This is a genomic window from Shimia sp. Alg240-R146 (assembly GCF_947331465.1).
In the GTDB taxonomy this organism is placed as follows: domain Bacteria; phylum Pseudomonadota; class Alphaproteobacteria; order Rhodobacterales; family Rhodobacteraceae; genus Shimia.
Genome location: NZ_CAMZOK010000002.1, coordinates 863,393 through 977,142, shown reverse-complemented (window position 1 = coordinate 977,142; position 113,750 = coordinate 863,393). Strand labels below are relative to the sequence as shown.

The 113,750-nt window shown below is 56.7% G+C and carries 111 protein-coding genes, 4 tRNA genes and 1 other RNA gene (2 of these 116 running past the window's edge); 59 read left to right on the top strand and 57 right to left on the bottom strand.

The window, feature by feature from the left end; genetic code table 11:
• The 3 genes in view from sufB to PG871_RS13990 are tightly spaced (at most 23 nt apart) and all read right to left on the bottom strand, a layout consistent with a single transcriptional unit that may run on beyond the window.
• On the bottom strand, positions 1-943 hold the 5' portion of the coding sequence (sufB, locus tag PG871_RS14000) for a Fe-S cluster assembly protein SufB (protein ID WP_270730281.1). 581 nt of this gene lie to the left of the window's left edge; 943 of the gene's 1,524 nt are visible here — the first part of the coding sequence; it begins with the start codon at positions 941-943; its stop codon lies beyond the left edge, outside the window.
• A 23-nt stretch (positions 944-966) separates the two neighbouring features.
• Complete coding sequence (locus PG871_RS13995; protein WP_270730907.1) at positions 967-2,022, bottom strand: cysteine desulfurase family protein; 1,056 nt, start codon at positions 2,020-2,022, stop codon at positions 967-969.
• Positions 2,019-2,483, bottom strand: a complete 465-nt coding sequence (locus PG871_RS13990) for an Rrf2 family transcriptional regulator (RefSeq protein ID WP_270730279.1) — start codon at positions 2,481-2,483, stop codon at positions 2,019-2,021. The genes PG871_RS13995 and PG871_RS13990 overlap by 4 nt, the downstream gene beginning before the upstream one ends.
• Before the next feature lie 163 nt (positions 2,484-2,646).
• Between PG871_RS13990 and PG871_RS13985 the strand changes: the two genes are divergently transcribed.
• The 3 genes from PG871_RS13985 to PG871_RS13975 are packed head-to-tail and all read left to right on the top strand — an operon-like array spanning position 2,647 to position 4,129.
• Entirely contained in the window at positions 2,647-3,303 is a 657-nt protein-coding gene (locus tag PG871_RS13985) for an alpha/beta hydrolase (protein ID WP_270730277.1), read from the top strand.
• On the top strand, positions 3,303-3,551 hold the full coding sequence (locus tag PG871_RS13980) for a hypothetical protein (protein WP_270730274.1): 249 nt from the start codon (positions 3,303-3,305) through the stop codon (positions 3,549-3,551). The genes PG871_RS13985 and PG871_RS13980 overlap by 1 nt, the downstream gene beginning before the upstream one ends.
• Positions 3,548-4,129 carry an HD domain-containing protein gene (locus PG871_RS13975; RefSeq protein WP_270730273.1) on the top strand — a complete coding sequence of 194 codons (582 nt, stop codon included), beginning with the start codon at positions 3,548-3,550 and terminating at the stop codon, positions 4,127-4,129. The genes PG871_RS13980 and PG871_RS13975 overlap by 4 nt, the downstream gene beginning before the upstream one ends.
• Positions 4,130-4,132: 3 nt before the next feature.
• Here the strand turns inward: PG871_RS13975 and PG871_RS13970 are convergent, their stop codons facing one another.
• Both PG871_RS13970 and PG871_RS13965 read right to left on the bottom strand, forming a co-directional pair.
• Positions 4,133-4,687 (bottom strand): hypothetical protein, encoded by a 555-nt coding sequence (locus tag PG871_RS13970; protein WP_270730270.1) that lies wholly within the window; start codon positions 4,685-4,687, stop codon positions 4,133-4,135.
• On the bottom strand, positions 4,680-6,500 hold the full coding sequence (locus PG871_RS13965; RefSeq protein ID WP_270730268.1) for a glycerophosphodiester phosphodiesterase: 1,821 nt from the start codon (positions 6,498-6,500) through the stop codon (positions 4,680-4,682). Before PG871_RS13965 ends, PG871_RS13970 begins: the two co-directional genes overlap by 8 nt.
• 193 nt (positions 6,501-6,693) lie before the next feature.
• Between PG871_RS13965 and PG871_RS13960 the strand changes: the two genes are divergently transcribed.
• The 4 genes from PG871_RS13960 to typA all read left to right on the top strand — a co-directional run bounded on the left by PG871_RS13960 (position 6,694) and on the right by typA (position 10,895).
• Positions 6,694-7,908: an NADP-dependent isocitrate dehydrogenase gene (locus PG871_RS13960; RefSeq protein WP_270730266.1), complete on the top strand. Its 1,215-nt coding sequence runs from the start codon at positions 6,694-6,696 to the stop codon at positions 7,906-7,908.
• Between the two features lie 114 nt (positions 7,909-8,022).
• Positions 8,023-8,643, top strand: coding sequence for a YitT family protein (locus PG871_RS13955; protein WP_270730265.1), 621 nt, complete (start codon positions 8,023-8,025; stop codon positions 8,641-8,643).
• Between the two features lie 25 nt (positions 8,644-8,668).
• On the top strand, positions 8,669-9,004 hold the full coding sequence (locus tag PG871_RS13950) for a DMT family transporter (RefSeq protein WP_270730263.1): 336 nt from the start codon (positions 8,669-8,671) through the stop codon (positions 9,002-9,004).
• A gap of 70 nt (positions 9,005-9,074) precedes the next feature.
• Complete coding sequence (typA, locus tag PG871_RS13945; protein ID WP_270730261.1) at positions 9,075-10,895, top strand: translational GTPase TypA; 1,821 nt, start codon at positions 9,075-9,077, stop codon at positions 10,893-10,895.
• A gap of 54 nt (positions 10,896-10,949) precedes the next feature.
• On the opposite strand, the gene PG871_RS13940 is transcribed toward typA, so the two are convergent.
• The 5 genes from PG871_RS13940 to recA form a co-directional block, all read right to left on the bottom strand.
• A complete protein-coding gene (locus tag PG871_RS13940; protein ID WP_270730260.1) occupies positions 10,950-11,729 on the bottom strand; it encodes a class II glutamine amidotransferase in 780 nt (259 codons plus the stop codon).
• A gap of 22 nt (positions 11,730-11,751) precedes the next feature.
• On the bottom strand, positions 11,752-12,039 hold the full coding sequence (locus PG871_RS13935; protein ID WP_270730258.1) for a DUF1330 domain-containing protein: 288 nt from the start codon (positions 12,037-12,039) through the stop codon (positions 11,752-11,754).
• 3 nt (positions 12,040-12,042) lie between these two features.
• Positions 12,043-14,715 carry an alanine--tRNA ligase gene (gene alaS / locus PG871_RS13930; RefSeq protein WP_270730256.1) on the bottom strand — a complete coding sequence of 891 codons (2,673 nt, stop codon included), beginning with the start codon at positions 14,713-14,715 and terminating at the stop codon, positions 12,043-12,045.
• Between the two features lie 95 nt (positions 14,716-14,810).
• Complete coding sequence (locus PG871_RS13925) at positions 14,811-15,362, bottom strand: MOSC domain-containing protein (protein ID WP_270730255.1); 552 nt, start codon at positions 15,360-15,362, stop codon at positions 14,811-14,813.
• Positions 15,359-16,426, bottom strand: a complete 1,068-nt coding sequence (gene recA / locus PG871_RS13920) for a recombinase RecA (RefSeq protein ID WP_270730254.1) — start codon at positions 16,424-16,426, stop codon at positions 15,359-15,361. Before recA ends, PG871_RS13925 begins: the two co-directional genes overlap by 4 nt.
• Before the next feature lie 207 nt (positions 16,427-16,633).
• Here recA and PG871_RS13915 point away from each other — a divergent pair, with 207 nt between their 5' ends.
• Entirely contained in the window at positions 16,634-17,233 is a 600-nt protein-coding gene (locus PG871_RS13915) for a sulfotransferase family 2 domain-containing protein (protein ID WP_270730252.1), read from the top strand.
• Here the strand turns inward: PG871_RS13915 and PG871_RS13910 are convergent.
• The 3 genes from PG871_RS13910 to guaB form a co-directional block, all read right to left on the bottom strand.
• A complete protein-coding gene (locus PG871_RS13910) occupies positions 17,226-19,496 on the bottom strand; it encodes an ATP-binding protein (protein ID WP_270730250.1) in 2,271 nt (756 codons plus the stop codon). The genes PG871_RS13915 and PG871_RS13910 overlap by 8 nt on opposite strands.
• A gap of 134 nt (positions 19,497-19,630) precedes the next feature.
• Positions 19,631-20,788 (bottom strand): RsmB/NOP family class I SAM-dependent RNA methyltransferase, encoded by a 1,158-nt coding sequence (locus PG871_RS13905; RefSeq protein WP_270730248.1) that lies wholly within the window; start codon positions 20,786-20,788, stop codon positions 19,631-19,633.
• Complete coding sequence (gene guaB / locus PG871_RS13900; RefSeq protein ID WP_270730246.1) at positions 20,788-22,236, bottom strand: IMP dehydrogenase; 1,449 nt, start codon at positions 22,234-22,236, stop codon at positions 20,788-20,790. The genes PG871_RS13905 and guaB overlap by 1 nt, the downstream gene beginning before the upstream one ends.
• 247 nt (positions 22,237-22,483) lie before the next feature.
• Here guaB and PG871_RS13895 point away from each other — a divergent pair, with 247 nt between their 5' ends.
• The 4 genes from PG871_RS13895 to PG871_RS13880 all read left to right on the top strand — a co-directional run bounded on the left by PG871_RS13895 (position 22,484) and on the right by PG871_RS13880 (position 26,736).
• Positions 22,484-24,523, top strand: coding sequence for an ASKHA domain-containing protein (locus tag PG871_RS13895; protein WP_270730243.1), 2,040 nt, complete (start codon positions 22,484-22,486; stop codon positions 24,521-24,523).
• Positions 24,524-24,597: 74 nt separating this feature from the next.
• Entirely contained in the window at positions 24,598-25,797 is a 1,200-nt protein-coding gene (locus PG871_RS13890) for a DUF2235 domain-containing protein (RefSeq protein ID WP_270730242.1), read from the top strand.
• Between the two features lie 81 nt (positions 25,798-25,878).
• A complete protein-coding gene (locus tag PG871_RS13885; protein ID WP_270730239.1) occupies positions 25,879-26,595 on the top strand; it encodes an enoyl-CoA hydratase/isomerase family protein in 717 nt (238 codons plus the stop codon).
• A 67-nt stretch (positions 26,596-26,662) separates the two neighbouring features.
• A tRNA-Gly gene (locus tag PG871_RS13880) sits at positions 26,663-26,736 on the top strand.
• A gap of 56 nt (positions 26,737-26,792) precedes the next feature.
• Here PG871_RS13880 and pgi read toward each other — a convergent pair.
• Genes pgi through zwf form a run of 3 tightly spaced genes read right to left on the bottom strand, consistent with a single transcriptional unit; the run spans position 26,793 to position 30,524 of the window.
• Positions 26,793-28,385 (bottom strand): glucose-6-phosphate isomerase, encoded by a 1,593-nt coding sequence (pgi, locus tag PG871_RS13875; protein ID WP_270730238.1) that lies wholly within the window; start codon positions 28,383-28,385, stop codon positions 26,793-26,795.
• Positions 28,386-28,389: 4 nt separating this feature from the next.
• Complete coding sequence (pgl, locus tag PG871_RS13870) at positions 28,390-29,064, bottom strand: 6-phosphogluconolactonase (RefSeq protein WP_270730236.1); 675 nt, start codon at positions 29,062-29,064, stop codon at positions 28,390-28,392.
• Complete coding sequence (gene zwf, locus PG871_RS13865; protein ID WP_270730905.1) at positions 29,061-30,524, bottom strand: glucose-6-phosphate dehydrogenase; 1,464 nt, start codon at positions 30,522-30,524, stop codon at positions 29,061-29,063. Before zwf ends, pgl begins: the two co-directional genes overlap by 4 nt.
• A gap of 214 nt (positions 30,525-30,738) precedes the next feature.
• On the opposite strand from zwf, the gene PG871_RS13860 reads away from it, so the two are divergent.
• Positions 30,739-31,692, top strand: a complete 954-nt coding sequence (locus PG871_RS13860) for a radical SAM protein (protein ID WP_270730235.1) — start codon at positions 30,739-30,741, stop codon at positions 31,690-31,692.
• On the opposite strand, the gene PG871_RS13855 is transcribed toward PG871_RS13860, so the two are convergent.
• Both PG871_RS13855 and PG871_RS13850 read right to left on the bottom strand, forming a co-directional pair.
• Positions 31,689-32,753, bottom strand: a complete 1,065-nt coding sequence (locus tag PG871_RS13855; RefSeq protein WP_270730233.1) for a DUF2855 family protein — start codon at positions 32,751-32,753, stop codon at positions 31,689-31,691. The two genes, PG871_RS13860 and PG871_RS13855, sit on opposite strands and share 4 nt — an antisense overlap.
• Before the next feature lie 93 nt (positions 32,754-32,846).
• Positions 32,847-33,557, bottom strand: coding sequence for a hypothetical protein (locus PG871_RS13850; RefSeq protein ID WP_270730232.1), 711 nt, complete (start codon positions 33,555-33,557; stop codon positions 32,847-32,849).
• A gap of 252 nt (positions 33,558-33,809) precedes the next feature.
• Between PG871_RS13850 and gyrA the strand changes: the two genes are divergently transcribed.
• Positions 33,810-36,554 carry a DNA gyrase subunit A gene (gene gyrA, locus PG871_RS13845; protein WP_270730229.1) on the top strand — a complete coding sequence of 915 codons (2,745 nt, stop codon included), beginning with the start codon at positions 33,810-33,812 and terminating at the stop codon, positions 36,552-36,554.
• 119 nt (positions 36,555-36,673) lie between these two features.
• Positions 36,674-37,033, top strand: coding sequence for a hypothetical protein (locus PG871_RS13840; protein ID WP_270730227.1), 360 nt, complete (start codon positions 36,674-36,676; stop codon positions 37,031-37,033).
• A gap of 57 nt (positions 37,034-37,090) precedes the next feature.
• On the opposite strand, the gene PG871_RS13835 is transcribed toward PG871_RS13840, so the two are convergent.
• From PG871_RS13835 to PG871_RS13825, 3 genes are all read right to left on the bottom strand, one after another.
• Positions 37,091-38,563 (bottom strand): carboxypeptidase M32, encoded by a 1,473-nt coding sequence (locus PG871_RS13835; RefSeq protein WP_270730225.1) that lies wholly within the window; start codon positions 38,561-38,563, stop codon positions 37,091-37,093.
• A gap of 16 nt (positions 38,564-38,579) precedes the next feature.
• A complete protein-coding gene (gene ctaA / locus PG871_RS13830) occupies positions 38,580-39,731 on the bottom strand; it encodes a heme A synthase (RefSeq protein ID WP_270730223.1) in 1,152 nt (383 codons plus the stop codon).
• A gap of 67 nt (positions 39,732-39,798) precedes the next feature.
• Positions 39,799-40,545, bottom strand: coding sequence for an RNA methyltransferase (locus PG871_RS13825; protein WP_270730221.1), 747 nt, complete (start codon positions 40,543-40,545; stop codon positions 39,799-39,801).
• A gap of 133 nt (positions 40,546-40,678) precedes the next feature.
• On the opposite strand from PG871_RS13825, the gene PG871_RS13820 reads away from it, so the two are divergent.
• The 5 genes from PG871_RS13820 to PG871_RS13800 all read left to right on the top strand — a co-directional run bounded on the left by PG871_RS13820 (position 40,679) and on the right by PG871_RS13800 (position 44,303).
• Positions 40,679-41,008 carry a TfoX/Sxy family protein gene (locus PG871_RS13820; RefSeq protein ID WP_270730219.1) on the top strand — a complete coding sequence of 110 codons (330 nt, stop codon included), beginning with the start codon at positions 40,679-40,681 and terminating at the stop codon, positions 41,006-41,008.
• 79 nt (positions 41,009-41,087) lie between these two features.
• Positions 41,088-41,711 carry a thiamine phosphate synthase gene (locus PG871_RS13815; RefSeq protein ID WP_270730217.1) on the top strand — a complete coding sequence of 208 codons (624 nt, stop codon included), beginning with the start codon at positions 41,088-41,090 and terminating at the stop codon, positions 41,709-41,711.
• Positions 41,712-41,719: 8 nt separating this feature from the next.
• A complete protein-coding gene (locus PG871_RS13810) occupies positions 41,720-42,613 on the top strand; it encodes a PfkB family carbohydrate kinase (protein ID WP_270730215.1) in 894 nt (297 codons plus the stop codon).
• Positions 42,610-43,530 carry a pseudouridine-5'-phosphate glycosidase gene (locus PG871_RS13805; RefSeq protein WP_270730213.1) on the top strand — a complete coding sequence of 307 codons (921 nt, stop codon included), beginning with the start codon at positions 42,610-42,612 and terminating at the stop codon, positions 43,528-43,530. The genes PG871_RS13810 and PG871_RS13805 overlap by 4 nt, the downstream gene beginning before the upstream one ends.
• Positions 43,531-43,625: 95 nt before the next feature.
• Positions 43,626-44,303, top strand: coding sequence for a DUF502 domain-containing protein (locus PG871_RS13800; protein WP_270730211.1), 678 nt, complete (start codon positions 43,626-43,628; stop codon positions 44,301-44,303).
• Between the two features lie 34 nt (positions 44,304-44,337).
• Here PG871_RS13800 and PG871_RS13795 read toward each other — a convergent pair whose 3' ends face one another.
• Positions 44,338-45,111: a 3-hydroxybutyrate dehydrogenase gene (locus PG871_RS13795; protein WP_270730209.1), complete on the bottom strand. Its 774-nt coding sequence runs from the start codon at positions 45,109-45,111 to the stop codon at positions 44,338-44,340.
• A gap of 309 nt (positions 45,112-45,420) precedes the next feature.
• Between PG871_RS13795 and PG871_RS13790 the strand changes: the two genes are divergently transcribed.
• The gene (locus PG871_RS13790; RefSeq protein WP_443020494.1) at positions 45,421-47,235 is read left to right on the top strand and encodes an extracellular solute-binding protein; all 1,815 of its coding nucleotides are present in this window, start codon (positions 45,421-45,423) and stop codon (positions 47,233-47,235) included.
• A gap of 138 nt (positions 47,236-47,373) precedes the next feature.
• Here the strand turns inward: PG871_RS13790 and PG871_RS13785 are convergent, their stop codons facing one another.
• Positions 47,374-48,588 carry an acyl-CoA dehydrogenase gene (locus PG871_RS13785; protein WP_270730207.1) on the bottom strand — a complete coding sequence of 405 codons (1,215 nt, stop codon included), beginning with the start codon at positions 48,586-48,588 and terminating at the stop codon, positions 47,374-47,376.
• 275 nt (positions 48,589-48,863) lie between these two features.
• Between PG871_RS13785 and PG871_RS13780 the strand changes: the two genes are divergently transcribed.
• Positions 48,864-49,976, top strand: coding sequence for a CaiB/BaiF CoA transferase family protein (locus tag PG871_RS13780; protein WP_270730206.1), 1,113 nt, complete (start codon positions 48,864-48,866; stop codon positions 49,974-49,976).
• A gap of 42 nt (positions 49,977-50,018) precedes the next feature.
• Here the strand turns inward: PG871_RS13780 and PG871_RS13775 are convergent, their stop codons facing one another.
• From PG871_RS13775 to PG871_RS13765, 3 genes are all read right to left on the bottom strand, one after another.
• The gene (locus tag PG871_RS13775; protein WP_270730204.1) at positions 50,019-50,540 is read right to left on the bottom strand and encodes a CBS domain-containing protein; all 522 of its coding nucleotides are present in this window, start codon (positions 50,538-50,540) and stop codon (positions 50,019-50,021) included.
• Positions 50,541-50,820: 280 nt separating this feature from the next.
• Complete coding sequence (gene nqrM / locus PG871_RS13770) at positions 50,821-51,060, bottom strand: (Na+)-NQR maturation NqrM (RefSeq protein WP_270730203.1); 240 nt, start codon at positions 51,058-51,060, stop codon at positions 50,821-50,823.
• Between the two features lie 13 nt (positions 51,061-51,073).
• Positions 51,074-52,093 (bottom strand): FAD:protein FMN transferase, encoded by a 1,020-nt coding sequence (locus PG871_RS13765; protein WP_270730202.1) that lies wholly within the window; start codon positions 52,091-52,093, stop codon positions 51,074-51,076.
• A gap of 221 nt (positions 52,094-52,314) precedes the next feature.
• Between PG871_RS13765 and PG871_RS13760 the strand changes: the two genes are divergently transcribed.
• The 6 genes from PG871_RS13760 to nqrF are packed head-to-tail and all read left to right on the top strand — an operon-like array spanning position 52,315 to position 58,152.
• Positions 52,315-53,652, top strand: coding sequence for a Na(+)-translocating NADH-quinone reductase subunit A (locus tag PG871_RS13760; RefSeq protein ID WP_270730200.1), 1,338 nt, complete (start codon positions 52,315-52,317; stop codon positions 53,650-53,652).
• 1 nt (position 53,653) lies between these two features.
• The gene (locus PG871_RS13755) at positions 53,654-54,853 is read left to right on the top strand and encodes an NADH:ubiquinone reductase (Na(+)-transporting) subunit B (protein ID WP_054001271.1); all 1,200 of its coding nucleotides are present in this window, start codon (positions 53,654-53,656) and stop codon (positions 54,851-54,853) included.
• Positions 54,846-55,655, top strand: a complete 810-nt coding sequence (locus PG871_RS13750; protein WP_270730197.1) for a Na(+)-translocating NADH-quinone reductase subunit C — start codon at positions 54,846-54,848, stop codon at positions 55,653-55,655. The genes PG871_RS13755 and PG871_RS13750 overlap by 8 nt, the downstream gene beginning before the upstream one ends.
• Positions 55,655-56,308, top strand: coding sequence for an NADH:ubiquinone reductase (Na(+)-transporting) subunit D (locus PG871_RS13745; protein ID WP_270730196.1), 654 nt, complete (start codon positions 55,655-55,657; stop codon positions 56,306-56,308). The genes PG871_RS13750 and PG871_RS13745 overlap by 1 nt, the downstream gene beginning before the upstream one ends.
• Entirely contained in the window at positions 56,308-56,916 is a 609-nt protein-coding gene (nqrE, locus tag PG871_RS13740) for an NADH:ubiquinone reductase (Na(+)-transporting) subunit E (protein ID WP_054001268.1), read from the top strand. The genes PG871_RS13745 and nqrE overlap by 1 nt, the downstream gene beginning before the upstream one ends.
• 12 nt (positions 56,917-56,928) lie before the next feature.
• Positions 56,929-58,152, top strand: coding sequence for an NADH:ubiquinone reductase (Na(+)-transporting) subunit F (gene nqrF, locus PG871_RS13735; protein WP_270730193.1), 1,224 nt, complete (start codon positions 56,929-56,931; stop codon positions 58,150-58,152).
• Positions 58,153-58,787: 635 nt separating this feature from the next.
• On the opposite strand, the gene PG871_RS13730 is transcribed toward nqrF, so the two are convergent.
• From PG871_RS13730 to PG871_RS13655, 16 genes are all read right to left on the bottom strand, one after another.
• Positions 58,788-58,877 (bottom strand) — tRNA-Ser (locus tag PG871_RS13730).
• A gap of 70 nt (positions 58,878-58,947) precedes the next feature.
• Complete coding sequence (locus tag PG871_RS13725; protein WP_270730190.1) at positions 58,948-59,721, bottom strand: alanyl-tRNA editing protein; 774 nt, start codon at positions 59,719-59,721, stop codon at positions 58,948-58,950.
• Complete coding sequence (locus tag PG871_RS13720; protein ID WP_270730189.1) at positions 59,672-62,113, bottom strand: DUF3772 domain-containing protein; 2,442 nt, start codon at positions 62,111-62,113, stop codon at positions 59,672-59,674. Before PG871_RS13720 ends, PG871_RS13725 begins: the two co-directional genes overlap by 50 nt.
• Before the next feature lie 15 nt (positions 62,114-62,128).
• The gene (locus tag PG871_RS13715) at positions 62,129-63,166 is read right to left on the bottom strand and encodes a cysteine synthase A (RefSeq protein ID WP_270730186.1); all 1,038 of its coding nucleotides are present in this window, start codon (positions 63,164-63,166) and stop codon (positions 62,129-62,131) included.
• Positions 63,167-63,223: 57 nt separating this feature from the next.
• On the bottom strand, positions 63,224-64,348 hold the full coding sequence (locus PG871_RS13710) for an NUDIX domain-containing protein (protein ID WP_270730185.1): 1,125 nt from the start codon (positions 64,346-64,348) through the stop codon (positions 63,224-63,226).
• Positions 64,349-64,351: 3 nt separating this feature from the next.
• The gene (locus tag PG871_RS13705; protein ID WP_270730183.1) at positions 64,352-64,786 is read right to left on the bottom strand and encodes a TrgA family protein; all 435 of its coding nucleotides are present in this window, start codon (positions 64,784-64,786) and stop codon (positions 64,352-64,354) included.
• The gene (locus tag PG871_RS13700; protein WP_270730182.1) at positions 64,786-65,994 is read right to left on the bottom strand and encodes an SAM-dependent methyltransferase; all 1,209 of its coding nucleotides are present in this window, start codon (positions 65,992-65,994) and stop codon (positions 64,786-64,788) included. Before PG871_RS13700 ends, PG871_RS13705 begins: the two co-directional genes overlap by 1 nt.
• 67 nt (positions 65,995-66,061) lie before the next feature.
• Positions 66,062-67,483 (bottom strand): cryptochrome/photolyase family protein, encoded by a 1,422-nt coding sequence (locus PG871_RS13695; RefSeq protein ID WP_270730181.1) that lies wholly within the window; start codon positions 67,481-67,483, stop codon positions 66,062-66,064.
• A 46-nt stretch (positions 67,484-67,529) separates the two neighbouring features.
• Positions 67,530-68,750 carry an aminotransferase class V-fold PLP-dependent enzyme gene (locus tag PG871_RS13690; protein ID WP_270730179.1) on the bottom strand — a complete coding sequence of 407 codons (1,221 nt, stop codon included), beginning with the start codon at positions 68,748-68,750 and terminating at the stop codon, positions 67,530-67,532.
• A gap of 81 nt (positions 68,751-68,831) precedes the next feature.
• Positions 68,832-69,248, bottom strand: coding sequence for an HIT family protein (locus PG871_RS13685; RefSeq protein ID WP_270730177.1), 417 nt, complete (start codon positions 69,246-69,248; stop codon positions 68,832-68,834).
• 96 nt (positions 69,249-69,344) lie between these two features.
• Positions 69,345-69,725 carry a contact-dependent growth inhibition system immunity protein gene (locus PG871_RS13680; protein WP_270730175.1) on the bottom strand — a complete coding sequence of 127 codons (381 nt, stop codon included), beginning with the start codon at positions 69,723-69,725 and terminating at the stop codon, positions 69,345-69,347.
• Between the two features lie 18 nt (positions 69,726-69,743).
• Positions 69,744-70,736 carry an acrylyl-CoA reductase (NADPH) gene (gene acuI, locus PG871_RS13675; protein ID WP_270730173.1) on the bottom strand — a complete coding sequence of 331 codons (993 nt, stop codon included), beginning with the start codon at positions 70,734-70,736 and terminating at the stop codon, positions 69,744-69,746.
• A gap of 87 nt (positions 70,737-70,823) precedes the next feature.
• Entirely contained in the window at positions 70,824-71,927 is a 1,104-nt protein-coding gene (locus tag PG871_RS13670) for a dimethylsulfoniopropionate demethylase (RefSeq protein WP_270730171.1), read from the bottom strand.
• A complete protein-coding gene (locus PG871_RS13665; RefSeq protein ID WP_270730170.1) occupies positions 71,924-72,436 on the bottom strand; it encodes a DinB family protein in 513 nt (170 codons plus the stop codon). Before PG871_RS13665 ends, PG871_RS13670 begins: the two co-directional genes overlap by 4 nt.
• Complete coding sequence (locus PG871_RS13660; protein WP_270730168.1) at positions 72,436-73,140, bottom strand: DUF1326 domain-containing protein; 705 nt, start codon at positions 73,138-73,140, stop codon at positions 72,436-72,438. The genes PG871_RS13665 and PG871_RS13660 overlap by 1 nt, the downstream gene beginning before the upstream one ends.
• Positions 73,141-73,142: 2 nt before the next feature.
• Positions 73,143-73,946: a DUF2182 domain-containing protein gene (locus PG871_RS13655; protein WP_270730166.1), complete on the bottom strand. Its 804-nt coding sequence runs from the start codon at positions 73,944-73,946 to the stop codon at positions 73,143-73,145.
• Between the two features lie 109 nt (positions 73,947-74,055).
• Here PG871_RS13655 and PG871_RS13650 point away from each other — a divergent pair, with 109 nt between their 5' ends.
• From PG871_RS13650 to PG871_RS13615, 8 genes are all read left to right on the top strand, one after another.
• Positions 74,056-74,793 carry a FadR/GntR family transcriptional regulator gene (locus PG871_RS13650; RefSeq protein WP_270730164.1) on the top strand — a complete coding sequence of 246 codons (738 nt, stop codon included), beginning with the start codon at positions 74,056-74,058 and terminating at the stop codon, positions 74,791-74,793.
• 121 nt (positions 74,794-74,914) lie between these two features.
• Positions 74,915-75,400 carry a twin-arginine translocation pathway signal gene (locus PG871_RS13645; protein WP_270730162.1) on the top strand — a complete coding sequence of 162 codons (486 nt, stop codon included), beginning with the start codon at positions 74,915-74,917 and terminating at the stop codon, positions 75,398-75,400.
• 10 nt (positions 75,401-75,410) lie between these two features.
• On the top strand, positions 75,411-76,052 hold the full coding sequence (locus PG871_RS13640) for a ferric reductase-like transmembrane domain-containing protein (RefSeq protein WP_270730159.1): 642 nt from the start codon (positions 75,411-75,413) through the stop codon (positions 76,050-76,052).
• A 92-nt stretch (positions 76,053-76,144) separates the two neighbouring features.
• Positions 76,145-76,498, top strand: a transfer-messenger RNA (tmRNA) gene (gene ssrA / locus PG871_RS13635).
• 75 nt (positions 76,499-76,573) lie between these two features.
• Positions 76,574-76,999 (top strand): ester cyclase, encoded by a 426-nt coding sequence (locus PG871_RS13630; protein ID WP_270730158.1) that lies wholly within the window; start codon positions 76,574-76,576, stop codon positions 76,997-76,999.
• Positions 77,000-77,104: 105 nt separating this feature from the next.
• Complete coding sequence (locus PG871_RS13625) at positions 77,105-77,377, top strand: chromate transporter (RefSeq protein ID WP_443020493.1); 273 nt, start codon at positions 77,105-77,107, stop codon at positions 77,375-77,377.
• A gap of 79 nt (positions 77,378-77,456) precedes the next feature.
• Positions 77,457-77,834: a chromate transporter gene (locus PG871_RS13620; RefSeq protein ID WP_270730156.1), complete on the top strand. Its 378-nt coding sequence runs from the start codon at positions 77,457-77,459 to the stop codon at positions 77,832-77,834.
• 93 nt (positions 77,835-77,927) lie between these two features.
• Complete coding sequence (locus PG871_RS13615) at positions 77,928-78,401, top strand: SspB family protein (RefSeq protein ID WP_270730154.1); 474 nt, start codon at positions 77,928-77,930, stop codon at positions 78,399-78,401.
• 9 nt (positions 78,402-78,410) lie between these two features.
• On the opposite strand, the gene PG871_RS13610 is transcribed toward PG871_RS13615, so the two are convergent.
• Positions 78,411-79,313: a LysR family transcriptional regulator gene (locus PG871_RS13610; protein ID WP_270730152.1), complete on the bottom strand. Its 903-nt coding sequence runs from the start codon at positions 79,311-79,313 to the stop codon at positions 78,411-78,413.
• 106 nt (positions 79,314-79,419) lie between these two features.
• Here PG871_RS13610 and PG871_RS13605 point away from each other — a divergent pair, with 106 nt between their 5' ends.
• The 5 genes from PG871_RS13605 to PG871_RS13585 all read left to right on the top strand — a co-directional run bounded on the left by PG871_RS13605 (position 79,420) and on the right by PG871_RS13585 (position 82,600).
• A complete protein-coding gene (locus tag PG871_RS13605) occupies positions 79,420-79,890 on the top strand; it encodes an SRPBCC family protein (RefSeq protein ID WP_270730150.1) in 471 nt (156 codons plus the stop codon).
• Positions 79,891-80,022: 132 nt separating this feature from the next.
• Positions 80,023-81,417: a class II fumarate hydratase gene (gene fumC, locus PG871_RS13600; protein WP_270730149.1), complete on the top strand. Its 1,395-nt coding sequence runs from the start codon at positions 80,023-80,025 to the stop codon at positions 81,415-81,417.
• A gap of 122 nt (positions 81,418-81,539) precedes the next feature.
• Positions 81,540-82,148: a sulfite oxidase heme-binding subunit YedZ gene (locus tag PG871_RS13595; protein ID WP_270730148.1), complete on the top strand. Its 609-nt coding sequence runs from the start codon at positions 81,540-81,542 to the stop codon at positions 82,146-82,148.
• A 54-nt stretch (positions 82,149-82,202) separates the two neighbouring features.
• The gene (locus tag PG871_RS13590) at positions 82,203-82,376 is read left to right on the top strand and encodes a DUF4169 family protein (RefSeq protein ID WP_270730145.1); all 174 of its coding nucleotides are present in this window, start codon (positions 82,203-82,205) and stop codon (positions 82,374-82,376) included.
• Positions 82,373-82,600 carry a ribbon-helix-helix domain-containing protein gene (locus tag PG871_RS13585; RefSeq protein ID WP_270730143.1) on the top strand — a complete coding sequence of 76 codons (228 nt, stop codon included), beginning with the start codon at positions 82,373-82,375 and terminating at the stop codon, positions 82,598-82,600. Before PG871_RS13590 ends, PG871_RS13585 begins: the two co-directional genes overlap by 4 nt.
• 25 nt (positions 82,601-82,625) lie before the next feature.
• Here PG871_RS13585 and PG871_RS13580 read toward each other — a convergent pair whose 3' ends face one another.
• Positions 82,626-83,036, bottom strand: coding sequence for a SufE family protein (locus PG871_RS13580; RefSeq protein WP_270730141.1), 411 nt, complete (start codon positions 83,034-83,036; stop codon positions 82,626-82,628).
• A gap of 127 nt (positions 83,037-83,163) precedes the next feature.
• Here PG871_RS13580 and PG871_RS13575 point away from each other — a divergent pair, with 127 nt between their 5' ends.
• Complete coding sequence (locus tag PG871_RS13575; protein WP_270730139.1) at positions 83,164-83,673, top strand: hypothetical protein; 510 nt, start codon at positions 83,164-83,166, stop codon at positions 83,671-83,673.
• A gap of 192 nt (positions 83,674-83,865) precedes the next feature.
• On the opposite strand, the gene PG871_RS13570 is transcribed toward PG871_RS13575, so the two are convergent.
• Positions 83,866-85,338, bottom strand: a complete 1,473-nt coding sequence (locus PG871_RS13570; RefSeq protein ID WP_270730138.1) for a calcium-binding protein — start codon at positions 85,336-85,338, stop codon at positions 83,866-83,868.
• Between the two features lie 971 nt (positions 85,339-86,309).
• Here PG871_RS13570 and PG871_RS13565 point away from each other — a divergent pair.
• A complete protein-coding gene (locus tag PG871_RS13565) occupies positions 86,310-87,320 on the top strand; it encodes a peptidoglycan-binding domain-containing protein (RefSeq protein ID WP_270730136.1) in 1,011 nt (336 codons plus the stop codon).
• Between the two features lie 444 nt (positions 87,321-87,764).
• On the opposite strand, the gene PG871_RS13560 is transcribed toward PG871_RS13565, so the two are convergent.
• Both PG871_RS13560 and PG871_RS13555 read right to left on the bottom strand, forming a co-directional pair.
• Positions 87,765-87,839 (bottom strand) — tRNA-Asn (locus PG871_RS13560).
• A gap of 81 nt (positions 87,840-87,920) precedes the next feature.
• Positions 87,921-88,835: an MBL fold metallo-hydrolase gene (locus PG871_RS13555; protein ID WP_270730134.1), complete on the bottom strand. Its 915-nt coding sequence runs from the start codon at positions 88,833-88,835 to the stop codon at positions 87,921-87,923.
• A 39-nt stretch (positions 88,836-88,874) separates the two neighbouring features.
• Between PG871_RS13555 and PG871_RS13550 the strand changes: the two genes are divergently transcribed.
• Both PG871_RS13550 and PG871_RS13545 read left to right on the top strand, forming a co-directional pair.
• Positions 88,875-90,179: an ATP-binding protein gene (locus tag PG871_RS13550; RefSeq protein WP_270730131.1), complete on the top strand. Its 1,305-nt coding sequence runs from the start codon at positions 88,875-88,877 to the stop codon at positions 90,177-90,179.
• Between the two features lie 82 nt (positions 90,180-90,261).
• Positions 90,262-90,960, top strand: coding sequence for a GGDEF domain-containing protein (locus tag PG871_RS13545; protein WP_270730129.1), 699 nt, complete (start codon positions 90,262-90,264; stop codon positions 90,958-90,960).
• Positions 90,961-90,999: 39 nt separating this feature from the next.
• On the opposite strand, the gene PG871_RS13540 is transcribed toward PG871_RS13545, so the two are convergent.
• Positions 91,000-92,037: a zinc-dependent alcohol dehydrogenase family protein gene (locus tag PG871_RS13540; protein WP_270730127.1), complete on the bottom strand. Its 1,038-nt coding sequence runs from the start codon at positions 92,035-92,037 to the stop codon at positions 91,000-91,002.
• 241 nt (positions 92,038-92,278) lie between these two features.
• Positions 92,279-92,354, bottom strand: a tRNA-Ile gene (locus PG871_RS13535).
• A 165-nt stretch (positions 92,355-92,519) separates the two neighbouring features.
• On the opposite strand from PG871_RS13535, the gene purM reads away from it, so the two are divergent.
• The 4 genes from purM to PG871_RS13515 all read left to right on the top strand — a co-directional run bounded on the left by purM (position 92,520) and on the right by PG871_RS13515 (position 96,064).
• Positions 92,520-93,569, top strand: a complete 1,050-nt coding sequence (gene purM, locus PG871_RS13530; RefSeq protein WP_270730126.1) for a phosphoribosylformylglycinamidine cyclo-ligase — start codon at positions 92,520-92,522, stop codon at positions 93,567-93,569.
• Complete coding sequence (gene purN, locus PG871_RS13525; protein ID WP_270730125.1) at positions 93,566-94,159, top strand: phosphoribosylglycinamide formyltransferase; 594 nt, start codon at positions 93,566-93,568, stop codon at positions 94,157-94,159. Before purM ends, purN begins: the two co-directional genes overlap by 4 nt.
• Before the next feature lie 83 nt (positions 94,160-94,242).
• Complete coding sequence (gene rnd, locus PG871_RS13520; RefSeq protein ID WP_270730121.1) at positions 94,243-95,400, top strand: ribonuclease D; 1,158 nt, start codon at positions 94,243-94,245, stop codon at positions 95,398-95,400.
• 334 nt (positions 95,401-95,734) lie between these two features.
• Positions 95,735-96,064, top strand: coding sequence for a TfoX/Sxy family DNA transformation protein (locus PG871_RS13515; protein WP_270730120.1), 330 nt, complete (start codon positions 95,735-95,737; stop codon positions 96,062-96,064).
• A gap of 74 nt (positions 96,065-96,138) precedes the next feature.
• On the opposite strand, the gene ndk is transcribed toward PG871_RS13515, so the two are convergent.
• Entirely contained in the window at positions 96,139-96,561 is a 423-nt protein-coding gene (gene ndk, locus PG871_RS13510) for a nucleoside-diphosphate kinase (protein WP_270730118.1), read from the bottom strand.
• A gap of 131 nt (positions 96,562-96,692) precedes the next feature.
• Between ndk and PG871_RS13505 the strand changes: the two genes are divergently transcribed.
• The 3 genes from PG871_RS13505 to PG871_RS13495 are packed head-to-tail and all read left to right on the top strand — an operon-like array spanning position 96,693 to position 99,845.
• Positions 96,693-98,546, top strand: a complete 1,854-nt coding sequence (locus PG871_RS13505) for an ABC-F family ATP-binding cassette domain-containing protein (protein WP_270730117.1) — start codon at positions 96,693-96,695, stop codon at positions 98,544-98,546.
• A 37-nt stretch (positions 98,547-98,583) separates the two neighbouring features.
• Positions 98,584-99,210 carry a MarC family protein gene (locus tag PG871_RS13500; protein ID WP_270730115.1) on the top strand — a complete coding sequence of 209 codons (627 nt, stop codon included), beginning with the start codon at positions 98,584-98,586 and terminating at the stop codon, positions 99,208-99,210.
• A 53-nt stretch (positions 99,211-99,263) separates the two neighbouring features.
• Entirely contained in the window at positions 99,264-99,845 is a 582-nt protein-coding gene (locus PG871_RS13495; RefSeq protein WP_270730113.1) for a retropepsin-like aspartic protease family protein, read from the top strand.
• Between the two features lie 133 nt (positions 99,846-99,978).
• On the opposite strand, the gene PG871_RS13490 is transcribed toward PG871_RS13495, so the two are convergent.
• From PG871_RS13490 to PG871_RS13475, 4 genes are all read right to left on the bottom strand, one after another.
• Positions 99,979-100,341 carry a hypothetical protein gene (locus PG871_RS13490; RefSeq protein ID WP_270730111.1) on the bottom strand — a complete coding sequence of 121 codons (363 nt, stop codon included), beginning with the start codon at positions 100,339-100,341 and terminating at the stop codon, positions 99,979-99,981.
• 78 nt (positions 100,342-100,419) lie between these two features.
• Positions 100,420-101,001: a hemerythrin domain-containing protein gene (locus PG871_RS13485; RefSeq protein ID WP_270730109.1), complete on the bottom strand. Its 582-nt coding sequence runs from the start codon at positions 100,999-101,001 to the stop codon at positions 100,420-100,422.
• Positions 101,002-101,045: 44 nt separating this feature from the next.
• On the bottom strand, positions 101,046-101,513 hold the full coding sequence (locus PG871_RS13480; RefSeq protein WP_270730106.1) for a DNA polymerase III subunit chi: 468 nt from the start codon (positions 101,511-101,513) through the stop codon (positions 101,046-101,048).
• Positions 101,514-101,518: 5 nt separating this feature from the next.
• Complete coding sequence (locus tag PG871_RS13475; RefSeq protein ID WP_270730103.1) at positions 101,519-102,988, bottom strand: leucyl aminopeptidase; 1,470 nt, start codon at positions 102,986-102,988, stop codon at positions 101,519-101,521.
• Positions 102,989-103,129: 141 nt separating this feature from the next.
• Between PG871_RS13475 and lptF the strand changes: the two genes are divergently transcribed.
• From lptF to PG871_RS13440, 7 genes are all read left to right on the top strand, one after another.
• The gene (gene lptF, locus PG871_RS13470) at positions 103,130-104,245 is read left to right on the top strand and encodes an LPS export ABC transporter permease LptF (RefSeq protein ID WP_270730101.1); all 1,116 of its coding nucleotides are present in this window, start codon (positions 103,130-103,132) and stop codon (positions 104,243-104,245) included.
• Positions 104,242-105,339 carry an LPS export ABC transporter permease LptG gene (gene lptG / locus PG871_RS13465; RefSeq protein WP_270730098.1) on the top strand — a complete coding sequence of 366 codons (1,098 nt, stop codon included), beginning with the start codon at positions 104,242-104,244 and terminating at the stop codon, positions 105,337-105,339. The genes lptF and lptG overlap by 4 nt, the downstream gene beginning before the upstream one ends.
• Positions 105,336-107,513 (top strand): LPS-assembly protein LptD, encoded by a 2,178-nt coding sequence (locus PG871_RS13460; protein ID WP_270730096.1) that lies wholly within the window; start codon positions 105,336-105,338, stop codon positions 107,511-107,513. The genes lptG and PG871_RS13460 overlap by 4 nt, the downstream gene beginning before the upstream one ends.
• A 23-nt stretch (positions 107,514-107,536) precedes the next feature.
• Positions 107,537-108,769: a peptidylprolyl isomerase gene (locus tag PG871_RS13455; RefSeq protein WP_270730094.1), complete on the top strand. Its 1,233-nt coding sequence runs from the start codon at positions 107,537-107,539 to the stop codon at positions 108,767-108,769.
• Positions 108,766-109,737 (top strand): 4-hydroxythreonine-4-phosphate dehydrogenase PdxA, encoded by a 972-nt coding sequence (gene pdxA / locus PG871_RS13450; RefSeq protein ID WP_270730092.1) that lies wholly within the window; start codon positions 108,766-108,768, stop codon positions 109,735-109,737. Before PG871_RS13455 ends, pdxA begins: the two co-directional genes overlap by 4 nt.
• A 76-nt stretch (positions 109,738-109,813) precedes the next feature.
• Positions 109,814-110,656: a 16S rRNA (adenine(1518)-N(6)/adenine(1519)-N(6))-dimethyltransferase RsmA gene (gene rsmA / locus PG871_RS13445; protein ID WP_270730090.1), complete on the top strand. Its 843-nt coding sequence runs from the start codon at positions 109,814-109,816 to the stop codon at positions 110,654-110,656.
• Positions 110,657-110,704: 48 nt separating this feature from the next.
• The gene (locus tag PG871_RS13440; protein WP_270730089.1) at positions 110,705-111,079 is read left to right on the top strand and encodes a hypothetical protein; all 375 of its coding nucleotides are present in this window, start codon (positions 110,705-110,707) and stop codon (positions 111,077-111,079) included.
• A gap of 102 nt (positions 111,080-111,181) precedes the next feature.
• Here PG871_RS13440 and PG871_RS13435 read toward each other — a convergent pair whose 3' ends face one another.
• From PG871_RS13435 to prfA, 3 genes are all read right to left on the bottom strand, one after another.
• Positions 111,182-111,781, bottom strand: a complete 600-nt coding sequence (locus PG871_RS13435) for a DUF4167 domain-containing protein (RefSeq protein ID WP_270730087.1) — start codon at positions 111,779-111,781, stop codon at positions 111,182-111,184.
• Positions 111,782-112,007: 226 nt separating this feature from the next.
• Entirely contained in the window at positions 112,008-112,844 is an 837-nt protein-coding gene (gene prmC, locus PG871_RS13430; protein WP_333559676.1) for a peptide chain release factor N(5)-glutamine methyltransferase, read from the bottom strand.
• Positions 112,841-113,750 carry the 3' portion of a peptide chain release factor 1 gene (gene prfA / locus PG871_RS13425; RefSeq protein WP_270730086.1) on the bottom strand. 140 nt of this gene lie beyond the right edge of the window, so the window shows 910 of its 1,050 coding nt (coding positions 141-1,050); its start codon lies off the right edge, out of view; it ends in the stop codon at positions 112,841-112,843. Before prfA ends, prmC begins: the two co-directional genes overlap by 4 nt.

Below are 113,750 nucleotides of genomic sequence, written 5' to 3'. Positions count from 1 at the left end.
TGGTCACAAAGTTATAGATGCCGCCTTTGCCGTTTTCATCACCGGGGTACCAGTTCTGAACGGTGGAGTATTTCACTTCGGCGTCTTCTTCGATCACGATCTCAACCACAGCGGCGTGCAATTGCGATGTGTCGCGTTGCGGCGCGGTACAGCCTTCGAGGTAGCTGACATAGCTGCCCTTGTCGGCGATGATCAATGTGCGCTCAAACTGGCCGGTGTTTTCCGCGTTGATGCGGAAATAGGTCGACAGTTCCATTGGGCAGCGCACCCCGGGTGGCACGTAAACAAACGAGCCATCCGAGAACACAGCGCTGTTGAGCGTGGCGTAAAAGTTGTCAGACACAGGCACCACAGAGCCAAGGTATTTCTTGACCAACTCGGGGTGCTCGCGGATCGCTTCTGAGATCGAGCAGAAAATCACGCCAGCATCTGCAAGCTCTTTTTGGAAGGTCGTGCCAACCGAGACAGAGTCAAACACCGCGTCCACAGCAACCTTGCGGCCTTCTGCGGGTGCATCTTCTGCCCCTTCGACGCCAGCCAAAATCATCTGTTCTTTCAGTGGGATACCGAGCTTTTCGTATGTCGCCAACAGCTTGGGATCAACCTCGTCCAAGGACTTGGGCTTTTCTTCCATGCTCTTGGGCCGAGCATAATAATACTGGTCCTGAAAATCCACTTCGGGATAGTCCAGCATCGCCCAATCAGGTTCTTCCTTGGTCAGCCAGCGCTTATACGCTTCCAGCCGCCATTCGGTCATCCATTCGGGTTCGTCGTTCTTATCCGAGATCAGGCGGACAATGTCCTCGGTCAGCCCTTTGGGGGCATATTCCATTTCGATCTCGGTTTCCCAACCGTATTTGTATTTGCCGCCGACTTCGCGGACAGCATCTACGGTCTCCTGATCGACGCCTTCTTTGACCTGTGTTTGGTCTATTGCGGCCATGTCGTTCTCCTGTTCGTTCGCTCTCACGCCGTTGCTCGCGCAGCCCGTACGTGGTGTTTCCTCATCTGAGCCAGCCACTTATCGGCAAATCCCAGAACGTCCTGTTCTTGTGTGTCCGGACCCAAACTGATCCGGATCGCTCCTGCAGCGGTGTCTTCGTCATACCCCATGGCCTTGAGCACGCGACTTGCGCGTACCTTGCCAGAAGAGCAAGCCGACCCTGCCGAAATCGCATAGCCTGCAAGATCCATCTGCATAACCTGCGTCTCGCCTTTCCATCCCGGTGTGGCGATACATGTCGTGTTGGGCAGCCGTTTTGTATTCCGCCCAATAATGACTGAGTCTTTTGCGTCGGTTTCCAACGTGTCTTCCAGCAAATCGCGCAGCTGTGCAACCCGTTCCCACACGCCATCGGACAAATCTCGCGCTGCTGCCGTCGCGGCTGCGGCAAAACCCGCGGCGCCAATCACGTTTTCCGTACCGGCACGCCGGCCCATTTCCTGACCGCCGCCCAAAAGTTGCGCCGCGACGTCCGTGCCGCGTTTTACAACCAATGCGCCAATGCCCTTGGGACCGCCCAGCTTATGGGCCGAAATCAACGCCATCGTTGCGCCCGACCAATTGAAAGCCACCGGAAGTTTGCCGAACGCTTGCGTCATATCGCTAACGGCCAGGCCTTCTGGCAAAGTTTGCACGACGCCGGTTTCCGAATTTGCCGCCTGCAACGTGCTTTGCGCCGGATCAACTACGGTCACCCGACCATCAGCATCGACGCCAAGATCGGCCGTGATCCACGCACCAACCGCGTCATGCTCAATGTCACCGGCATGAAAATCACGGCCGCGCAACGCCAGCGCTGCGGCTTCGGTTGCTGAGGACGTGAAAATCACATCTGCGCCGTCAGCGCCGAAGGCCGACGCAATATCGGCCCGCGCGGCTTCAACAACAGCTTTGGCTTTGCGGCCTTCGCCATGCACGCTGGACGGATTGCCGACCACGTCCATCGCCGCGATCATTGCGTCGCGCGCCTCACGCCTGAGAGGCGTGGTTGCATTATGATCAAGATACGTGCGCATCAGGCGTCTTCATCCACCACAGAAAACAGCGTCGGCACCGCTGGGCACGGGGCCAATTCATTGCTGATTACGTCCGAAAGACGGGTTTGATGCAAAAACACATACACATGGGCCGACAGCCCTTCCCACAACCGGTTGGCCATGCTCTGCGCACGCGACCCGCTGGACCCACCGCTGGCGCCTGCACCGGTGTGCAAGGCAGACACGGTTTCATCCACGGCCGTCAGAATATCAACCACACGAATATCGGATGGCGACTGGGCCAAACGATACCCGCCGCCTGGTCCACGCACTGATTCCACCAGCCCGGCACGGCGCAATTTCACAAAAAGCTGCTCCAGATACGGCAGCGAGATGTCCTGTCGCTTGGAAATTTCAGACAAGTTCACGAGGCTTTCATGGGACTGCAACGCAATATCTGCCAGTGCAACCACCGCATATCGCCCTTTTGTCGACAGTTTCATCGTCTTACCCCGCGAATTGATTGACCTTGGGCGCAGCTGTGCTTATCTCGCTTAAGCCCTGTGCGAATTTCTAACCAAGATCAGAAGTTAGAACCGTTCTAAAGTGACCGAGCAATTTCGTCAAGAAATGCTTTACCGAATTTGTAGGAGATAAGCGACACACATGCCCGAGGTGATTTTTCCTGGACCCGAAGGCCGCCTCGAAGGCCGCTACCACCCGCAAAAAGAAAAAGACGCGCCGATTGCGATCGTCTTGCATCCGCACCCGCAGTTTGGCGGCACGATGAACAACAAGGTTGTCTACAACCTGCACTATACGTTCTTCAACATGGGCTTCACCGTCCTGCGCTTCAACTTCCGTGGCGTGGGCCGCTCGCAAGGTGAATACGACCAAGGGGTCGGCGAATTGTCGGACGCAGCAAGCGCGCTTGATTATCTGCAATCGATGAACACCAATTCCAAGCACTGCTGGGTTGCTGGTTTCTCGTTTGGCGCGTGGATCGGCATGCAGCTTTTGATGCGGCGCCCGGAAATTACCGGCTTCATCTCGATTGCGCCACCCGCAAACATGTATGACTTCTCGTTCCTTGCACCCTGCCCCAGCTCTGGCCTGATCTTGAACGGCACCAACGACCGCGTTGCGCCGCCTGCAGACACCCATTCGTTGGTCAACAAGCTGCACGAGCAAAAAGGCATCACAATCACGCACACCGAAATTGACGGCTCCGGCCACTTCTTCGAAACCGAAGACTACATGGACCAGATGACCGGTAACGTGAGCAACTACGTGAAACGGCGCCTGACGGAGACCACTCGGTAATGAGCACGCTAGATCGGCTGGCTGAAAAGCTGGCCGAAGACACCATGAAGGCGCAAAAAGAGCTCGAAGACGAGAGACTTTTTGTTGAGGTCGGCGGCATTCTGGCGGCCTCTTCGCAATCCCTAGAAGAAGCTTACCTGACCGAAATGCGGGTGCGTATGGCCGAAGAAAAGGCGCGCAAGTTCCTGATTAAGAAGGTCAAAGACGCAAGAGCTGCCAAATCCGACACGCCGGGCACACCTGAATGAGCGACCGGCTTGCTCAACAGCTCGCCTTTCTGACGGAGGCCGACAAGCTTAAATCTGTTTATCGGGCCACCAAGGTGCTCGATGGCCACCGCCACGAGGACAGCGGCAGCCACAGTTGGCACATTGCTCTTTATGCGATGATTTTGGCCGAACACGCCAACCGGCCCGTCAACATCGACCGTGTTATCCGAATGCTTCTGATACATGATCTTGTCGAAATCGATGTCGGTGACAGCCCTATTCACGGCGATCATGACATTTCGGCAATGGAAGCCGCCGAAGCAGAGGCCGCAGATCGCATCTTTGGCCTTTTGCCCGTTGAACAACGCGATGCATATCGCACGCTTTGGGACGAATTTGAGGCCGCCGAAACCGACGACGCAGTCTTTGCCAAATCCATCGATCGGGTTCAGCCGGTTATTGGCAATCTCGAAACCGGCGGCGGCACGTGGCCGGAATACAATGTCACCGCCGCGCAACTCGAAGATCGTGTCGGTTGGAAAGTTGCCAAAGGCGCTCCGGCAATTTGGGACCACCTGCGCGTCCGGATTGCCAATTGGTTCGCCAAAAACGGCTGACCCTCACCAGCACTGCGGCCACCCATAGCCCCATCGCCATGGAAGCCCCGAACAGGGAGCGCCACCAACACGCACAGCATCAAACATCCGGTTCGCAATAAACTCAAACGCGGTCTCGATGGTGTCGTGCGAGTGACCATACCTAAGCTGCAGTGCGGCGCTATCACGCTCCGCAACGTCCAGCACGCATTGGCGCAGGCTCTCATCTGCGGACAACCGCGCGAAATAACTCGCCTGAGGCGAAACATCTTCACCGCCAAGGTGATATGCTACGTCATGCACCACGCAACACGTCTCCCACGGTGGTGCCTCACCCTGCGCATCGCGAAAATCCGGAAAGGTTTGCGCGATCGTGCGCCAAACGGCGGACATGCCACCTGAACACCCATCAGTGGTAAAGGCCGCAAGCTGCGCGCTGTCCTCGGACCGCGCTTGAGCCAGCTTTTGATGCCGCCACACCTCAAGCTGGGCAATCGTTCCAATCTCTTCCTCAGCTCCGGCCGAGCCAGCAAACGCAATCAGCACCAAAGCCCAACCGCCAAAGCGTGCTTTATTCAAACCACATCTCCAGATCCAAACCGATATAGCCGGCCAACCCCAAAACCAACCGCTCAGGCCCGCTGAGATCACGCCGCTCAGACAGCACCAAACGGGCCAGCTCCGGCTCATCCGTAATCAAGCCGTCCACGCCCATCGAAATCATCGCAGACATCGCCAATGGATCGTTCACCGTCCAGACATAGACCTTTTTGCCAACCGCATGGCTTTCGCGCACCAATCTATGGCTTGTGGTTGCGCTGTTCACCGCGAGGAAATCCGCATTCAGGTTCCACATTTGACCAAGGGACGCAGACGCCAGGAGGCCAATCGACCAATCCGGCCGAAGCGCGCGCATTTTTTCGACTGCATCATACTTTAGCGACATGATCTCCACCTGATCGACCATGCCTTCGGCCTCGACAATTTCGGCGACCCGTTGCTCCAGCTTTTCGTCATGGCCGTAGTACTTTAGCTCGATTAAAACCCCGGACTTGTCCTTCGCGGCCCGCAGCACATCCACCAGCAGCGGGGCCCGTTCCTGCGCAAAGGCGCTGTCAAACCAACTGCCGATGTCGATGTCTTTTATGTCGTCGACAGTGGCGTCCCAAATCGTCAAAGGATTGCCCGCTTGTTTCATAAAATCACTGTCGTGCATCACGATCACGGCTCCGTCCGCCGTTTCTTGCACATCTATTTCCACCCAATCCGACCCGACCCGCACCGCCTCGACGATTGCGGCCATGGTATTTTCAGGCTTGATTGCCGACGCACCCCGATGTGCGATCACCGCAACTGGCTGGCCGGCGTCAACCGGCGAAATATCCGCCAAACCCGCGGCCCCGACCCCACCCAAAACCGCGGCCATTGCGGTGACACCCACCAGCGCCACTTTCGGTACGGGTTTCTGCTCAACAGCGCTATGCGGCCAGCCCGCCTCATCCAGAATCAAAACCGCCATCGCGCCAGTTGTGATCGCGGACACCAGAACATTCACCACAACCAAAACCAAGGCGATCAGCACCAAAACGACCACCAGAACCTTGGTGTTTTGTGGAACAACTGCCAAAAGCAGATCCGCAAGCAAAGAAACCGCCCCAAGACCCAACGCCGCCAGTCCAGCGCCAAATGCGCCCCAGACAGCCATACGTGTCAGAAACGCCCACATACGTCCCTGCATCCGTTCGCGGCTTTCGCGCAACGCGTGTGCAGGCGGCGTGCCGGCAAACACCACCAACGGCAAGCTTAAGGTCCATCCAAGCAATCGCCAGCCCAGCAGACCAATCCAGATCGCAAGGATAATGCCAATCACGGCGCCCGCCTGCCAAAAAATTGGCGGTCGATGGGTCAAGTAATAATTGATGTCAAATTCGGTTAACCACCGCAGGAATACAAAACCAGCGATCGCCAAAAACGGCAGGCTAAGGCCCAGCACTCGCACCGTTAGACGAAGGGCCAGAGACAAAACAGAAGGCGTATGAGGCAAAACCATCGCAATGCCGTCCCACAATCCAACTTTGCCATGTTGATGCTCGTGATGCGCAGTGCCCATCATGAAAGCGACGTTCATCACCGCCAAAACCAGCGCCATCGACACCAACAGGACGCCCCCGACAGCCCCCGCCGGCGATAACAAAAACACTGCAATGTCAAAATCCGCCAAAGCCGGTTTTCCCGACAACATCAACGCAGCCTGAACAGTGAGAGCCATGACCGGTGCAAACACCACGGCGAACAAAATGTTGAACGCGAGATTGGTTTCCACCAGCGGCCACCGTAGCCGCCAACTGGTGGCAAAGCCGTCCTTAACGTCCTGAATGGTGGTAGAAATCATGTCGTGCTCCCTGCCGGTTTCGCCCCACAGTAGCGAGCCGTCATTCGGGCGTCGACAAACAAGAGCTTTCGCCTGCATAGTTATGTCGGCGATCCGATGCTTAAATCAGTATACAATTGCATACATACCTTTTTATTCGTCGCCAGTTCCGTTAAGGAAGGCCACAACGCGACTCGGTTCACAGGAGATCCCCATGACCAAGATCAAAGTCGACAATCCCATTGTTGAAATGGACGGCGATGAAATGACCCGCATTATGTGGCAGTTCATCAAAGAAAAGCTCATCCTGCCATATCTTGACCTCGACTTGCTGTATTACGACCTCGGCATTGAAGAACGGGATCGGACAGAAGATCAGATCACCATCGACGCTGCTGAAAAGACCAAAGAGGTCGGCGTTGCAGTGAAATGCGCCACCATCACTCCAGATGAAGCCCGCGTCGAAGAGTTTGGCCTCAAGAAAATGTGGCGCAGCCCGAACGGCACCATTCGAAACATTCTGGGCGGTGTTGTATTTCGTGCGCCGATCATCTGCAAAAACGTACCGCGCCTTGTGCCCGGTTGGACCAATCCGATTGTCATTGGTCGCCATGCATTTGGCGATCAATACAAAGCCAGCGACATGAAATTCCCGGGGCCCGGCAAGCTGACCATGAAGTTTGTTGGCGAAGACGGCGAAGTCATCGAGAAAGAGGTCTTTGATGCACCGTCCTCCGGTGTCTACATGGGCATGTACAACCTTGATGCCTCCATTCGTGACTTTGCCCGCGCATCGATGAACTACGCACTTAACCTCAAGTGGCCGCTGTATCTGTCGACCAAAAACACCATCCTCAAACAGTATGACGGTCGTTTCCTTGAGCTGTTTCAGGAAGTGTTTGACGCCGAGTTTGCCGATAAATTTAAAGACGCCGGCATCTGGTACGAACACCGTCTAATCGACGACATGGTCGCCTGCGCTATGAAGTGGAACGGCAAGTTTGTCTGGGCCTGCAAAAACTACGACGGGGATGTGCAATCTGACACCGTTGCGCAGGGCTTCGGCTCTTTGGGCCTGATGACCAGCCAGTTGATGACGCCAGACGGCAAGATCGTCGAGGCCGAGGCCGCGCACGGCACAGTGACACGCCACTATCGCCAGCACCAGAAAGGCGAAGCAACCTCGACCAACTCGATTGCGTCGATTTACGCATGGACCGGCGGGCTGAAGCACCGCGCAAAACTCGACAACAACGCAGCATTGACCACATTTGCCGAAACGCTGGAAAAGGTGATCGTGGACACTGTCGAGAGCGGCTACATGACCAAAGATCTGGCCCTTCTGGTTGGCCCGGATCAGGGTTGGCTGACCACGATGGGTTTCCTGGAAAAGATCGACGAAAACCTCAACAAGGCGCTCGCTGGTTAATCCGTCTGACCGCGAAACACACCTGGGGGCAAGACATCCGTCTTGCCCCTTTTGCATATCGGCCATGCGCGCCGGGCTGTGGACAGACCCGCATTCTCGGGTCAAATGCCGGCCATGGTAAGCTTTCTTGAATCCCCAACCGCCGAACAGCACAGCATTTTTGATGATGTGCAGGGGTTGCTTGTGGGCACACTGCTTGTCGCAATATCCATTCAGTTCCTGCAAGCGGCCGATCTCTTTACCGGCCAAATCGCAGGTCTGTCTCTGGTGGGCGCCAAAGCTCTGGGCATGTCGTTCGGCGCTTTGTTCTTTCTGTTGAACCTGCCTTTTTATGTGATTGCTCTTGTCCGCATGGGCCTCATATTCACGCTAAAAACCTTTGCTGCCGTCGGTATGCTGACAGGCTGGAGCTTTCTGCTGCCCAAAGTCATGACCTTTGCCGACTTGCACGTGGTATTCGCCGCGCTTGCTGCAGGGGTAACGGCGGGGGCCGGTCTGATCGTTCTTTTTCGACACAATGCCACTCTTGGCGGAGTTGGCATTGTCGCCGTGTGGCTTCAGGATTCTTACGGGATCAAGGCCGGTTGGGTGCAACTTGGATTTGATGTTCTGGTATTTGCTTTATCGGTGTCGTTTTTCCCCATCAACGCGGTCATTTACTCCCTTCTGGGCGCGGCAATCGTCAATATTATGATTGCAACCAACCACCGACGCGACCGCTACATCGCTCGCTAAACGCCCTTTCTGTGACAGGTGAAATATGCCCAAGGCCTATATGTTCTTGATGATCGCCGTGGTTTTTGAAACCATCGGAACCACTGCTCTTCAGGCAAGCAACCAGTTTTCCAAACTTGTGCCGTCTGTGATCGTGGTCATCAGCTACGCCGCAGCGTTTTATCTCATGGCGCTGACACTTCGGTATTTGCCGGTCGGCATCACCTATGCAATCTGGTCGGGTCTGGGCATTGTCTTGATCGCTGTTATTGGATTCTTGGTTTTTGGCCAGAAACTGGATTGGCCGGCACTTCTGGGAATGGGCATGATTGTGCTTGGAATCCTGGTAATCCACCTGTTTTCCAACACTGCAGTCCACTAATCACACAATGGGTCTGGCCTTTTGCCGCGCCCCGCGTTAGGGCGGGCGCGAACAGGAAAAGGCCGGATTCATGGATCTTCGCAACATCGCCATCATCGCGCACGTTGACCACGGGAAAACCACCCTCGTGGACGAACTGCTGAAACAATCCGGCGCTTTCCGGGAAAATCAAGAAGTGGCGGAACGCGCCATGGACAGCGACGCGCTGGAGCGCGAGCGCGGCATCACGATTTTCGCAAAGCCCACATCGGTTGAGTGGAAAGACACCCGTATCAACATCGTGGACACGCCCGGCCACGCCGACTTTGGCGGCGAAGTTGAGCGTATCCTGAGCATGGTTGACGGTGTTGTCCTGCTGGTGGACGCGGCCGAAGGCCCGATGCCACAAACCAAATTCGTGACCTCCAAAGCGCTGGCTTTGGGCCTGCGTCCGATTGTTGTTCTCAACAAGGTCGACAAGCCCGACGCCGAACCTGATCGCGCACTGGACGAATGTTTCGACCTGTTTGCCTCGCTGGACGCCAACGATGATCAACTCGACTTCCCACATATGTACGCCTCTGGCCGCAATGGCTGGGCCGACAACGAGTTGGACGGTCCGCGCAAAGACTTGCACGCCCTGTTCAACCTGATCGTCAACCACGTGCCAGAGCCCAAGCAAATTCACAAACAAAACGACGACTTCCGCATGCTGGCCACCACATTGGGCTCTGACCCGTTTGTTGGCCGCATTCTGACCGGTCGCGTTGAATCGGGTAAACTCAAAGTTGGCGCAACCGTGCAGGCTTTGACCCGCATCGGCCAAAAGATCGAACAGTTCCGCGTGACCAAAGTTCAGGCGTTCCGCGGTCTGGCCCAACAAGACATCGACGAGGCGCAAGCCGGTGACATCGTGTCCATCGCTGGCATGTCCAAGGCGACCGTCGCCGACACCATCTGTGCGCTGGCTGTGGACGAGCCGCTTGAGGCGCAACCGATTGACCCGCCCACCATCACCGTGACCTTTGGCATCAACGACAGCCCGCTGGCTGGTCGTGACGGCAAAAAAGTTCAGTCGCGCGTGATCCGTGATCGTCTGTTGAAAGAAGCCGAATCCAACGTCGCGATCAAAATCGCTGACACTCCAGGTGGTGAAGCCTTTGAGGTGTCCGGTCGTGGCGAACTTCAGATGGGCGTTCTGATCGAAAACATGCGTCGCGAAGGCTTTGAGCTGTCGATCTCGCGTCCGCAGGTGATCATGCGCGAAGAAAACGGCAAACGCATGGAGCCCGTTGAAGAAGCCACTATCGACGTGGATGACGAATATTCGGGTTCCGTGATTGAAAAACTGACCGGCGCGCGCAAAGGCGAATTGGTCGAAATGCGCCCTGCCGGTGCCGGAAAAACCCGCATCATCGCGCATGTGCCATCGCGTGGCCTGATCGGCTACCACGGCGAATTCCTGACCGACACACGCGGCACAGGTGTTCTGAACCGCGTGTTCCACGGCTGGACCGAATACAAAGGCCCAATCGCAGGCCGTCGTTCCGGTGTTCTGATCTCGATGGAGAACGGCTCATCGGTGGCGTTTGCTTTGTGGAACCTTGAGGATCGCGGCAAGATGATGATTGGCGCACAGGCTGACGTCTATACCGGCATGATCATCGGCGAGCACTCCCGCGAAAACGATCTCGAAGTGAACCCGCTCAAAGGTAAGAAACTGACCAACGTACGTGCCTCGGGCACAGACGAAGCAGTGCGTTTGACCACCCCAATGACCCTGTCGCTGGAAGAGGCGATTGCCTATATCAACGACGACGAGTTGGTTGAGGTGACACCGAACAACGTGCGTCTGCGCAAGCGGTACCTCGACCCGCATGAGCGCAAGCGGATGGCCAAATCGGCGCAATAAGCAGTTTGGATAATGCCAAAAAACAAAGGCCGGAGCATCTGCTCCGGCCTTTTCTTATACAAGCGGTCTGAACGGCTCGATGGTGACATCCTTGCCGCGAAAGGTGCAAAACGATCCCGGCGGCACTTCTTCCCAGCCGTGTTCTGCCTGCACCAGCGGCTCGCTCACAACAGCACGGCCGTCGCGGCTGTCGCTCTTGCGGTGATACACCGTTGGTGCGAGCCGGTCAGAGGTATAGCGGATCGCATAAAGTGCCTCGCCATCGGAAAAGGCCGCCGCCAGGCGCATATGCGGCGTCGTGCCCCGATCACGGCTCATGCGCTGCAGGATTCCCACCGCAATTTCCATCGCTTCTTTGGGGTTGTCATCCAGACCCTCGGTCAGCCCCAAAAGGAACAGAACCTCGCTGTCTGTGGCGCCCTTGCGTTCACCATAAAGCGCATCGGGGATCAGCATGTCGGCGTGACGGCGGAACCCGTCAAACCCGCCGATTTGCCCATTATGCATGAACGACCAGTTTCGAACCGCAAACGGGTGGCAATTGTTGCGGCTGGTGGCGGTGCCGGTTGAGGCCCGCACATGCGCCAGAAACAGGCCTGATTTCACCTGCGCCGTCAAAGAGCGCAGGTTCGGATCAGACCAGGCAGGCAAAATATCGCGATACAAGCCCGGCTCGGGCCGCTCACCATACCAAGCCAGACCAACACCATCACCGTTGGTCTGGGTTTTACATTCGGTCGCTTGAATGGATTGCTGGATCAGAGAGTGATCTGGCCGGGTGACGACATCTTCAATGTAACATGGTTGCCCGATGTAGGCGGCCCAACGACACATCCGGCCGATCTCCTTCTTTGATTTATTCGGTGGTTTCCACCACCATCAATTCACGCTCACTCGCACCGCGTGCATGGCTCAGCGCCTCTTGGTATTCCGGGCTGTGGTAACAATCCACAGCGGCATCGACGCTTGGGAATTTGGCCACAACATTGCGTGGACGCTCTTTGCCCTCAAGTTGCACGAACCGGCCGCCACGCGCGACGAATTCGCCGCCGTGCTTGGCAATCGCCGGGCCGGCAAGCTCAGCGTATTTTCCGTATGCGTCTGCATCCGTAACCGTCACATGCGCAATCCAAAGTGCACCCATCTCTTATCCTCCCAAAACCGCTTCGGCCGCGGCAATCGCAGCGTCGGCATTGCTCGCGTCTTTCGCGCCACCCTGAGCCATATCCGGACGGCCACCGCCACCCTTACCGCCAAGCGCTTCAACCGCAGCCCGCACCAGATCGACGGCGGAAAGCTCGCCCTTAAGGTCATCGGTCACGCCCGCGGCCACAGCCACCTTGTCGCCAGTATCGGCAATCAATAGAACCGCCCCGCTTTCAAGTCGGGCTTTATGCTCATCCATAAACGGTGGCAGGTCCTTGCCGGAGACGCCCGACAAAACCTGCGCAAAGAACTTTACGCCGTTGATTTCTTTGGCTTCCGGCCCGCCGCCCTGCCCTGCACCACCGGCCATCGCCAGTTCGCGTCGCAGCGTGGCAACTTCGTTTTGAAGCGCTTTGCGCTCCTCCAGCAGGGCTTTGACACGGTCCACAATATCGGCCGGCTGCGCCTTGAGCGCCGTTGCCACTTCGGCCGCACGCTTGGCTTCCGCCTCGATATACGTGAACGCCGCTTCACCGGTCAGGGCCTCGATCCGGCGCACGCCAGCCGAAGACGCACTGTCGCCCAACAGGACGAACACACCTATGTCGCCTGTCTGTCGCACATGTGTGCCACCGCACAATTCGATCGAATAGGTGTCGCCGTTCTGACCTTTGCCCGTGTTGGCGCGCCCCATCGACACAACCCGCACTTCGTCGCCATATTTTTCGCCAAACAAAGCCTGAGCCCCGATGTCGCGCGCATCATCCGGCGTCATGATGCGGGTTTCCACAGCGGTGTTCTGACGAATATAGGCATTCACATCGAGCGCGACGCGGGCGATTTCGTCTGCGCTCAACGCCTTGTTGTGGCTGAAGTCAAAACGCAGACGGTCATCGGCATTCAGGGACCCACGCTGGGCCACGTGATCGCCCAATGCGTCGCGCAACGCCTCGTGCAACAGGTGCGTCGCCGAGTGGTTGGCGCGGATTGCCTTGCGGCGCTCATGATCCACATCCAACGCAACAGCGTCGCCTTTGGTGATGGTGCCGGTGCCGACCATTACTTTGTGAGCAAACACCTTGCCGTCGGCAAATTTGTGGACATCGGACACGTTTGACACGTCGCCACGGTTTTCAAGCCGCGAGATAATCCCGTGGTCTGCAACCTGACCGCCGCTTTCCGCATAAAACGGCGTCTGGTTCACAACAACCCAGCCCTCAGCGCCTTCTTCAAGGCTCTCGACCAGATTGCCGTCTTTAACCAGCGCCAAAACCTGCCCTTCGGCGGTCTCGGTATCATAGCCGAGAAACTCGGTTGTCCCGCCATCTTCGGCGATATCAAACCACAGCGCGGCTTCGGCTGCATCACCGGATCCTACGTGGGCGGCACGGGCCTTGGCCTTTTGCTCGGCCATTGCCGCATCAAACCCATCGGTGTCGACTTCGCGACCCTTCTCGCGCAACGCGTCCTGCGTCAGGTCAAGTGGGAACCCGAAGGTGTCATAGAGTTTGAACGCGGCCGCGCCGGGCAACGGTGCGCCGTCATCCAGACCGCCGAGCTCGTCATCCAAAAGTTTGAGGCCACGATCCAGCGTCTGCTTGAACTTCACTTCTTCCTGGTTGAGCGTTTCTTCAATCAACGCCTGCGCCTGTCCCAGCTCTGGATAGGCCTGCCCCATTTGCTGAACCAGCGACGGCACCAGCTGATGCATGACCGGATCCTTGGCACCCAACAGATGCGCATGGCGCATGGCGCGACGCATGATGCGGCGCAACACGTAGCCACGCCCATCATTGGACGGCATCACGCCATCGGCCATCAGGAACGAGGTTGACCGAAGGTGGTCGGCGATTACGCGGTGGTGTACGTTTTGATCCCCATAGGGATCGGTTGACGTCGCATGGGCAGAGGCTTCGATCAACGCCTTGAACAGATCGGTGTCATAGTTGTCGTGGCTGCCCTGCAGCAAAGCACCAATCCGCTCCAGCCCCATGCCGGTGTCGATCGACTGCATGTCGAGCGCCTTCATCGAGCCGTCTTCAAACTGCTCGTTTTGCATGAAAACAACGTTCCAGATTTCGATAAACCGATCACCATCTTCTTCAGGCGAGCCCGGAGGGCCACCCCAGATATGCTCACCGTGGTCATAGAAAATCTCGGTGCAAGGACCGCACGGACCCGTCGGACCCATTTGCCAGAAGTTGTCAGAGGTGGCGATGCGGATAATCCGATCCTCCGGCACACCCATTTTCTTCCAGATGTTATAAGCCTCGTCGTCGGTGTGATAGACCGTCGTGTAGAGCTTTTCCTTCGGGATCTGGAATTCCTCGGTGATCAACTCCCACGCAAAACGGATCGCGTCTTCCTTGAAGTAGTTGCCAAAGGAGAAGTTGCCGAGCATCTCGAAAAACGTGTGATGGCGCGCGGTATACCCGACGTTGTCCAGATCGTTGTGTTTACCGCCGGCGCGCACACATTTTTGCGCAGTCGTGGCCCGCTGATAGTCGCGCTTCTCAACACCTGTGAAGAGGTTTTTAAACTGCACCATGCCCGAGTTGACGAACATCAGCGTCGGGTCGTTGCGCGGCACCAATGGGCTGCTGTCCACGATTTCGTGGCCCTGCTTGGCGAAGTAATTCAGGAAGGTCGACCGGATGTCGTTCAGACTTGGCATCAAGGGGCTCTCTTAGCATGGTTTGCTGTATCGAAGAGGGTTTATAACCAGAGCGCAGGCCTGTCCACATGGCATTGGAAAAACCCGGTAGCTAACTAGCCTTCGACTTTGCGCAAAACATCACCTGTCCGGATTTGGCCATCCTGCACAACCGAGCATAAAAAGCCCCGCAAACGATAGGTCCGATGTGCCGGATCGCGCACCCAGTGATACACTTGAGCGCCATAACGGGCTTTCCATTTGACGCAGCCGTCGTTGAAAACCTCAGACACCCGTAAAACCGCAGTGCCGACCGAAAGCAATTGTCCCTCCGGAAGGTTTTCTTCGGACGGATCTATATCGGCAGCAAAGGTATCCCCGGGATGCATTGCCTCTCCGTTCGGCGTCCACACCAGATCCAGAATGCGCTTTGGAATGACGCAGACCTGAATGCCCGGATGTGGCGTCCCGTTTTCAAGCCGCATCCACGGCTGAGTGGCCCAGCGTTCGCCGGGGATGCCCTCGGCACTTGTCAGTGTAATTTCATCCACAAACCGCCGCGCATTGCGACCCGGTCTCAGGCACAAATGCGAAATGGCCGCCCCGTCTTTGGGGGCGGCCAACACATGAGACAAAGCCTCAGTCAGAGTTTCTAAAGACGGGGTCAATCTTCGACCAGGTCTTCATCGCCAGGTGGCATTTCAAAATCCAACCCGTGTGCCGCGCGGATCTTGTCTTCGATCTCATAAGCGACACGGGTGTTTTCCTTCAGGAAGGTCTTGGCGTTCTCACGCCCCTGCCCGATCCGCTCGTCTCCATAAGAGAACCAGCTGCCGGATTTTTCAACCACGCCCGCTTTGACGCCAAGGTCCAAAAGCTCGCCGGTCTTGGAAATACCTTCGCCATACATGATGTCGAATTCAACCTGTTTGAATGGCGGCGCAACTTTGTTTTTCACAACTTTGACGCGGGTCGCGTTGCCAACAATTTCATCACGATCCTTGACCGCGCCAATGCGGCGAATGTCCAAACGCACAGAGCTGTAAAACTTCAGCGCGTTGCCACCGGTTGTGGTCTCAGGAGAGCCAAACATAACGCCGATTTTCATCCTGATCTGGTTGATGAAGATCACCATGCAATTGGACCGCGCAATCGTGCCGGTCAGCTTGCGCATCGCTTGGCTCATCAGGCGGGCATGCACACCAACGCTGCTGTCGCCCATGTCGCCTTCAAGCTCGGATTTTGGCGTCAGCGCCGCAACCGAGTCGACAACAACCATGTTCACCGCACCGGACCGTACCAGCGTATCAACAATCTCCAGAGCCTGCTCACCTGTGTCGGGCTGCGAGATCAGCAACTCGTCAAGGTTCACGCCCAGCTTTTTGGCATACTGCGGATCCAGCGCGTGTTCCGCGTCAACAAACGCACAAACGCCGCCCTTTTTCTGCTCTTCCGCGATGCAGTGCAGCGTCAGAGTCGTCTTGCCCGAGCTTTCCGGCCCGTAAATCTCGACAACCCGCCCTTTGGGCAAACCACCGATTCCCAGAGCAATGTCCAGGCTCAGAGAGCCGGTCGAAGTCGATTCAATTTCTTGCGCGGGATTGTCCGCGCCCAGCTTCATGATGGAGCCTTTGCCGAACTGACGTTCGATCTGCGCCAAAGCGCTGTCCAGCGCCTTTTGCTTGTCGTTGGATTTCTTGCTGCTCATTGTCAAAAGATCTGCCGTTGCCATATGTCTGGCTCCTTATTCCATACCCGCGCCTAAGCGGCAATCACTGCCTGCGTTCACCTCTTGTTCTAAACTCTTATGAGATCAAAAGGAGAACAAATCAATCAAAATCTATAAACACAAATTTTTCGCACAACGGTTAAGGAGTAGTTTACAAAACCCAAACAAAGTGAACGAAACACCCACAGACTCCCACCCGAGGCGCAGTAGATGCTTGTTTTCTGGAACAAAAAACTTGTGTTCCTGTCGGTCCCAAAAACCGGCACCACAGCCATAGAAGAGACGCTCAGCCCATATGCGGACATGGTGATCTCTCATCCGCCCGAGCTTAAACACGCGCCACTGTATCGCTACAACCGCTTCTTCCGACCCATGTTTGAACGTGCTTGCAAGACGGATGACATGGAAACGATGGCGGTCATGCGCGAACCTGTAAGCTGGCTTGCCAGTTGGTATCGCTATCGCCGCCGTGACGACCTGCGCGGGCTTCCAAACTCCACTGCGGATGTCAGCTTTGAAGACTTCGTTCAGGAATACATGAAGGGTGAGCGTAAGGCGTCTTTTGCCAATGTCGGCAGTCAGGCCCGCTTTTTGGAACCCCGCAAAAACGGCCTCAAGGTTGACCACCTGTTTCGCTACGAAGATCAGCCTAAGCTATTGAATTTCCTAGAAACGCGACTGGACCTCAAAATCGAGCTGCCGCGTCGCAACAGCTCACCCGACATGCCTTTGTCCCTATCGCCGGACACCCGCACCAAACTGCTGCGCAAATGCGCCGAAGAATTTGAGCTCTACGAAAGCCTTACTTAGTCAGCTTAACTTTGGACGACACAGCCTCCGTCAGATCACTAAGACTAAAGGGTTTCGGCAGGAAGCTGGAATGCGTGATTCGCGCCTGATCGTCGCTGAAACTGTCTTCGGCATAGCCCGACACAAAGATCACCGGGACATCAGGATAGCTGCCGCGCGCTTGGCGCACCCAAGTCGGGCCGTCTATGCCGGGCATAATGACATCCGTGACAAATACATCGATTTTGGGGTGGTCACTTTCCAACAGTTCAAGCGCTTCTTCGCCTGAACTTGCCTCCAGAACCGTAAACCCGCGCATTTTGAGCGCACGTGTCGCAAACGACCGAACAGGTGCCTCGTCCTCGACCAGCATCACAACGCCGCTGTGACTGACGCTTGGCTCCATGGCTGCGCTCTGAACGGTCTCAACGGGCGCGGCTTCGCCCTCACCCAAATATGCCGGGAACATCAACGAAAATCGCGTGCCCTCGCCGACGGTGCTGTCAATAAAGATATACCCGCCGGTTTGTTTAACGATGCCGTAGGCAGTGGACAGCCCCAGCCCGGTGCCTTCACCGGTTTTCTTGGTCGTGTAGAACGGTTCAAACACCTTTTGCAGCTTGTCTTGTGGAATTCCCATGCCTTGGTCCGTGACACTGATGGACACGTATTTTCCAACCGGAACAACCACCCGATCGCGCTCCATCGGCTCAATCAAATCCAGCCCTTCGGTAACAACCCGGATTTCGCCACCACTTGGCATCGCATCTCGGGCGTTTACCACAAGATTCATCAGCACCTGTTCCAATTGCCGTTTGTCCGCACGAATGGCGGGCAACACAGGATCATTGCTCAGGCTAAGGCTGATTTTTTCGCCAACCAATCGGTTAAGCAGATGTGTCAGATCCGCCAGCGAATTGCGCAAATCCACGATCTCGGGCCGCAGGTTTTGTTTGCGTGAGAAAGCGAGCAGTTGCCCCACCAGCGCGGCCGCGCGGTTGGCGTTCTGGTTGATCTGGATGAGGTCGGCGAAGTCAGGATCACCTTGGTCATGACGCAGCAACAAAAGGTCGCAATGTCCTGATATTGCAGTCAAAAGGTTATTGAAATCATGCGCCACGCCACCTGCAAGTTGGCCGATGGCCTGCATCTTCTGGCTTTGAACAAATTGCGCCTCAAGCGATTTCAACTCGGTGGCGTCGCTAAGAACAGCAATCAACGAACTTGTGTCGCCCTCAACCACGCGGTTCAGGCTCACCTGCACAAAGGTTTCTTTCTCGTCGCTTTTTAGACGCAAGAATTCGGAATGATGACCACCACGACCAGACGCGGCCTCCGCCAACCAATCCGCGATGGATCGACCAAGCCCTTCCAACAGGTCGCTCAGCAAAGTGTCATCCGTGAGTTGGCTGTCCAAAAGCCCGCGCGCGGTGCGGTTGGCCATGATCACTTTACCATCGCGGTCCACCTTCAGCAGCGCCACCGGCAGTTCGTCAAAAAGAACCGCCCCTTCGCGCACCACCGGCACCTCTGTCGGCAGCAAATATATTTCGCGGCGGCCTGCCGTGGCTTCAAATTCCGCCACCAGACATTGCTGCTCGCCTTTGGCCGTCAGCACCATCGTCGCCTCGCTGGGAATACCCGACCAATCACCAAACACGTCACCCAACGTCTTTTTGCGTTCGCCCAACAGGTTGCGCGCGGCGGCGTTCATAAACAGAATCGTTCCGGATCTACCAACCGTCAGCATCGGCAGACGCGGGCTTGCTCCTTGCGAATGCTCTGCGGATGGATGAAACGTCTCAAAAATCCAGTGGTTTGTCCCATCAGGCAAACGAGAAACACGCACCGACAAAGACCCATCACGTTGCGGTACAGTTTCCTGTCCCTGACCGGTGTCGCCCGCCAAATCAAGAAGCCGTTGGACCAGACCTTCGCCGTCAACAGCCCGCCGTTTGGCCACGTCGGATACAGTTTTGTCCCGCTGCTTTAGATGTGCCTGTGCTGCGATGTTGGCATACAGGATCACGCCGTCACTATTCGTCAGGATCTGCTCGGATTTTTCCTGATCAACCAGAGCTTTGACAATTGGCAAGTTGCTAGAGGTGCCGCCCGCAGGTTTGGCGTAGCGAAGTCTCAACACAAGCAATCCCAGAATGATCACGGCTGCCGTGCCGATCAACGAAATCTGCAACAATGGCTGCGGCACAAATGCCGACACACCCAAAAGTGCCAGCGCGGCCAATCCAATAGGAAGAGCGCGCCTTTGAAATAGAGTCGCCATTTGAGGCTCGGCCCCGGAGGGCCCATCCGATATGGTCACATGAACACCTAAAAACCTGCAGTTAACGCAAATATGAGCCGGATTTTCTTAAACCGGCATTAACACTGCAACGAAATAACGCATTCTAGATGATTTTAGGCTGACTTGCGCCGAAGTTCAGCAACGAAAAACCCGTCTCCGTCCGCGGTCATATCGAATCTCTGCGACGCACAGACAGTCCAGTCGTCATGCGCTTGCACAAATTGTGCCAGCTGATCTTCGTTCTCTGCCTTCAAAAGTGAACAGGTTGCATAGACCAAAGTTCCGTCTTGCGTGACCAGATCGGCGGCTTGGGTCAAAATCTCCGCCTGCAGGTCCGTCAAATCCGACATATCCTGTTGCGTTAACCGCCATTTCGCATCTGGTGTGCGCCGCCAGGTTCCGCTTCCGGAACACGGCACATCGCAAAAGACCAAATCATACGGCGCGTCACCGGCCGCATCATCGACGATTTGAACAGCCACGCCCGCTCGCTCAGCCCGCGCCGGCAGATCTCGAAGCCGTGCGGGATTGGCATCATGTGCATAAAACTGACCGTCACACAGGCCGGCCATGGCCAAGGTTTTGCCACCTCCCCCTGCGCAATAATCCAGAAATTTCATGCCCTTACGAAGTGAAAGTGATGCAACTGCAGCCTGACTGGACGCGTCCTGCAATTCCACCAAACCATCGCGATAAGCCGCACTCTGTGCTACCCGACGTGGACCATCAGTCACCAACAACGCGGTGTCCGCAAGTGCCAAGGGCGCTGTCTCAACGCCGTCTTCACGCAGCTGCGCTTGCGCCTCGGAAATAGAGGCCTTGCGCAGGTTCACCCGAAGGCTCACCGGTGCCCGCAGGCGGATTGCTTCCATTGTCGCATCAAATTCTTCGGCTAGGCTGTCGCGCAAAGGATCAACCAGCCAAGCAGGCACGTCCAATGCCTTCGCACTGTCTGGGTGAACTGCCCGCTCGTCGTCACTCAAAACCGATGCCGCATAACCTTCGCCAGTGAACATGGTTTCTGGATCTATACCGGACAAGCGAAGCACACCAATCATGACTCCGCGCCCATCCGCACTGCCACCTGCCTGTGCAGCAGACGCGCGTTGGCGCAGGCCATCAAATACATGATCACGCACCGCAGCGCGGTCTTTGGAGCCTGCGAATCGATTTCGCCGCCCCCACCCCGTCAGGCATTTTTCTGCAGGCGCACCGGCAAAAATTTCATCCAACAACTCAATTGCGGTGGCGACGCGCGCGGCAGGTGTCATCAGCCGATCCGATAGTTCGGGGATTCACGCGTGATCTGCACGTCATGCACGTGGCTTTCCTTCAACCCGGCACCTGTGATCTTCACAAAATTGCAGTTCTTGCGCATGTCCTCGACCGTAGCGTTGCCGGTATATCCCATCGCTGCGCGCAGACCGCCGACCAGTTGGTGAATGACCGTGCCTGCCGGACCTTTGTAAGGCACCTGGCCTTCGATGCCTTCCGGCACCAACTTGTCGCTTGCCGCGTCTTTCTGAAAATAACGGTCGGCAGACCCCCGCGCCATCGCGCCCAAAGAGCCCATGCCGCGATAAGATTTAAACGACCGGCCCTGATAGAGGATCACCTCTCCCGGGCTTTCATCCGTGCCGGCGATCATGCTGCCAACCATGGCACAGCTTGCGCCTGCCGCAATTGCCTTGGCAAAATCGCCCGAGAATTTGATGCCGCCATCCGCAATAACCGGCACATCGCCGGCGGCTTTGGCACAATCATCAATCGCGGTCAGCTGCGGCACGCCGACACCGGCCACCATACGAGTGGTGCAGATCGAGCCCGGTCCAATTCCAACCTTTACGGCATCCGCGCCCGCATCAATCAACGCTTTGGTCGCGTCCCCTGTGGCGACGTTGCCTGCAATCACTTGAACCGAATTGGACAGCGATTTAACGCGTTTCACCGCATCAATAACACCTCCCGAGTGCCCATGCGCCGTATCCACCACCACGATGTCGACACCCGCGTCGATCAGCATTTCCGACCGCTCAAATCCGCTGTCCCCAACCGAAGACGCCGCAGCAACGCGCAGACGCCCCAACTCGTCTTTGCAGGCCGTAGGATTCAAAACCGCTTGTTCGGTGTCTTTCAGGGTCAACAGACCGGTCAGCTTGCCTTGGACATCATGCACCAACAGTTTTTCAATCCGCCGCGACCGCATCAGGCTTTTGGCTTCTTCCAGATCAGCGGGCTCTGCGAGCATTGCCAGATCATTGGTGGTCATCATTGCGTGCACCGGCGTGTCATCGCTTTGCGCAAACCGCATATCGCGGTTGGTCACGATGCCCACAACGTGGCCCTTCTCGTCCACCACAGGAAAGCCCGTAAAGCGATAGCGCTCAATCAGCGCCTTGGCATCAGCCAGCGTCTGGTTCGGAGTCAGCGTAACAGGGTTGTAAACAATGCCGCTTTCAAAGCGTTTCACACGACGCACTTCGCGCGACTGTGTTTCCGCATCGAGGTTCTTGTGGATCACGCCCATGCCGCCCGCTTGTGCCATGGCAATCGCCATTCGGCTTTCGGTGACGGTGTCCATCGCCGAACTCAGCAGAGGTATATTGAGATCAATGGCTTTCGTGACTTTGGTGCGCGTATCTGCCGTTGATGGCAGAACCACCGACGCAGCCGGAACCAACAAAACATCATCGAAAGTAAGCGCCTCACGAATCTCCATCGCACATCTCCTTGGGGGAACCTCGTTTGGCACGTCCCTATCGCATGGCTTGCCCCTGTGGAAAACCCCAAAAACCCGACCGGGATGGCAAAACCCGCCAACGGGGCAGGTCTTTGCCCGTTTTGCGCGCCTCCCCACAGCATTGGCAAAAAGCGACGCCTTCGAGCATGACCATGCCGCTCCTTGCCTTTCGCCACAGATATCGGCAGGTATTCTTCAGCCAAGCGAACAGTACTGAGGCCCAAAGATGAGCAGCGATCCTCTGGTGATTTTCACCCCGTCCGGAAAACGCGGACATTTTCCGGTCGGCACACCAATCCTGACCGCCGCACGGCAATTGGGCGTCGATCTCGACAGCGTCTGTGGCGGGCGTGGCATCTGCTCAAAATGCCAGATCACGCCCTCCTACGGTGAGTTCCCCAAACACGGCGTAACAGTCGACGAGGATGCCCTGTCGGACTGGAACGCGGTTGAGCAACGCTATGATGACAAACGCGGCCTGCCCAAAGGCCGGCGCCTTGGCTGTCAGGCGGCGGTTCAAGGCGACATTGTCATCGACGTGCCGCCGGAATCGCAAGTGCACAAACAGGTGGTGCGCAAACGCGCCGAAGTGCGCGACATCACGCTAAACCCAACCGTCAAACTGACCTATGTCGAGGTCGAAGAGCCCGACATGCACAAGCCGTCCGGCGATCTGGAGCGGCTGCTGACTGCGCTCAAGTCCGCCACCGGCCATGCACAGATTGACGTAGACACCCATCTGCTGCGCCCTTTGCAGCCCATTCTGCGCAAAGGCGCTTGGACAGCGACGGCGGCCATCCATCAGGGCCGCGACGACGCCACCCCGCGCCTGATCGCACTTTGGCCGGGTTTTTACGACCAACCGCTATTTGGCCTCGCTGTCGACCTCGGCTCCACCACCATCGCCGGCCACCTCTGTAATCTGGAAACCGGCGACGTTGTGGCCTCTTCCGGCCTGATGAACCCGCAAATCCGCTTTGGCGAAGATCTGATGAGCCGTGTCAGCTACGCTATGATGAACAAAGGCGGCGATCTGGAAATGACCGAAGCCGTGCGGGCTGGCCTCAATCAGCTTGTCACAGACATCGCCAGCGACGCCGAAATCGACAAAACCCAAATCCTTGATGCGGTCTTTGTCATGAACCCTGTCATGCATCACTTGTTTCTTGGCATCGATCCGTTTGAATTGGGTCAAGCGCCTTTCGCACTCGCAACGTCCGATGCAATGGACCTGAACGCCACTGATCTGGGTCTCGATATTGCGGCGGGCACCCGCGCCTACCTTTTGCCTTGCATCGCGGGTCACGTCGGGGCGGACGCCGCCGGTGTTGCCCTGTCGGAGGCACCAAACAAATCCGACGATCTCGCGCTCGTGGTTGACGTCGGCACCAACGCCGAAATTCTGCTTGGTGACAAAGATGGCGTGATGGCCTGCTCGTCCCCAACCGGCCCTGCCTTTGAAGGCGCGCAGATCAGTTCCGGCCAACGCGCCGCGCCCGGCGCCATTGAACGGGTTGAAATCGATCCCGTCACCAAGGAACCGAGGTTCCGCGTGATCGGGTCCGATCTGTGGTCCGACGAGGACGGCTTTGACGCCGCCATTGCCACCACCGGTGTAACTGGAATCTGCGGCTCCGGCATTATCGAAGTCATTGCCGAGATGCGCATCGCCGGACTTGTGGACGCCTCTGGCCTGATCGGGTCAGCCGAGCAAACCGGCACCGATCGATGCTTTCTAGATGGGCGCACCAATTCCTACCGCCTGTGGAATGGCGACGAGGATCAGAAAGAAATCACAGTCACCAACGGTGACATCCGCGCCATTCAAATGGCCAAGGCCGCGCTTTATTCCGGTGCACGCCTGCTGATGGACAAACGCGGCGTTGATAAAGTCGACCGCGTGGTTCTCGCGGGTGCCTTTGGCGCGCATATTTCGGCCAAACACGCGATGGTCCTTGGGATGATCCCCGACTGCCCACTCGACAAAGTCACCTCCGCTGGCAACGCCGCAGGCACAGGTGCGCGAATTGCACTCTTGAACCGCGCGGCGCGAACCGAAATCGAAACACTTGTGCGCCAGATCGAGAAAATCGAAACCGCCGTTGAGCCCCGCTTTCAAGAGCATTTCGTGAACGCTTCCGCCTTGCCGAACTCGGCGGACCCTTTCCCGATATTGCGCGATCTGGTGACCCTTCCCGATGTCAGCTTTAACACGGGCGGTGGAGATAGTGCATCAGGCGGACGCCGACGTCGACGTCGCGGCTGACACCACACTGAAGATTTGCACGTATAGGGCGATCCGGCTAGGATCGCCCTATTCATTTTCAGAAAGCCTATTTTATGTCTCGCAAACTGATCATCTGCTTTGACGGCACCGGCAACGAGGTCGAGAAAAACGAGAGCAACATTTTGCGGCTCTACAAATGCCTGAAACACGACGACAACCAGTTGGTCTATTACGAGCCAGGCGTTGGCACTTTGTCGACCCGCCCGTTTGCCACCACGCCGTTTTCCAAAGCCCGTCTTGTTCTGGGACTTGCCGCTGGTCTTGGCCTGCACAAGAACGTCCTGCACGCCTATCAGTTCCTCTGCGAAAACTACCGCGAAGGCGACAGGCTCTATTTCTTTGGCTATTCCCGAGGGGCATATACCGCGCGTGTGCTGGCTGGGTTCATCAACGATTTCGGCCTCGTTGCGCCGCATGAAATGCACCTGATCGGTCCGGTGTTCAAAACCTGGCGCAAGATCCCCAAAGACGCCCCGCGCGAGGCATACGCGCCGCTTCGAATTTCCGAGCAGTTCTTCCACATTCGCCGCCCTTCGATCCGCTTCCTTGGGTTGTGGGACACCGTCAGTTCGATGATCCGCATCCGACTGAAATGGGGCACTTTCCTCGAATTCGGCTCCAACTCCAGTGTTGATGAAAACCCGTCGGTCAAGGCCGTGCGCCACGCGCTCTCCATTGATGAAACACGTCGGTTCTTCCGCCATCAGTTCTGGACTGAAGGTCAGGATTATCACGGCACCCGTTTCAAATCCAAAACCAACCCGCCGAAACAGGACGTGACCCAAGTCTGGTTCCCCGGAACCCACACAGATGTTGCAGGCTCTATTCCTGAAAATGAGGCCGGACTGTCCAAACTCACTCTGGTCTGGATGCGCAACGAAATCGACGGCCTTGGCGTGGACAAGCTGGAGTTCCGCGAGCCGTTTTATGCCCGCTACGTGCTGGGCAAAAAGGACAAGGTCACCGAACGCATGGGACTGGAGATTTCCGAACCCAATGCGCTTGCACCGATTCATAGCCAGATGAAGTTGCGCAAGTTCTGGCCCGTACTGGAAATCATCCCGCGCCTGACCAAACGCAGCCGTTGGCCCGATCAAAAAGGCTGGTTTGGCTACTACCTGCCCTTGGCGCAGGAACGCTACATTCCCCCCGGCAGCCATATTGACCCGTCTGCCTATGAACGACGCAAAGGGGTGCCTGACTATGCGCCCAAAAACCTGCATCCCTTCCCCGAAGACGACGCGCCGTCATAACCGTCTTCCCCTCAGGTCACGATTGTCCGGCCTGTCGCCTGCCGCTAGTCTGCCCGAAATCCATTAGATTTCGGAGCTCCCATGTCGATCACCCAATACGAAGTCATTGGCAAAACCGCCGTACTGACTCTGTGCAACGGCGAGAACCGCCAAAACCCTGCCTTTGCGGCGGCCATGCTCGAAGCGCTGAAAATGGTCGAGGAGGACAGGTCCCTTCGTGCCCTTGTCATCACCTCGACCGATGAGAAAAACTGGTCGCAAGGCATCGATCTCAATTGGATGATGGGGGCGCAGCAATCTGGCAAAGGCGCGGACATCCAAGCCTTCCTGCACGACATGAACACGGTTTTTGGCAAGTTGCTGACCCTGCCCGTTCCGGTTATCGCCGCCATCACCGGCCACGCCTTTGGCAACGGCGCCATGCTTGCCAGCTGCTGTGACTTCCGTTTTATGCGCGCGGATCGCGGCTATTTCTGCTATCCGGAGGTGGACGTGAACATCCCCTTCCTGCCGTCCATGGTGAAATACATCCGCAAAGCAGTGCCCGAGCACCGCTTTAACGAAATGGCCCTCACCGGACGCCGCCTGACCGCCGAAGAAGCCGCGGCAGACAACATTCTGATGGCAGCGCTGCCCGACGCAAACGCGACCTTCAAGGCCGCCATGGACTATGCAGCAACCTTCAATAAAGGGCGCGGGATTTTTGGCATGCAAAAGCAACGCATGCACGGCCACATTCTGGAAACCATGAAAACCGAAGATACGCCGCTGATTGATGCAAGCGTGCTCACGGCCTAAGCGTCAAAACCAACAGCGCGGCCATTGACGCGGCCGCGCGAACTCTCTAGCTAGCAAGCCCACAGACGCGGGTATGGTGAAAAGGTATCACGGCAGCTTCCCAAGCTTTAGTTACGGGTTCAATTCCCGTTACCCGCTCCAAAAAACTCATCAGGTTGACGACATAAGACATTGCTATTCATAGATTAAATGAAAAGCTACCTGTCGCGGTGGTGCCGTATCTTTTCTAACAAGCGCACCGTTGACGCACTGGTGCCTTCCGGCACATCCTGGCCCTCAACCGCTGGCACCAACCCACCTGCGAGTTCTTTGCCCAATTCGACGCCCCATTGGTCAAACGAATTGATGCCATAGATCACGCCCTCGACAAAAACCCGATGCTCATACAGCGCCACAATCTGACCCAGCACATACGGCGTCAATCGCGGATAGAGTAACGTGGTCGACGGCCGATTGCCCGAGAAAACCCGATGTTTCGCCAGTTGATCGAGCTTTGCTCCTGCAACGCCCTGTTCAACCAATTGCGCCCGCGCTTCGTCCTCGGTGCGCCCGCGCAACAGCGCTTCCGATTGCGCCAGACAGTTTGCAACCAAAGCCCGATGATGCGCCATCAACTCCGGCTCATGTCCTTCAGCACCAATCAAGAATTCGCACGGCACAACCTGCTGCCCTTGGTGGATCAATTGATAAAACGCATGCTGACCGTTGGTTCCGGGTTCCCCCCAAACAATTGGTCCCGCCACTCGGTCCAGCGGACTGCCGTCCAGCGCAACTGATTTGCCGTTTGATTCCATTTCCAACTGCTGCAGATACGCTGGCAGACGCGACAAACGTTGCTCATATGGCAGCACCGCACGCGTTGGATGACCACACACCTGTTGGTTCCAGATGCCCGTCAGCGCCAGCATCACCGGCATGTTTTGCCCAAATTCCGCGTTCTGGAAATGCTGATCCATCGCCTGCGCGCCGCGCAGAAAACTCTCAAACGCGTCCGGTCCAATCGCCAACATGATTGCGAAACCGATGGGGCCCCACATCGAATAGCGACCACCAACCCAGTCTTCAAACCCAAACACGCGTTCCGCAGGAATGCCAAACTCTGCACATTTCTCGACCGCAGTGGAAATTGCGACAAACCGGCCCAATGCCGCCTCACCGCCGGCCCACGCCAAAGCGGACTTCGCGTTCAGCAATGTTTCCTGGGTGGTAAAGGTCTTGGACGCGACGATGAACATCGTGCTCGCCGGGTCCAGACCGGCCAACGTATCCGTCAGATCGCCGCCATCCACGTTTGAGATGAAGTGACATTTCGGTCCATCGTGATACGGCGCCAAAGCCAATACCGCCATCAATGGACCAAGGTCTGATCCGCCGATGCCGATATTCACCACATCCGTGATCCGACCAAAACTGCCATCGCGCACGGCCCGGGCCAATGTGCTCATCCGCGCCCGTGTCGCGGCCACCTCGGGTAACACGTTTTCGCCATCGACGATGATTGCATCGGCATCCAAGGCCCGCAGCGCCGTGTGCAGCACCGCCCGGCCTTCGGTTTCGTTAATGGCTGCACCGGCGAACATCGACGCACGCTTCTCGGCAACTCCGGCCGCCTCAGCCAGCGCCAAAAGCGCGGCGCGGCCGTTCACATCGATCGATGTTTTGGAGTAGTCAAACAACACCCCATCGGTTTCGATCGAGAACCCCTCGGCCCGCGTCGCATCCGCGTCAAATAATTCCGAAATCGGACGCGACCTAGCGTCCCCAGACATGGCATCCAATTCAGTCCACATGGCGTTATCCCTTGCTCCAGTGCACGTCGGCACCGCTTAGCACTGATTTGATCGGGGCTTTCTCAACCGGCAAATCACCTGCGGCCTTAAGCGCGGCTTTCTTATCGTCGCCCTTGATAACCAGATGCTTGCGCATCGCACCGTTTAACACCCGCGCTGACAAGGACACCCGCACGTCCGGTAACTCCGGTTTGCGCACAGGCACCAGAATGGGCGCATCATCGGCCAATGCTGCCGCCAAACCGTCGCTGTCGGGAAACAACGACGCCGTGTGCATATCGGCACCCATGCCAAGCAACGCGACATCCACCGGCATCGCCCCAAGCAAGGCCGCTTCCACGTCGCTCAAAACGTCTTCAGGCTGTTCAGATGGCGCATAAAACGGCAAAAACCGCGCGCCGACCGCGCGGTTGGTAATAAGCCGCGCCTTAACCAATGCAGTGTTGGACCGCTCATGGTCTTCCGGCACCCAACGCTCATCCGTCAGCATGACATTAACCCGCTCCCAAGGCAGATCTACCGCGCTCAGCGCATCAAAAATAGGTCCGGGCGTCGTGCCACCCGGTACGGCAAAGGTCACACGATCTTTGGCGTGCAGGGCCTCCGCCAGATCATCCGCCAGCACATTGGCGACGTCCATCATCATCATGTCCGCATCGGGGTATTTGATGAAATTCACTTGCTCAGTCCTTTCCATTCGCGCCCGTCCCGGCGCATCATCAGCATGGCATCGTCCGGCCCTGCGCTATAGGCATCATAAGGTTTGGGCACATCGCCGCGCGCTTCCCAGCCGCGAATAATCGGATCGGTCCAAGCCCAGGCAGCCTCAACCTCATCATTGCGCATGAACAACGTTTGGTTGCCGCGGATCACATCCATAATCAGCCGCTCATAAGCATCCGGCGTATCCGCGCTCGGGCCCAATGCCTCGGCAAAACTCATGTCCAGCGGCACGTCCACCAACCGCATTCCACCCGGCCCCGGTTCTTTGATGGTCACGCCCAGCGTAATGCCCTCGTTTGGTTGCAACTGAATGGTCAACTCGTTGCGATGCCGCCCTGCTTCGGGCCCAAAAATCGAATGCGGCGTGTCTTTGAACACAACGGTGATCTCGCTATCGCGATGGCTCAACCGCTTGCCAGTGCGCAAATAAAACGGCGTTCCGGCCCACCGCCAATTGTTGAGGTGGCATTTCAGGGCCACGAAACTCTCGGTTTTGGACCGTTCATTGCCCACATCTTCACGATAGCTCAGCGCGCCGTCCGAGGCTGTGTATTGCCCACGCACGATATGATGTGGCTGAACCCCATCAAGCGCACGGATCACCTTGAGCTTTTCATCGCGCACCGCATCCGGATCAAAATGCGCCGGAGGCTCCATCGCGATCAGGCACAGCAATTGCATCAGATGGTTCTGCACCATGTCCCGCATGGTTCCGGCACGATCATAAAACTCGCCCCGCCCCTCGACACCTACGCTTTCTGCGACCGTGATCTGGATATGGTCGATGTATTGCGCATTCCACAGCGGCTCAAACAGCATATTGCCAAACCGCACTGCCATCAGGTTTTGAACGGTCTCTTTGCCGAGATAATGGTCAATCCGGTAGATCTGGCTTTCGTCAAAATACTGCGCCAACTGCGCATTGAGCGCCCGCGCGCTGTCCAGATCCCGACCAAAGGGTTTTTCGACCACCACCCGACTGGCTTCATTGGTCAAGCCAAAGCGTTGCAGTTTTTGAGCTATTTCGGAAAACAGGCCCGGACCAACCGAGAAGTAGAAAGCCCGCACCGCATCGGGTGCAGCCCCCGCCTCCATCAAATCCGCCAAATCTTGCCAGCCGTTGTCGCCGCGCGCATCAATCGCCACGTAATCCACCGTGGCACAGAACTTTGCAACCGCGTCTTCATCCAGAGCAATCTCGCCTGCGAACTCGCGCAATGCGTCGCGCACAAATGCACGATACCCATCTGTGTCAAACGCCCGCCGTGCCGCACCAATCAACCGACTTTCTCCGGCCACTTGGCCCGAGCAAAACCTTTTGAACAACGCAGGCAGGATTTTGCGCCTTGCGAGATCGCCTGTTCCACCGATCACCACCAGATCAAAAGAGTCCACTGGAATTGTGCGCGAGACCATGTCGTTTGTCTTTCCTGTCATCGCCAAGACAATCCAGCCCCAGCGACGTTCAATTTGAAATTCGTTAGCGCTAACGAAGCCGCTAATTCGGATGTAGCACCGCGATTGTATCATCGCAAGCACGCATCACAACTGTGTCAGCCAAACGCAAAGCTCTTTACCAGTTGGCCACTTAACGGCTACCTCCGTTGCACCAAAAAGAAGTGACAGGCACATGAAAGACCACGCGACCCAGTCCCGGCTCTCAGAGAAATTTGTTGACCCGCATCTGACGGCCAAAGGCGACACACGCGCAACTGTGTCCCTCACCGACCCGCAGACCCTTTGGTTCAACACCGGAACGCTCTGCAATATCAAGTGTGAGAACTGCTATATTCTGTCCTCGCCCAGCAATGACGCGCTTGTCTATCTGACGGCGGATGAAGTCTCTGACTACCTCGATCAACTGGACGATCGGAACTGGGGTGTGCGTGAAATCGGGTTTACCGGTGGTGAGCCCTTCATGAACCCTGAGATGGTGGAAATGACCCGCCGCGCGCTTGAGCGCGGCTATGAGGTGTTGATCCTGACAAATGCCATGCAACCAATGATGCGAAAACGCGTCAAAGAGGGCATTCTTTCTCTTAGGGACAGCTATCGCGACAAGCTGACCTTCCGCATTTCCGTTGACCACTATGGCGCCGAGTTGCACGACAAAGAACGCGGAAAAGGCAGCTTTGAGCGTACCCTGCAAGGCATGCGATGGCTGCGTGACGAAGGCTTCCAAATGACAGTTGCCGGCCGCACCGTCTGGGGCGAAAGCGACGCTGACTCGCGGGCCGGTTACGCGCAACTTTTTGCGGATGAAGGTTTCGATATTGAAGCTCAAAGCCCTGCAAAAACTATACTTTTTCCGGAAATGGATGAAACCGTCGATGTGCCGGAAATTACGACGGACTGCTGGTCGATCCTGAACAAATCCCCATCCGAGGTCATGTGTTCCAATTCACGCATGGTGGTCCGTCACAAAGGCGCTGACGCCCCTTCGGTGATTGCCTGCACCCTGCTGCCGTATGATCCGCAATTTGATTTGGGCGCCTCATTGGAAGAGGCCGAGCGCGACGTCGCGCTCAACCATCCGCATTGTGCCAAGTTTTGCGTGCTTGGCGGGGCCAGCTGTTCGGCCTAAAGGTTCACAACGTGACCGTGGCGGGCATTCGCCTGCCCGGTAGCCAATGCGCCATAGACGTCAGCGACGGCGTCCAGCCCGACATGTTCTTTTAGGTCCAACCACGCGCTCGCATCCGCCGCCAGCCGTTTCCAACCCGCTGTGATTTGCCGCTCAATCTCGCCCGGACCCCATTCTGCGCGACGTTTCTCAATCTGGCTTGGCGCAAAGAAGAACTGCGGCTTCACGCCTTCAAGCTCCTGTTTGGCCTTGAATTGATCCCAGTGGCTGGTGCCTACCGCGCTGGAGTGGCGCAAATCATCCGCCAAATGCGCGTGCAACCTCCGTTTTACGTCTGCATTGCCCGACATATCGACGTAGACCGAGGGGACTTTGTCCAACGTCTCAATCTTGTCATAGGTCACCACGCTGTCCGCGCCGGATTGCGCCGCCACATAGTCTGCATTGCCTGACGACGTCAGACCAACAATCTTCACTGGCCGCCCGTCGAGTTCGGCAAGAAACTTGCATAATCCAAGACCGGTTTTAGATGAAGCGCTTCCTACAATTATCTGTTTTGCATCAAAAAATTCGTTATCCTTCAGCCAATCAAACAGCAGGTAAGACGTCGCCAACAGTGGCTGCAAAAGGGATTGATACCCCTCAAGATCGGCGGGTTTTTCCGTGCTTCGGGTATAGCGGTTGTACACCACAGGCAACTTGGCGCGATGGTCGCTGGCATCAAGCACAGTTTTGCCGCCCATATCCTGTGGCGTGATCACCAACTCGTCTGCCATCGGCCAAAAGCCATAAAGACGCTCACCAACTTCAAGAACCTCCGAGGCGCTCTCGACCACTTCTGCAAAGCCCCAGACCGGCACGATGCCCTGACCTTCGATGCCGGTCGGAAAGAAATGCCAGTAGCCGATCATAAAACCCGACGCGGCATAGGTCACATTGTTCGCCGTCAACGCAAAGCGACGGATTTTCATCCGGGCCTGCCCGTCAGCCAGAGGTGCTGAGGCAACCTCTTGAACTTGTGTCTTTGTGATGTCGGTCTGATCCACCAAAATTCGTTGCATGACGCGCCTCCTGTTAGGTTGTGACAAACCATAGGCCCGACCGCGACTTTGCCCCAGATGGTGTCCGTTTTGGCAACGCCACGTCACAGCGGCCTAGTTCAACTCGGGCGAGCGCCAGTATTTGGTGCCTTCAGCATTGGCATTCACGCGCCAACCTTTCTTATCCAGCAAAAAGAAAGACCGCCCATCCACGAACCGCACGCTCTCGTCATCGCGGCCTTCGTCCGACATGCTGCCCATGCCTGCGGTTGCATCAAAGCCGTTGATTACAAAGCTGTCAAAATCCGTCGTTGTCTCAAACAAAATGACAAACTGCGTTTCAAAACCACCTATTCCAAGCGCAGCGCCCACGCCGCCTGTGCCCATATTCATATAGGTTCGTGCCCCTTCCGGCCCGACAGCCACGCCGCGCCCATAGCCCGCTGAGACCGGAAAGATGGTCACTTTTCGTGTGTCAAACGCGGCAAATCCAGCGCTGGCCTGATAGAGCGCAGAAGCATCGGCATTTTCCCTCAAAAGACGCGCGAGAATGCTATCCGACATGGCATCCAGACGGGCGCGCGTTTGTTCGGGCGTTTCTTCGTTGGACAGCAACTCACCGGTGGAGGATATGCTGTTGCCAACGGCCTTTGCCCCCTTGTTGATGGCACCACCAACGGCCTCCGCGCCGTCGCCAATTGCCTCTCCGGTCTGAGCGGCACCTTTCTTGAGTTTCTGCCAGGCGTTTTCTGCCTGCGCATCCGCTGAAAAACCGGTACAGCCAAGCAATGAAATGACCGCAACACGCAACTTGAAATGCGCCATAGAGACCCCTTCCGAAATGACAGATAGAACTGGTTCAGTCTTGCGCAGATTTCCTGCTGTGAACAGATCAGATTTCGCCTTCGTTGCAATGCCCAATTAAATTCGCATTGAAGTTCAATAAATTCATACTCTTATCGGCATTTTTACGCTTCTGGCAGTCCACTGCCACCTCAGCCATTGCGCCCTATATCCTGCCTCTGATATACGTTTTGTAACAAGATATTGACCGCCACAAAGAAGCGAGACCGGGACTTGAGCGACACGCCAGAAACCCCTGAAAACGAAGACGAATCCACTCACCAGCGGATGATCCACGACGGTCCGTCCGTCACCATCGAAGAAGAGATGAGCACCTCCTATCTCGACTACGCCATGAGCGTGATCGTCAGCCGTGCCATTCCTGACCTGCGTGACGGCCTGAAACCGGTCCACCGCCGCATTCTCTATGCGATGCATGAATCCGGAAACAGCCACGACAAATCCTATCGCAAATCGGCCCGTCCGGTTGGCGACGTCATGGGTAAATACCACCCCCATGGCGACAGCGCGATCTATGACGCGCTTGTGCGGATGGCGCAGGATTTCTCGATGTCTCTGCCGCTTCTGGATGGTCAGGGTAACTTTGGCTCAATGGACGGCGACAACCCTGCCGCCATGCGCTACACCGAAGTCCGCATGGACAAACCGGCAGCGTCCCTGCTGGCTGACATCGATAAAGAAACCGTCGATTTTCAGGACAACTACGACGGCAAGGACCAGGAACCCACCGTTCTTCCGGCCCGCTTTCCGAACATGCTGGTCAACGGTGCGGGCGGCATCGCCGTGGGTATGGCCACCAACATTCCCCCCCACAACTTGGGAGAAGTTGTCGACGCCACGCTTGCTTTGATCGAAGATCCGGACCTGACAAGCGAACAGCTGATCGATTACGTGCCTGGCCCCGATTTTCCCACTGGCGGCATTCTGCTGGGCCGCTCCGGCGCCCGTAAAGCCTATCTCGAAGGGCGCGGCAGCGTTATCATCCGCTCCAAAACCCGCGTCGAAGAGATCCGCAAAGACCGTTGGGCGATTGTGATCGACGAGATCCCCTATCAGGTCAACAAGGCGTCTATGATTGAAAAGATCGCCGAAGCCGCGCGTGAAAAACGCATCGAGGGCATCGCCCACGTTCAGGATGAATCTGATCGCAACGGCGTGCGTGTGGTTGTCGAGCTCAAACGCGACGCCACTGCTGAGGTCGTGTTGAACCAGCTCTTCCGGTTTACGCCGATGCAAACCTACTTCGGGTGCAACATGCTGGCCCTGAATGGCGGCCGGCCTGAACAACTTACACTGCGTAAGTTCCTGACATCATTTATCGATTTCCGTGAAGAGGTTGTCGCGCGCCGCACAGCTTACATGTTGCGCAAAGCCCGCGAGCGCAGTCATATCCTTTGCGGTTTGGCCGTCGCTGTCACCAACGTCGACGAAGTGGTCGCCACCATCCGCGCCTCCGCCGACGCTGCCGAGGCGCGCGAAAAGCTGATGACGCGCCGTTGGCCCGCCGAAAGCATCGCCGCCTACATCCGTTTGATCGACGATCCGACCCATAAGATGAATGACGACGGCACCTATAACCTGTCCGAAACGCAGGCCCGTGCGATCCTCGAATTGCGCCTGCAACGTCTGACCCAGATTGGCGTCAAAGAAGTCACCGACGAGCTCGAGGAACTGGCCGCTAAGATCAAGGAATACCTAGAAATTCTCGGCTCACGTGAGCGTATCATGGGTATCATCTGCGACGAGCTGCGCGATGTTCGTGAAAGCTTCGCCGTCGACCGCCGCACCCAAATCGTCGACTGGTCCGGTGACATGGACGACGAAGACCTGATCGAACGCGAAGATATGGTCGTGACCGTCACTTCCGGCGGGTACATCAAACGCACTCCGCTTGCCGATTTCCGCGCTCAGAAGCGCGGCGGCAAGGGGATTTCGGGCATGCAGACCAAAGAAGAGGACGTGGTCACCACTCTCTTTGTGGCCAACACCCACACCCAGCTCTTGTTCTTCACCACCGACGGCATGGCCTACAAGCTCAAAACGTGGCGTCTGCCACAAGGTGGTCGCACCGCCAAGGGCAAGGCCATCGTCAACATCCTACCCATCCCGACAGGTGTCTCGATTGCGGCAATCATGCCGGTCGATCGCCCCGAAGAAGAATGGAACGACCTGCAAATCGTCTTTGCCACATCCGCGGGAACTGTGCGTCGTAACCGACTGTCAGACTTCACTAATGTGAAATCAAACGGCAAGATCGCTATGAAGTTTGAGGACGACAACGCCGACACCAAGCTGATCAACGCGCGCATTTGTACGGAAGAAGACGACGTGATGCTGGTGACCAACTCGGGCCGTGCAATCCGCTTCCCGACAACCGAGGTTCGCGTCTTCAACTCGCGCGCCTCCGTTGGGGTTCGCGGCATCAAGCTGAGCGGCAAGGATGAGGTCGTCTCGATGTCGATCATCCGCCACTTCCGCGCCGAAAGCGAAGAGCGCGCCGCCTATCTCAAGATGCGCCGCGCCGTGGCCGGTCTGACGGACGAGGATTCCGACGACGAAGACATCCCTGCAGGTGAACTCAGCCAGGAACGCTATGCTGAAATGTCCGCCTCCGAAAACCTGATCCTGACCATCACCTCCGGTGGGGCCGGCAAGATCAGTTCCAGTCACGACTACCCTGTCCGCGGACGGGGTGGCATGGGCGTCGCGGCCATGGACAAGGCCATGCGCGGCGGTGAACTTGTCGCGTCTTTCCCGGTTGAGATGGGCGACCAGATCATGCTGGCAACCTCCAAAGGTCAATCCATCCGGGTGCCCGTGGACGGTATTTCCTTCCGCTCGCGCTCTGCAGGTGGTGTGAAAGTCTTCAACACCGGCAAGAACGAAGAAGTCGTTTCGGTCGCCTGGATTGCAGAACAAAATGACGACGAAGAGGACGCAGATGTCAGCGAAAGCTGATCCTGCTCCATCAAAGACCCTCTTAAACGGCGCCTCAATCAGGCGCCGTTTTTTCTTGGCTTGTCATCCCGATAGCCACATCGCATGTTTACTCAGAAACACTTTTTGGGAGCCAAGTGATGAAAACACCTGCACTTTTCGCGGCCTGCCTTTTTGCTGTCCCGACCTTCGCTTTGGCCGACATGAAACCCGTAGACGCCAGCACAGCCCACGCCGCATTCAGCGGAGCGAACTACACCTGCACTTTGCTCAAGAAAGAGTATGAGATGGAGTTTGCGGATGTCCCTGCCGATGCACGGGAGTTCCCATATGAAATTCGCACAGGCAATCAGGTAACCCAGGACGCCTATATTGTGACCGATGACGGAGAGATCCATCTGCAAAGCGGGGATATAGTACGCTACCTCGCCTTTAGCGAAGACTCGCTGAACATCGCAAAGACAAGCGTCGGACAAGCCGCGGTCTGCTTGCGCAACTAACACGCACGAAAAGTGGGGACGCATAAGCGCCCCCCAAAACCTGATATCTCTAAGGCTTCAAAGCTTGTAGATATCGCCGAATTTCGCTTCTAGATAATCCAGCAAAGGCCCGCCATTCGGTGCGGCCCCGGTGGCGTGTTCAATGGTTTCCGCCGGTGTACGCAAGCCGCCAAACTGCTGCAGGTTTTCCCGCAACCAGCCCGTGGCCGCCGACGTATCGCCCTGCGCCAGTTGGCCTTCCAAATTCGGCACTGCTTTGCGCAGCGCTTCGTTCAGGCAGCCCGCGTAGACATTGCCCAACGAATAGGTCGGGAAATACCCAAATAGACCAACCGACCAGTGCACGTCCTGCAACACGCCATTGGATGGCTTGTCCACGGCATATCCGAAATCAGATTCAAACCGGTCGTTCCAAGCCGCCTCAAGGTCATCAACCGCCAGATCGCCCAGCATCAACGCGCGCTCCAGATCAAAGCGCAGCATGATGTGCAAATTATACTGCACCTCATCGGCTTCGGTACGGATATAGCCGTCGTTAACCCGGTTCACAGTGCCATAGAAATCCTCAGCGTTATCAACGCCAAAGTCGCCAAACGCCGCTTGCATCTGCGGGAACAGCCAATCGGTATATGCGCGACTGCGCCCCAGTTGGTTTTCATAAATTCTGCTCTGGCTTTCGTGCACGCCCATCGACACGCCACGTCCCAGCGGAGTCAGAAGATACGCCTTGTCGATGCCCTGCTCATAGGCGGCGTGGCCGACCTCATGAATGGTCGAATAAAAACAGTTGAACGGCTCATCCGTTGTGCGCGTGGTGATGCGCACGTCCAGACCGCTGCCCGAACAGAACGGATGGGTGACCTGGTCAATCCGCCCGTGATCAAAATCATAGCCAAACGATGCCGCCAGCTTTTCTGTCAACGCCATTTGCGCCGCAGATGGAAAGGATCCGGTCAGTTTCGGCGGGGCTTTCGCCGCCAGAACCGCTTCGCGCAAGGCAACCAGACGGGGCCGCATCGCATCAAACATCGCCGCAATTTCGTTGGCCGTCATTTCCGGCTCATAGTCATCGACCATGGCGTCATAGACATCGCCACCCGCTGCCAATGCCTGACCTTCTTGCTGCTTAAGGCCCACAACTTCTTTTAGCGTCGGCAAAAACGCAGCCACATCTTCATCGGCCCGCGCCTGTGCCCAGATGCCTTGAGCCCGGCTGGTGACCTTGGCAATTTCTGCGGCCAGATCCGCAGGCACTTTTGACGTTCTCTCATACGATTTACGGATGTGGCGCATATGGGCACGCTCGACTTCGCCAAGCTGCGCATCGTCAATCTCTGACAACCACGTCCCAACCTTTGGGTCAATTCGGCGCGCGTGCAGCACGCTTTCCATCGCGGCCATTTCCTCGGCCCGCTGCGGGGCTGCTCCCGCTGGCATGATTGCCTCCTGATCCCAGCCCAAACGGCCGGCAACCTGACCCAAAGCCTGAGTCGTATGCTCAAACGCCATCAACTGCTTATATGCAGACATTCTTGTTTTCCTCTTTTCAGGTCGCGTCGCGAACGGACGATGCAATCGGATAATGGCTCAGGAACCGCGCCCGCAGGATCAGCGCCCAAACAGCAATGGCCACGCCCTGATGCACAATCGCGATGTGCACGGGAGCAGCATAAACAACGGTGGCAATACCAACGGCAATCTGCACAGCAATCGCGGCAATTGCAGCATTAAACGCAAACCGGGTGGCCGAATGAGCAGACCCCTGCGCACGCCGCCAGACAACCACAGCGAAGATCACCAACAGATACCCCCAGATACGATGCACAAACTGCACAAGGCCGGGATTTTCAAAGAAATTCCGCCACGCCGGCTCCAGCATCATCGGATCAGGCGGGATCACCTGCCCGCCCATCAGCGGCCAATCAGTATAGCTGCGACCCGCATCAATACCGGCCACCAAAGCGCCGAGCAGAATTTGCACAAAGCTCATGTGCAACAGGCCTGTCGACAGGCCAAACAACTTCGCTTCTTTGCCGCGCCGTGCCTGCATCAAGTCACGCTCTGAGCGCCCCATCATCAGTATATACCAGCCGATAAAGCCCATAATGATGAATGCCAGCCCCAGATGCGTCGCCAAACGATAGCTCGCCACCGTGGTCACACCCTGTCCAGAGGTCACGCCGCTGGCAACCATCCACCAACCGACAGCGCCTTGCGCGCCACCCAGCGCGCCGATCAACAACAGCCGTCCGGTCCAGCCGGTCGGGATTTGTCGTGCCACCAGGAAACCAAAGAACCCAAGCGCCCAAACCAGCCCGATTACCCGACCAAGCTGACGATGCCCCCATTCCCACCAATAGATGGTTTTGAAGTCCGCCAGCGTCATCCACTGGTTCTCGATCTCCCACTGGTCGATCTGCTTGTATTTGTCGAATTCTGACTGCCACTCGATCTCGCTCATCGGCGGCAGCGCGCCAGTCACAGGTCGCCATTCGGTGATCGACAACCCGCTATCAGTAAGCCGCGTCAGCCCGCCCACCACAATCATCGCCATCACCAGCGCAAACAACACCATCAGCCAGACGCGAATCCCGCGCCGCGCACCTTTGGTGCCACCGTCAATCACCCCAACAGCCTTTGCGGCTTCCTTGGGGGACTCATTGCTGACGTCTTCGAAAATGCTGCGTTTCTGGCTCATCGCTGCGCTCCTGATTTGGCTGCGAGGTTATGTGTCTTCTGGGCGCGCTTCAACCACAGATGAACCCTTATTCAGAGCGATCTTTCCAGCGCACCATTTGCCGCATCACGCCGTGCAACATCTGCACATCCGCCCGTGTCAAACGCATACGGCTCCACATGTTGCGCAGATTGATTTTCATACCCTCTGCTTTGGGTTCGGGATAAAAGAATCCCGCCTCATCCAAACGCTCTTCATAGTGACGCTCCAGCGCCTCCATTTCCGAATGCGTCGCCCAGTCGGTTTTTGCCATATCGACACGCTCGGCCACAAATTCCGCGCTTGCGCGCCGCCACTCATAAGCGGTCAACAACACGCATTGCGCCAAATTCAGCGAGGCATATTCAGGGTTCACCGGCACGTTGATTATGGCGTTCGCCCGCGCAATATCCTCGTTCTCAAGCCCTGCCCGTTCCGGCCCGAACAACACGGCAACCTTTTCGCCGCGTTCGATCATCTCCGCTGCCTGCTGCATCGCCTTCTCCGGCGTGACCACCGGCTTGGTCAGCCCCCGCGCCCGCGCAGTGGTGGCAAAAACATAATGACAATCCGCAAGCGCCGCCTCGGTGGTTTCGGTCAGCAAAGCCCCGTCCAAAACCCGTCCAGCACCCGACGCCATCGCCACGGCACGCTCGTTTGGCCAACCATCGCGCGGGTCCACAACCCGCATCTTGTCGAGACCAAAATTCAACATCGCACGCGCGGCACCGCCGATGTTCTCCCCCATCTGGGGGCGCACCAAAACAAAAGCAGGCTGCGGCTGGTCGCTGGACATATCGGCACTCCATGAGGAAATCCGCCCGCTGATACCCCCTCATAGGTTTCTAAACAAGCGCCCCCCGCTTCCTCTTGCTATAAATATCCGCGCTGCAGGCTTAATGTCTCTGTATCCAACACGGAGGAATCACATGCCCTATGATGAAGGACACGCCACATTGATGCGTGAGGAACTGCTCGACATCGAAGGCATTACCGAGAAAAGGATGTTCGGCGGGCTCTGCTTTCTGCTGCATGGCAATATGGTCTGCGGCGTCCACAAAGGCGGCGGCATGGCGCGTGTCGGCAAATCGCGCGAGGCGGAGGCGCTTGAAATTGACGGCGTTGATCCTTTGTCGTTCACCGGACGTCCAATGGGCGGCATGGTCGACATTTCCGAAGACTTGCTGGCAGACGACGATCGCCGCGCCGAAGTCATCGCGCTTGCGCTCACAAACGCACGCAGCTTGCCGCCCAAATAGCTTAACCCGCATAGCCAATCCCGAATTTCCGCGCTATAGCGGCGCAATCACCTCGACAGGTACCCAAGGAGAGCCCCGCATGGCCGACACAGAGCAGCCGCAGATCTATTTGATCACGCCCCCGGACATTGAACTCTCCCGCTTCCCCGACCAACTCGCCGCCGTCTTAGACAGCGCCGACATCGCCTGTGTGCGCCTTGCGCTTGCCACCCGCGACGAAGACCGCATTTCCCGCGCCGCCGACGCGCTGCGCGACATCACCTACGACCGCGACGTGGCACTGGTGATCTCCGAACATGTGCTGCTTTCAGAACGCCTTGGCCTTGACGGCGTGCATCTGACCGACGCTGCGCGCTCTGTGCGCAAGGTGCGCAAAGACCTGGGCGATGACGCCGTGGTTGGCGCCTTCTGTGGCGCGTCCAGCCACGATGGCATGACCGCTGGCGAACACGGCGCCGATTATGTCAGCTTCGGACCCGTGGGAAACACTCCGCTGGGTGACGGTACTCTGGCGGAAAAAGACCTGTTTCAGTGGTGGTCGCAAATGATCGAAGTGCCGGTTGTGGCCGAAGGCGCACTCGACACCAACATCATCGCACAGCTTTCACCCTTCACAGACTTCTTCGGCATTGGCGAAGAAATCTGGAAAACCGACGATCCCGTTGCCAAACTCGCGGACTTCCGCGCCGCGTTTACCGCCTGAGACCTTTCATGACCCAGTCGCCTGACATTCTTTGCATCGGCTCTGTCCTCTGGGACATCATCGGCCGTGCGCCAAGCCACATGCGTCAGGGCTCCGATGTGCCCGGTCGCATCACCCGCCTGCCTGGCGGCGTTGCATGGAATATTGCCATGACGCTGGCGCGTTTCGGGGTGCGCCCCGCGACGCTCACCGCCATCGGTCGCGACGCCGAGGGTGACGAGCTGATGACTTCCTGCTCTGAGATGGGCGCAATCATGGACTATGTCTATCGTTCCGCTGATTTGCCGACCGACACCTATATGGCCGTCGAAGGCAAAAACGGCCTGATCGCGGCGATTGCCGATGCCCATTCGCTTGAGGCAGCTGGCGACAAGATCCTGACTCCGCTCGAAGACGGCTCGCTTGGGTCTGAGACCGCGCCCTATCCGGGCCTGATCGCGCTTGACGGCAACTTGACCCAACGCCTTTTGGATCAAATCGCGCGCAGCCCGCTGTTTGCCTCCGCCGACCTCCGCGTCGCGCCTGCATCTCCGGGCAAAGCCGAACGCTTGATGCCCTTCCTGATGCACTCACGCGCCGTGCTGTATGTGAACTTGGAGGAAGCTGGCTATCTCTGCCAGAAAGAGTTCACAACCTCACAAGCGGCCGCCCAAGGCCTGCTGGATCGCGGCGCCGCCCGCGCGCTGGTCACCGATGGCGGCAACGACGCCTCTGACGGCACGGTCGAGGGCATCATCACCCAACAACCGCCCGCGGTTCTGGTGACCCGTGTCACCGGCGCTGGCGACACCTTTATGGCCGCCCATATCGTGGCCGAGTCCCAAGGCTGCACCCGCAAAGAGGCGCTCGACCGCGCTCTGACGGCTGCGGCCAAATACGTTTCCGGAGAACACGCCACATGATGACCCTGACCCGCTCCCCCGAAGTGATCGACGCGCAGAAAAACGGCGCCCCTGTTGTGGCGCTTGAAAGCACCATCATCACCCACGGCATGCCCTATCCGCAAAACCTAGAAGTTGCGCGACAGGTTGAAGCCGACATCCGCGCCGCAGGCGCAACGCCCGCCACCATCGCTGTGATCAACGGCACACTGCACGTCGGTCTGACCGACGCACAACTCGAAGGTTTGGCTCAAGCCAAAGACGTGGCTAAAGTGTCCCGCGCCGACATGCCCGTGATCATGGCCAAGGGTGGCATGGGCGCCACAACTGTTGCCGCCACAATGATCGCGGCAAATTTGGCCTGCATTGATGTCTTTGCCACCGGCGGCATCGGGGGCGTGCACAAAGGCGCCGAACTCAGCTTTGACATCTCCGCCGACTTGCTGGAACTCGCCGCAACTCCCGTGACCGTGGTGGCCGCAGGTGCCAAAGCCATTCTCGACATTCCAAAAACGCTTGAGGTTCTTGAAACCCACGGCGTGCCGGTGATCGCTTATGGTCAGGACAGCTTTCCTGCCTTCTGGTCGGCCACCTCAGACCTCGTCGCACCGCTGCGCATGAACAGCGCCGCCGAAATGGCCCGCGCCGCGCTCATGCGTCAGGCGATGAACCTGCCCGGCGGCCAACTGATCGCCAACCCGATCCCAGCGGACGCCGAAATTCCCGCCAGCGAACTGGCGCCCGTCATCGCACAGGCCACGCAAGAAGCCGACGCACAAGGCGTCTCCGGCAAAGGCGTCACGCCTTTCCTTCTGCAGCGCATTTTTGAACTGACGGACGGCAAGTCCCTCGTCGCCAATATTGCGCTTGTGCGCAACAACGCCCGCCTTGCTGCGCAAATTGCCACTGAAATGAGCACCTTGCGGGCCAATTATTAAAGTCCCTGTGTCACAGCCGCGCGACCTAGGGTAAACTCGTTGCACCCCCGCGTCGAAATGCCTAACTAGAACGTAAGGGAAGCGCGGGACCGGAAATGACTACACCATTTGACGAAGAAAAACACAAAGCCAGCTTTTTGGGGCGCCTGCGCTCCAGCTTTCTGACCGGCATTGTTGTCATTCTGCCCATCGCGCTGACCATCTGGTTGATCTGGACTCTGGTTGGCTGGGTCGACAGCTTCGTGCTGCCGCTGATCCCGGACACAATCCAGCCTGAGAAATACATCGGCATCAACCTGCGTGGCGTCGGCCTGATCATCTTTTTGATCTTCACCGTTGTGGTCGGCTGGATCGCAAAAGGCTTGCTCGGCCGTTCGCTCATTCACTGGGGCGAAGGGCTGGTCAGCCGTATGCCCGTGGTGCGCTCGATCTATTCCGGCGTAAAACAGATCGCAGAAACCATCTTTGCTCAAACCGAACGCAGCTTTGAAAAAGCCTGCCTGATCGAATACCCACGCCGCGGCATCTGGGCAATTGGCTTCATATCGACAACGGCCAAGGGCGAAGTTGCCGACACTGCCGCCACAACCGGCGATTTGATGAGCGTCTTTGTCCCGACCACGCCCAACCCGACCTCAGGCTTCCTGTTGTTTTTCCCAAAAGACGACATTGTCGAGCTTGAAATGTCAGTGGAAGACGCCGCCAAACTGGTGATCAGCGCGGGTCTGGTCTATCCAAACTCCAAAGACCCGACGCAGCCGCCCGAAGACTAAACGCGCCCCACGTGGGGCGCACCGCAAAACAACATCACATCGCGGTCCAACCGCCGTCCACACTGATCGTTGTTCCGGTGATCTGCGCCGCTGCATCGCTGGCCAGAAAACACACTGTGCCTCCCAATTGCTCGACCGTGGCAAACTCACGGCTTGGCTGACGCTCCAGCATCACCTTCTTGATCACCTCATCACGGCCCATGCTGTATTTCTCCATGGTGTCCGGGATTTGCGCCTCCACCAACGGTGTCAAAACATAGCCCGGACAAATCGCATTACAGGTGATCGGCTCCTCAGCGGTCTCAAGTGCCACCGTCTTGCTCATGCCGACCACACCGTGTTTCGCCGCCACATAAGCCGCTTTGTACGGCGATGCGGTCAATCCATGCGCGCTGGCGATGTTGATCACCCGACCCCAGCCCCGCGCCCGCATGTGCGGCAACGCGGCGGCCGTGGTGTGAAACACCGAATTCATGTTGATCGCGATGATGGCGTCCCATTTGTCCACCGGAAATTCCTCAATCGGCGCCACATGCTGAATACCGGCGTTGTTCACCAGAATATCGCAGCCGCCTGCGGTCTCAATCAAGGCGCGGCAGGCGTCGCCGTTGGACATGTCCGCCTGAATATAGCGAGCGGCTACACCAAACTCTGCACTGATCCCGGCGGCCAAGGCATGATCTTCGTCCCGATCCGTGAACGAATTGAGAATCACTTCCGCCCCCGCACGTGCCATTTCGCGGGCCACGCCCAGACCGATTCCCGAGTTAGATCCGGTTATGATCGCGGTTTTGCCCTTCAGGCTCATATCGATTCCCTTCCTTCAGATGTCGCAGCGGCACCATAGCATGCTGCATCAGCAAAATAAGGGAGATCACCCTGTATCCGTAGTCTTACGTAACCCGCTCAGCCAAGTTTCACTTAGGCAAAAAAAACGCCCGCACGAAGCGGGCGTAAAGTTATTGAGGCAGGTTTCATACAGGCAAGAAACCTATCGAGCAGTGACTCCTTTATAGGCATTTGTGCGCCGCACTCCAAGCTAAAAGTTTGAAAAGCCTCAGAACCCTCGCTACTGCTAGGCCTAACAAAACAAAGGCGAGTGGGGATTGTTGAAGCAATGAAACCAGTATGTTTCTCTCTAAAATGGACACTGACGGCCGCCGCAACCGTTGTTTTCTTAGGTTCACAGGGAATCGCCGAACCCGGCCACGGCATCGCCATGTATGGCGCGCCGGCCCTTCCGTCCGATTTCACCGCCCTGCCCTATGCCAACCCCGACGCGCCCAAAGGTGGGCGAATTGTGACCGGCAACACCGGTGCATTCGATTCGCTCAACCCATTTGTGCTCAAGGGAAACGCCCCGTGGCAGCTGAGATTCTTTGTTTATGAATCACTTATGGGACGCAACCGCGCCGAACCGTTTGCACTATATGGCCTGCTCGCAGAATCCATCGAGACCGCGCCGGATCGTTCTTGGGTCGAATTCACCCTGCGCGACGAAGCCCGCTTCTCTGACGGCTCACCCGTGACGGTCGAAGATGTGATCTGGTCTTACGAAGTCCTCGGGACGGAAGGCCACCCGCGCTACCACACGCTTTGGAAGCAGATGGAGAGCATCAAGGCCACTGGCCCACGCTCTGTGCGCATGACATTTAACACAGAGAACCGCGAACTCGCCCTGATTGCTGGCCTGCGCCCTATCCTGAAAAAAGCGCAATTCATCGATGATGAAATCGCGGATGTAACTCTGAATAATTTCCCGATTGGCTCGGCACCCTACGTCGTGAGCGATTTTGATCCCGGGCGTCAGGTGACATTGGCTCGCAACCCCGACTATTGGGGCGCAGACGTTCCCTTGCGGCGCGGCACCAATAACTTTGACAAAATCCAGATTGATTTTTACGGCGACGGCGAGGTTCTGTTTGAAAGCTTCAAGGCCGGCGCGGTGTCCTATGCACGCGAATTCAACGCCGAAAAATGGGCCAATCAATACGACTTCCCCGCCACGCTCGCCGGTGATGTGGTGAAATCCGAGATCCCTCATCAAAAACCGTCCGGCATCACTGGTTTCGTGATGAACACCCGACGCGCGCCGCTGAATGACATCCGCGTGCGGGACGCGCTGATGCACAGCTTTAATTTTGAATACATCAATGACACGATGACCGGAGGCCGCCAGCCGCGCATTTCCTCCTACTTCTCAGGCTCGCAACTCGCGATGCACCCAGGCGCGGCCCAAGACCGCGTCGCCGAATTGCTCGCGCCATTTTCCGATGACCTCCCCGCAGAAACCCTTGAGGGGTACGCGTTGCCAGCCTCCGACGGCTCTGCCCGCAACCGCCGCAACATGCGTAGCGCAATCCAATTGCTTAATGACGCAGGTTGGGATGTGGTCGACGGCAAAATGCGAAACGCGGATGGCGAGGTTCTGACCCTCGAAATTCTTCTGCCGCAAAACGACACGCAGAACAAAGCCATCATCGACATATGGCGCAAGGCTTTGGAAAACCTCGGCATCGACGTGAAAGTTTCCTTGGTCGACAATGCGCAGTTTTCGCAACGTACCGGATCGTTTGACTTCGACATCACCAAAGAGCGCCGCGCGCTGTCCCTTAGCCCGGGCAATGAGCAACGGCTCTATTGGGGCTCGGACGCAGCTGCGCAGCCCGGTTCGCGCAACCTTGCGGGCATCACCTCGCCCGCTGCAGACGCGATGATCACCGAAATGCTGACTGCAGAGTCACAAGAAGATTTTGTCGCCGCCACCCGCGCGCTGGATCGCATCCTGACCTCGGGTCGCTACATCATTCCGATCTGGACCTACGCTGTGGGCCGCATCGCGCACCGCCGGGAAATGCGCTTTCCGGATGAGCTTCCGATCTATGGTGACGGAGCCGATTGGATGCCGCAATTTTGGTGGTGGGAAGACTGAACCCGCACGTATCCGCGCCCAAATTGACACTGTCGCGATACCGCCGTGTTACCGACGCAATACAGACAGGGGTTTTTGGGGATTGCCAGCCCCCGCCAAAGTCGCTGAAGCGACCCGGCGAAAGGCTCATGCTTACGTCTAGAAAAACGCCTGCAAGCCGGTCTGAGCACGCCCCAGAATAAGCGCATGCACATCATGCGTGCCTTCATAGGTGTTCACGGTCTCCAGATTGACCATGTGGCGGATCACCCCAAATTCCAGCGAAATCCCGTTGCCACCATGCATATCCCGCGCATGGCGCGCGATCTCCAACGCCTTGCCACAGTTGTTGCGTTTGATGATCGACACCATCTCCGGCGCGGCCTTGGCCTCGTCCATCAACCGGCCAACCCGCAACGCCGCCTGAAGGCCCAGCGAAATCTCGGTCTGCATGTTCGCAAGCTTGAGCTGAAACAACTGCGTCTGTGCTAGAGGTTTGCCAAATTGTTTACGGTCCAGCCCGTATTGGCGTGACGCATGCCAGCAATATTCAGCCGCCCCCATCGCGCCCCAGGCAATGCCGTACCGCGCGCGGTTCAAACAGCCAAAGGGCCCCTTAAGTCCTTCAACATTTGGCAAAAGTGCGTCCTCAGACACGGTAACGTTGTCCAGCACAATCTCGCCCGTGATCGACGCACGCAGCGACGCTTTGCGCATGATCTTTGGCGCGGACAGCCCCTTGGTGCCTTTGTCCAAAACAAAGCCACGAATCTTGCCGCCATGGGCATCCGACTTGGCCCAGACCACAAACACATCTGCAATCGGTGCGTTGGAAATCCACATCTTCGCACCGTTTAGCACATAGCCGCCATCAACCTTTTTGGCGCTGGTTTTCATGCCGCCGGGATCAGAGCCCGCATCCGGTTCGGTCAATCCGAAACAGCCAATCCATTCTCCGGACGCCAACTTTGGAAGATACTTTTTGCGTTGTTCTTCAGAGCCATATGCGTAAATCGGATACATCACCAATGAGCTCTGCACCGACATCATCGAGCGATACCCACTGTCAACGCGCTCCACTTCTCGCGCCACCAGACCATAGGTCACATAGCCCGCGCCAATGCCGCCATATTCCTCGGGAATCGTGGTGCCCAAAAGCCCCATTTCGCCCATCTCAGCAAAGATCTCAGGATCAGTTTCTTCGTTCTCAAACGCGGTCGTGACACGCGGTGCCAGCTTTTCATCGCAATACGCCTTGGCCGCATCGCGCACCATGCGCTCATCCTCTTCAAGCTGGCCTTCGATCAGAAACGGATCTTCCCAGTTGAAGCTCCCAAGATCAGGTTTGGATTGAGGTGCCAGATCCTTGGCCATGATGGTCTCCTTTGCGCACATTGGGTGTCGCATACTACATGTTATTGCATTTCAGTGTGCCAAGGCCCGCCCTGGGGTCAAGACACCGAGCCGAAGCTGCCGCTACGTCTGAAAGGGCTAGGCACAGCTATTGCGCAGAATTGAGGGCGATGCTAGGGAAATTTAACTTGTGTAAGACCTAGGCATCACCGCACATCTTACATGCCAAACCTTACAACAGGATCTGGTAAGGTCTGACATCATTCGCAACACCATCTGAAAGCTGAAAGTCTGATATGAAGCCCCTTGAAGGTTTGAAAGTTGTTGAACTCGCGCGCATTCTCGCGGGTCCATGGGTTGGCCAATCTTTGGCGGATCTGGGCGCCGAAGTCACCAAGGTCGAGGCGCCCGAAGGCGACGACACCCGCCGCTGGGGGCCTCCTTTCATTGACCGCGAAGACGACCACACCGCCGCCTACTTTTATGCGGCAAACCGCGGAAAAACATCAGTAATCGCCGATTTTCGCACGCCCGAAGGCCAAGCCGCCGTTCGGGAACTGATCAAAGACGCCGACATCCTGATCGAAAACTTCAAAGTCGGCGGACTGAGGAAATACGGATTGGACTACGACAGCCTGAGCGCTCTCAATCCGCGCCTGATTTATTGCTCGATCACCGGATTTGGCCAGACAGGACCATATGCCAACCGCGCCGGCTATGATTTCATGATCCAAGGTATGTCCGGGCTGATGTCCATCACCGGCGAGCCAGACCAGCAACCTCAAAAAGTTGGTGTGGCGGTCACCGATGTTGTCACCGGTCTTTATGGCACGATCGGGATTCTCGCCGCCGTCGAGCAACGTCATCGCACTGGCCGTGGGCAGCATCTCGACATGTCTCTGCTGGATTGCGCGACCGCCTTGCTGGCGAACCAAGGCATGAATTATTTGGCCACTGGCGACAGCCCGACCCGCAAGGGCAATGCACACCCAAATATCACGCCTTATCAAGTGGTTCCCACTCGCGATGGCCACATCATTCTCGCGGTCGGCAACGATGGTCAGTTCCAACGCGCCTGCGATGTGCTCAACATCTCGCCGCTCGGCACGCATCCTGATTTCGCGACAAATCAGGCCCGCGTCACCAATCGCGACGCGCTGACAACCCAAATAGAGGCCGCCACGACCCTTTGGACATCCGCGCACCTTCTGGAAGCTTTGGAACAGGCCACAGTGCCCGCAGGCCCCATCAATTCCGTTGAAGACGCTCTAACCAATCCTCAGATTCAAGCACGCGGCATGGTTTACGAAGCCGATGGTGTCCCGGGGATCCGTGGCCCCTGGGTTTTCTCAGATGCCGACCTTGCTTTGGACAAAACAGCCCCCAAGCTGCCGTCCACCGAAAAGTGAACGACATTGATGCGCTTTGACGCCTAAGTATTTGATTTCAAATTAACCTACGATCAGCTGCTTTAGCTGAAGCGCTTCGTGTTCCAGTTCGGTCAGACGATAATTCACCAAATCTCCAATGGTGATCATACCTGCCAACCCCACGTCCGAGGTCACCGGCATATGGCGGAATTTGCCTTCGGTCATGCGCTTCAAAACCGACACCAGCAAATCATCAGGTGTGCAGGTCTGAACTTCCGACGTCATGACATCTTCGACCTTTTGCGGCAGCGTCTGTCCCGGAGTGTCAGCCAGTTTGCGCACGATATCGCGCTCGGACAGAATGCCCTGCAACATACCATTGGCGTCAGTTACAACCAGCGCACCGATGCGTTTGTCGCGCAGAACTTTCACAGCCTCGCCCAATGTATCCTGCGGGCGAATCGCAAACATATCGCCGCCCTTGTGATCCAAAACCCTTTGGACCGTCACAGCCTCGGCCGACACATTGGTTTGTGTGGTCTGGCTCATGGTCCGCGACTTTTCATCGGAATTGCGGTTTGGCGCCTGATAAGAACTGGGCATCAATGGGCTCCTTGCGTGCTGCTTGATCAACAAGTATGTGACCAGCTTAACCGCAAGATTTGCCTTTGGGGATTTTTCTTTTGCCCGACATCACGCTTTCGCCACCGCTGGCCACTGGCCTCTTTGTACTTTTTGTACTTGCCGGGCATCGTTTTCGGAAGGTTTGGAAAGACGAAGGCCCGCGTTGGCAGCTGTGGCTAACGGGTGGGGTTGCTGCGGTGTGTTTGTTGACGGTGGCGTTGATTCCGCTCACCGCGTAAATAGAAAAACCCCTGATAAATCAGGAGTTTTCCGCATCCATTTGTTCAAGCATTTTGCGCGCTCGCGGGCATTGCAGTCGCTCGCGCAACGGGCTGTCGGGATCAATGTCTTTGGAGCAAACCACACATTTGTCCGACCCGGAAATCGCATTCAGTCCACCGCAACTGCCTTTGATCGTCCGTCCGCTAAAGATAACGCCGACAGACATGCCAATCGTCACGATTAGTAGAAAGAAAAAGGCCAGCAGAAAGGTTTCCACAAGCGATACCCCTTTAGGTAATGGCCGCGAACTTGCTCGACGCGACGGTCACAAAGGCTTTCTCGGTTTTTGTCGTGTCACGTTCAATGAACAAAACCGCGAGATCATGGGCTTCGGCAACGATCATTCCACGTTCACGGCCCATTGCCAAAAGACCCGTGGCCCAAGCGTCCGCCAACATAGCGTTTTCCGCCAACACGGTCACCGACGCGGTGTTGTGGGTGACAGGACGACCTGTGGTCGCATCAATAATGTGAGAATAGCGCTGGCCATCTTGCTCAAAGTAGTTGCGATAGTCGCCAGAGGTCGCCATGCCGAGATTGCTGACACCGACAATCTTCTGCACGTCACGCATCAGCGCGTCGGGCGATTCGATTGCGATCTGCCACGCCATGCCTTCAGCATTCTTGCCTTTGGTCAGAATATCGCCGCCGATCTCGACCATGTAGTTTTCGACGCCAAATTGCTCAAGGGTTTGACCAATTTGGTCCACGCCATAGCCTTTGCCAATCGCCGACAGATACATTTCCGCCTCAGGATTGAGCTTCTTCAGGCCCGCGTCACTCAGACGCAAAGCATCGCCCTGCCCGACTTTCGTCATGGCGGTTTCGATTTCCGCATCAGACGGCATGTGGCCCGGTTTGCCTTGTGCACCGAAGCCCCACAAATCAATCAAAGGACCAACGGTCAGGTCAAACAGGCCCTCGGTTGCCGCATGCACAGCGTTTGCACCGTCCAGCAGTTCCGCCATTTCAGCAGACACCGCGATCGGAGCCGAAGTGCGCGCTGCGTTGATCTTTGAAATCTCAGACCCAGCGTTCCAGTTCGACATCTGGTTGTCCGTCTGCGCCAGCGACGCATTGATCGCGGACTGCAGTGCGTCCTTGCTGACTGAATTGGCCGGATCAACCGCAACAACGGTGTAATTCGTGCCCATCGTCTGCCCGCTCAAAAGTATATCAGCAGCGCCGCGCTTGCAGGCCGCCAAAGCGAGAGACATGAAAATAAAACTGCGTCGGGAAAAAGATGTCATGGCTGGCACGTCATTCAGGGTTGTGGCATCAATACGCTGTCACAGGCGGAACGCCGGACAAAAAAGATGCGCGTTTGAATTTGGGCGCACAGTATTTCTCTCCTCTCGGAGAAACAATAGTAAAAACGGTTGAATAAGACTGGTTGAACGGGAAAAAGCGTCGTATACGCAGGCGCAATCAAACCAGTTACTGATCAACCAAACGACAGGATGACATTGGCGTGCAGCATTTCGTGCTACGAAAAGGCCTGACTCTTCCAGTCACCGGGGCTCCCGGCGAAGGAATACACGAAGGTCCGGCAGTCAAGACCGTGGCGATTCTCGGCTCTGACTATATTGGATTAAAACCTCGAATCTCTGTGGCCGAAGGCGATGTGATCGCCGCCGGCGCGCCTATAATGGCCCACAAAGATTCGCCCGAGGCCGTTGTGGTCTCCCCGGTCTCCGGTCGGGTCAAAGCTATCAACCGTGGCGCGCGACGGGTATTGCAAAGCATCGAGATCGACTTTGATGCTGACGCAGCCGCGCCGGTCGACTTTTCGTCTACCGGTGACATCACAACCCGCGACGGCCTTGTGGCGCGCCTTTGTGCCGCTGGCCAATGGGGCGCGTTCCGCACGCGACCTTATTCAAAGGTGCCGGCGGCTGATGAAACACCCACGGCGATCTACGTCAATGCGATGGACACAGAGCCGCTCGCCGGCGATCCCGCAGTGATCATTGCAGACGCGGGCGATGCATTCGCCAAAGGACTCGCCGCAATCGCAACGCTCAGCGGTGGCAAGACCTATCTCTGTCACGCCCAAGGCGCCGAAGTGCCGTCTTCTGACGGTGTTGATGTCGCAACCTTCGAAGGCCGCCATCCCGCCGGCCTTGCTGGCACGCACATGCATTTCCTTGAGCCCCCAACCGCGTCCAAAATCGTTTGGACCATCGGCTATCAGGACGTGATCGCCATTGGCCGCTTGCTGGAAACCGGCACTGTTGATGCAAACCGTGTGGTTGCTCTGTGCGGCCCGCTTTGTGCCAACCCGCGCCTGGTGCGCACGTTGACAGGGGCTTCTATGGCCGATCTGACCGCAGGCGACACAACCGGTGACGCACCTGTGCGCCTGATTTCCGGTTCGATCCTAAGTGGCAAGGCCGGAGACGCAGCCGAGGCTTATCTCGGCCGCTACGCACGTCAGTTGACCGTCATCGAAGAGGATTACAAACAGATCCCGATGGGCTGGATCCGCCCGATGCCGTCCAAATACTCGTTCCTTCCGGTACTTGGCTCGGCGTTTTCCAAGAAACTCTACCCACTGACCTCGAACATGAACGGCGGTCGCCGCGCTATGGTGCCACTGGGCACCTTTGAGGAGCTGATGCCGCAGGATTTCCTGCCAACACAGCTTTTACGCGCCCTTCTTGTCATGGACACCGACGAGGCCCAAAAATTGGGTGCGTTGGAGTTGGACGAAGAAGACCTTGGCCTCGTAGGCTTCGCCTGCCCGGCGAAATATGAATACGGCATGGCGCTTCGCGACAGCCTCACCAAAATTGAACGGGAGGGCTGACATGGGGTTGCGCAATTTCTTTGACCGCATCGAGCCAAACTTCGTCAAAGGCGGTAAATACGAAAAGCTGTTCCCCATCTATGAGATGGTCGAAAGCTTTATCTACACGCCCAAGACCGTGACAACGGCCGCGCCACACGCGCGGTCCTACGTCGATATGAAACGCATCATGACCTACGTTGTGATCGCGACGATCCCCTGTATCATCATGGGGCTTTATAATGTCGGCCTTCAGGTCAACTCGGCTTATGAAACCATTGACCCGACCGGCTGGCGCGCTTGGATCATCTCCTCGCTGGGCATCGGCTTCAACGCCGGAAACCCGCTGGCAAACTTTGCCCACGGGCTGCTCTATTTCCTGCCGATCTATATCACGACTCTGGTCGTGGGCGGCATCTGGGAAGTGCTTTTTGCCACGGTACGCGGCCATGAAGTCAACGAAGGCTTCCTTGTGACCTCGATGCTGTTTGCCTTGATCATGCCCCCCGCCGCGCCATTGTGGCAGGTGGCTCTGGGCATTTCCTTTGGCGTTGTGATCGGCAAAGAAGTTTTTGGCGGCACAGGCAAAAACTTCCTGAACCCCGCCCTCACCGGCCGCGCGTTCCTCTACTTTGCCTATCCCGCCAATATGTCGGGCGACACCATCTGGACGCCGGTTGATGGCTTCTCAGGCGCAACCGCGCTGTCGATTGGCGCGTCGCAAGGCTATCAGGAACTTGCCGCGAACGGCATGAACTGGATGAACAGCTTTGTCGGCACCGTACAGGGCTCTATCGGCGAAGTTTCCGCACTGGCCTGTCTGATTGGTCTCGCTTTCCTGCTAATCACCAAGATCGCCAACTGGCGCCTTGTGGTCGGCTGTATGGGCGGCATGATCGGCTTTTCGCTGCTGCTCAACCTCATTGGCTCTGACACCAACCCGATGTTTGCCATGCCTTGGTATTGGCACTTCGTGGTCGGCGGTTTCGCCTTTGGTCTCGTGTTCATGGTCACCGAACCGGTATCCGCCAGCCACACCAACGTTGGGCGCTACATCTACGGGGCCTTGATTGGCTTCATGGTTGTAATGATACGCGTGCTGAACCCCGCCTTCCCCGAAGGCATGATGCTCGCAATCTTGTTCGGCAACGTCTTTGCGCCTCTGATCGACTACTTCGTCGTTCAAGCCAACATCAAACGGAGGGCGCGTCGCCATGTCTGATGTTCCCAATCAAAACAAGGGTCCAATCGCCCGCTTTCTGGCTGCTCCGCCCGACAGCGTCGGCAAGACGATCTTCATTGCAGTAACGCTGTGCCTTGTGGCGTCTATGATCGTGTCGGCCACATCTGTGGCCCTGCGTCCCCTGCAAGAGCAAAACAAGCTCAAAGACAAGCAGGCCAACGTTCTGCAAGTTGCCGGCCTCTATGAAGATGGCATGGACGTGATCGAAGGTTTCTCGGTTTTTGAACCACAGGTTCTTGAACTTGAAACCGGTATGTTCACCGACGCCTTTGACGCGGCCAGCTTTGACGATCGCGCAGCCGCATCTGATCCGGAATTGTCGGTGCGTCTGACAAATGATCCGGCAGGCATTGGTCGTCAGGCCCAATTCGTCACAGTCTATTTGCTGCGCAACGATGATGGCTCTTTGGACAAGGTTATCCTGCCAATCCATGGCTACGGTCTTTGGTCGACGCTCTATGGCTTCATCGCACTCGAAGAGAACGGCAACGACATCTTCGGACTGCAGTTTTATGACCACGGTGAAACACCGGGTCTGGGTGCCGAAATCGACAACCCACGCTGGAAAGCACAGTGGAACGGCAAGAAGCTGGCTGACGATGACGGCACTTTGCAAATCACGGTTGCCAAATCCGCGCCGCCTGCGGGCGCCGATCACCACGTCGACGCGTTGGCAGGTGCCACACTGACCTCGGTCGGCGTGGACAACCTCGTGCGCTTCTGGATGGGCGAAGCCGGTTTTGCCCCCTTCCTTGAAAACCTCAAAGCGGGAGAGATCTGATGGCCCAGACCAAGAGAGACCTTCTGATCGACCCGTTGGTCGACAACAACCCGATCACACTTCAGGTGCTGGGCATCTGCTCTGCCCTCGCGGTGACCTCCTCGCTGGAAGTTTCGATGGTGATGGCCCTTGCCGTGACCGCAGTGACCGGCTTTAGCTCGATGTTCATCTCGGTGCTGCGAAACCAAATCCCCGGCTCAATCCGGATCATCGTGCAAATGGTGATCATCGCATCGTTGGTGATCATCGTGGATCAGGTGCTCAAGGCGTATGCCTACGAGGTGTCCAAAACGCTGTCGGTGTTTGTTGGCCTGATCATCACCAACTGTATCGTGATGGGCCGCGCCGAAGCCTTCGCCATGAAAAACCCGCCGATCGACAGCTTTGTCGACGGGGTTGGCAACGGCCTTGGCTATGGCGCTCTGCTGCTGACCGTTGGCTTTATCCGCGAACTCTTTGGCGCAGGCACATTGTTTGGCTTCACCATTCTGCCAACCGTGAACAACGGTGGCTGGTACGTGCCTAACGGCATGCTGCTGCTGCCACCCTCGGCGTTCTTCATTATCGGGCTTCTGATCTGGGCTGTACGCAGCTGGAAACCCGGCCAGGTCGAAGAACGGGAATATAAAATTCAAGTTGTGGAGGGCCACTGATGGAAGGGCTTCTCTCTCTGGCCGTAAAGGCCATCTTTGTTGAAAACCTCGCGCTGTCGTTCTTCCTTGGCATGTGTACCTTTATCGCCGTGTCCAAGAAGATCTCCACCGCGTTGGGTCTGGGTATTTCGGTGATGCTTGTGCAAGCCATCACCGTGCCGACCAACAACCTCTTGCTGTCTTACCTGCTGGCGCCCGGCGCGCTGGCTTGGGCCGGATTTCCCGATGTTGATCTGACCTTCCTGGGTCTGATCTGCTACATCGGCGTGATCGCGGCGATGGTGCAGATCCTTGAAATGGTGCTCGATAAGTTCTTCCCGCCGCTCTACAATGCGCTGGGTGTGTTCTTGCCGCTGATCACCGTGAACTGCGCCATCTTGGGTGGCTCGCTCTTCATGGTGGAACGCGACTACAACTTTGCCGAGGCGACCACATACGGTCTCGCTGGTGGCTTTGGCTGGGCACTTGCAATCACCGCAATGGCCGGTGTGCGCGAAAAGCTGAAATACTCCGACATTCCCGACGGCCTTCAGGGTCTCGGCATTACCTTCATCACCGCGGGTCTGATGGCATTGGCCTTCATGTCCTTCTCCGGCGTGAAACTCTGAGGGGCGGCACAGATGGAAACTTTTACACTCGGCGTCGTCCTCTTTACCCTGATTGTTCTGGCACTTGTCTCGATCATTTTGGTGGCGCGTTCTCGGCTGGTATCAACCGGCAACGTCAACATCACCATCAACGGTGAAAAGACGATCTCTGTTCCTGCCGGCGGCAAGCTGTTGCAAACTCTGGCCGAACAGAAACTCTTCGTCCCATCCGCTTGCGGCGGCGGCGGCACCTGCGCCCAATGTCGCGTGCGCATTCACGCGGGCGGCGGATCTATTCTGCCGACCGAAGAAAGCCACATCACCAAGCGTGAGGCCTCCTGTGGCGACCGCTTGTCGTGTCAGGTGGCGGTCAAGCAAGACATGGACATCGAAGTCCCCGAAGAAGTCTTTGGCGTCAAAAAGTGGGAGTGCACCGTGCGCTCCAACGAAAACGTCGCAACCTTCATCAAGTCGCTCATTCTGGACCTGCCAGAAGGCGAAGATGTGAATTTCCGTGCCGGTGGCTACATCCAGATTGAGGCGCCCGCGCACAAACTGAAATACACCGACTTCGACGTCGAAGACGAGTACCGCGAAGATTGGGACAAGTTTAACCTGTGGCAGTATGAATCGGTTGTCGCAGAGCCCGTAGAGCGCGCCTATTCGATGGCCAACTATCCTGAAGAGCGCGGCATGATTATGCTCAACGTCCGCGTTGCCTCCCCGCCTCCGGGCAGCGAAGGCATCCCTCCGGGTCTGATGTCGTCCTATATCTTTAACCTCAAGCCGGGTGACAAGGTGACGATCTCGGGTCCGTTTGGTGAATTCTTTGCGCGGGATACGCAAAAAGAGATGGTCTTTATCGGCGGCGGTGCGGGCATGGCCCCCATGCGGAGCCACATCTTTGACCAACTCAAGCGTCTGGAAAACCGCGATCGCAAGATCAGCTTCTGGTACGGCGCGCGCTCCAAACGTGAAATGTTCTTTGTCGAAGATTTCGATGGTCTGGCCAAGGACTTCGACAACTTCGACTGGCACGTCGCCCTGTCGGATGCGATGCCCGAGGACGATTGGGACGGCTACACAGGCTTCATCCACAACGTCCTGTTTGAGGAATACCTCAAGAACCACCCTGCCCCTGAAGATTGCGAATTCTACATGTGTGGCCCGCCCATCATGAACCAATCCGTGATCAACATGCTTCTGGATCTGGGCGTGGATCGCGAAGACATCATGCTGGATGATTTCGGCGGTTGATCCGAAATACCACCACCAAAACAAAAGGCCCCGCCAACCGGCGGGGCTTTTTTCTATTTCTTCTTATATCACATTCACCTGATGCGATCGGTGCCGTTGTCGAAGGCCTGTGAAAAAGTTATGTCGCCAAACACAAACTGGCCCAATGTACCATCGCTAAGCTTCCCCACAGCAGTACCGGACGTCAGTTGCTGAGTTCTCGTGATTAACAGAACTCCAGTCCTACCATCATTACACTCAATCTTCGTGGAGAGTGTCGGTGCCGTGCTGTTGTCATCGTATGTTCCGAAACACTTTAAACCATCAACGGTATAAGCTTCGAAGGTTCCTGGCCCACTTGTTGTAGCCGTAGCTTGACCCAACGCGCGGTCATCTCCGATATACCCACTCACGGGCACTGAAACCGAGCAACCCGCTATCGACGTTACGGCGGCAAATCCAATCAAAAGTCTATTCATTTTTTTCCTCAGAGAAAGATGTGTAACACACCCGAAGTAAGGAAAAGCGCCCCACAAAAATTTATTGTTGAAGCCAGAATTCAGTGAATTTCAGTCAAAGTTGTATTGTGATTTTACTAGAAAACAAACTTTGGGGGGGGGCACATGATAGCCCGTATCATTCAAGACAAAGTGAAATGGCGGACAGACAGGGATTCGAACCCTGGAGACGGTCTCCCGCCTACACACTTTCCAGGCGTGCGCCTTCGACCACTCGGCCACCTGTCCGTTCCGCGGGTTCTAACGCCAAACGATAGGCGGCTGCAAGAGGCAAAATAAGAAGAACCCCGGGATTTTTTTACCCGGCCGGCCCATCGTCCAAATGGAGATAGACACGCCGGTTCTGCCGGCCCTTTTTCTCTATTTTTCCGATCCTTACACGGCCAATTTCTGCGGTGTTGGCGACATGTGTCCCGCCACAGGGCTGCAGGTCCACTTGATCGTCGCCCTCGCCGATCCGAACCAGACGCACCTGCCCGGCCCCTTTGGGCGGCTGCACTGACATGGTTTTCACCAAACCGGGATTCGCCTCAAGTTCAGCGTCTGAAATCCATTGCTCACCCACCGCCAGGCCCTGAGAAATCAGCGCGTTCAACTGATCCGCCAAAACCTCTTTGTCTTCCGGTGCCTCAGGCATGTCAAAGTCCAGCCGGCCTTTTTCGGCGCTGATGGACCCACCTGTCACAGGCAGGGGAATGACCACAGACAACAGATGCAACGCAGTGTGCACACGCATATGCCCGTATCGTCGACCCCAATCCAGCCGCTGCACCACAATCGTCCCGATTGGAGGCAAGGCCGATGGCTCAGCTGGCACCAATACAATATCCCCGTCAGGGGTTTTCACAGTCGTTGCAATCTCCAGCGATTGATCCCCCCACGCTAGAATGCCGCTGTCACCCGGCTGCCCGCCACCAGTGGCGTAAAACATCGTCTGATCCAACACGATGCCACCTTCCGGTGTGTGGGCAATCACGGCGCCGTCGGTTTCTTTCAAATACGCATCTTCTCGAAACAACAGCTCAGTGTTCTTCACCGGACTCTCCTTCAAAATCACCGTCGTCCAAAACATGGCTGGTCTCGCCAGAGGGCACAGTCTTTTGCTCTGGCCTAACATTTTCTTTGACGAAATTATGCCGCGAGGATCCGGCAAAATTCTCAGCGCCAGGCAACACTTCCGGATTTCGCAGCCACAGGTCGCGCTGCGCAAACGGAATCTCGATGCCCTCTTCACCAAACCGACGGGCTATTTCATGATTCATGTCTGATTTGACTGACAAAACCCAATTCACATCACGCAAGATGGCCCGGATCTCAAAGTCTAAGGAATCCGCCCCAAAGCCTTGAAACACGATTCCCGGTGCCGGATTCGCCAATACCATCGGGTGCGCCTCCGCAATCTCTCGCAGAACCTGCTCCACCCGTTTGGTGTCGGTGCCATAAGCAACGCCGACAGGCACAATAACGCGACCTACCGTATTGCCGCGCGTATAATTGGTGACAGTTCCGGAGATGAAATCCGAATTGGGCACCACAACGTCCGTGCGATCAAAAGTCTCAATTCGCGTCGCGCGCACCGAAATGTCGCGCACGTACCCCATCTGTCCTCCAACTTCGATCCAATCGCCTTCGGTGATAGGCCGCTCAATCAACAGAATGATGCCACTGACAAAATTGGACACGATGGTCTGCAAACCAAAGCCAATGCCGACCGACAAAGCCCCGGCAAACAACGCGACATTGCCAAGCTCAAGTCCGGCCACGTTCATAGCGATTAGGGCCGCCAAGAAGATCCCAACATACCCCGCACCAACAACCACAGCGTTCTGACCACCGGGATCAAGTTTGGTTTTGGGCAGGATGCTGTCCCGCATCATACTTTGCGCAAGACGAGTCAGTGCGTGACCAACGAAATAGACCAGCAAAAATACCAGCACGGTTCGAGGTGACAACGTCATATCACCGATTTTCAAACCGTCCCCCAGCTTGCTGCCTATCTCCTGTAGGTCGACAACCCGAACACCCCAAAAAAGCGCCAGAACCGGCAAAGCCGCCACCACAAGGGCAACCCCGAGCAAAACAGCCGCAAGTGAGGACTGGTCGTCATCACGCCCCACAAGCGCTGCAAAGATTTTTTGAATCAACCGTTGGACAACGAGCAAAAACCCAATCAACAACACGGTTTTGCTGGTAGAAAACGCCAAAAATCCGCCGGCCCGCGTTAACCCGAACAACCCAAGCACAATGCTGATCGCAGCTGCCGCCAACATAAACCGCGCCAGAAACACAACGATAAGACCAACCGTTGTGTTTGGTGCCTCATCCGGAGACGCCATAAACTGACCATGACGCGAAATAAGCCGACCAAGCACGGCCAGACAAATGGCCCCCAAAACCGCCATAAGAAAGAACACAACCGCTTGTGTGCTGAGTTGCCAGTTGTCATATCGCGCCAGTTCGGCAGCCAACGTATTCGCTGCTAGAAAAATTCCGAGCGCAGACAAGGCCCTGCGCCCTTGTAGCTTTTCAGCCGGGGTCAGCATCACCAGCAACAGCGGGTCTTCATGGCGTGAGAAAATCCGCTCACCCAGCCACTTCGCCACAAGTATCTGAAACGTCAGAAGCGGCAGGTTTGACAGGACAATATCGCCCCTCAAGCCAGGCAGATCTGTCGCATAGAACGCTTTGGTAAGGGCGAATACGCCCAACATGGGCAGCACCACCTGACCAAAGGACAACACAAACATCATCACCCAGCGTCTGGCTGATATCACCTCGCGCGCCGCCAGCATTCGCTGCAGCGAGGCGCGCACCCAACGGCTTCCCCGAACAAGCAGCAAGCCGCCAATAGCCAGGTAAATAATCGACAACGGCAAAGACTGCCCAAGGTCATTGCTGCTGGTTTCGTGCACCCAGCTTGTCACAAGTTCCAGCCCAATAAGCCGGAACGAACGCATCACATCTGTCCAAGCCTCGCCCCAGATCGCGGGATTTAGAGGCCAAGGTCCCGGCGCGAGCAACAGATCCGTCTGCCGGTCCCGCATCAGCATGTCGATTGACCGGATCAACTCGCTGGCCTCTGCTTGTGCCAACTCCGCTCTTATTGACGGTGACCGCTCCATCGAGAGCCGCTTTTGCAAGAGATCCCGTTCCTGCGCGACATCGTCAGGCTCCCCGCCCTCCGGTACCGGTCCCAAACTGGCCAGCTGCGCTTGTACCGTGTCGACAGAGACCCGTCGTTTGCCGCCTTCCGCACTGAACGAATCCCGCCAGACATCAAGCTGCGACCGCAGCGCGTCCATTGCCGCTTCAGAGGCGCGGTTGTTATCGATCGCTTCTTGCGCGCGGCTCACCACGCGCTGCCATTCTTCATAGTCCGGTGGCGTTTCCTGCGAAAAAACAGCCGCCACCGACAATGTGAATATCACCGCAATCGCTGCGGCCAAACGCATCATGGCTATCATAAAGCCCCTCGCGTGTCAGACGTCCTCAAAAACGCCCGGAATGCTAGACGGTCCATTCTCGCCCAGCCAATCCGGCGTTGGCAATCCTTTTTCCCGCAGGAACGCAGGATTGAACAGCTTGGACTGATACCGTGTGCCATAGTCGCACAGGATCGTCACAATGGTATTGCCCGGCCCCATTTCTTTGGCCATGCGCACGGCACCCGCCACATTGATACCGGACGACCCGCCAAGGCATAGACCTTCTTCTTCAAGAAGATCAAACACATAAGGCAGTGCTTCTTCGTCCGAAATCTGGAAATTCATGTCGGGCGTGAACCCTTCCAAGTTGGCTGTGATGCGGCCCTGACCAATGCCTTCGGTGATCGATCCGCCTTCGGATTTCAGCTCACCGTTCTTGTAAAAATTATAAAGCGCCGCGCCCATCGGATCCGCGAGACCGATCTTTACGCCCTTGGACTGCAAGGCCTCGGCCACACCGGCCAACGTGCCACCAGACCCCACCGCACAGGTGAAACCATCCACATTGCCGCCGGTTTGCTCCCAAATCTCGGGGCCAGTGGTTTCTACGTGCGCCTGACGGTTGGCAACGTTGTCAAACTGGTTGGCCCAGATCGCTCCGTTCGGCTCGGTCTTGGCCAGTTCCGCCGCGAGACGTCCCGAATACCGCACATAGTTGTTGGGGTTGCGATATGGCGCCGCCGGAACCTGAACAAGCTCAGCCCCCGCCAGCCGCAGCATGTCTTTCTTTTCCTGACTTTGCGTTTCAGGAATCACAATCACGGTTTTGAAACCCATCGACGCCCCAACCAGTGCAAGGCCGATGCCGGTGTTGCCTGCGGTGCCTTCAACGATGGTGCCACCGGGTTTCAGATCCCCCCGCGCAATCGCATCCTTGATGATATAAAGCGCCGCACGATCCTTGACCGACTGGCCCGGGTTCATGAACTCGGCCTTGCCGTAAATGTCACAACCCGTCGCTTCACTCACCTTGTTGAGCCGGATCAGAGGGGTATTGCCAATCGCTTGGGCCAGATCACGCGCAATGTGCATCTCGGGTCGTCCTTTTCTTGTGTTCGCTATTCTGTGTAGGCAAGCGCAACGGCAAACTCAAGCGGCAGCGCGCACGCGCTCTCGGTGACGTGAAAGCCAAAGCAATGCCAAAATCAGCGGCGCGTTATCCAACGCCTGACGGTCCACCAAATCCATCACCTCGTCAAAGGAATAAAGATAGGACCGGATATCCTCGGCCTCCGCCTCAAGACCGGATACGCCAACCACGTCATCCGGCAGGTCCGCAACCCCAAGATAGATGTGGAAATACTCCGTGCATCCCCCCGGAGAGGCATAACATTTTCCAACCTCTTCAAGACGTTGCAAACTAAGTCCCGCTTCTTCTTGTGCCTCACGGTGCGCTGTCTGCTCGGGCGTTTCGCCGCCGTCCACTCGGCCGGCAATCGGCTCCAGTTGCCATGGCTTGTTGTCTTCTCGAGCTGTCGGCCCGAGCCGGAATTGCTCCACAAGCATCACGCGATCCCGCACCGGGTCATAAGGCAAAACCAGCGCTGCGTCCGTCCCCATGAAAACCGCACGTTTTACAGTATCCGACATCGTGCCGTCATAGCGACGAAAGCTAAGCTCATATTCTTCCATGGAGAAAAAGCTTGCATAGGGCCGTTCGAGCTTGCTCACACGCACATCGCTCAAGCTCAGCTGGCTGGGATTGTGCAAAACCTCCTGCGAGCCTGCTATAACTTTTGCACTCGCCCGCGCCTTGATGGTCGGCAGCAACCGGTCAACCTCATCGCGGCTGCGGCTGCCGAAATAACTCATTTCTTCTCGCGCCTTATGCACAGTGAAAATCCCATGCGCGGCAGACCAATCCGCCAGCGACCACAGGCCCTCAGGAACCCACGCAACGGCATCGCTGACATACACCTGCGCGTCCTCAGCCCCTTTTTCGGACTCCACGCTCACAGGAATCAGCGCATAGTCATACCCGCCTTCGTAAAAATCGAGCCGGGCAACGTCCGTGTCGGACAATCCGCGCAGCAAAAGCCCCTCAGCAACGCCATCACCTTCCGCCAGAAACGGAAAATCCTCCCCCCGCACGCTGTGCACCACATGACCCGAGAGCTGAGCTGTCGACATGTCAATCGCCGCAGCCTCCCGTCCAAGCACAACTGCCAAAAGCGGCACATGCCGAAGCGTGCCGTACACAAACAGATCGGACATAAATTACCCCCAGCGCCGCCGCGCATAATCGGTCAGAAACCCTGACACAAAAGCCCCGATTGCAAACATAACAAGGATCACGGGATGGGTCAGATACGCGCCATACTCAATTGAAATCGCAACAATTTGCTCAATTGCTTCAATAGGTTCTGTGTAGTGCCGCTTGAGCGCACGTTGCAGCATCTCATAACTGCCAAACACCAGAAGTTCGACAAACACCAATGCGACAATGCCGGTGATTCCGTTGTTGATTGGCCCGGCACGGTGAGCCTTGGGTCCCATGATGACCCACCCGACACACAAGCCAACAGCCGCCGCGACCAAGGTCATGGCGCCAGGGTTAAACCCTTCCGGCAGTTGTGGTTTTACAAGTTCTGCCCCCAGCGCGCCGATGATGGCGAGACATAGTGCGGCGACCAGTTTGTTTGCTGTGGGCATCAGTTGGGTCTTGATATGGTGATTTGAGTTACGTCGCAGCTTCCACTGTGAAACGCCGCAGCACAAGAGGTCAGATAAAAATTCCACATCCGACGGAACCGAGTGTCAAATCCCAGCGGCTGAATCTGATCCCATCTTGCGTTGAAGGTGTCAAACCATCGCCGCAAGGTCTGACTGTAACTCTCCCCAAACTCGACAGATCTTTCGACCACAAGCCCCGCTCGTTCGACTTCACGGCGCAGAGCTTCCGGGCTAGGTAACATGCCTCCCGGGAAAATGTATTTTTGAATGAAATCAACGTTTTTCCGGTAAGTCTCAAAGCGCTTGTTGGCAATGGTGATGATTTGCAACGTGGCATTCCTGCCCGGCTTCAATCGCTCTCGCACCGTGTCAAAATACACCGGCCAGTATTTTTCACCCACTGCCTCAAACATCTCGATGCTGGCGATCCCGTCATACGTTGCGGTTTCGTCGCGGTAATCTTGCAGCTTGAATTCAACGAGATCAGAAATGCCTGCCTTTTCAATCCGTTCCTGCGCAAACTTCAGCTGTTCTTCGGAAATCGTCAATCCGGTCACCCGCAATCCGCGTTCCTTGGCGGCATATTCCGCAAACCCGCCCCAGCCGCACCCGATTTCCAGCACATGATCCCCGGGTTTGACGCCCATTTGATCCACCATCGAAGCATATTTGGCAGTTTGCGCGGCTTCCATACTTTCTTGACCGCTGTCAAAGATTGCCGAGGAATACGTCATGGTTTCATCCAACCACAGACCGTAAAATTCATTCCCCAAATCATAGTGATAGGAGATGTTCTTCTTTGCTTGTGCGCGGGAATTTCGGTTCATCCAATGGCGCATCCGCTCATAAAAGCGCACAAATGCCATCCCCGGAAACCCGTCATAGACATCATCGTTGTCAGATCGCAAAAAGTCGCAAAACGCTTGCAGATCCGGTGTGCTCCACCAGCCGTCCAGATACGCCTCACAGAACCCAAGCTCACCTTCCCGCATCAGCCGCGCAAACGTATCGCCATTATGCACATGCATTTCACAAACCGGCCCGGGTTGTGTTCCTTCGGCGCGAAAAACGCGCCCATCTGACAAAACAAAATCAATGCGTCCCATGTTGGCGTTTTTTGCGATATCAAAAACCGCTGTAAAATACCGTGGCAGGCCGTTCTCATCCTTTGTCGTAGTCAGGACCATCCAAATCTCCCTGTGGTTGGCGTCGTGGGAGTCAGGCTAGGCGGTGACAACCACTCAGAGCAAGAAGTTATTGGGATTTAAAGCTTTCGTACGCGGCCAGTGCACGCGCGCGACCTCCAGCCAAGGCCACTAGCGGTTCAGGCGATTTGTCATTTAAAGACAGACCCCAAGATACTGGAATTGCATCATAAAATTTTTTTGCTGTGTCACTCACACCAAACACCTCATCAGGCAGCCATTTGGCCAAATACCGCCCCTGCGGATCAAACTTTTCCGTTTGCGTTTCCGGGTTATAGATCCGGAAATACGGCGCTGCGTCCGGACCAGAGCCGGCCACCCATTGCCATCCCATGGCATTTGAAGCCGGGTCCCAATCCACCAGACATTCCTCAAACCAGCGCATTCCAAGCCGCCAATGAATGCCCAGATGTTTCGTAAGATAGCTTGCGGCTATCATTCGCGCGCGGTTGTGCATCTTACCGGTAACATACAGCTCGCGCATCGCGGCATCGACGAGCTTCTGACCGGTGCGCCCCTGGCACCACGCCAAAAAATGCGGGTGGCTCTCATCCTCGATCCACGAAAACCCGTCCCATTCCGTCCGCCAGTTCTTGGTGTCGATTTCCGGATAATGCCACATCAGGTGCCATGCGAATTCTCGCCAGACCACTTCTTTCAGAAAATGCTCTGCACCCGCAGCGCCTTCTTGCATGCTTCGCCGCCCGGCATACCAACACTGTGCGGGGCTTATTTCGCCCAGGCTCAGGGCATCAGAAAGCTCCGACGTCGCCTCCGCGTCGAGCCAATCCCTGCGCGCCTTGTAGTCCGCAATGAGATCCTCACAGAACCTAGCAAGCCTGTCCTGCGCGGCGTCCTCGCCGATCCGCACGTGTGGCCGCACGACAGCAGCACCTCTGCGCATCGCGGATGACAGCGCCCAATCGTCAAACCGTTCGGTTTTTGGCCAATCGCTTGGCGGGCGAAGCTCACTTGGTGCTTTCAAGGCCTCCGGAACCGGCGTTCCGCGCACCGCCTTCCAAAACGGCGTGTAGACACGATAGGGCCCGTCAGTCTTTGTCTTTACCGTCCAGGGCTCAAACAGAAGCGCACCTTGAAAACTTTCGACCTCAAGCCCGTCTTCCTTCAGGGCCGCTTTGACTCCCGTGTCACGCGCCACCGAAGCCGGATCGTAAAGCCGGTTCCAAAAGACCGCCGACGCGTCGACTTCCTTTGCGACATCGCGCAACACATCCAGCGCATTTCCACACCGCAAAATCAGCTGACTGCCCAGTGCTTCCAAGAGCTTTGCAAACGCTTCAATCGCCAACTCAAGACGAAACTTAGGAGCGGCCCCTAGCCCATCAACCTGCGCATCGCAGACAAACACCGGCACAACCGCCCCGCGCTGCGCTGCGGCCACCAACGCAGCATTGTCGGTAAGACGGAAATCCCGCCTGATCCAGTATATCGATGAGGGCAAAATACTCATGGTTTCCTCGTGTTTTAATCAACTACGAGAAGACCTTAGCAGCAGATCACAAAACCGCATCCAGACTTTCTATGAGCTTCTCAATCTCGGCTTCCGTGGTGTAGTGGACAAAACTCAAGCGCAGCACACCCTTATCCATATCCACACCACAAGCGCTCAAGCCCCGCACCGCATAGAAATCACCACCACCCGCCATGATCCCCTGATCCGCCAGCTGTGTTGCCAAAGCGAAACCCGGAGTGTTCGCCGCCAACGCCACTGTCGGCGCGCGGTTCTCGGCCTGCGCTGGGCCGATCAGCCGCACGGAATTGCGCGAGGATACATAATCCAACAATGGCTGAAGCAATTTGACTTCGCGCGCCCGCATCAGATCGTGAACAGCCACTCCTGTGGCGGTTGGCGTGGCACCAATCACCCCGTGATGCGCCGCCAATGCCTCGAAATAGTCGACCATGCCGGCACAGGCCGCGACCTGTGCGTGATCTGGTCCAGCTGGCGTGAACCGTTTGTACAGGTTGTCGGCGTTAAAATAATGCCCTTGGTTTGGCAACAGACGCGCAAGGCTTTCACGCATGACCATGATGCCTTGGTGCGGCCCGTATGTTTTGTAACTTGAAAACAAATAGATATCCGCACCCAGCGCACCCACGTCCGGCAAGCCATGCGGCGCATAGCTGACCCCGTCCACGCACACAAACGCGCCCGCCGCATGGGACAATGCGGTGATCTTGGCCACCGGATTGATCTCGCCGACAACGTTGGAACAATGTGGAAAACACACCAATCGCACACGATCATCCAGCAACTCGTTGAGTTTCTCAGGGTCCAAATGACCGGTGTCGGGATCAATCTGCCACTCGCGCACTTCAATGCCTTCGTCGGCCAAACGGCGCCATGGGCCGGAATTGGCCTCGTGATCCTGATTGGTCACAATGATCGCGTCACCCGGATCCATCCACTGGCGGAACGCTTGCGCCAAAACATAGGTGTTCTGCGTGGTCGACGGACCAAAAGACACTTCTTGTGTATCGACTCCCAAAAAGCCCGCCAGTCGCAGACGCGCCTCGTCCATTTCCGCGCCAGCCAACTCGCTGGCACGGTAAGGTGCGTAAGGCTGAACTTTGCGCTCCCGATAAAACCGCGTCAGCCGGTCGATCACCGGCGCGCAGGTATAGCTGCCACCGGCATTCTCAAAAAACGACTGACCCTGCAGAGAGTCCTCGGCAAACGCCGGGAACTGCGCCCGCACAAAATCAATATCCAGCATCGCTCACCTCTTTCTGTTAGGACGCAGCAAACCGTCGCTTTCAGCGAGGGTCAAGACCGGTCCCGACGCAGAAAGGTACGATCACGCCAACGCGGCGCGAATTTTGTCGGCTTGCTCCTTCAGCACACCAAAATCCGCCATGGTTCCGGGAGGACGCAGTTTTAGATCCGCATGTCGCGGTAGCACGTGATAGTGCAAATGAAACACTTCTTGGCCACCGGCTGTTTCGTTAAACTGCTGCACCGTCACGCCCTCGGCGTCAAAAGCGGCCATCACCGCATGACCCATCTTCTGCACCGTCAGCAAACAAGCAGTCAGCTGCTCAGGGCTGGCGTCCAGCATATTGCGACAAGGTGTCTTAGGGATCACCAGACAATGCCCATCCGCGCGCGGCATGATGTCCATGAAAACAAAGGTGTCGTCATCTTCAAAAAGCTTCTCGCAAGGGATTTCCCCACGCAGGATTTTTGCAAAAATATTGTCGTTGTCGTAGCTCATAACGCCCTCGGATCGCTAGAATTAAAGCGACCCTAGCACCGCCTTCTGAGGATGAAAATCTCAGATGAGACTTTCGGATCCCGAAAATTTTCCACCTCACAATTCGGCTAGAAAATATTTAACGCGCTTGGGAAGTTCTTCACATCGTTCGACCGCCAAGTCCGATGCCAAACGTGCAATCATTGCAACTTCGACAGACGCATCTTCATTCTCGGCAAGCCAGTCACTTTGCGAAACAACCGCCTCCAAAAGATCGCCAGGAAAGAAGTCACCCTCAGCCAAGGGATCGCCATTTAGTGTCTTCAACGCCAGTGGCATCAGCGTGGCCAAACTAAACCCCTGGCCAATCATGATCCGCAAATCTTCGGTGCCAAATTGGTCGAGCGTAACCTTTCTCAACGCATGACACCGCATAACGAGATGTGACCCAAACGTCGGTTCGGGCCACACTTCTTTTTCTATGTCTTCCAGTGTCATAGCCGAAAGCTGACGCTCTCAGGCGTTGACGTCAACCACAACGCGCCCCTGCACCTGACCTTGCAGAATGTCTGCGCCAAGTTGCGGCAGATCGGTCAGCGTTGCGGGTTTTACCATCGCTTCCAGCTTGTCCATCGGCAGGTCTTTGGCGACCCGCTCCCAGGCACGCAGACGGTTGTCATAAGGCTGCATCACACTGTCGATCCCCAACAGGTTCACACCGCGCAGCAGGAACGGAATAACTGTCGCAGGCAAACCAGCGCCACCGGCCAGACCAACGGCTGCGACCGAGCCGCCGTATTTCACCTGACCCAGCACACGTGCCAACATCGCGCCGCCAACGGCGTCCACACAACCGGCCCAAGTCTCGGCCTCAAGCGGACGTTTCACCGTCTCGTTGAGCTCTTCACGGGCCACGATCTGTGTCGCGCCCAATGATTTCAGATACTCACCACTTTCCGGCCGTCCGGTCACACCGGCAACCTCGTAGCCACGGTTGGCCAAAATTGCGACCGCCACAGATCCAACGCCACCTGCCGCGCCAGTCACCAGAACCGGTCCCTTGTCCGGCGTCAGGCCATGATCTTCCAGAGCCATGACTGACAACATAGACGTAAAGCCCGCGGTGCCCACCGCCATCGCTTGCGCAGGTGTCAGGCCAGCAGGCAGCGGCACCAGCCAGTCGGCTTTGACCCGCGCCTTCTGCGCATAGCCGCCCCAGTGCATTTCCCCCACGCGCCACCCGGTCAGCACAACTTTGTCGCCCGGTTTGTAGCGGTCGTCATTTGACGCTTCTACTGTGCCGGCAAAATCGATTCCCGGAACATGGGGATAGTTGCGCACCAAGCCGCCCCCTTTGGGCGACAGGCACAGCCCGTCTTTGTAGTTCACTGTCGAATATTCGACCGCAACGGTCACATCACCATCCGGCAGCGTGCTTTCGTCGATCTCCTTGATCACGGCGCTCGCCAGACCTTCGTCGTTCTGTTCCATCATCAGTGCTTTGAACATTTCATCTCTCCTTTGCGCCAGCGGTCCCGCCTCCGGCATCATCTTGAATTTTTGCTGCGCCACAGGTCCATGCCCCCGACACGCGCGTTATTGCCAAAAGGCTTCGTAAACCGTCGCCGGACGCACCCCGTCCGGTGTCACCACATCAACTTCGGTGCTGGTGTTCCAATGGGTCATCCGGATCATGCCGATCGACACGTTGGTGTTGAAATCCGGTGACCATGCGCTGCTGCTGATATTGCCCACATGCTGGTCCCCATCCATCACCGGCCACAGTTGGCCGCACGGCGGCACCGGCGCCCCGTGAATTTCAACCGGTCGAATTTGGCGCACGGGACCTTCCTGCGCCACCCGCAACAAGGCATCCCGACCGACACAACCAATTGCCGTGTTGGTGTTACAGAACCGCCCAAGTCCGCATTCGTGCGGCGTGTTGTCGTCGGTCATGTCATTGCCATAGCTCAACAACCCGCCCTCAATCCGTTCAATTAAGTTCGGACAGCCCGCATGCACATCCAGATCTTTGCCCGCTTCCATAAGGGCGTTCCAAAGCGGCATGCCAATGTCGCTGCCCTCGACATAAATCTCATATCCGCCCTGTTTGGAATATCCCGACCGCGCGACCACGAGGCTGCGCCCCTGAAAATCAAACCAGCCGAACCGGAAAAACCGCACGTCGCGTACTTTTTCGCCAAACACGCGCGCCATCAATTCTTCTGCCTTCGGCCCTTGTACGGCCAGCGGGCTCACGTCAGGTTCATCAACCAGCACATCAAGGCGATAGCCATAGGCGATACCCTTGACCCAAAACAGCAAATCGCTGTCGGCGATAGAAATCCACCACCGATCCTCGGCCAGTTTGACCGCCACCGGATCGTTCAGCATACCGCCGGTCTCATCTACAATCGGCACGTAATAACACTGCCCCGGCAGCATGCCACGCAAATCCCGAGGCGTCAGCATCTGCATCAGACGCCCCGCATCCGGTCCCCGCACTTCGACTTGGCGCTCCACCGCCACATCCCAGACCTGAACCGCCGATTTCAAGTGGCGATAGTCTTCTTCGACCGACCGAAATACGGTTGGCAAAAGCATGTGGTTGTAAACTGTATAGGCTTTGACGCCCGCCGCCTCCACGCCATCGGAGAACGCAGTGCGACGCAGACGCCGCGATAAAGAAATCAGTGTCACGATGTGCCCTCCGGCATCAAAACAAGGTCGGTGGCCCCGGGGTCTCGCCCGAAGCCTGTTAGTAGTGCATGGATCTGCCCGCGGTGATGGGTTTGATGGTTGAACAAACCCATCACACACAGGCTCATAGGTTTGCTCATGTCCGCGTTCATCATCTGCGCATGCCAGTGCAAATCACCACTTAAGCTTTCGGGTGTAACACCCTCAGCCCAATGCAAAATTCTCTGATCCATCCTCTGGCGCTCCTGCGCCCAGATCGCAAATGTCGCGCAAATCTCCGCGTGGTCTTTCGCCGAAACCGCAGGCCCATCGCCTCCGTCAAACCGGCTCATCCACAGGGCATCGCCCCACAAAATGTGATTGAGCGTCGCCATGACCGAGCCGAAAAACGCGCCACGATCGGCCCGCAAATCCGCCTCGGTCAGCTTTTCACACGCCGCCCGCAGCTGCCCGTTCTGCCACGCATTGTAACGCGCCATCGTCAGACAATATTGCGGCGAAATCGACATCACTTGGGTCCCTTCCAGTCGATCGGACAGATCTCAGCGGATTTGCCGCCAAAGTCCCAAACGCGGCCGAAATCACGCACTTTGGACTTGGTGCCCACAGCCGCAATGATGTCCGGCCCCATCCAGTATTTGGAGTTGGAAATCATCACCGGATGGTCAGGGCTCGAACCCTCCAACATCTCGACTTCACCTTGGATTTTGCGCCCCACATAAAGCCCGCGCTTTTTGCCATCGCGCACGATCTCGACCTTTTCGCGCTCGGCACTGAAAATGTCGCTGACCAACATGGTGAACAACCCGGTCGTGCCGCCTGCTTTGCCCGAGAAAATTTCAAGCAATCCCTGATAGGCTTTGCCGCTGGCACGATCATCCACATAGGCCGCAACGCGCCAATCGCCCTCGGCCATCTTGCCCGGAATATAGACCATCAGACCCACGTTCAGCCCCGACAGGTCTTCGCCTTCGTAGTGACCTTCATCAATCGCGATGGCCATCCATGCCTTACAGTCGCCCTCGGTTGGCGGGTGCTGACCCAAGGAAACCACGCAGGGACAAAACACCGTACAGGAACAGTTCAGGATCAACTCGCCTTTGATGGCCCATTCCGTCGGCGTCATTTTACGCCGCTTTGGATGGGTCATCCGGTTGTCGATCCGTTGCGACACCGGCAGCTTATCTGCTTCCGCTTTACGCTCTACAGCCATGATTATCCTCCATAAAACAAGTTGGGAAAGGCGCAGATCACGCCTCCGCCAATGATCAAAACCACGCCCATCGGCTTCGTCACCCGATGGCCAATCTGTGGCAGTTTCTCCAAAACCATGAACAGCGTCGCTAGACCCATCCACAACAAATTCATCACACCGCCGACAAAGCCAAGCGCCATAAAACCCCAACAACAGCCGACACAAAACGCGCCCAATCCAAGCCCCATCCGCACCCCGCCGCCAAAGCCGGTTTTCCAGTGGCCCAGGAAATAGCTCATCGGGCTGTGGCAGACGCCATGACAGACTTCTTTTGCCCGCGTGAACTGAAACGCGCCCACGGCGATCATCAAGGCTCCAGCAACCCAAGGGCTTTTGGCGATTCCCAGCATGTCGATGACGCCGCCAAACAACAGCGCCAATTGAACGCCTGCGATAGCAGCGGCAAAACCAACCCAAACCACGAAATAGCCAAGCAACACCCCGGCCCAGCCTGCCCAAGTGCCATCTGCGCTGACCATCAACCGCTGATAGTTGGTCAATGTTGGCACCATCGTCGGCAACATCATTGCAGCCATCATGATGGCCCACATGGCAAACAGCGGTCCAAAATTGGCCATCGGCATGTACATCGGCATCCGCGGGTCCATAGCCGCCATGCGTGCGCCCATCTCACCCGGTCGGCCAATCAGATCCAGATCCATAGAACGCGCCATATCGAACATGACCCACCATGCCGCCAAAATGGCCGCAAAGAACGTCAGCCACAAAACGCTGCGCGCAGTTAGGAAATCGGTGCGTGTCATATCCCCTCCCAGAAACGTGGCGCCGACTTCTTTCCCAAGTGCCGACTCGACCTTTAACAAATTTAATGTCAGACAATTGAATGTGCCGCAAACATTAAATGTCTGACATATGAAAATTGACCCTCAAAGTTCCGCCGACCTCTCCGCCCAAATCGCCAAGGCTATCCGCGATGCCATCATTGGCGGCGAGATGATCGTTGATGAACGCCTGCCGTCCGAAACCGAGCTTTGCGACCAATTCGATGTGTCGCGCTCCACTGTGCGCGAGGCCTTAAAACGTCTTGCGGCGCAAAACCTGATCCGCACCCAACGCGGCGCCACTGGCGGCGCGTTTGTGCGCAGGCTCAGCTATGACGAGGCACAAGCCCAACACGTCACCACCTCGACCCTGTTGCTGTCGATGAACGCGGTCGATTTTGAAACCGCCTGCGAGGCCCGCTTCGCCCTTGAACGTGCTTGCGCCCCGCTTTCTGCCGAACGCCGAACGCCCGACAACCTCGCCACAATGCGCGCCGAAATTCACCGTCAGGGTCAGCCGGGCCTGTCTGACGAACGATTCTGTGATTCAGACGTCGCCTTCCACCGCGCTCTTGTGGATGGTGCAGGCAATCCGGTTCTGTCCTACCAACTCGCCGGTGCGGTCGAGGCCATGCAGCCTCTGATGAACATGATCACGTTCACCCAGCGCAACCGCGACCAGATCATCGCCCTCCATACCCAAATCGCCGACGCGCTTGACGCCCAAGACGGCGCGAAGGCCGACATCGTTCTCTCTCAATTGTCGGACTACACCCTCACGCTCGGACGACAAGCCATGGAAGCCCGCGCCAACCGCGCCAAGTCCTAAACGCTATGCCCGCTCAGGCGCGGCGACCTCGTCGCCGCTCACGTCTCGCGCTCACGCATATGTGCATCTCGGTACCCGATATGCTGTGGCATGATGGGATAACCCTTCAAAGGAGCATATGATGCACGCACCTTTTTATAACCGCCGCTCTTTCTTGCGCTCTGCCGGGCTGACAACCTTGGCGATTTCCTCGGGATTGGCCTCCCCGGTGACCGCGCAAACCTTCAAGCCAACCAAAACCATGCGGGGCGGTGCCAACAACTACCAACCCAATGCGCCGTTTCGCGACGCGCTTGGCGAGGGTTTCCACATCAGTGGCAAAGTTCGCCTTGCCGGCAAAGGCCAGCCCATCGGTAACGCGCGCATTCAGATTTGGGCCGCCACAACCATCGGCGGCGAGCGCGAACCGCGCAATCACGGCTCGGTGCTGACGCAGGCGGACGGATCCTATCATTTGGAAATGCACCAGATCGTTCCCAATTTCGGCCAGCCACATGCGCATCTCGCTTATGATGACCCCCACTTCAAAACCGTGTTTTTGCGCCCTGTGATGCCAAGCGCCAAAGACACCTCCCTGAACGTCGACTTTGTCCTGACACCGGCGTAACCTGCCTTCCATGGCGCAGACGGAAACAAAGCGGACACGCCGCTCAAACACCAGTTCCATTGTGATTTGGAGCGGGCTTATTTTCGCCTTGGCGACCCCGCTGATCGTTGCCAGCTTCAGCCCCTATCTCGCCTATCGAAATCCCGCCTATATCGCAGCCGGTTTCGCGGGCATCTTGGCGTTGTTGCTGCTCATCTTGCAGCCACTCTTCGCAGGTCTTCTCCTGCCAAACGTACCCCTGCGCACAGCGCGCCTTTGGCACCGCGCCACCGGTAGCCTGATAATTGTAGCCGTTGTCGTGCATGTCGCCGGCCTATTTGTCACCAGCCCGCCAGACACGCTTGATGCATTGTTTCTAGTGTCCCCGACGCCTTTCTCACTCTATGGCGTGTTGGCACTCTGGGGCGTCATCCTGACCGGGCTGCTGGTCGCACTGCGTCGCAAATTGCCACTGCGCTACCTACCTTGGGCGATCCTGCATAACACTCTGGCTTTCTTGATTGTGATGACAACCGTTGTTCATGCATTGCTCATAGAGGGCACGATGGGACCGCTTTCAAAGTGGCTCACCTGTCTCGCGGTTGTGTTGCTGACCACTTGGGTTTTGTACGACATCCGCATCCGACGGAAAAAGGCGCCTTCAAGGGGCTGAATACGCTGATTGGGTGCACGTTAAACGCACTCCCGCGATACCGCCGCAATTCCGATGCAATACAGACGACTGTTTGACAGGCACCAAACGTCCCCCTTGCGACTCGCGCACTGCGCGCATATCTATCTGGTGTTCCTTCGGGGACTATGGACATAAACGCGCTTGTAATAAACGGATCGGACCCGGGGGCGGTACCCGGCGTCTCCACCAAACATCCTTCATTTGGGGATCATGGGGACGAAATAGGATCGACGGACGTCTAAAGAAGTTAGCTTTGTTTCGGCTGTCTGCCACCGTTATCGGCGAAACTTGTACAATTGCAAATGACAATCGTGCTCCGGCAATGGCAGTTGCAGCGTAAGCTGTAAATGTCGCCGAAACTTAACTCCTTGGGTTTAGCGACCTAAGGCGGGGTTCGCAGGCACCTGGCAACAGAAGCCTGCACTTACCCACACAAACGGTAACCTTTCGATAACCAATTTAGGTTACTTCGTGACTTGGGGGCTTAGGGTAAAAAGCCAATGAACAAAAAATCTATTCTCACCAACTGGTATCAACGGGTTTGGGTCGAGTGCGATCTGACAGCCATTGACGAATATCTCGCACCTGACACCGAGGCTGAGGGCCTGCTGCCCGAATTCACGGTTGATTCAAAGGACTTCCGTGCGCTTGTTCCGATGTGTCTGGCCCTTGTCGAAAACTTGGAAGTAAGCGTCGACAAAGTCTTGGAAGACGGCGATTGGGCGGCTGCATTGATTTCAATGCGGGCAATCAGTCCCACGACAAGCCAGCCTGTGATGGTGACAGGACAACTTTTTGCGCGGTTTAAGGACGATATGATCGTCGAAGCCTACAATGGGCTCGATACCATGTCCTTCTTCACGCAACTTGGTCTGTTGCCTGAGCAATCGCTGGAATTCTGCTTGTCAGGTCAAAAGATCGCATAACGCAGAGGTATGACTTGCCTCTTTGGGTAGCACCGCTAGCAAAGACACATGGTACTTTAGACACCCCTCTCCGAGCTTTTCCGCACCTTTGGGCGCATTGGGCTGTTGTCGTTTGGCGGCCCTGTCGCGCAGATCAGCCTGATGCACCAAAGCCTTGTTGAAGACAAAGGCTGGCTCAAGGAAAGGGACTTCCTCGGCGCGCTGTCGTTTTGCATGTTGATGCTCGGACCGGAGGCGATGCAACTGGCCACTTTCTGTGGCTGGAAGCTGCGCGGAACGATTGGCCGTCTGATAGCGGGGTTGCTGTTTGTCCTGCCGGGCGCTGCGGTGATTTTGCCTTGGTTGCCATTTATGCGTCGTTCGGAGACACGCCGCTGATTAGTGCTGCGTTTCTGGGCGTCAGAGCCGCGGTGGTCACACAGTTTGTCGCGACCCTCGCTGGTACAGCGGGCTCGGATTGGGGCTCGCAGCCGGCTTTAAAGCGCTTTGGTGCACGTTTATCCCCTGTTTTTTATGGGTTTTCGCCGGAGCACCGCATGTCGACCGAATTCTCGCGGTCCCAAGGCTCAACGCCGCCCTGACCTATATTTCCGCGGCTGTTGTCGGTGTCATCGCCAACCTCGGCATCTGGTTCATCATCAATTTGGTCTTTGCGGAAACGGTCCCAACTCCCGTTGGTTTGCTGCCCGACCTAACCTCCGTTGATGTGACAGCCGCAGGCCTGACGGTGCGTGCCACAGGTTTGATGCTCAGGCTGCGCGTCTTCCTTCTGCCCACTCTCGGCCTTTGCGCAGTAGCCGCCTTAACCGCCAGTCTCATCGGGGGGGCGCTGTAAGGTCACAACCCCAGACGCTAAAATTCGCGCAGTCGTCTTTTGTTTCGCGCCGAATCTACTATGCTGAACCAACGTCACTCAAAGAGAAGAGCCATGTCCCGCACCATCGACTATGGAAACCTCATGCACCGCGCCATGCGGTCGCTTATTCAGGATGTGCTCACCGATGTGCAATCCGATGGCCTACCGGGCGAACATCACTTCTTTATCACCTTTGATACACAACATCCGGACGTGGACATCGCTCCCTGGCTGTCGGACAGATATCCCGGTGAAATGACTGTTGTGATGCAGCATTGGTACGACAACTTGCGCGTCACCGACGAAGGTTTCGCCATCACGCTGAATTTCGGGGACAATCCGGAACCGCTGTATATCCCGTATGATTCCATCAAAACATTTGTCGACCCCTCGGTCGAGTTTGGCCTGCGCTTTGAAACGCAGGACGATGAGGATGAGGATCACGAGCTGCAGGACGAGTCGGACGAAGAAATCGAAATTGAAGAAGTGCCAGAAGAACCACGCAAAGATGCCGAAGTGGTCTCTTTGGACAGTTTCCGCAAATAGCAGGCCGCTTTAAGAGCGACCAATGCCGCTGTCCTCGCCGCAAATCCGTTGGCGTCGCGCGCGAATTTCTTGGGCCATAAAGTCCACAAACCGTCGCACCCGCATGGTTTTGCGCAACTCTCCATGCATCAAAATCCAAATCCACCGGTTCAACTCTATCGTCGTCCCGGGCATTTGCACAAAATCTTGATCACCATAGACAGATGACGCTGGCAAATAGCCAAATCCCATCCCGGCTCGGATCATCTCCTTTTGCATCACGACCTCGCGCGCCACATGCCGTGCATTGGCTTTGCTATACGGGGTGCGGACGCTCCAGCGCTGCACATCATCCGTATCCGTCCACGCCACCCAATCAAGCCCCTGCCCGTCAGGTCCAGCGAGCGGGACTTTGTCCGCCAAATACGCGCGACTGCAATAGATCCCGATCGCGGTCTGCGCCAGTTTTCTGCCGACTACATCATCAGTCACGTCATAGGCCACGCGTATCGACACATCCGCCTCCAACCGATTGAGATCCTCAAACCTGTTCGTGACCGTGATATCCAACGTAATGTCGGGATAGGCCTCTGAAAACGCACCAAAAATCTCTGGTAAAAAATCAAATGCCAAGATCGGTGGCACCGAAACCTTCACGATCCCAACGGCTTCCTGATCCAGGCCCAGTACCCGAGCTTTCGCCCCATTCATTGCATCTTCAGCAGCTTCGGCGAGCGGTAGCAGACTTTCACCAGCTGGCGTCAATGACATTCCGCCACGGGTGCGATCAAACAAACGCACTCCGTAGCTTTCCTCAAGCGTTTTGACATGGCGATCGACCGTCGCATGGGTTGCGCCAAGTGACGAAGCCGCCGCCCGGAGGCTGCCATTGCGTGCAATCGCTAGGAAATATGGCATTGCTGACCAGTCCACGAAATCCCTCCATGTAACAAAAACGGACCACTGCGTCACGATTTCAGCGGTTCCGGATCAAAATATAGCCACTTAATTGTTCATCACAACAGGAGGAGACACAAACATGCCCGAAGTCACAGTTCACACCACCATCAACGCGCCCGTCCAAGACGTCTGGACCGCTTGGGATGACTATGCCCACATCGAAAAGTTCAATCCCAACCTCAGCCGCTCATTCCTGCTGGATGGCAGCCAAAACACCGGTCTGGGCGCAGAGCGCCAGTGCACGATGACGGACGGCAAAAATTTCATTCAGGAACGCATCGTCGAATACCAACCCAACCGCCGCATGAAGGTCGAAATTTTTGACGGAACATTTCCGCTCAAGGAAAACTTTGCCACCATCGACATGCGTCAGACCGGTCCAAACATGACCGAGCTCCATTTCAAAATGGAGTTTGTTCCCAAATATGGTCTACTTGGCCGGTTGATGGTGCCTATGATGAAGCCGCAGTTCCGTAAACTTCTTGGGTCTCTCATTGACGCCAACAAGGCCTATATCGAACGAGGCGAAGTGGTCGCACGCGCCGCGTAACCGGCAAATTGCGTGGCTGCGTCCATTCGCGGCCCGCAATACGCAACTTGTTAGCGGTATCCCACGGTATACAGTATTGATATTCTGTCTGCTTCCGCTAGAAAGCCGGTGAACGTAACACCGGAGGTCATGATGGCAGATACCCGCACCGAAACCGACAGCTTTGGCCCGCTTGAGGTTCCATCCGACAAGTATTGGGGCGCGCAGACGCAGCGCTCGATCATGAACTTCCCGATTGGCTGGGAAAAGCAACCCGTCGCCATCGTGCGCGCGCTGGGCGTGATCAAACAAGCCTGCGCAATGCAGAACAAGGCCACTGGCAGCATGGATGCGACCATTGCGGACGCTGTCATTCAGGCCGCATCCGAAGTTGTCGCCGGTAAATTTGACGACAATTTCCCGCTGGTCGTTTGGCAGACCGGTTCTGGTACGCAATCCAACATGAACTCCAACGAGGTCATCGCCAACCGCGCAATCGAGATCCTCGGTGGCGTGATTGGGTCCAAAGATCCCGTGCACCCTAACGACCATTGCAACATGGGGCAGTCGTCCAACGACACCTTCCCAACAGCCATGCACATCGGCGCAGCAATGATGGTGCGCGACACGCTGCTGCCTGGCTTGACTAAATTGGCCGAAGGTCTTGAGGCCAAATCCAATGAGTTCAAAGACATCATCAAAATCGGTCGCACACACACCCAAGACGCGACACCACTGACATTGGGTCAGGAATTCGGCGGCTACGCTCACCAGATCCGCCAAGGCATCGCCCGCATCAACGCGGCCCTGCCCGGCATCTATGAACTGGCTCAAGGCGGCACCGCGGTTGGCACGGGCCTGAACACCCAAAACGGTTGGGGCGAAGCTGTTGCGGCCCATATGGCAGAAATCACCGGCCTGCCCTTTGTGACTGCGCCCAACAAATTCGAGGCCCTCGCCGCACACGACGCGATGGTCTTTATGTCCGGCGCTTTGGCCACCGTGGCCGGCTCGATGTACAAAATCGCCAACGACATCCGATTCTTGGGCTCCGGTCCACGTTCGGGCCTTGGCGAATTGATCCTTCCAGAAAACGAACCTGGCTCCTCAATCATGCCGGGCAAAGTGAACCCGACACAGGCCGAAGCCATGACGCAGGTCGCCGCCCACGTGATGGGCAACAACGCGGCCATGACATTTGCCGGCTCGCAAGGTCACTTCGAGCTGAACGTCTATAACCCGATGATGTCCTATAACCTGTTGCAATCCATGCAACTTTTGGGTGACGTCGCTGACAGCTTCACCACGCGCATGCTCAACGGCATCCAAGCCAACGAGCCGCGTATCGACAAGCTGATGAAAGAAAGCCTGATGCTTGTGACTGCATTGGCGCCAACAATCGGCTACGACAACGCCACCAAGGTCGCCAAAACGGCCCACAAGAACGGCACCACGCTCAAAGAAGAAGCCATCGCGCTGGGCTTTGTCGACGAAGCCACCTTTGACGCGGTTGTGCGACCAGAGCAGATGATCGGCCCCAAAGACTAAAGTTTGGCGACTTACCGAACTCAATAGATGGCCTCCGGTTTTTCCGGAGGCCTTTTTTGTCAATAACTGCGACGGAAACCGGCCCCTGCTGCGTTTTACTCTCACGCGCAAAGGAGATCACCGTGCAACGCTTCATTTCTCCCTACTATCTTTGGGTCATCCTCGCCCTGCCCGCAGCCATGATGACCAACCAGCTTGTGACTTCACCGGATCCCCGGATCGCCCATATTCTCCTGCATCCGAGCGGAGAGTTTGCCGCGCGATTTTTGATCATTGCGATGCTGGCGACCCCGCTTACCATGTTGTTCAAAGGCTGGCGGGGTCCGATCTGGCTCAAGAAAAACCGACGCTACTTCGGGGTGGCGGCTTTTGCATACGCTGCGCTACATACCGTGCTTTATGTCGTTGATCTTGCCACGCTTGATCGCATCATCGCAGACCTGCCCAAACTCTGGATCTGGACTGGCTGGGTGGCTTTTGCGATCTTTATCCCACTGGCCGTCACCTCCAGCGACTACTTTGTGCGGCGTATGGGGCCGAACTGGAAATCTCTGCAACGCTGGACTTATCCCGCTGCGATTCTGACTTTTTTGCATTGGGTCGCGTTGCACAATTGGGAAGAACCCGCCGCCGCCATCGTACACTTCACACCGCTGGCCGCCCTGACGATCTTTCGGCTGTGGGATAACTTCAACCGTCGCCGCAAACGTCGCATTTCGACTCCGGCTTAATGGATCAACGCGCGGGCCTTGGCGCCCGCGCGCTCCCGGTTTAGGGTCAGATCCATGAGCAACGTTACCAACCTAAATCAGTTCCGTAAAACCAAGGCCAAAGCCGCCCGCAAAACGCATGCGGATGAGAACGCTGTCAAATTCGGGCGCACCAAAGCGCAAAAAGACCTTGAGACAGCCCTGCAGGAAAAATCGACGCGGGATTTAGACGGTAAGGAAACAGAATGACCCGACCGGTCAAGCGCTCCCTGACCCTGCGCGGTCACAGAACCAGTGTGTCACTCGAAGATGATTTCTGGCGCGCTTTTCGAGAGATTGCGGAAGAAAAAGACATCCCTATCAACGCGCTAGCAGCCGAGATTGATGCCGAACGCGACCTCAAGGCAGGCCTCGCAACCGCGATCCGTCTCTATGTTCTGAACCATTACCGGTCCAAATCCGCACCATCCTGAAGCCGCCCACACACGACAGTCGTGTCTAACTCGCCTCGGATGCGACGAGCCGAATCCGCTCAATCATGGCCCGCAAACCGTTAGAGCGTTGCGAACTCAGATGCTCGTTCAGGCCCAACCGGGTCATCTCGGCGCGCGCGTCGACCTTTGTCACTTCGGCCACAGGCACACCATTATAGAGCTTGCGCAACACAGCAATCAGCCCGCTCACAATCATCGCGTCGCTAGCACCTTCAAAAGAAAACACACCCGCTTCAATCTTGGGGTGCAACCACACCTGACTGGCACAACCATCCACTTTCGTAGCGGGCACTCTAAATGCCTCATCCAAAGGTTCCATCGACTTGCCCTGGTCGATCACATAGCGATAGCGATCTTCCCAATCCTCAAGGAACTCAAAATCCTCGACAATCTCTTCAAAGGCTTCAGTGGCCATGTCCGCGGTCTCCTTTTGACGATACTGAGTTAAGCGCCGCACACCAAAAGGTCCAGCCTTGCCAAACATACTTTTCAACTGCCCCGTGATCAGGTAACCCATTGAAACAAAGAATGAGGCCCCTCCGATGCGCATTGCCCTTGCTGTTCTCTTGATGTCCACGCTCACGCTGACTGCGTGCCAATCCCGGCTCAACCCATTTAACTGGTTTGGCAACGACAGCGAGGTGCAGGTTGAAGTCGACGAAACCGAAGTCAATCCGTTGGTGCCGAATTCAAAAGGTGGCAACCCGATCTTGGGCAAACGGCCTGAGCCGGTTTATGGCGGCACCATTGTGGCACAAGTGAAATCGGTTCAAGTTCACCGTGTTCCGGAAGGCGCAATGATAGAAGTGATCGGTGTTTCAAACATTCATGGCGCCCACACGGTCAAGCTCGACCCGCAAAATGGCGGTGAACCTGAGCGTGGCGTTCTGACGTACAAGCTTTTGGCGATACATCCTCAAGGCGGCTATACCGGTGGGTCGGAGCAATCCCGCGAAATCTCGGTGGCGCATATTCTGACACCTGCCCAGCTCGAAGGTGTGCGAACCATTCGCGTCGTTGCAGCCACAAACGCACGCGAAACCCGGCGCTGAGGTATTTTAAACAAAAAACCTACCACCGCGCTTTGCTTCGATTCCGCAAACACCAAAAGTGCGTCTCCTAGTGTGCCCCAATGACGCTTCACATCAGCGGTATAATAAGGAGAGACTTGGTGCGGCGTAAAAACCCGACAAGTTCAAACTGGCTCCAACAACTACGACGGCGGGCACAACCAGACGCAAACCTCAAAACAATATGCAATCTACAATTTGATCTATGAAGCTTTCACCAAGCCCCAAGTGATCTTCGATAAGAATGCTTTGGGAATTTGACAACCGAATATATAGATCGCCGTTTTCTTGCTGCGTTACGCCGTTCGCTATCCAGTCCGCCACATCGGTAAAAGTCGCCAATACGTCGAATTCGGTCAAATCTAACACATCATGGCTGGAGCCATATGTTCTGAAGTCCGTAATAGTATCGGAAAAGAACCCAGTATCGGATCTAAAGACAAATGTATCCGCACCCGTCCCACCGGTGAGCTCATTAAAGCCACTGCCTCCATGTAGGCTATCATTTCCGGTTCCTCCGTCCATGATATCGCTCCCGGAACCGCCATCCAGCACATCGTTGCCAAAAGAGCCATTCATGCTGTCCGCACCGGCATCCCCGAAAAGGAAATCCGTGCCAGCACCGCCATCAAGGGTATCTCCGCCACTACCTCCATGTAGCGTGTCAGCCCCGCCCCCACCATTCAGTGCGTCTAGACCATCCCCACCATCTAATGTGTCGTCGCCTTGTTGCCCTGCTAACTCGTCGTTACCGGTTCCCCCAATCAGCGTATCATGACCGTCGCCTCCTGAAAGGTAATCCGCGCCACCATCGCCGGAAAGCAGGTCGTTATCCCTCCCTCCATGGAGAAAATCGTTACCGGTTCCGCCGTACAAGTAGTCATCATCGTCTCGGCCGTAGAGCGTATCTGTCCCGCTTTCGCCATAAAGAGTATCGTTGCCAGAAGCACCGCCAAGTACGTCATCTCCTGACCCGCCTCTTACAGTGTCGTCTCCTGTACCTCCCCATACGCGATCTGACCCGCCTCCACCGTCAATTGTATCGTCGCCGGCTCCCCCAAAAAGACGGTCGTTGCCTCCGCTTCCCGATAAATTGTCGTCACCCACCGAACCAAACAAGCTATCATTGCCTGCCATTCCTGACAGATCATCGTTGCCGATACCGCCATATAAGGCATCCGACCCGCTTCCACCGGACAGTTCATCTTCTCCGGAAGCGCCAAAAAGGCGATCTAAACCCTCGCCGCCGGACATAGAGTCGTCTCCGCCTCCACCATAAAGTAAGTCGTTGCCTCCTTGGCCCGACATCTGATCGTTGCCCGATCCACCCCACAATTTGTCGTTGATACCCCCACCGGCTTCACCGGCACCGTTTGTATCTCCGCCAAAGATCACGTCATCTCCCGGTCCACCAAAGATCGTGTCTGCACCGCTATCGCCAAGCAACAAATCGGCCCCAACGCCGCCTCTCAACCGGTCACCACCCGCGCCGCCATGGATAGTGTCATCACCGCTTTGACCGAAAACGACATCTGCGCTGTTGCCTGCGGTGACTTCATCACTCTCCGCTTTTGCTAGGATAAAATCCTTACCGTTGTGGCCACTAATTGTGTCGGATGCAGAGGTCCCAAAAAACCGTTTTGGCATTGAATAAACCTTTTTGAAGGTAACAGGTTACGACGTTCCACGTACCTTAGAATTTTTTGAGATCTCCAAGCTGTCGGATTATGTATAGAGATTGGGCTCTAAAGATTAGGCCTATGTCCAAAAGGATAGAGGCTCCAATGGAGATGACCTCCAAAACTCAGACCAGTCGTTAGTGCGGTTCAGTTTGCGAAAGAAACAGCTCAGGAAAGAGAAAAGAGAACCGCGCGCCTTCTTCCAACAACGACGAAGCGCCTAAGGCGATCTGTGGGGGATTTATCTGTCGGAATTTTGCTGAAATTGCGGGCTTTTCGCAGCCGTGGTCTGAGATAGACGCTGAAGGATGCACAATTTTACAAGTCTTCGACTCCCAACCACGGCCCCGACATGTCGAAGCCCAATACAAAAACTCCGCGGCGGACGGCTGGCCGTTCATGCTCATGACAAAACAGATCGCCAAAGCCGTTTTCAAATAATGGCACCCAGAGGCCCATCGGCAAACGTGTTGGAAGAAGTCTCAGACATGTCCCTAATCTCTCAAACCAGATCGCGCGAAATGAGATAGGACCCGCGTTGCAATTCGCGCGATATGCGGAAAGAAAAAGACAAGAAATTCCGTCGCAGAACTTTACAAAGTCAAAATGTCAGCCGCCGGCAGGCGTCCACGGCCTGCGACACGGCGACTGAAAAACTGACTGACGGTCAAGCCATTCGGTTTCGCTGTCCAACCTGACCCGCCGGTCAGCTGTAAAGGCACGCGGTTTGAACCCATTCTAACTTTGATCAGGTATCTGTGAGGCAGAAACACACACTCTCTTAGACCACTCCTGAACCCACCAACCGCGCAAGCCGACCGGTGTTTCAAATCGCTCAGACTGCCGTCAAAGTTGCATTAAGAAGCAGGTTTGTGGTAGATTTCTGCATTCATTGTCGGTCTTGGCGACAAGCCCGACAAACAAATATCTTTTATTTTTTTGATTTTTTTGGAGGCTGACATGGGAATTTCTCCCCTCGATCTCGAAGATGTCGACACAAAAGACGGCGTACTCATCCAACGCGGATTACAAAAACTGGGGTTTTACGACGGCTCGTTCCGCGGCACACCGGGAGCCATAACCAAAGCAGCCTATTCCGCCTATCGCAGCGACGGGCCGGAGTCTGACGCCACTGTAACCTCGCCCCAAACGTCCACGGGCACTCAACTTGACTACAACAGCAAAGTGAAGGCCGAGCTGGCGTTTCCTGGCACTGTAAAAGACGGCGCACGAGGGATAAAAGCGCGCAGGGTGCAGGAATGGTTGACTTTCAACGACTTCCGCACCGCAGTAGATGACGACTTTGGTGCTGCCACGGAACGGGCGCTCAAAGATTTTCAAGCCTCAAAAAGCTTAAACCAAACCGGAGTGGTTGACGAGGCAACGTGGGCCCAACTCACAGCACCTATGTTGCGTGCCTTTTCCACCCCTTCAACGGGTGCCGGACAGACTCTGTCCGAAACCGTGTTCACTGTCGCCCGCCAACATCTGCGCGAGCACCCCGTAGAAATCGGCGGTCAGAACCGGGGGCCATGGGTGCGCGCTTACATGAATGGCAATGAGGGTAACCCCTGGCCCTGGTGTGCTGGTTTTGTGACCTTCGTACTCAAGCAGGCCGCGCAGGTTTCAGGAACAAAAACGCCAATCACCGGATCGTTTTCCTGTGATGTTCTGGCAAACCAAGCCAAGGAAAAATCACGCTTTGTATCCGAAAACAGCATTAAGAAAGATGCCAGTCTCTTTACCAATGCCCATCTCGGAGAGTGCTGCATTTTTCTTGTCCGCCGCACGTCAACGGACTGGACCCACACAGGGTTTGCGTTCAATTACGACGGCTCGACTTTCCAGACCATCGAAGGAAACACCAATGATGAGGGGTCGCGGGAAGGCTATGAGGTTTGCCGTCGAACTAGGGGGCGCGGCAAAATGGACTTCATTAAACTCGACTAAGACATGATAAGAAATCCAAGGACGGGTAGCCGAACTATTCTGGCACGCCCCAAGAATTGAACACTTAGTCTTCTAGATGTCGTAAAACCCTGGGTTTCGAGGTCTGGACTGGGATCCGCCCTGTCCACCAATGCGCGTCTTGATTGTGCATCAAAGGCGTTCATTGAGGGGCCCAAAATTGCTGGGGGCTTTGCTTGGTAATTTTACGTTCAAGGACAGACGGTTAAAGACACGCAAATTTGTTTTCCCGATGGGGTTATGCGTCGCTGCCAGCAAGACGAGGATAGTCTACGCGCTAGATGCAGACACGGTTTTGATCTTTTGAATGCTCCGCCTCGCTCATGCGGTTTGGGTCAGCGGATGCGAAATAAATGGGCCATAAACGCGAAAAGCGCCCCAAGCTGGAGCGCTTTCTCGATTACTTCCAATCACTTAGAGGGTGATTGGCTCCGGCGGTAGGGATCGAACCTACGACCAATTGATTAACAGTCAACTGCTCTACCGCTGAGCTACGCCGGAATGTGAGGGGTGATATAGCGATGGAATTCTGAGAGGTCCAGAGGCTTTGACCAAGTTTTTGCCATTTGCACAAAAAAACTTTTACCGACGTTCGAAAACCGCCTTTTCGCCCAGATCCCCAACCGGAGATATGATGTTTTTACCAACCAAATCAACAAGGTGCGCGAACACATTGCGCGTGGCTGCTGGCAACAATGCCGCAGGTGTATCCGTGTATATCCGGGCCGCCAAGGCTGAAGCTGTAGCAGGTCCATCGCTCAGCGCAGCCAGAATCTCTGCCTCCCGCCCCAAGCGATGCGACACCAGCCAATCCAGTCGCGCATGGGGCATATCAATTGGCGCACCATGTCCGGCATGAAATACCCGCCAGGACCGTGCTTGCAGCTTGGCACAACTTTGCATGAAGTCGCTAAGATCACCGTCTGGCGGCGACACCAGCGAACTGGCCCATCCCATCACATGATCGCCCACAAAGCACACATCCCCCCACGCAAGGGCGATGTGGTTTCCAAAATGGCCCGGAGTATGAATAACCTCGAGCGTCCAGGTGTCTCCGGTGATTTCGTCACCCTCTGCCACAACAATATCCGGTGAAAACGCTACATCGACGCCTTCACCACCGCCGGCCAGCCCCTGCCCGGCTAAACTGTCCATTACCGCGCTACGCCCTGCTTCGGGTCCACCAAAAGCCCAAACCTTGGCTCCGACTTTGCGGGCCAAACGCGCAGCCAATGGGGAATGATCCACGTGCGCATGGGTCACAACCACGTGGGTAATGGACTGCTCTGGCCCCACGGACGCCAAAATAGCCTCAAGATGCGCATCGCTGTCCGGACCCGGATCTATTACGCACAGCCCACGCTCGCCAAGCAGATATGTGTTGGTTCCTCGAAAGGTCATCGGTGATGGATTGGGAGCCAAAACGCGGCGCAATCCCGGCTCTAAAACCTCTGCGACGCCCACTGGCGGGTCAAATGCGAGAATTTCGTCGTCCATGGTCTTTCCTTCCCCAATGAGTCACGGCAAGGTTTAGGCATGTTTTTCAAATGGCTCAAACGCTATATGCCTCGTGGCATCTATGCCCGTGCGGCACTGATCATCGTTTTACCGGTGTTTCTGCTGCAGGTGGTAGTCTCCTTTCAGCTCGTGCGCCGACACTTTGAAGGCGTTACCAACCAGATGACCTTCGCCGCCGCGCGCGAAGTACAGCTGATTATCGACCTCGTCGAAGATCCGGCTATGGAGGCCAAAGTTGTGTCTTCCGTGCTCGACGGGCTAGAAATGACACTCACGACGCCCAAAAATCTCGACGTCGAAGACAGCCGTTTGTGGTACGATTTTTCCGGTCTCGTTATTATGCGCGTCTTACGGGAACAGCTACCGGAACTGCAGGCCGTTCAATTGGCTGATGACAAGACTGTGCGTCTGTTTCTTCAAACCAAAGTGCGCCCTATTGGTCTCGAGTTTGAAAGACGGCGGGCCTCGGCCTCCAATTCACACCAGCTGATTGTGAGCATGGTTTTTTTTGGCATTATCCTCACGATTGTCGCCTATCTCTATATGCGCAATCAATTGCGCCCCATCAAACGCCTCGCTGTCGCCGCAGAAGCCTTTGGACGCGGACGCACCGTGCCCTACAGCCCCGGCGGCGCGGTCGAAGTGCGCGCCGCCGGAAGCGCGTTTCTGGACATGCGAAACCGCATTGAGCGCTTTTTTGAACAGCGCACTCTGATGTTGTCGGGTATCAGCCATGATTTGCGCACGCCGCTGACCCGCCTCAAACTCGGCCTGTCGATGATCGATGACGAGGACCGCGCGGATCTTGAGAAAGACGTCGAGGAAATGCAGCGCATGATCGACGCCTTTCTGGATTACGCCCGCAGCGACTACGAGGATCAGCGCACCAAAGTAAACGCCGCCGATTTTGTGCAGGACATTGTTGATGGATGCGCCCGCGCGGGTCAAAACGTTAAACTTCATAAAATCAAAGGCGAAGGCGACATATCCTTCAGCACAGGCACGGTGCGCCGAGCGGTGGAAAACCTGATCGGCAACGCTGTGCGATATGGAAATCAGGCCGAGGTGTCGGTACGCATAACCGACAAATCCGTGCGCATCCGTGTCGAGGACGACGGCCCCGGCATCCCATCTCAAGACCGCGAAGAAGCGATCAAGCCCTTCGCCCGGCTTGAGCCTGCCCGCAACCAAAACAAAGGCCCCGGCGTGGGGCTTGGCCTATCGATTGCGGCTGATGTGGCGCGCGCGCATGGCGGTGTGCTTCGGCTTGGCGAAAGCGAGCGCTTGGGGGGGTTGCGCGCCGATTTGGTTTTTGGCCTTTGAGACCCATTTGTCCTACCTCCTCGGTTAAGAAATCTTAGAGATTGTCGCGCTAGACATCCCCAGCACCAACGGGGACCACGGGATGATCAAGACACGCCAACACCTTTACTTAACCACCGTTCTCTGGACAGCGTTTTGCGTTGCGCTCAGCTACATAATTTGTTTCCCGATTGCCGGAGTGCCTCAAGAACCGAAGCTTCTGATCACTGCACTGCTGTGTCCGGCAGTGCTTGCACCGACGGGCGCATGGGTGTTTGGAACGCTAATGCTCCGATTGCATCACATAACCGAAGAGTTACGGCAGGCATCACAGCGCGATCACCTCACCGGCATTTACAATCGCCAGTTTCTTGTCGGACAACTCGGGTCAATTGGCCGCACACAACCGGCCGTGATGCTGATGGTCGACATCGATCATTTTAAACGCATAAACGACACATACGGACATTTCGCAGGCGACCAGGTGATCACTTACGTGGCCAATTGCCTCGCCGAAAACTGCCGCGACGGAGACGTTGTGTCCCGTTTTGGCGGCGAAGAGTTTGCTGTGGTGATGATCGGTGCGTCGCAGGAACATGGCCTAAACGCAGCAGAACGCATGCGGCAGGCCGTGGCGCAAGCCAATCTCGTTTTTGATGGCCGTCACGTTCCGATCACTATCAGCATCGGCGTCGCGGCCCGACACGGGTCTCAAGATGCAAACGATGTTTTGCAAGCCGCAGACATTGCACTTTATGAGGCCAAGGGAAACGGTCGCGACAGGGTTGAACTGGCTGCTTGATCACACATCCAAACCCCAGTTCGCGACCTTGGTTGTCATTCAAAATCTAGTGATGACAGTGGCCCCGACGGATTGAAATTTGTCCATATTCATCAACGCATCCGGCGCGTCTGCGAGGCTGATCTTGTTGCCGACCAGTCGGGCGGGGTCAAGCTTTCCGCTCGCCACCATATCCAGCATCGCGCCATATCGATGCGCTTGCATGCCATGTGATCCGAGCAACTCGATTTCTTGTCCTACAATCTTGGGCATCGGTACGGCCGGCGCTGCTTGATCGCCAAGCATAAGCCCCACTTGAATGTGTTTCCCTCTTGGGCGCAGGCACAGGATTGAGTTTGTCATCGTCACCGAATGTCCCAATGCATCCAGCGACACATGCGCCCCACCCCTTGTGATCTCACGGATCGCGTCCGGCACGTCGGCCTCTGCACCATTGATCACGGCCACCGCCCCCAACTCTTTGGCCAGTTTCAGTTTGGCCGGATCCAGATCAACACCAATCACATTCGCGCCCACGGCATTCGCGATCATAACCGCTGAAAGCCCAACACCACCGCACCCATGCACCGCCACCCATTGACCAGCCGACACTTTGCCTTGGTCGACCACCGCGCGAAACGACGTGGCAAACCGGCAACCGAGGCTGGCGGCAGTGGCGAAATCCATATCTTCTGGCAGAGCGACAACATTCAAATCAGCCTGATGGATACCAACGTATTCGGCAAATGATCCCCAATGGGTAAAACCGGGCTGCTCTTGGTGCAAACACACTTGCTGATGTCCTGCATGACATTCCGAACAGGTCCCGCACCCACAAATAAAGGGAACGGTCACCCGATCGCCCACCTTCCAATTGCTGACGTCCTTGCCAACGGCTTGCACAACCCCGGCAAGCTCGTGGCCTGGAATGTGCGGCAAATCAATGTCGCTATCGTGTCCCATCCAGCCATGCCAATCGCTGCGACACACCCCGGTTGCCTCAACCTTCAACACAACACCATGCGGCTCGGGCATTGGGTCATTCACGGTCGTAAGCTTGGGAGCTTCTTGGAATTTTTCGAACAGGACGGCTTTCATGCGAGAGACTTTCCATACAAAGGTATTTGAGGGAGAGCTTAAAGTGTTTTAGCCAAAACGCCTTGGTAATCTTGCCGTGGCAAGGCGATTTTTCAACTCGCGCGCCCCAGCTCTTGATCCAAACAAACAGACTGCCAACAAAAGTGGACACCATGGCCGAGATGAAATCCAGACACCTATCCATGCGGGTTCCGCGAAGTTTTATGAACGGCGTGCAACACCAACCAAGTCGTTGATTTGATGGTAGGCCCGGAGGGATTTGAACCCCCAACCAAAGCGTTATGAGCGCTCTGCTCTAACCGTTGAGCTACAGGCCCGCCTGCCTTCAGTGATTAGGCAAGCCACCCAGCAGCGTCAAGGGGTCATTCCTTGCCATTTCTTCTGGGGTAACCCGTAACCTCAAGCGTCAAAACGAACGGTTCCCTTTGTGGCAATGATGCAGTAAGGCAATGCGCCAACGGCACCCGGCAAGGATCACAGATATGAGCGACGGCAAAAACGGCATTACCTACGCAGACGCGGGCGTGGACATCGACGCAGGCAACGCTCTGGTGGAACGCATCAAACCGGCGGCCAAACGCACAAAACGCTCCGGTGTTATGGCTGGTCTGGGCGGCTTTGGCGCGCTCTTTGATCTTAAGGACGCCGGTTACATCGACCCCATTCTGGTTGCTGCCACTGACGGCGTCGGCACCAAGCTGCGCATCGCAATCGACACCGGCAACGTTGACGGTGTTGGCATCGATCTCGTTGCCATGTGCGTAAACGATCTGGTTTGTCAGGGTGCCGAACCTCTGTTTTTCCTCGACTACTTTGCCACCGGAAAACTCGACACCGACACTGCCGCACGCATCATCGAAGGCATTGCCGAAGGCTGTTTTCAATCCGGCTGCGCGTTGATCGGCGGCGAAACCGCTGAAATGCCCGGCATGTACGAAGCTGGCGATTTCGACCTCGCGGGTTTCTCTGTTGGCGCAATGGAGCGCGGTGCCGATCTGCCCGCTGGTGTCAAAGAAGGCGACGTACTGCTGGGTCTCGCGTCTAACGGCGTGCACTCCAACGGCTATAGCCTCGTGCGCAAACTCGTCGAAGTCTCCGGTCTCAAATGGGACGACACCTGCCCTTGGGATGACAGCCAAACCCTTGGCGCGGCGCTGCTGACACCGACACGCCTTTATGTGAAACAGGCCCTTGCTGCGGTGCGCGCTGGCGGCGTGCACGCTTTGGCTCACATCACAGGCGGCGGTCTGACTGAAAACCTGCCCCGCGTCTTGCCAGAAGGCCTTGGCGCGGAAATCGATCTCGACAGCTGGACCTTGCCTCCGGTCTTTCAGTGGCTCGCCAAAACCGGCGGCATGGACCAGGCCGAAATTCTCAAAACCTTCAACTCCGGCATGGGCATGATCCTGTCGGTAGAGGCTGACCAAGCAGACGCGCTAACACAACTTCTGACCGACGAAGGTGAAACCGTCACTCGCCTCGGCACAGTTGTGGCGACCGAAGGTGTCGCCTACACCGGCAGCCTGCTGTGAAAAAACGCGTCGCCATTTTCATTTCCGGCGGGGGCTCCAACATGGTGCGCCTTGTCGAGGACATGGCAGACCCCAACCACCCTGCAGAACCCGTACTGGTGTTGGCCAACTCGGCTGACGCAGGAGGCCTTGCCAAGGCTGAGTCCATGGGCGTTCCCGTGGTCTCGGTCGACCACCGTCCCTTCAAAGGCGACCGCCTCGCATTTGAAGCCGCACTTCAGGCGGAACTGGATCAAGTAAACCCCGACATCCTGTGTCTTGCCGGGTTCATGCGGGTTTTGACAGAAAGATTCGTCGCCCCTTGGGAAGGCAAGATGCTCAACATCCATCCCTCTCTGCTGCCCAAATACAAAGGCCTGCACACACACGCCCGCGCGCTCGAGGCCGGCGATGCTGAGCACGGCTGCACCGTGCACATGGTGACGCCGCTTTTGGACGACGGCCCGATTTTGGGTCAGGCACGCATTCACGTACAACAGGGCGACACTCCCGACACGCTTGCAGCAAGAGTATTGACGCAAGAACACCGCCTTTACCCCGCCTGTCTCCGGCGCTTTGCAGCCGGCGACACCACTCGGGTTGACCTCTAAGCCGGCCGGAATTGCATTCTTTGGCTTTTCTGCGTAGTGCTTGTGAACAACCAGAAAAGACCAGAGCAAGAAGACAGCCGCATATGAAAACCCTGACCACGACGGAAGACCTCGCCCAATTCTGCAAAGAGGCGCGCGAGCACCCTTATGTGACCATCGACACAGAGTTTTTGCGCGAGCGGACCTACTACTCCAAACTCTGTCTGGTGCAGCTCGCCATGCCGGGCGACACCGACGACAACGCGGTTCTGGTCGATCCGTTGGCACAAGGTCTTTCGCTGGAACCCCTCTATGAACTGTTTCGCGACACATCGGTGGTCAAAGTCTTCCACGCCGCACGTCAGGACCTTGAAATCTTCTTTGTAGAGGCAGGCGTCTTTCCGGACCCGTTGTTTGACACGCAAGTTGCCGCAATGGTCTGTGGTTTTGGCGAACAAGTGGGCTACGAAACGCTTGTTCGTCGCATTGCCAAAACCGGCGTCGACAAAAGCTCACGGTTTACCGATTGGTCCCGCCGCCCACTCACCGACGCGCAAAAATCCTATGCGCTGGCGGATGTGACCCACCTTCGCAAGATTTATGAATTTCTTGCCGCTCAACTTGAGAAAACCGACAGAACCCATTGGGTTCAAGAGGAAATTGGCATTCTGACATATCCTGGCACGTATATCATCGAGCCGGAAAACGCGTGGAAACGCGTCAAAACACGCACCACGTCACCCAAGTTCCTCGCCATCGTCCGTGAGCTCGCCAAGTTTCGTGAAGGTTATGCACAAAACCGCAACGTCCCGCGCAATCGCGTCTTCAAGGATGACGCGCTCGTAGAGCTCGCCTCCACCAAACCACGCAACCACGGCGACCTTGGAAAATCACGTCTTCTTCTGCGCGAAGCCCGCAAGGGTGACATCGCAGACGGCATTCTAAAAGCCATTGCTTCAGGTGAGGCCTGCCCGCCGGACGACATGCCCCGTGTGCCACGCAAAGACGACAAACTGCAGGTCAATCCAGCTTTGGCGGACCTCTTGCGCGTCTTGCTGAAAGCCAAAACTGAAACCTCCGGCGTGGCCCCGAAACTGATCGCCACCGCTTCGGATTTGGATGCTCTCGCAGGTGGTCAACGTGATGTGGCTGCGCTTTCGGGCTGGCGCCGCGAAGTCTTTGGCGACGACGCTCTCAGGCTCTGTGACGGTGAAATTGCTCTTGCCGCAAAGGGTGCTCAGGTCAAAATCGTCGCGCTCTGACAGCGCTAACCTGTTGCGCTGTCACCACAATTTTTCTGCTTGGCACGAAATGACCCTATTTCCGGCACCCGTCCGGCAAAAAGTCGTGCAATGCTTATCCAATCAAAGGCGCCAGAAGGCGTCACCGGGCAATAGACCCAAAGCAGATTGGAGCAGTTTTATGCCATACGTGAACACACCCGAGGGCCAAAAGCCCGCGCCGACGGCCAAACCTGAGAACAAATCTCAACCCAAGCCGGAACACCCAAAACAAATATTCACCGATTGGGCGTCGATCTAATTTGATCCCCGCTTGGACGGTTGCGCTCCTCTGGCAGCGGACTAAGCTGCCGACATGAGCACGCCCATCTCGTCCATCCGCAACCTCGGCCCCGCCTACGAGCAGGCCTGCGCCCGCGCCGGTATTTCCACGGCGGAGGAAGTCCGCGACCTTGGCCCGGACGAAACTTATGCGCGCCTTCTTAAGACCGGCACACGCCCGCATTTCATCGGCTATTACGTTTTGGTGATGGGGCTTCAGGGCCGCCCGTGGAACGACTGCAAAGGCAAAGAGAAAGACGCTCTGCGCAAACGCTTTGACGCTATCAAAGCGTCCTCCCACGACAAAGGCCGCTCCGACCTCGAAGCGGCCCTTGATATGATCGGCGTCATCGAAAAACGCTAAGCTCTCCCCAAAAAGAAAAACGCGAGAGGTTGCCCTCCCGCGTCTCAATTCTCACCGTCTGGTATAAGGCTGACTTAGCCCACCAGCTCCAGGCCGGAGAAGAAGTATGCGATCTCAACTGCCGCAGTTTCCGGTGCGTCGGACCCGTGTACGGAGTTTTCGCCAACAGATTCTGCGAACTCGGCGCGGATGGTGCCGGCGGCTGCGTCTGCTGGGTTGGTTGCGCCCATGACTTCGCGGTTTTTCGCGATGGCGCCTTCACCTTCGAGAACCTGAGCGACGATTGGCTCGGACGCCATGAATTCGCACAGTTCGTCATAGAAAGGACGCTCAGCGTGCACAGCGTAGAACACGCCAGCTTGCGCTTTGGTCAGGTGAATACGCTTCTGTGCAACAACGCGCAGGCCAGCGGCTTCGAACTTGGCGTTGATTGCGCCTGTCAAGTTGCGGCGTGTGGCGTCGGGTTTGATGATCGAGAAGGTGCGTTCCAGAGCCATGTCTAGTTCTCCTAATTGCGGTGCGGACACCCTGCCCGCTTCCAGTTCCAAATTGGCGCCCCGATACCATGCGAAATCCAACTTGAAAAGCAGTGATTGACGCCGCGCCCCGCATGGGTCACACCGCGCCCATGCTCAAGATTTCAGACATCTCCTATTCCGTCGAAGGCCGCCCCCTGTTTGAGGACGCCTCGGCGACGATTCCGCCAGGCCACAAAGTTGGTCTGATCGGGCGCAACGGCGCCGGAAAAACCACGCTCTTCCGCCTGATCCGTGGCGAATTGGCACTGGAAGGCGGCACGATCACCCTACCCCAGCGCGCCCGCATTGGCGGCGTCGCGCAGGAAGTGCCGTCCAACGAGGTCTCTCTGATCAACACGGTTCTGGCTGCTGACACCGAACGCGCCAACCTCTTGGCCGAATCTGAAACAGCCACCGATCCGGGCCGCATAGCGGAAATCCAGACGCGTTTGACAGACATCGACGCATGGAGCGCCGAAGCCCGCGCCGGATCGATCCTCAAAGGCCTTGGGTTTGATCACCAGGAACAGCTGATGCCCTGCTCTGCCTTCTCCGGCGGATGGCGCATGCGTGTGGCCCTTGCTGCGGTGTTGTTCTCGCAACCTGATTACCTGCTGCTCGACGAGCCGACCAACTACCTCGACCTCGAGGGCGCTCTGTGGCTGGAAAACTATCTGGTCAAATACCCGCATACGGTCCTGATCATCTCCCACGACCGCGAACTGCTAAACCGCTCTGTTGGCGCGATCTTGCATTTGGATGAACGCAAGCTGACATATTACACCGGCCCCTACGATCAATTCGCCAAACAACGCGCCGAACAGCGCGCGGTACAGGCAGCAGCGGCCAAGAAACAAGCCGCACAGCGTGAACACCTGCAGGCCTTTGTCGACCGCTTCAAGGCCAAGGCTTCCAAAGCCAAACAGGCGCAAAGCCGCGTGAAAATGCTTGAGAAGATGACTCCTATCACCGCACCCGAAGACGCGGCGCGCGTTGTGTTCACCTTCCCCACACCGGAAGAGCTTTCGCCGCCGATCATCTCGATCGAAGGCGGCTCCACTGGGTACGGCGACACTGTGGTGCTAAAGAACCTCGACCTGCGCATCGACCAAGACGACCGCATCGCGCTGTTGGGCAAAAACGGTCAGGGCAAGTCGACCCTAGCCAAGCTGCTCTCCGCCAGACTGGATCCGATGGGTGGGAAGTTTGTTACTTCATCCAAGCTGCGCATCGGCTTTTTTGCGCAGCACCAAGTCGACGAGCTTTATGTCGATGAAACCCCGATCCAACACCTGATGCGCGAACGTCCCGCCGAAGGTCAGGCCCGCCTGCGCGCCCGTCTGGCCGGATTTGGCCTCGGCGCAGCCCAAGCCGAAACCGAAGTTGGTCGTCTTTCGGGCGGTCAAAAAGCTCGTTTGTCGCTCCTGCTCGCCACGCTGGATGCGCCGCATCTCCTGATCCTTGACGAACCAACCAACCACCTCGACATCGAAAGCCGCGAAGCGCTGGTTGAGGCGCTCACCGCCTATACCGGTGCCGTCATTCTGGTGAGCCACGACATGCACCTGCTGACGCTCGTCGCGGATCGTCTGTGGCTGGTCAAAGACGGCACCGTCAAGCCCTACGACGAAGACCTACAAGCCTATCGCAAACTGCTGCTGACATCGGACAAGCCAATCGGCAAATCCAAAGCCAAGGCCAAACCCGCGCCGAAGAAAGCCAGCCGCGACGACATCCTCGCCTTGCGCGCCGAAGTGCGAAAATCCGAACAGCGCGTTGAGAAACTCAACGACATGGCGGACAAGCTGGCCAAAAAGCTTGCCGATCCGGCGCTTTATGAGGACAGCAAGCTTGGCGAGATGGAGGTCTGGCAGAAAAAATACGGCGAAGTCCGTGATGCACAGGACCGTGCCGAAGATCTTTGGATGAAAGCACTGGAAAAGCTTGAACGCGCCGGAGGCTGACTGTTAGCCTGACCTCAGAATCGCGACAGGGATATTTATGGAAAGCACCGCGCTCATTTCGGCGTTTGTCACGCTCTTCGTGATTATCGACCCTATCGGGCTGTTGCCGATCTTCATCTCGCAGACGCAAGGCATCCCCAAAATTGAACGGCGCAAGATCGCCATTCGCGCCTGCGTGATCGCCTCAATCTTGTTATGTATCTTTGCGTTTCTCGGCGAAACCGTGCTGGGGTTCATTGGCATTTCTATGCCCGCCTTCCGCATTGCTGGTGGTTTGCTGCTGTTTATCACCGCATTTGACATGTTGTTTGAGCGCCGCACCAAACGCCGCGAAGGACAGGCCGAAGAGGCCGAAGAAGAGGACTATCAGGACCCCTCGGTCTTTCCACTGGCCCTGCCCCTGATCTCCGGTCCGGGCGCGATCACCACCATCATCCTTTTGACCGGCCAATATAGTGAAATCGAAGACAAGTTGATGATGCTTGGCGTCGCATTCTCTGTGATCTTGCTGCTTCTGATGCTCTTCCTTACCGCAGGTGTCGTGGAACGCTTGCTTGGCCGCACCGGCATCAACGTCGTAACCCGCCTTTTTGGCATGCTGCTTGCCGCGCTGTCTGTGCAGTTTATCCTTGATGGGCTGCGCGACGTGGGCCTGATGGGCTAAGCCTCTCTTTCCGACATGATATCTGACACATATATCGTCCCACAGGAGGACATATGACCGACATCGACATTGGAAACCTAGTCTATCTGGTCTTACTACTTCTGTTGATCGGATACTTCTCCTTGGGCAGAGGCCGCCTGAACCTGAACAAAACGCTTCAACATGCCGCGATCTGGGGGCTCATTTTTCTCGGCGCGATCCTGGCCTTCGGGCTTTGGGAAGACATACGCTCCACCGTGCGCCCCATGCAGACCGTCCTTACAGACGAAGGCCGTATCGAGTTGCCCCGCGGTCCCGACGGCCACTTCCGCGCGACGCTGGACATCAACGGCGCCTCAGTGGATTTCATTGTCGATACCGGCGCCAGCGATCTTGTTCTATCCAAACAGGATGCCGCCCGCGTCGGACTTGATCCCGACAACCTTCCCTACTTCGGCCGCGCCATGACCGCCAATGGCGAGGTCAAAACCGCCCACGTACGCCTCGATGAGGTTTCTTTCGGCGGATTCTCCGACCGCAATGTGCCCGCCAGTGTCAACGGTGGAGAGATGCGTGGCTCGCTCTTGGGAATGACTTATCTGAGCCGCTATTCGCAGATCACAATCGCAGGGAACAAACTGATTTTGACGCGCTAGAGATACTAGCGAACCAGCGCCCGCCCCGTGGGGTCGGTTCGGGCGCTAGCCAAATCTTCGATTTGGCTCGAGTGCTGCTCGTGCTCTCTCAGAACCATTCGAACCTAAATCAGAAATTTTCCAAGGAAACAGATCAAGGAAAGGTCAGTCTGATTGCGATCTGCTTTTCAGACAAAACGGTCGGCACAGCATAACTGCAAAACGCTTTTTTAAGTTGCTCATCGGAAACAATGAATTGGTTGGAAAACTGCCGCAAGGCCTGTTCCACCATTATCTGGGTCATATAGTCCGTAAGCATGTCACATGAGAAGCTGACGTCATACTCATACCCGGAATCCAGCTCCAGAAGTTTTTTTGCTGCGGCGATGGCAACGTCATTAAAAACTCTGCTTCCAAGGAAAAAGGGTTGTTCATCGGGCGCAAATTTAGAAATATGAACCATTCTTAGAAGCCCCAACAGCTCGTCTGGGGTCGCTTCTGAAATTGAAATTCGCATATTGGTTTCCTCAACAAAAAATTGGTCACGACCCTAAAGTGCTTTTTAGTGAGTGCAATAAATGCACCTGCGCGCTCCTCAAATCCCCCCCAGATAATACCCGATTGCCTCTGCCAGTTCGGTTTCCTCATACCGAAAATGCGACCGTACGACGGCCTCCAGCTTCCGGAACGTCTCCGCTGCCGCCGCGAAATTCGTATCACTCGGGTCTGCCGCCAAATCCTCGCCAGCCTTCCCAAGCCGCACGATCAATTCATGAACCACCTCGTGTTCGGCCTTCAGCTTCTCCACAACCTCAAGGAACTTGCCACCACCGGCGGCCGCAATCCGTGGAAACATCTCCGCGCTCTCAATGTCATGATGCATCTTCAGCATCTGGCATTCTCGCCCGCACAACGACCCAAACACCCGAAAGTTCTCCGCCATCTCCAGCGACAATACGATCCGCTGCAAATGTTCCGGCGGCGCATCTCCTGCTGCGATCCGCGCCAGAACCGCGCCGACCTGCCCCATCTCCATCAGATAGTGCCTATGGATCATCGCAAGTTGCCGCCCCTGACGGCGGTGCGCATCCGTCGCTTCCGGCACCGGCGGCGCCTCTGGTCGGGAATCTTCATCAAGATCAAGGTCTTTAAGCGGCGTAGAAGAAAAATCTGTCATGCCGACAGCAAAATCCAAACGGACGTGGAGTCAAGGTGGTGCCCCTACCCCTCTTCCTTTTCTGCCTTCTTCTCCCACGCACCGCTCTCTTCGGACCAATACTGCGCCGCGCACCCCGCGTCCGTCAGCGCCTTCCATTGCGTGCGCGCATAGGCCACCGCATCCTGATCATAGCCGTCAAACAAGATGCACACCCGTTCTGACGCCTGCACTTCCTGCGGGCTCACAACCGCCCCGTCAATTGACATCAGGCACGCCGCCTTATTTGGCGCGTCCACTTCGGTTGTCAAAAGGATCGGCTGCAAATCATCATGCGCCCCCCCTGCAAGACCATGCGCCAGAAAACTGGCGTCCCCCTGTTGCCACAGCTTTTCATCCAGCCAGGCCATACGTTCGGAATTGGTGCCACGCACCACAATGCGCCAGCCAGCCCCGCGCGCCTTCTCCAAAAGGCGCGGCAGGGTCACATCGACTGGCGCTTGTGTCAGGTGGTAAAAATACGCGGCACCCAAGAGACTTAGACCTCGAACTTATCAGCAACCAACCGGCTCAACGCCATCACGCCCCAGCCCGTCGCGCCCTTTGGCGCCATTGGGGTGTCGCCCTTCACGCTGGCAACGCCTGCGATGTCCAAATGGATCCAAGGCATGTCCTCGTCAACAAAGCGGTTCAGAAATTCTGCCGCAGTGATCGAACCTGCTGGCCGGCCTCCGACGTTTTTGACATCCGCAATCCGACTTTTGAGCTGGTCGGCATAGCCTTTGCCCAACGGCAACCGCCACGCGCCTTCGCCTTCGGCCGCCGCCGCTTTCAAGAACCCGTTGCAGAACGCGTCATCGTTGGAAAACACGCCCGCATTCTCATGACCAAGGCCAATGATAACCGCGCCAGTCAACGTCGCCAGATCAACCATGCCCGCAGGTTTGAACCGCTCCTGCGCGTAATGCATCACATCACACAGCACCAAACGGCCTTCGGCATCGGTGTTGATCACCTCAATCGTGTCGCCTTTCATCGAGGTCACAACATCACCCGGACGAGTTGCGCTGCCCGATGGCATGTTTTCGACCAAACCGACCAGCCCAACAACGTTGGCTTTGGCTTTACGCAGCGCCAACGCCTTCATTGCGCCGGCCACGACGCCCGCGCCACCCATGTCCATGGTCATATCTTCCATGCCAGCGGCCGGTTTCAACGAGATCCCGCCGGTGTCAAACACCACGCCTTTGCCAACCAGCGCCAACGGCGCGCTGCTGTCTTCGGCGCCGTTCCAGTGCATCACCACAACTTTGGACGGACTGTCGGAGCCTTCGCCCACGGACAAAAGCGCGCCCATACCAAGCTCCGCCAGCTTGTCCTCTTCAAGAACTTCGACATCCACGCCATAGGACTTCAGCGCCACCAAACGGTCGGCAAACTCGGTTGTGGTCAAAACGTTGGCGGGCTCGTTTACCAAATCGCGGGTGAAAAACACACCTTCTGCCACGGCCAAACGGGGCGCCGCAGCTGTTTCCACTTCGGCAGGTTTGGACACCATCACAGTGACTTCGCGTGCGTCAGCTGCCGCATCCGCTGTTTTGTGCTGATCAAACCCATAGTCGCGCAACGCCAACCCCGCGACAATTTCCGCCGCCTTGGGGTGGTTGCCTAACGCTGCAAGCAAGCCCGACGCGCCACGCTTCTTCGCCATCGCCGCGCCCGCCTTGCGGGCCTCCTCAATCGAGCACTGACGCGGCAAAAACACAATGTCCACGGCTTCTGCGGCCATGCCTGCAGGCCAAGCCAAACTGACCACGTCACCAAGCTTGGCCGTCTCGGCTTTGGCTTCACGCATGCGCTCTACAGCACCTTTGGTCAGCCGGTTCACTCGCCGCGCCTCCTGGCCAAGATTGCCTTCAATCGGCACCAAAATCGCCACCCGCCCTTCGGCTTGACCAATCGCATCCAACACGGTTTCGACAAAAGTGAACTTCAGAACTTCAACCACGACACTCTCCATATAGAAATCGGCTTCCGTCCATGCCTAACGCGACATCATCACCTTGACCAGATATCAGTTTTAAGCGCCTGCCATTTCCATTAATGTCTGCCAAAACACTTGGGAAAAATACTGGGGGGATTCTGAGCGGTGAGCCGATTTGACAGATATATCCTGTCCCAGCTCCTGACTCTGTTTGGCTTTTTTGCACTGGTTCTGGTGTCGGTCTACTGGGTCAATAATGCGGTCGGCTTGTTCGACGCTCTGATCGCCAGTGGTCAGAATGTCTCTGTTTTCCTAAGCCTAACGGTTCTCAGCTTGCCAAACGTCATCCGCTCGGTTCTGCCGGTCGCGGTGTTCATTGCGACGGTCTATGTGACCAATCGGCTCTCCACTGAAAGTGAGCTTACGGTGATGCAGGCAACAGGCTTCAGCCCCTGGCGACTCACCAAGCCCGTTCTGGTCTTTGGCGTGGCCGTGAGTTTCATGATGAGTATCCTCACGCATTTTCTGGAACCCGCCAGCCTGACCGAGCTGTCCAAACGACAACAAGAAATCACCGAAAACGTGGCCGCGCGGTTGCTCACCGAAGGTACTTTTCTGCATCCAACCCCCGGCATGACTTTTTATATCCGCGAAATTTCAGCTGATGGTGTGTTGCGCGACGTGTTCCTGTCGGACAGCCGATCACCGGAACACACCACCACCTACACCGCCGCCGAAGCCTACCTGGTCAACGACGCCTCAGGCGCCAAGCTGGTGATGGTCAATGGTCTTGCCCAGCAACACACCACGTCCAGTGATCGGCTTCTAACCACCGACTTCGCTGATTTCTCATATGATATTAGCGCCCTAACAGAAAAATCTGACACGCGGCAAAAAGACATCAATTACCTCAGTACCTTTGAATTGCTTGCCAACGCCGACGCGGTGATGCAGCGAACCGGTCGCTCGTTGGGTCAGGTGACATACGAAGCGCATGCAAGGTTTGCACAGGCCTCGGTCTGCATTGTCTTTGCCGTGATTTCATTTGCGGTTTTGCTGATGGGCGGATTTTCCCGGTTTGGTATGTGGCGCCAAATTCTGATCGCCTTTACCATCCTGATACTTTTAGAAGCGGTAAAGGCGGCAGTGGTTGATCCCGTGCGAAAAGACGCGTCACTCTGGCCCCTGATCTATCTGCCTACTTTATTGGGCGCCGTACTCTCTGTGGGTATTTTACGCATGATTTCTGGCCCGTTCCGCAACAAAGCGGTGCCAGCATGACCGTCCACTTTTATTTTGCACGAAAATTCTTGTGGATCCTGATGGGCATAACAGCCCTGCTCTTCATGATCATGGCGCTGGTCGACCTCATGGAGCAGTTGCGCAGGTTTGATGTTGAGAAGGTCGGTTTTGACACAGTGTTACAACTGACGCTTCTGCGGACACCGGAAGGCATATATGAGCTGCTGCCACTTATCGTGATCCTTGCCACGGTGGCGCTGTTCATCAACCTGTCTCGCACGTCCGAACTGGTTGTGGTTCGCGCCTCAGGGCGATCGGCAATCACTTCTGTCATCTCTCCGATGATTGTTGCTCTGCTTTTGGGGCTTTTGGCGATTGGCTCGCTTAATCCAATCGTGGCGGCAACATCCGCATTGTATGGAATTAAGACCGAAAAGCTCCTTGCGAGCAGCCGCAGCGCGCTGTCTCTTGAAGGCGAGGGTATCTGGTTGCGCCAAGGCAACGCCGATGGCCAAGCTGTGATCCATGCCGCCCGTACCAACCCGGACGCCACCTATTTTCAAAACGTCTCTATCGTTGTCTACTCGCCCGACAGTGGTCCGGTGCGCCGCATTGAAGCTCTATCCGCCAAGCTGATTGACGGTGCTTGGGAACTGACGGCGGCCAAGGAATGGCCGCTCGAACCCGGCCTAAACGCCGAAGCCAATGCTACCACCCATGACCTTTTGATCGTGGAAAGCAGTTTAACACCCGATCGTATCCGCGACCGGTTCGGCAATCCGTCGGCTATCTCAATCTGGGACCTGCCGCAATTTATCAATGAACTGCAAATCGCCGGGTTCTCGGCACGCCGGCACCTTGTCTGGCTGCACATGGAATTGGCTCAACCCCTGTTTCTCGTTGCTATGGTGATGATCGCTTCAGCTTTTACAATGCGCCACACGCGGTTCGGCAACACCGGAACCGCGGTTCTCGTGACAATCCTCATTGGTTTCAGCCTGTATTTCGTGCGCAACTTCGCACAAATTCTTGGGGAAAATGGCCAAATCCCAGTTCTGCTCGCCGCCTGGGCACCACCTGTCGCCAGCATTTTGTTGGCCTCGGGCATACTTTTGCATATGGAAGACGGATGAAGACTGCTGCCCGCTGCTACGATTCCTCTCGCCGACGGCTCCGCCTGCTGGCGTTTGTTGTGATGGCGACAAGCCTAGCGGTCCCTGCAGCGGCGCAACTGCTTCCAAAGCCGAAAATTGAAGAACCAAAAAACATCGTTCTGGTTGCCGACAGCGTCTTCGTGACCGCAGACAAACAGCTAATCGCACGCGGCAATGTCGAAGCTCTGGGCGATGATGTGCGCATGCTTGCCACCGAGATCATTTATGACTCCGACAAAGATCGTGTTTTGGTCAAAGGTCCGATCCGCATTTATCAGGGCGAAGACGTCGTGATCCTCGCCAGAGACGCCGAACTCGACAAAGATCTGCGCAACGGGCTTTTGCGCAGCGCCCGCATGGTTCTCAGCGAACGCACACAGTTGGCTGCGACCCAAATCAACCGGGTCGATGACCGTTACAATGTACTGACAAAAACAACGGTATCATCGTGTCGGGTCTGTGAAACAGGCAAGCCCCCGCTATGGCAAATCCGGGCACGGCGGGTTGTTCATGACGAAGAAGAACGCCAAGTCTATTTTGACCACGCCAGCCTGCGCGTTCGGGACGTACCGGTGTTTTACTTTCCACATTTGCGGATGCCCGATCCGACTCTGGACCGCGCACGGGGCTTTCTTATTCCCACCGCCCACTCCACATCGCTGTTGGGCTATGGGTTGAAAATGCCCTACTTCATTCCGATCGGGCGCTCCAAAGACCTTACTCTAACTCCTTACATCTCCAGCAAATCCACCACGCTGGAATTCCGTTATCGACAGGCATTCAAGACCGGCCGGATCAGCTTGGAAGGCGCGGTCAGCGACGACGAGGTCAAACCCAACGCGACGCGAAGCTATCTCTTCGCAGAAGGGCTGTTCGACTTGCCGAACGACTATACGTTCAGCTTCGATCTCAAAGCGACATCAGACGACAGCTACCTTAACGACTACGATTATTCCGACGATGATCGCCTAAACAGTAACATCACTGTGCGCCGGTCAAAACGCGATGAGAACACCCGCTTTGCCTTGCTACACTTTCAGTCACTGCGCGAAGGCGAAGACAACCAGTTCCTGCCAACGCTCGTAACTGTCGCAGAAACCGAGCGGCGCTATTTTCCGACGTCCATCGGCGGCGAATTCAGGACCACGGCACAGTTTCACGGCCATTTTCGCGAGGCACAGACCGATGTGACTGGACGTGACGTGCTGCGTGCCAACGCTGACATGCTGTGGCGGCGCAACTGGACGCTGGACAACGGGTTGCGCACCGCCGTGTCCGGGGAACTCGCCTTTGACGCCTTCAGAACCTACAACGACTCGACACATGCCAGCTACGACTATGCGCTGACGCCGACCCTTGCCGCAGACTTCCGTTATCCGATGAGCAAAGTCGGGGCCGACGGCGCTACCTATCTGCTTGAACCTGTTGCCCAGCTCGCATGGACCGGCGGCGACACGCTTGATGTGGCCAATGACGAAAGCACACGCACCGAATTTGACGAAGGCAATTTGCTGTCGCTGTCGCGGTTTTCCTCCTACGACCGTCGTGAACGCGGGTTCCGCACAGCTGTGGGTCTTAACTGGTCCCGCATCGCCCAAGAAGACTGGCGCGCCAATTTCACAATAGGTCAGATTTACCGCAACACCTCCGACCCGGATTTCACCGACACCTCTGGCCTGTCCGGCTCAACCTCGGATTTCTTGCTGGCGGGCCACTTTCAAAACCCCGACGGATTGTCTGTCGCCGGACGCACTCTTCTTGGAACTGACGGGCGTCTTTCCAAAGCCGCTGCCCGCCTTGGCTGGACCAACCAGCGCCTGTGGCTTGACGCAAGTTTTGTGTGGCTGGACGCAGACGCCGCCGAAAACCGCAGTGAGGTTCTGTCAGAGTGGGTACTTGACAGCAGCTACCGCCTAAGCCGTCACTGGACCGGCCTGCTTGACTGGCGCTTTGATGCGGGCGCCGGGCGCACCGCAGAGGCCGGACTCGGACTGGAATACCGCAATGAGTGCCTGAAACTTGAACTTTCTCTCTCGCGCAAGTTTTCAACATCCTCTACCGTTCAATCGGACACGAAAATCGGCCTGTCCGTTGCCCTGCTCGGGTTTTCGGTGAACGCCCAAGACAAAAGCTACGACCGCACCTGCGGATGATCAAACAGGAAAGACCCAACGATATGACATCGTGCCTTATCAAACGCTTCGCACTTTCCGCCACCGTGACGGCATACACTGCTCTCGGACTGGTCGCGCCAGCTCTGGCTCAAGGCGCGTTTTCCCCGGCGATCACCGTCAATGACGGCGTCATCACCGCGTATGAAATCGATCAACGCGCGCGCCTTCTGGTCGTGATGAACACCGCGGGCGACACCATCGAAACCGCCCGGGAACAACTGATTGATGACCGACTAAAACTTCAGGCCGCAGGGATTTTTGGCATTCAGGCCACTGACGAAGGCATTCAGGCCGGACTTGCCGAATTTGCGCAGCGGGTGAACATGGAACCTGATGCCATGCTCAAGGCACTGGCTGGCGAGGGCATCGACGAAGAAACCATGCGCGATTTCATTATCTCGGGCATCACTTGGCGCGGCTACGTACAATCACGTTTTGGTGGCAGCGTTCAAATTTCCGAAGAAGAAATCGACCGCGCTGTGGCGTCTAGCACCGGCGCCGGCGGCATTCGCGTATTGCTCAGCGAAATCGTCATTCCGCTGACCCCGCAAAATCAGGCGCAGGTCATGTCGCTCGCCGACCAACTGTCCGACATCCGCTCGTTTGACGACTTCGAAAACGCGGCCCGCGCCTATTCCGGTGCGCCCACAAAGGACAACGGCGGCCGCATCGAATGGATGTCGGTCACAAAACTACCGCCGCAGCTGCGCCCGCTAATCGCGGCCTTGTCGCCAGGCGAAGTCACCGCCCCCGTGCAGTTGCCAAACGCCGTGGCACTATTTCAGATGCGGCGCGTCGAGGAATCCGCCCGCCCTGCGCCGCGCTATTCCGAGATCGACTACGCCATGTACTACTTGCCCGGCGGGCGCACGCCGGAAAATCTGGCCAAGGCCACCGATATTGCCAACCGCGTTGACCGCTGCGACGACCTTTACGGCATCAATAAAGATCAACCGGCCGAACTTCTGGACCGCCAATCTCAGGCTATGGGCGAGGTTCCCCGTGACATCGCACTTGAGCTTGCCAAGATGGACGATCACGAAATCTCCACCGCTTTGACCACCGCCAACGGGCAGTCGCTTATTATGCTGATGCTGTGCGGCCGCACCGCCGACCTTGGCGAAGAACTTTCACGCGAAGATGTGGCCAATGCCCTGCGCACCCAGCGTCTGGAGAACTATGCCGAAAGCTTCCTCAGCCAGCTGCGCGCAGAGGCCCGCATCGTCGAGAAATGACCTCGCCCGCGCCTATCGCCGTCAGCTGCGGAGAGCCCGCGGGCATTGGTTTGGACATCATCGAAAAAGCTTGGGACGCCCTTAAAGCGGACATGAGCTTTTTCCTGATTGGCGATCCTGCTCACCTGCCGGGCGCCGTGCCTTGCAAGGTAATCGCATCGCCGACTGAGGCCGCTGGCGTCATGCCCTCCGCGCTACCCGTTCTAGCACAGGACTTCGCCGCGCCACGCATGCCTGGTGTGCCTGACGCGACCCATGCCAAGCACATCATCACCGCAATCCGCCGTGGCACGGACCTTGCTATGTCCGGCGCGGCGAGCGCGATCTGCACGTTGCCGATCCACAAGAAAGCGCTCAAGGACGGGGCCGACTTCCCCTATCCCGGCCACACCGAGTTCCTCGCGCATCTAGGCGGAATTGATAACGCGGTGATGATGCTGGCCTCAGATCAGTTGCGTGTCGTGCCGACAACTATCCACATTCCGCTGGCCGACGTTCCAGACGCGCTCACCCCGGACCTTTTGCGCGACACCATTCGCATCACCGCCAAAGGTCTGCGCACCCAATTTGGCATTGCAAATCCCCGCCTTGCGGTCGCTGGTCTGAACCCTCACGCGGGCGAAGGCGGTGCCATGGGCCTTGAGGACGCCCGCATCATTGCGCCAGTCATCGAAGAATTGCAGGCCCAAGGCTATGACCTCGCCGGTCCCCTTCCCGCCGACACCATGTTTCACGCGGCGGCGCGCGCGCGCTATGACGCTGCCATCTGCGCCTACCACGATCAGGCGCTGATCCCGATCAAGACCTTGGACTTTGACCGCGGCGTGAACGTCACGCTTGGTCTGCCCTTCATTCGCACCTCGCCCGATCACGGCACTGCGTTTGACATCGCAGGCCAAGGCATCGCCAACCCCACAAGCACAATCGAAGCCCTGCGCTTGGCCTGGAGGATGGCCAGCACCGCTTGACGCTTCCTCTTGCCCGAAATATCCCCGCCGGAGGCACAGAAACGCGGCGCAGCCGCCAAAACCCAAAGGCCCCGACATGAGCGCCATCGACGATCTTCCCCCTCTGCGCGAGGTGATCACCACACACGGCTTGTCTGCGCGCAAATCTTTGGGCCAGAACTTTCTGCTGGATCTCAACCTGACCGCCAAGATCGCCCGCCGTGCTGGCGAGCTTTCCGATTGCGACATCCTTGAAATCGGTCCCGGCCCCGGTGGCCTGACGCGCGGCCTTTTGGCCGAAGGCGCGCGCAAAGTGCTGGCGATTGAAAAAGACGAACGCTGCATGCCCGCGCTGGCCGAGATTGCTGATGCCTATCCCGGTCAGCTTGAAGTCATCAACGGCGACGCGCTGGAGATCGATCCGCTCAGCCACCTGACGCCCCCCATCCGCGTCGCCGCCAACCTGCCCTACAACGTCGGCACCGAACTTCTGGTGCGCTGGCTTACGCCCAAACAATGGCCGCCATATTGGCAAAGCCTAACCCTGATGTTCCAACGCGAGGTCGCAGAACGCATCATCGCCACCCCCGGCTCCAAAGCCTACGGTCGCCTTGCTCTGCTCGCGCAATGGCGCGCGGACGCCAAAATCGTCATGACCCTGCCGCCCGAGGCGTTTTCGCCGCCACCCAAAGTGCATTCCGCCGTTGTGCATCTGACCGCCCTGCCCGAACCGCGCTATCCGGCCGATCCCGCGATCCTCTCACGCCTTGTGGCCGCTGCCTTCAACCAGCGTCGCAAAATGCTGCGCGGCTCTCTCAAGGGACAAGCCCCCGACATCGAAGATCGCCTTTTGTCGGCAGGCATCAAACCCACAGATCGCGCCGAACAAGTGGGTTTGGAGCAATTCTGCGCCTTGGCACGGACGTTTGAAAAAGACTGAGACATGCATCTTCACGCGAGGATCTTGAACGGCGTCTATTGTGTCCAAATGACACTCTTGTCCGTGATCGGATTTTTCCCTGAGGACTTTCCATATTGGCTATCAAAGATGCCCAATACACAAATCACCCGATGTCGTGAACTTTTGAGTTCAGGAAGCGATGCCGGCGTGGAGTTCTTACTACTCATAACCTTTGTTGTTCCCCTTGTATTAAGGCTTGCGCGTGTCCGCGCCGTTCCAAGCACATTCGAAATTGTTTTCTTCATTTTCGCTTCTCTGAGTGCAGCATTTGCTATCTGGCTCATTTCCTTGGACTGTGCCTCTGATGTTTTCATGATGTTCGGCGATCCGGAATCCCAATTCATTCTGATTTTCTGGGGTATGGCGGCGCTCTCGCTAAGGCGTTTGCGCCGCACCTATTAATCATTGGCCACATGGCGCCTTGCCAAAGCCCGCTACCCCCGACTCGCAAAAAACCCCAAGGCAACGCCTCGGGGTTCTCAAAAATCTAGGTCTGCACTCAGATCACTCTGCCGCTGAGCTGTCCTCGCTAGGGGCCGGAGCCTCAACAGGCGCGGCCTCAACAGGCTTCTTGCGCGGGCTGCGCTTGCGTGGTGGCTTCTTCGGCTTTGGCGCCTCGGGGGCGGTCTCGGGCGTTTCCACCAAACCGCTGTCTGCCACTTCACCAATCACATCAGGTTGATCGGATTCCGAAGGGTCCGCCGACACGGGTGCATGCGCAGGCGCCTGAGGTGCCTTCTCGCCACCGTTGTTGCCTTCACGCTCTTGGCGCTCGATACGCTCACGCCGCTCGCGATCACGGTCTTGCTGACGCTCACGGTTCTGGCGTTCCTGCTCTTCACGGCGCGCGTCTTGCTCGCGCTGTGCTTCGTTGAGCATGCGTTGATAATGCTCCGCATGCTGCTGAAAGTTTTCAGTGGCAACACGGTCATTGCCCAACTGGCTGTCGCGCGCCAACTGGTTGTATTTGTCTATAACTTGCTGCGGGGTACCGCGCACCTTGCCCTCAGGGCCGGAGCTGTCAAACACACGGTTGACGATATTGCCGGAGGGACGGTTGTTGCGGTTGCCTTTGTTCCGCGAACGGGACTTAGAAGATCTCATATTCTTTGCAATCCAGACTTGGTCAATTGCGGTCGCTAACCCGTTTTACGCCTCTTGCGCTCTGAATTCCGGTTGCGACGATTTCTGGCTTGGTGTCCGCCGGGACCGCCCGTTATGGGCATCCACCGATCAGACGCGATATTCGTAGAACGCTAACGCGCGCGAGACAAGGCTTATTATGCATCTATCTTACGTGAAACCGAAAAAATTGGCCGCAAAACCACAATCAATGGCGATTTACACCACAAACAACGCGGTTTCTCCCGTCCAAATCATTGAGAATTTCCACATCTTGCAACCCCGCCTCCGCAAATAATGCCGCCACAGCAGGCCCTTGCTGCCAGCCGATTTCCACCATCAAACGCCCGCCTTCGCTCAGATGCGTCGCAGCACTTGCGCTGATGACGCGGTACGCCGCCAACCCGTCGCCCTCATCGGTCAAGGCCATGCGCGGCTCAAACGCCAATTCCGGCGCCAATCCGGCCATCTCATCAAGCGCGATATAAGGCGGGTTTGATACGATCAGATCAAAGTCTCCAGAGACCTCGCAGAACCAGTCACTGCGCACGAACTCCAGCCGATCCGCAACGCCAATGGTCTCGGCGTTTTCTCTCGCTACCTTCAAGGCAGCTTTGGACACATCCGTTGCCACGCCCTGCGCCTCGCGCCGCGCCGCCAGCAACGAAATCGCAATCGCGCCAGAGCCCGTACCCAAATCCAACACACGCGAAAACGGCGTTCTCAATGCCACAGAAACCAAAGTTTCTGTCTCAGGTCGCGGATCCAGCGTGTCGGCAGTGACCTTGAACTCATGTGCATAAAACGCCCGTCGCCCCAAAAGATGCGACAAAGGCTCCCGCGCCATACGCCGAGCCACCAGAGGCAGCAACGCCTCCTGATGCTGTGACGAGGCCGCCTGCCCGATTTCCAGCGTCAACCGGGCCAACGGCACGCCGGTCACATACGCCACCAAAAGTCGCGCTTCGCGCGGCGCACCATCGATCCCTGCCGCCGTCAAGGATCCCGCAACCTGCGCCACCAGATCCGAGATGGTCAGGTTCACGCCTCCATCTCCGCCAACGCGGTGGCCTGCGCATCCGCGGTCAGCGCATCGATGGTTTCATCCAGATCGCCTGCCATCACCTGATCCAGCTTATAAAGCGTAAGATTGATCCGGTGATCCGTCATGCGGCCTTGCGGAAAGTTGTAGGTCCGAATGCGTTCAGAGCGGTCACCCGACCCCACCTGCCCGGCCCGATCCGCCGCACGCTCATCATTGATGCGCTGCCGCTCCAGATCAAACAGGCGGGTCTTGAGAACCTGCATCGCAATCTCACGGTTGCGGTGTTGTGACTTTTCCGAGCTCACCACAATGATGCCCGTTGGCAAGTGGGTGATCCGCACTGCGGAATCGGTGGTGTTCACGTGCTGCCCACCCGATCCAGATGCGCGCATCGTATCAATGCGGATATCTTGCGCGTCGATCTGCACGTCCACGTCTTCGGCTTCGGGCAACACCGCCACAGTGGCCGCCGACGTGTGAATGCGCCCGCCGCTTTCTGTGGCTGGCACGCGTTGCACCCGATGCACACCGCTTTCAAATTTCATGCGCGCAAAGACATTTTCGCCTTTGATATGCGCCACAACTTCTTTGATACCGCCAAGCTCTGTGGCGTTTTCCTCAAGGATCTCAAGCTTCCAGCCGCGCGTCTCACAATAGCGCTGATACATGCGCAGCAAATCACCCGCGAACAAAGCCGCCTCATCGCCACCTGTCCCGGGGCGGATCTCAAGGATCGCCGGCCGCGCATCCGCCGCGTCTTTGGGCAGCAAAGCCAACTGCAATGCGTGCTCTGCATCAGGCAACGCAGCCTTCAGCTCCGGCAATTCTTCTTCGGCCAGCGCCTTCATATCCGGATCGCCAAGCATATCTTCGGCGTCATCAATGTCGATCAGCAACCGCCGATAC

What these genes read in the sequence shown, in the direction of transcription:
- PG871_RS13765 (WP_270730202.1), bottom strand. Translation starts at nt 52,093, where the DNA reads ATGACATCTTTTTCCCGACGCAGTTTTATTTTCATGTCTCTCGCTTTG.
- PG871_RS13940 (WP_270730260.1), bottom strand. Translation starts at nt 11,729, where the DNA reads ATGTGTCGTTGGGCCGCCTACATCGGGCAACCATGTTACATTGAAGAT.
- PG871_RS13915 (WP_270730252.1), top strand. Translation starts at nt 16,634, where the DNA reads ATGCTTGTTTTCTGGAACAAAAAACTTGTGTTCCTGTCGGTCCCAAAA.
- PG871_RS13890 (WP_270730242.1), top strand. Translation starts at nt 24,598, where the DNA reads ATGTCTCGCAAACTGATCATCTGCTTTGACGGCACCGGCAACGAGGTC.
- PG871_RS13710 (WP_270730185.1), bottom strand. Translation starts at nt 64,348, where the DNA reads ATGTCCGATCTGTTTGTGTACGGCACGCTTCGGCATGTGCCGCTTTTG.
- PG871_RS13640 (WP_270730159.1), top strand. Translation starts at nt 75,411, where the DNA reads ATGGCGCAGACGGAAACAAAGCGGACACGCCGCTCAAACACCAGTTCC.
- PG871_RS13855 (WP_270730233.1), bottom strand. Translation starts at nt 32,753, where the DNA reads ATGCAACGAATTTTGGTGGATCAGACCGACATCACAAAGACACAAGTT.
- PG871_RS13440 (WP_270730089.1), top strand. Translation starts at nt 110,705, where the DNA reads ATGACACTCTTGTCCGTGATCGGATTTTTCCCTGAGGACTTTCCATAT.
- PG871_RS13665 (WP_270730170.1), bottom strand. Translation starts at nt 72,436, where the DNA reads ATGTCGATTTCGCCGCAATATTGTCTGACGATGGCGCGTTACAATGCG.
- PG871_RS13985 (WP_270730277.1), top strand. Translation starts at nt 2,647, where the DNA reads ATGCCCGAGGTGATTTTTCCTGGACCCGAAGGCCGCCTCGAAGGCCGC.
- PG871_RS13485 (WP_270730109.1), bottom strand. Translation starts at nt 101,001, where the DNA reads ATGACAGATTTTTCTTCTACGCCGCTTAAAGACCTTGATCTTGATGAA.
- PG871_RS13605 (WP_270730150.1), top strand. Translation starts at nt 79,420, where the DNA reads ATGCCCGAAGTCACAGTTCACACCACCATCAACGCGCCCGTCCAAGAC.
- PG871_RS13630 (WP_270730158.1), top strand. Translation starts at nt 76,574, where the DNA reads ATGAACAAAAAATCTATTCTCACCAACTGGTATCAACGGGTTTGGGTC.
- PG871_RS13905 (WP_270730248.1), bottom strand. Translation starts at nt 20,788, where the DNA reads ATGACACCTGCCGCGCGCGTCGCCACCGCAATTGAGTTGTTGGATGAA.
- typA (WP_270730261.1), top strand. Translation starts at nt 9,075, where the DNA reads ATGGATCTTCGCAACATCGCCATCATCGCGCACGTTGACCACGGGAAA.
- acuI (WP_270730173.1), bottom strand. Translation starts at nt 70,736, where the DNA reads ATGTTCAAAGCACTGATGATGGAACAGAACGACGAAGGTCTGGCGAGC.
- PG871_RS13495 (WP_270730113.1), top strand. Translation starts at nt 99,264, where the DNA reads ATGACCGACATCGACATTGGAAACCTAGTCTATCTGGTCTTACTACTT.
- PG871_RS13885 (WP_270730239.1), top strand. Translation starts at nt 25,879, where the DNA reads ATGTCGATCACCCAATACGAAGTCATTGGCAAAACCGCCGTACTGACT.
- PG871_RS13550 (WP_270730131.1), top strand. Translation starts at nt 88,875, where the DNA reads ATGTTTTTCAAATGGCTCAAACGCTATATGCCTCGTGGCATCTATGCC.
- PG871_RS13810 (WP_270730215.1), top strand. Translation starts at nt 41,720, where the DNA reads ATGACCCAGTCGCCTGACATTCTTTGCATCGGCTCTGTCCTCTGGGAC.
- PG871_RS13690 (WP_270730179.1), bottom strand. Translation starts at nt 68,750, where the DNA reads ATGCTGGATATTGATTTTGTGCGGGCGCAGTTCCCGGCGTTTGCCGAG.
- PG871_RS13705 (WP_270730183.1), bottom strand. Translation starts at nt 64,786, where the DNA reads ATGCCCACAGCAAACAAACTGGTCGCCGCACTATGTCTCGCCATCATC.
- PG871_RS13500 (WP_270730115.1), top strand. Translation starts at nt 98,584, where the DNA reads ATGGAAAGCACCGCGCTCATTTCGGCGTTTGTCACGCTCTTCGTGATT.
- PG871_RS13955 (WP_270730265.1), top strand. Translation starts at nt 8,023, where the DNA reads ATGGTAAGCTTTCTTGAATCCCCAACCGCCGAACAGCACAGCATTTTT.
- fumC (WP_270730149.1), top strand. Translation starts at nt 80,023, where the DNA reads ATGGCAGATACCCGCACCGAAACCGACAGCTTTGGCCCGCTTGAGGTT.
- PG871_RS13935 (WP_270730258.1), bottom strand. Translation starts at nt 12,039, where the DNA reads ATGGGTGCACTTTGGATTGCGCATGTGACGGTTACGGATGCAGACGCA.
- guaB (WP_270730246.1), bottom strand. Translation starts at nt 22,236, where the DNA reads ATGGAGATTCGTGAGGCGCTTACTTTCGATGATGTTTTGTTGGTTCCG.
- pdxA (WP_270730092.1), top strand. Translation starts at nt 108,766, where the DNA reads ATGACCTCGCCCGCGCCTATCGCCGTCAGCTGCGGAGAGCCCGCGGGC.
- PG871_RS13545 (WP_270730129.1), top strand. Translation starts at nt 90,262, where the DNA reads ATGATCAAGACACGCCAACACCTTTACTTAACCACCGTTCTCTGGACA.
- PG871_RS13790 (WP_443020494.1), top strand. Translation starts at nt 45,421, where the DNA reads ATGAAACCAGTATGTTTCTCTCTAAAATGGACACTGACGGCCGCCGCA.
- PG871_RS13820 (WP_270730219.1), top strand. Translation starts at nt 40,679, where the DNA reads ATGCCCTATGATGAAGGACACGCCACATTGATGCGTGAGGAACTGCTC.
- PG871_RS13645 (WP_270730162.1), top strand. Translation starts at nt 74,915, where the DNA reads ATGCACGCACCTTTTTATAACCGCCGCTCTTTCTTGCGCTCTGCCGGG.
- rsmA (WP_270730090.1), top strand. Translation starts at nt 109,814, where the DNA reads ATGAGCGCCATCGACGATCTTCCCCCTCTGCGCGAGGTGATCACCACA.
- PG871_RS13755 (WP_054001271.1), top strand. Translation starts at nt 53,654, where the DNA reads ATGGGGTTGCGCAATTTCTTTGACCGCATCGAGCCAAACTTCGTCAAA.
- recA (WP_270730254.1), bottom strand. Translation starts at nt 16,426, where the DNA reads ATGGCAACGGCAGATCTTTTGACAATGAGCAGCAAGAAATCCAACGAC.
- PG871_RS13850 (WP_270730232.1), bottom strand. Translation starts at nt 33,557, where the DNA reads ATGGCGCATTTCAAGTTGCGTGTTGCGGTCATTTCATTGCTTGGCTGT.
- PG871_RS13695 (WP_270730181.1), bottom strand. Translation starts at nt 67,483, where the DNA reads ATGAGTATTTTGCCCTCATCGATATACTGGATCAGGCGGGATTTCCGT.
- PG871_RS13960 (WP_270730266.1), top strand. Translation starts at nt 6,694, where the DNA reads ATGACCAAGATCAAAGTCGACAATCCCATTGTTGAAATGGACGGCGAT.
- PG871_RS13580 (WP_270730141.1), bottom strand. Translation starts at nt 83,036, where the DNA reads ATGGCCACTGAAGCCTTTGAAGAGATTGTCGAGGATTTTGAGTTCCTT.
- PG871_RS13590 (WP_270730145.1), top strand. Translation starts at nt 82,203, where the DNA reads ATGAGCAACGTTACCAACCTAAATCAGTTCCGTAAAACCAAGGCCAAA.
- PG871_RS13840 (WP_270730227.1), top strand. Translation starts at nt 36,674, where the DNA reads ATGAAAACACCTGCACTTTTCGCGGCCTGCCTTTTTGCTGTCCCGACC.
- PG871_RS13805 (WP_270730213.1), top strand. Translation starts at nt 42,610, where the DNA reads ATGATGACCCTGACCCGCTCCCCCGAAGTGATCGACGCGCAGAAAAAC.
- alaS (WP_270730256.1), bottom strand. Translation starts at nt 14,715, where the DNA reads ATGCCAAGTCTGAACGACATCCGGTCGACCTTCCTGAATTACTTCGCC.
- PG871_RS13435 (WP_270730087.1), bottom strand. Translation starts at nt 111,781, where the DNA reads ATGAGATCTTCTAAGTCCCGTTCGCGGAACAAAGGCAACCGCAACAAC.
- PG871_RS13715 (WP_270730186.1), bottom strand. Translation starts at nt 63,166, where the DNA reads ATGCACATTGCGCGTGATCTGGCCCAAGCGATTGGCAATACCCCTCTG.
- PG871_RS13965 (WP_270730268.1), bottom strand. Translation starts at nt 6,500, where the DNA reads ATGATTTCTACCACCATTCAGGACGTTAAGGACGGCTTTGCCACCAGT.
- PG871_RS13460 (WP_270730096.1), top strand. Translation starts at nt 105,336, where the DNA reads ATGAAGACTGCTGCCCGCTGCTACGATTCCTCTCGCCGACGGCTCCGC.
- PG871_RS13815 (WP_270730217.1), top strand. Translation starts at nt 41,088, where the DNA reads ATGGCCGACACAGAGCAGCCGCAGATCTATTTGATCACGCCCCCGGAC.
- PG871_RS13680 (WP_270730175.1), bottom strand. Translation starts at nt 69,725, where the DNA reads ATGACACTGGAAGACATAGAAAAAGAAGTGTGGCCCGAACCGACGTTT.
- PG871_RS13650 (WP_270730164.1), top strand. Translation starts at nt 74,056, where the DNA reads ATGAAAATTGACCCTCAAAGTTCCGCCGACCTCTCCGCCCAAATCGCC.
- PG871_RS13570 (WP_270730138.1), bottom strand. Translation starts at nt 85,338, where the DNA reads ATGCCAAAACGGTTTTTTGGGACCTCTGCATCCGACACAATTAGTGGC.
- PG871_RS13700 (WP_270730182.1), bottom strand. Translation starts at nt 65,994, where the DNA reads ATGGTCCTGACTACGACAAAGGATGAGAACGGCCTGCCACGGTATTTT.
- PG871_RS13745 (WP_270730196.1), top strand. Translation starts at nt 55,655, where the DNA reads ATGGCCCAGACCAAGAGAGACCTTCTGATCGACCCGTTGGTCGACAAC.
- PG871_RS13780 (WP_270730206.1), top strand. Translation starts at nt 48,864, where the DNA reads ATGAAGCCCCTTGAAGGTTTGAAAGTTGTTGAACTCGCGCGCATTCTC.
- PG871_RS13895 (WP_270730243.1), top strand. Translation starts at nt 22,484, where the DNA reads ATGAGCAGCGATCCTCTGGTGATTTTCACCCCGTCCGGAAAACGCGGA.
- PG871_RS13505 (WP_270730117.1), top strand. Translation starts at nt 96,693, where the DNA reads ATGCTCAAGATTTCAGACATCTCCTATTCCGTCGAAGGCCGCCCCCTG.
- PG871_RS13795 (WP_270730209.1), bottom strand. Translation starts at nt 45,111, where the DNA reads ATGAGCCTGAAGGGCAAAACCGCGATCATAACCGGATCTAACTCGGGA.
- PG871_RS13975 (WP_270730273.1), top strand. Translation starts at nt 3,548, where the DNA reads ATGAGCGACCGGCTTGCTCAACAGCTCGCCTTTCTGACGGAGGCCGAC.
- PG871_RS13660 (WP_270730168.1), bottom strand. Translation starts at nt 73,140, where the DNA reads ATGGCTGTAGAGCGTAAAGCGGAAGCAGATAAGCTGCCGGTGTCGCAA.
- nqrF (WP_270730193.1), top strand. Translation starts at nt 56,929, where the DNA reads ATGGAAACTTTTACACTCGGCGTCGTCCTCTTTACCCTGATTGTTCTG.
- PG871_RS13615 (WP_270730154.1), top strand. Translation starts at nt 77,928, where the DNA reads ATGTCCCGCACCATCGACTATGGAAACCTCATGCACCGCGCCATGCGG.
- PG871_RS13990 (WP_270730279.1), bottom strand. Translation starts at nt 2,483, where the DNA reads ATGAAACTGTCGACAAAAGGGCGATATGCGGTGGTTGCACTGGCAGAT.
- purM (WP_270730126.1), top strand. Translation starts at nt 92,520, where the DNA reads ATGAGCGACGGCAAAAACGGCATTACCTACGCAGACGCGGGCGTGGAC.
- PG871_RS13950 (WP_270730263.1), top strand. Translation starts at nt 8,669, where the DNA reads ATGCCCAAGGCCTATATGTTCTTGATGATCGCCGTGGTTTTTGAAACC.
- PG871_RS13720 (WP_270730189.1), bottom strand. Translation starts at nt 62,113, where the DNA reads ATGATAGCCATGATGCGTTTGGCCGCAGCGATTGCGGTGATATTCACA.
- nqrE (WP_054001268.1), top strand. Translation starts at nt 56,308, where the DNA reads ATGGAAGGGCTTCTCTCTCTGGCCGTAAAGGCCATCTTTGTTGAAAAC.
- PG871_RS13655 (WP_270730166.1), bottom strand. Translation starts at nt 73,946, where the DNA reads ATGACACGCACCGATTTCCTAACTGCGCGCAGCGTTTTGTGGCTGACG.
- zwf (WP_270730905.1), bottom strand. Translation starts at nt 30,524, where the DNA reads ATGGTCTCGCGCACAATTCCAGTGGACTCTTTTGATCTGGTGGTGATC.
- PG871_RS13775 (WP_270730204.1), bottom strand. Translation starts at nt 50,540, where the DNA reads ATGCCCAGTTCTTATCAGGCGCCAAACCGCAATTCCGATGAAAAGTCG.
- PG871_RS13800 (WP_270730211.1), top strand. Translation starts at nt 43,626, where the DNA reads ATGACTACACCATTTGACGAAGAAAAACACAAAGCCAGCTTTTTGGGG.
- PG871_RS13785 (WP_270730207.1), bottom strand. Translation starts at nt 48,588, where the DNA reads ATGGCCAAGGATCTGGCACCTCAATCCAAACCTGATCTTGGGAGCTTC.
- PG871_RS13860 (WP_270730235.1), top strand. Translation starts at nt 30,739, where the DNA reads ATGAAAGACCACGCGACCCAGTCCCGGCTCTCAGAGAAATTTGTTGAC.
- PG871_RS13540 (WP_270730127.1), bottom strand. Translation starts at nt 92,037, where the DNA reads ATGAAAGCCGTCCTGTTCGAAAAATTCCAAGAAGCTCCCAAGCTTACG.
- pgi (WP_270730238.1), bottom strand. Translation starts at nt 28,385, where the DNA reads ATGTGGACTGAATTGGATGCCATGTCTGGGGACGCTAGGTCGCGTCCG.
- rnd (WP_270730121.1), top strand. Translation starts at nt 94,243, where the DNA reads ATGAAAACCCTGACCACGACGGAAGACCTCGCCCAATTCTGCAAAGAG.
- ctaA (WP_270730223.1), bottom strand. Translation starts at nt 39,731, where the DNA reads ATGAGCCAGAAACGCAGCATTTTCGAAGACGTCAGCAATGAGTCCCCC.
- lptG (WP_270730098.1), top strand. Translation starts at nt 104,242, where the DNA reads ATGACCGTCCACTTTTATTTTGCACGAAAATTCTTGTGGATCCTGATG.
- PG871_RS13685 (WP_270730177.1), bottom strand. Translation starts at nt 69,248, where the DNA reads ATGAGCTACGACAACGACAATATTTTTGCAAAAATCCTGCGTGGGGAA.
- PG871_RS13455 (WP_270730094.1), top strand. Translation starts at nt 107,537, where the DNA reads ATGACATCGTGCCTTATCAAACGCTTCGCACTTTCCGCCACCGTGACG.
- PG871_RS13490 (WP_270730111.1), bottom strand. Translation starts at nt 100,341, where the DNA reads ATGCGAATTTCAATTTCAGAAGCGACCCCAGACGAGCTGTTGGGGCTT.
- PG871_RS13585 (WP_270730143.1), top strand. Translation starts at nt 82,373, where the DNA reads ATGACCCGACCGGTCAAGCGCTCCCTGACCCTGCGCGGTCACAGAACC.
- PG871_RS13825 (WP_270730221.1), bottom strand. Translation starts at nt 40,545, where the DNA reads ATGTCCAGCGACCAGCCGCAGCCTGCTTTTGTTTTGGTGCGCCCCCAG.
- PG871_RS13725 (WP_270730190.1), bottom strand. Translation starts at nt 59,721, where the DNA reads ATGTTTTGGACGACGGTGATTTTGAAGGAGAGTCCGGTGAAGAACACT.
- PG871_RS13835 (WP_270730225.1), bottom strand. Translation starts at nt 38,563, where the DNA reads ATGTCTGCATATAAGCAGTTGATGGCGTTTGAGCATACGACTCAGGCT.
- PG871_RS13555 (WP_270730134.1), bottom strand. Translation starts at nt 88,835, where the DNA reads ATGGACGACGAAATTCTCGCATTTGACCCGCCAGTGGGCGTCGCAGAG.
- PG871_RS13750 (WP_270730197.1), top strand. Translation starts at nt 54,846, where the DNA reads ATGTCTGATGTTCCCAATCAAAACAAGGGTCCAATCGCCCGCTTTCTG.
- PG871_RS13910 (WP_270730250.1), bottom strand. Translation starts at nt 19,496, where the DNA reads ATGGCGACTCTATTTCAAAGGCGCGCTCTTCCTATTGGATTGGCCGCG.
- ndk (WP_270730118.1), bottom strand. Translation starts at nt 96,561, where the DNA reads ATGGCTCTGGAACGCACCTTCTCGATCATCAAACCCGACGCCACACGC.
- PG871_RS13575 (WP_270730139.1), top strand. Translation starts at nt 83,164, where the DNA reads ATGCGCATTGCCCTTGCTGTTCTCTTGATGTCCACGCTCACGCTGACT.
- PG871_RS13515 (WP_270730120.1), top strand. Translation starts at nt 95,735, where the DNA reads ATGAGCACGCCCATCTCGTCCATCCGCAACCTCGGCCCCGCCTACGAG.
- PG871_RS13980 (WP_270730274.1), top strand. Translation starts at nt 3,303, where the DNA reads ATGAGCACGCTAGATCGGCTGGCTGAAAAGCTGGCCGAAGACACCATG.